Origin of the sequence: Paenibacillus hunanensis (assembly GCF_014645615.1) — a bacterium.
Lineage (GTDB): Bacteria > Bacillota > Bacilli > Paenibacillales > Paenibacillaceae > Saccharibacillus > Saccharibacillus hunanensis.
On record NZ_BMMB01000004.1, the window covers coordinates 461,371 to 576,713 of the forward strand.

Annotated in this window: 91 protein-coding genes, 1 pseudogene and 1 other annotated feature (1 of these 93 running past the window's edge); of the genes and pseudogenes, 65 read left to right on the forward strand and 27 right to left on the reverse strand. The window is 45.7% G+C overall.

Annotation, left to right across the window (positions count from 1 at the left end; genetic code table 11):
• Positions 1–149 precede the first annotated feature (149 nt).
• From IEX62_RS10815 to IEX62_RS10825, 3 genes and pseudogenes are all read left to right on the forward strand, one after another.
• Positions 150–2,075: a primary-amine oxidase gene (locus tag IEX62_RS10815; RefSeq protein ID WP_188775513.1), complete on the forward strand. Its 1,926-nt coding sequence runs from the start codon at positions 150–152 to the stop codon at positions 2,073–2,075.
• 12 nt (positions 2,076–2,087) lie between these two features.
• Positions 2,088–2,552: a hypothetical protein gene (locus IEX62_RS10820; RefSeq protein WP_188775514.1), complete on the forward strand. Its 465-nt coding sequence runs from the start codon at positions 2,088–2,090 to the stop codon at positions 2,550–2,552.
• 853 nt (positions 2,553–3,405) lie between these two features.
• A pseudogene (locus tag IEX62_RS10825) lies at positions 3,406–3,525 on the forward strand (excalibur calcium-binding domain-containing protein); the annotation flags it as partial.
• A 293-nt stretch (positions 3,526–3,818) separates the two neighbouring features.
• Here IEX62_RS10825 and IEX62_RS10830 read toward each other — a convergent pair.
• Positions 3,819–5,219 (reverse strand): sensor histidine kinase, encoded by a 1,401-nt coding sequence (locus IEX62_RS10830; RefSeq protein ID WP_229685715.1) that lies wholly within the window; start codon positions 5,217–5,219, stop codon positions 3,819–3,821.
• Positions 5,204–5,887: a response regulator transcription factor gene (locus IEX62_RS10835; RefSeq protein ID WP_188775515.1), complete on the reverse strand. Its 684-nt coding sequence runs from the start codon at positions 5,885–5,887 to the stop codon at positions 5,204–5,206. Before IEX62_RS10835 ends, IEX62_RS10830 begins: the two co-directional genes overlap by 16 nt.
• Before the next feature lie 386 nt (positions 5,888–6,273).
• On the opposite strand from IEX62_RS10835, the gene IEX62_RS10840 reads away from it, so the two are divergent.
• The 4 genes from IEX62_RS10840 to IEX62_RS10855 all read left to right on the forward strand — a co-directional run bounded on the left by IEX62_RS10840 (position 6,274) and on the right by IEX62_RS10855 (position 14,225).
• Entirely contained in the window at positions 6,274–6,987 is a 714-nt protein-coding gene (locus IEX62_RS10840) for a YceI family protein (RefSeq protein ID WP_308422641.1), read from the forward strand.
• Positions 6,988–7,361: 374 nt separating this feature from the next.
• Positions 7,362–9,563, forward strand: coding sequence for a methyl-accepting chemotaxis protein (locus IEX62_RS10845; protein WP_188775516.1), 2,202 nt, complete (start codon positions 7,362–7,364; stop codon positions 9,561–9,563).
• A gap of 431 nt (positions 9,564–9,994) precedes the next feature.
• The gene (locus IEX62_RS10850) at positions 9,995–12,235 is read left to right on the forward strand and encodes a bifunctional alpha,alpha-trehalose-phosphate synthase (UDP-forming)/trehalose-phosphatase (protein ID WP_188775517.1); all 2,241 of its coding nucleotides are present in this window, start codon (positions 9,995–9,997) and stop codon (positions 12,233–12,235) included.
• Positions 12,236–12,932: 697 nt separating this feature from the next.
• Positions 12,933–14,225 carry a galactokinase gene (locus IEX62_RS10855; RefSeq protein WP_188775518.1) on the forward strand — a complete coding sequence of 431 codons (1,293 nt, stop codon included), beginning with the start codon at positions 12,933–12,935 and terminating at the stop codon, positions 14,223–14,225.
• Between the two features lie 250 nt (positions 14,226–14,475).
• On the opposite strand, the gene IEX62_RS10860 is transcribed toward IEX62_RS10855, so the two are convergent.
• From IEX62_RS10860 to IEX62_RS10870, 3 genes are all read right to left on the reverse strand, one after another.
• Entirely contained in the window at positions 14,476–15,012 is a 537-nt protein-coding gene (locus IEX62_RS10860; RefSeq protein ID WP_229685735.1) for an O-acetyl-ADP-ribose deacetylase, read from the reverse strand.
• Positions 15,013–15,369: 357 nt separating this feature from the next.
• Entirely contained in the window at positions 15,370–16,344 is a 975-nt protein-coding gene (locus IEX62_RS10865; RefSeq protein ID WP_188775628.1) for an aldo/keto reductase family protein, read from the reverse strand.
• Positions 16,345–16,602: 258 nt separating this feature from the next.
• Positions 16,603–17,169 carry a GbsR/MarR family transcriptional regulator gene (locus IEX62_RS10870; protein WP_188775520.1) on the reverse strand — a complete coding sequence of 189 codons (567 nt, stop codon included), beginning with the start codon at positions 17,167–17,169 and terminating at the stop codon, positions 16,603–16,605.
• Between the two features lie 209 nt (positions 17,170–17,378).
• On the opposite strand from IEX62_RS10870, the gene IEX62_RS10875 reads away from it, so the two are divergent.
• The 8 genes from IEX62_RS10875 to IEX62_RS10910 all read left to right on the forward strand — a co-directional run bounded on the left by IEX62_RS10875 (position 17,379) and on the right by IEX62_RS10910 (position 24,930).
• A complete protein-coding gene (locus IEX62_RS10875; RefSeq protein ID WP_373289121.1) occupies positions 17,379–18,239 on the forward strand; it encodes a carbohydrate ABC transporter permease in 861 nt (286 codons plus the stop codon).
• A 187-nt stretch (positions 18,240–18,426) separates the two neighbouring features.
• Positions 18,427–19,251, forward strand: coding sequence for a carbohydrate ABC transporter permease (locus IEX62_RS10880; protein WP_188775629.1), 825 nt, complete (start codon positions 18,427–18,429; stop codon positions 19,249–19,251).
• Between the two features lie 281 nt (positions 19,252–19,532).
• Complete coding sequence (locus IEX62_RS10885) at positions 19,533–20,837, forward strand: ABC transporter substrate-binding protein (RefSeq protein ID WP_188775630.1); 1,305 nt, start codon at positions 19,533–19,535, stop codon at positions 20,835–20,837.
• A 329-nt stretch (positions 20,838–21,166) separates the two neighbouring features.
• Positions 21,167–22,129 carry an HAD family hydrolase gene (locus IEX62_RS10890; protein WP_229685716.1) on the forward strand — a complete coding sequence of 321 codons (963 nt, stop codon included), beginning with the start codon at positions 21,167–21,169 and terminating at the stop codon, positions 22,127–22,129.
• Positions 22,126–22,458 carry a DMT family transporter gene (locus tag IEX62_RS10895; protein ID WP_188775522.1) on the forward strand — a complete coding sequence of 111 codons (333 nt, stop codon included), beginning with the start codon at positions 22,126–22,128 and terminating at the stop codon, positions 22,456–22,458. The genes IEX62_RS10890 and IEX62_RS10895 overlap by 4 nt, the downstream gene beginning before the upstream one ends.
• Positions 22,455–23,516, forward strand: a complete 1,062-nt coding sequence (locus IEX62_RS10900; protein ID WP_188775523.1) for a metallophosphoesterase family protein — start codon at positions 22,455–22,457, stop codon at positions 23,514–23,516. Before IEX62_RS10895 ends, IEX62_RS10900 begins: the two co-directional genes overlap by 4 nt.
• A 337-nt stretch (positions 23,517–23,853) precedes the next feature.
• Complete coding sequence (locus IEX62_RS10905; RefSeq protein WP_188775524.1) at positions 23,854–24,600, forward strand: alpha/beta hydrolase; 747 nt, start codon at positions 23,854–23,856, stop codon at positions 24,598–24,600.
• A 159-nt stretch (positions 24,601–24,759) separates the two neighbouring features.
• Complete coding sequence (locus IEX62_RS10910; RefSeq protein WP_188775525.1) at positions 24,760–24,930, forward strand: hypothetical protein; 171 nt, start codon at positions 24,760–24,762, stop codon at positions 24,928–24,930.
• Between the two features lie 180 nt (positions 24,931–25,110).
• Here the strand turns inward: IEX62_RS10910 and IEX62_RS10915 are convergent, their stop codons facing one another.
• Genes IEX62_RS10915 through IEX62_RS10930 form a run of 4 tightly spaced genes read right to left on the reverse strand, consistent with a single transcriptional unit; the run spans position 25,111 to position 28,699 of the window.
• Positions 25,111–25,629, reverse strand: coding sequence for a DedA family protein (locus tag IEX62_RS10915; protein WP_188775526.1), 519 nt, complete (start codon positions 25,627–25,629; stop codon positions 25,111–25,113).
• Between the two features lie 6 nt (positions 25,630–25,635).
• Positions 25,636–26,160 carry a CDP-diacylglycerol--serine O-phosphatidyltransferase gene (pssA, locus tag IEX62_RS10920; RefSeq protein WP_188775632.1) on the reverse strand — a complete coding sequence of 175 codons (525 nt, stop codon included), beginning with the start codon at positions 26,158–26,160 and terminating at the stop codon, positions 25,636–25,638.
• 47 nt (positions 26,161–26,207) lie between these two features.
• Positions 26,208–26,882: a response regulator transcription factor gene (locus IEX62_RS10925; RefSeq protein ID WP_188775527.1), complete on the reverse strand. Its 675-nt coding sequence runs from the start codon at positions 26,880–26,882 to the stop codon at positions 26,208–26,210.
• Positions 26,883–26,884: 2 nt separating this feature from the next.
• Complete coding sequence (locus tag IEX62_RS10930; RefSeq protein WP_188775528.1) at positions 26,885–28,699, reverse strand: sensor histidine kinase; 1,815 nt, start codon at positions 28,697–28,699, stop codon at positions 26,885–26,887.
• Positions 28,700–29,073: 374 nt separating this feature from the next.
• On the opposite strand from IEX62_RS10930, the gene IEX62_RS10935 reads away from it, so the two are divergent.
• A complete protein-coding gene (locus tag IEX62_RS10935; RefSeq protein WP_229685736.1) occupies positions 29,074–30,135 on the forward strand; it encodes a M42 family metallopeptidase in 1,062 nt (353 codons plus the stop codon).
• Positions 30,136–30,621: 486 nt separating this feature from the next.
• On the opposite strand, the gene IEX62_RS10940 is transcribed toward IEX62_RS10935, so the two are convergent.
• Together IEX62_RS10940 and IEX62_RS10945 are read right to left on the reverse strand one after the other, a co-directional pair.
• Entirely contained in the window at positions 30,622–31,800 is a 1,179-nt protein-coding gene (locus IEX62_RS10940) for an aminotransferase class I/II-fold pyridoxal phosphate-dependent enzyme (protein WP_188775530.1), read from the reverse strand.
• A gap of 101 nt (positions 31,801–31,901) precedes the next feature.
• Positions 31,902–32,139: a binding site (T-box leader), on the reverse strand.
• Between the two features lie 342 nt (positions 32,140–32,481).
• Entirely contained in the window at positions 32,482–33,000 is a 519-nt protein-coding gene (locus IEX62_RS10945) for an HPP family protein (protein WP_188775531.1), read from the reverse strand.
• A 137-nt stretch (positions 33,001–33,137) separates the two neighbouring features.
• Between IEX62_RS10945 and IEX62_RS10950 the strand changes: the two genes are divergently transcribed.
• From IEX62_RS10950 to IEX62_RS11005, 12 genes are all read left to right on the forward strand, one after another.
• Positions 33,138–34,028: a LysR family transcriptional regulator gene (locus IEX62_RS10950; RefSeq protein ID WP_188775532.1), complete on the forward strand. Its 891-nt coding sequence runs from the start codon at positions 33,138–33,140 to the stop codon at positions 34,026–34,028.
• A gap of 424 nt (positions 34,029–34,452) precedes the next feature.
• On the forward strand, positions 34,453–38,052 hold the full coding sequence (locus IEX62_RS10955) for a chitobiase/beta-hexosaminidase C-terminal domain-containing protein (RefSeq protein WP_188775533.1): 3,600 nt from the start codon (positions 34,453–34,455) through the stop codon (positions 38,050–38,052).
• Between the two features lie 165 nt (positions 38,053–38,217).
• Complete coding sequence (locus IEX62_RS10960) at positions 38,218–41,091, forward strand: glycoside hydrolase family 2 protein (RefSeq protein ID WP_188775534.1); 2,874 nt, start codon at positions 38,218–38,220, stop codon at positions 41,089–41,091.
• A gap of 2 nt (positions 41,092–41,093) precedes the next feature.
• Entirely contained in the window at positions 41,094–44,693 is a 3,600-nt protein-coding gene (locus IEX62_RS10965; protein WP_188775535.1) for a glycosyl hydrolase, read from the forward strand.
• Between the two features lie 333 nt (positions 44,694–45,026).
• Positions 45,027–46,409, forward strand: a complete 1,383-nt coding sequence (locus IEX62_RS10970) for a glycoside hydrolase family 140 protein (RefSeq protein WP_188775536.1) — start codon at positions 45,027–45,029, stop codon at positions 46,407–46,409.
• 45 nt (positions 46,410–46,454) lie between these two features.
• Positions 46,455–48,107: a response regulator gene (locus IEX62_RS10975; RefSeq protein WP_188775537.1), complete on the forward strand. Its 1,653-nt coding sequence runs from the start codon at positions 46,455–46,457 to the stop codon at positions 48,105–48,107.
• Positions 48,104–50,260 (forward strand): cache domain-containing sensor histidine kinase, encoded by a 2,157-nt coding sequence (locus tag IEX62_RS10980; RefSeq protein WP_229685718.1) that lies wholly within the window; start codon positions 48,104–48,106, stop codon positions 50,258–50,260. The genes IEX62_RS10975 and IEX62_RS10980 overlap by 4 nt, the downstream gene beginning before the upstream one ends.
• 165 nt (positions 50,261–50,425) lie before the next feature.
• Entirely contained in the window at positions 50,426–51,289 is an 864-nt protein-coding gene (gene dat, locus IEX62_RS10985) for a D-amino-acid transaminase (protein ID WP_188775538.1), read from the forward strand.
• 308 nt (positions 51,290–51,597) lie between these two features.
• The gene (locus IEX62_RS10990; RefSeq protein WP_229685719.1) at positions 51,598–52,632 is read left to right on the forward strand and encodes an ABC transporter permease; all 1,035 of its coding nucleotides are present in this window, start codon (positions 51,598–51,600) and stop codon (positions 52,630–52,632) included.
• Between the two features lie 33 nt (positions 52,633–52,665).
• Complete coding sequence (locus tag IEX62_RS10995; protein ID WP_229685720.1) at positions 52,666–53,586, forward strand: carbohydrate ABC transporter permease; 921 nt, start codon at positions 52,666–52,668, stop codon at positions 53,584–53,586.
• Between the two features lie 213 nt (positions 53,587–53,799).
• Positions 53,800–55,542: a type 2 periplasmic-binding domain-containing protein gene (locus IEX62_RS11000; protein WP_188775539.1), complete on the forward strand. Its 1,743-nt coding sequence runs from the start codon at positions 53,800–53,802 to the stop codon at positions 55,540–55,542.
• Positions 55,543–55,676: 134 nt separating this feature from the next.
• On the forward strand, positions 55,677–55,925 hold the full coding sequence (locus tag IEX62_RS11005) for a hypothetical protein (protein WP_188775540.1): 249 nt from the start codon (positions 55,677–55,679) through the stop codon (positions 55,923–55,925).
• A gap of 533 nt (positions 55,926–56,458) precedes the next feature.
• Here IEX62_RS11005 and IEX62_RS11010 read toward each other — a convergent pair.
• The 3 genes from IEX62_RS11010 to IEX62_RS11020 all read right to left on the reverse strand — a co-directional run bounded on the left by IEX62_RS11010 (position 56,459) and on the right by IEX62_RS11020 (position 59,090).
• Positions 56,459–56,878 (reverse strand): hypothetical protein, encoded by a 420-nt coding sequence (locus tag IEX62_RS11010; protein ID WP_188775541.1) that lies wholly within the window; start codon positions 56,876–56,878, stop codon positions 56,459–56,461.
• Between the two features lie 765 nt (positions 56,879–57,643).
• Complete coding sequence (locus IEX62_RS11015) at positions 57,644–58,027, reverse strand: VOC family protein (protein ID WP_188775542.1); 384 nt, start codon at positions 58,025–58,027, stop codon at positions 57,644–57,646.
• Between the two features lie 163 nt (positions 58,028–58,190).
• Positions 58,191–59,090, reverse strand: coding sequence for a helix-turn-helix transcriptional regulator (locus IEX62_RS11020; RefSeq protein ID WP_188775543.1), 900 nt, complete (start codon positions 59,088–59,090; stop codon positions 58,191–58,193).
• A 178-nt stretch (positions 59,091–59,268) separates the two neighbouring features.
• Here IEX62_RS11020 and IEX62_RS11025 point away from each other — a divergent pair, with 178 nt between their 5' ends.
• Together IEX62_RS11025 and IEX62_RS11030 are read left to right on the forward strand one after the other, a co-directional pair.
• A complete protein-coding gene (locus tag IEX62_RS11025; protein ID WP_188775544.1) occupies positions 59,269–60,315 on the forward strand; it encodes an SPFH domain-containing protein in 1,047 nt (348 codons plus the stop codon).
• Positions 60,312–61,259 (forward strand): NAD(+)/NADH kinase, encoded by a 948-nt coding sequence (locus IEX62_RS11030; RefSeq protein ID WP_188775545.1) that lies wholly within the window; start codon positions 60,312–60,314, stop codon positions 61,257–61,259. Before IEX62_RS11025 ends, IEX62_RS11030 begins: the two co-directional genes overlap by 4 nt.
• Positions 61,260–61,334: 75 nt before the next feature.
• Here IEX62_RS11030 and IEX62_RS11035 read toward each other — a convergent pair whose 3' ends face one another.
• Both IEX62_RS11035 and IEX62_RS11040 read right to left on the reverse strand, forming a co-directional pair.
• Positions 61,335–62,447 (reverse strand): DUF4179 domain-containing protein, encoded by a 1,113-nt coding sequence (locus IEX62_RS11035; protein WP_188775546.1) that lies wholly within the window; start codon positions 62,445–62,447, stop codon positions 61,335–61,337.
• 219 nt (positions 62,448–62,666) lie between these two features.
• Positions 62,667–64,367, reverse strand: coding sequence for a methyl-accepting chemotaxis protein (locus IEX62_RS11040; RefSeq protein ID WP_188775547.1), 1,701 nt, complete (start codon positions 64,365–64,367; stop codon positions 62,667–62,669).
• A gap of 424 nt (positions 64,368–64,791) precedes the next feature.
• Between IEX62_RS11040 and IEX62_RS11045 the strand changes: the two genes are divergently transcribed.
• Positions 64,792–66,111, forward strand: a complete 1,320-nt coding sequence (locus IEX62_RS11045; protein ID WP_188775548.1) for a glycoside hydrolase family 27 protein — start codon at positions 64,792–64,794, stop codon at positions 66,109–66,111.
• Between the two features lie 133 nt (positions 66,112–66,244).
• On the opposite strand, the gene fakB is transcribed toward IEX62_RS11045, so the two are convergent.
• Positions 66,245–67,132, reverse strand: a complete 888-nt coding sequence (gene fakB / locus IEX62_RS11050) for a DegV family protein (RefSeq protein ID WP_188775549.1) — start codon at positions 67,130–67,132, stop codon at positions 66,245–66,247.
• Between the two features lie 403 nt (positions 67,133–67,535).
• Here fakB and IEX62_RS11055 point away from each other — a divergent pair, with 403 nt between their 5' ends.
• Entirely contained in the window at positions 67,536–68,138 is a 603-nt protein-coding gene (locus IEX62_RS11055; RefSeq protein WP_188775550.1) for a DUF1836 domain-containing protein, read from the forward strand.
• Between the two features lie 49 nt (positions 68,139–68,187).
• Positions 68,188–68,403 (forward strand): helix-turn-helix domain-containing protein, encoded by a 216-nt coding sequence (locus IEX62_RS11060; protein ID WP_188775551.1) that lies wholly within the window; start codon positions 68,188–68,190, stop codon positions 68,401–68,403.
• A 219-nt stretch (positions 68,404–68,622) separates the two neighbouring features.
• Here IEX62_RS11060 and IEX62_RS23755 read toward each other — a convergent pair whose 3' ends face one another.
• A complete protein-coding gene (locus tag IEX62_RS23755) occupies positions 68,623–70,095 on the reverse strand; it encodes a VWA domain-containing protein (RefSeq protein ID WP_229685721.1) in 1,473 nt (490 codons plus the stop codon).
• A 218-nt stretch (positions 70,096–70,313) separates the two neighbouring features.
• Between IEX62_RS23755 and IEX62_RS11075 the strand changes: the two genes are divergently transcribed.
• On the forward strand, positions 70,314–71,966 hold the full coding sequence (locus tag IEX62_RS11075; RefSeq protein ID WP_188775552.1) for a right-handed parallel beta-helix repeat-containing protein: 1,653 nt from the start codon (positions 70,314–70,316) through the stop codon (positions 71,964–71,966).
• Positions 71,967–72,445: 479 nt separating this feature from the next.
• The gene (locus IEX62_RS11080) at positions 72,446–72,826 is read left to right on the forward strand and encodes a DUF3139 domain-containing protein (RefSeq protein ID WP_188775553.1); all 381 of its coding nucleotides are present in this window, start codon (positions 72,446–72,448) and stop codon (positions 72,824–72,826) included.
• A 405-nt stretch (positions 72,827–73,231) separates the two neighbouring features.
• On the opposite strand, the gene IEX62_RS11085 is transcribed toward IEX62_RS11080, so the two are convergent.
• Positions 73,232–73,849: a hypothetical protein gene (locus IEX62_RS11085; protein WP_188775554.1), complete on the reverse strand. Its 618-nt coding sequence runs from the start codon at positions 73,847–73,849 to the stop codon at positions 73,232–73,234.
• A gap of 93 nt (positions 73,850–73,942) precedes the next feature.
• Here IEX62_RS11085 and IEX62_RS11090 point away from each other — a divergent pair, with 93 nt between their 5' ends.
• The 8 genes from IEX62_RS11090 (at position 73,943) to IEX62_RS11125 (ending at position 81,873) form a co-directional block, all read left to right on the forward strand.
• Complete coding sequence (locus IEX62_RS11090) at positions 73,943–74,404, forward strand: SMI1/KNR4 family protein (protein WP_188775555.1); 462 nt, start codon at positions 73,943–73,945, stop codon at positions 74,402–74,404.
• A gap of 50 nt (positions 74,405–74,454) precedes the next feature.
• The gene (locus tag IEX62_RS11095) at positions 74,455–74,694 is read left to right on the forward strand and encodes a hypothetical protein (protein WP_188775556.1); all 240 of its coding nucleotides are present in this window, start codon (positions 74,455–74,457) and stop codon (positions 74,692–74,694) included.
• A 22-nt stretch (positions 74,695–74,716) separates the two neighbouring features.
• A complete protein-coding gene (locus IEX62_RS11100) occupies positions 74,717–75,229 on the forward strand; it encodes a GNAT family N-acetyltransferase (RefSeq protein ID WP_188775557.1) in 513 nt (170 codons plus the stop codon).
• Positions 75,230–75,613: 384 nt separating this feature from the next.
• Complete coding sequence (locus tag IEX62_RS11105) at positions 75,614–77,578, forward strand: 3'-5' exonuclease (RefSeq protein WP_188775558.1); 1,965 nt, start codon at positions 75,614–75,616, stop codon at positions 77,576–77,578.
• Positions 77,579–77,624: 46 nt separating this feature from the next.
• Entirely contained in the window at positions 77,625–78,191 is a 567-nt protein-coding gene (locus IEX62_RS11110) for a restriction endonuclease (protein WP_229685722.1), read from the forward strand.
• Positions 78,192–78,261: 70 nt separating this feature from the next.
• A complete protein-coding gene (locus tag IEX62_RS11115; RefSeq protein ID WP_188775559.1) occupies positions 78,262–79,524 on the forward strand; it encodes an ABC-three component system protein in 1,263 nt (420 codons plus the stop codon).
• Positions 79,517–79,999 (forward strand): three component ABC system middle component, encoded by a 483-nt coding sequence (locus IEX62_RS11120; RefSeq protein WP_188775560.1) that lies wholly within the window; start codon positions 79,517–79,519, stop codon positions 79,997–79,999. Before IEX62_RS11115 ends, IEX62_RS11120 begins: the two co-directional genes overlap by 8 nt.
• Positions 79,996–81,873: a DUF3732 domain-containing protein gene (locus IEX62_RS11125; protein ID WP_188775561.1), complete on the forward strand. Its 1,878-nt coding sequence runs from the start codon at positions 79,996–79,998 to the stop codon at positions 81,871–81,873. Before IEX62_RS11120 ends, IEX62_RS11125 begins: the two co-directional genes overlap by 4 nt.
• Positions 81,874–81,904: 31 nt before the next feature.
• On the opposite strand, the gene IEX62_RS24010 is transcribed toward IEX62_RS11125, so the two are convergent.
• Complete coding sequence (locus tag IEX62_RS24010) at positions 81,905–82,231, reverse strand: helix-turn-helix domain-containing protein (protein ID WP_188775562.1); 327 nt, start codon at positions 82,229–82,231, stop codon at positions 81,905–81,907.
• Between the two features lie 165 nt (positions 82,232–82,396).
• On the opposite strand from IEX62_RS24010, the gene IEX62_RS11135 reads away from it, so the two are divergent.
• Positions 82,397–82,636: a hypothetical protein gene (locus IEX62_RS11135; RefSeq protein WP_188775563.1), complete on the forward strand. Its 240-nt coding sequence runs from the start codon at positions 82,397–82,399 to the stop codon at positions 82,634–82,636.
• A gap of 47 nt (positions 82,637–82,683) precedes the next feature.
• On the opposite strand, the gene IEX62_RS11140 is transcribed toward IEX62_RS11135, so the two are convergent.
• The gene (locus tag IEX62_RS11140; protein WP_188775564.1) at positions 82,684–82,935 is read right to left on the reverse strand and encodes a hypothetical protein; all 252 of its coding nucleotides are present in this window, start codon (positions 82,933–82,935) and stop codon (positions 82,684–82,686) included.
• Positions 82,936–83,176: 241 nt separating this feature from the next.
• On the opposite strand from IEX62_RS11140, the gene IEX62_RS11145 reads away from it, so the two are divergent.
• From IEX62_RS11145 to IEX62_RS11160, 4 genes are all read left to right on the forward strand, one after another.
• Complete coding sequence (locus IEX62_RS11145) at positions 83,177–83,500, forward strand: hypothetical protein (RefSeq protein ID WP_188775565.1); 324 nt, start codon at positions 83,177–83,179, stop codon at positions 83,498–83,500.
• A 445-nt stretch (positions 83,501–83,945) separates the two neighbouring features.
• Positions 83,946–84,596 carry a TetR/AcrR family transcriptional regulator gene (locus IEX62_RS11150; RefSeq protein ID WP_188775566.1) on the forward strand — a complete coding sequence of 217 codons (651 nt, stop codon included), beginning with the start codon at positions 83,946–83,948 and terminating at the stop codon, positions 84,594–84,596.
• A gap of 94 nt (positions 84,597–84,690) precedes the next feature.
• Entirely contained in the window at positions 84,691–86,169 is a 1,479-nt protein-coding gene (locus IEX62_RS11155) for an efflux RND transporter periplasmic adaptor subunit (protein ID WP_188775567.1), read from the forward strand.
• On the forward strand, positions 86,166–89,285 hold the full coding sequence (locus tag IEX62_RS11160; protein WP_188775568.1) for an efflux RND transporter permease subunit: 3,120 nt from the start codon (positions 86,166–86,168) through the stop codon (positions 89,283–89,285). The genes IEX62_RS11155 and IEX62_RS11160 overlap by 4 nt, the downstream gene beginning before the upstream one ends.
• 347 nt (positions 89,286–89,632) lie before the next feature.
• Here IEX62_RS11160 and IEX62_RS11165 read toward each other — a convergent pair whose 3' ends face one another.
• Positions 89,633–90,736 carry a WD40 repeat domain-containing protein gene (locus tag IEX62_RS11165; RefSeq protein ID WP_229685723.1) on the reverse strand — a complete coding sequence of 368 codons (1,104 nt, stop codon included), beginning with the start codon at positions 90,734–90,736 and terminating at the stop codon, positions 89,633–89,635.
• A gap of 400 nt (positions 90,737–91,136) precedes the next feature.
• On the opposite strand from IEX62_RS11165, the gene IEX62_RS11170 reads away from it, so the two are divergent.
• Positions 91,137–91,421, forward strand: coding sequence for a hypothetical protein (locus IEX62_RS11170; RefSeq protein ID WP_188775569.1), 285 nt, complete (start codon positions 91,137–91,139; stop codon positions 91,419–91,421).
• Positions 91,422–91,651: 230 nt separating this feature from the next.
• Here IEX62_RS11170 and IEX62_RS11175 read toward each other — a convergent pair whose 3' ends face one another.
• From IEX62_RS11175 to IEX62_RS11185, 3 genes are read right to left on the reverse strand one after another with little or no spacing between them, the layout of a single operon-like run.
• On the reverse strand, positions 91,652–93,142 hold the full coding sequence (locus IEX62_RS11175) for a sensor histidine kinase (RefSeq protein WP_188775570.1): 1,491 nt from the start codon (positions 93,140–93,142) through the stop codon (positions 91,652–91,654).
• Positions 93,139–93,825, reverse strand: a complete 687-nt coding sequence (locus tag IEX62_RS11180; protein WP_188775571.1) for a response regulator transcription factor — start codon at positions 93,823–93,825, stop codon at positions 93,139–93,141. Before IEX62_RS11180 ends, IEX62_RS11175 begins: the two co-directional genes overlap by 4 nt.
• A 21-nt stretch (positions 93,826–93,846) precedes the next feature.
• The gene (locus tag IEX62_RS11185; RefSeq protein WP_188775572.1) at positions 93,847–94,251 is read right to left on the reverse strand and encodes a CBS domain-containing protein; all 405 of its coding nucleotides are present in this window, start codon (positions 94,249–94,251) and stop codon (positions 93,847–93,849) included.
• A 142-nt stretch (positions 94,252–94,393) separates the two neighbouring features.
• Between IEX62_RS11185 and IEX62_RS11190 the strand changes: the two genes are divergently transcribed.
• The 10 genes from IEX62_RS11190 (at position 94,394) to IEX62_RS11235 (ending at position 106,036) form a co-directional block, all read left to right on the forward strand.
• Positions 94,394–94,834, forward strand: a complete 441-nt coding sequence (locus IEX62_RS11190; RefSeq protein WP_188775573.1) for an Imm63 family immunity protein — start codon at positions 94,394–94,396, stop codon at positions 94,832–94,834.
• A gap of 349 nt (positions 94,835–95,183) precedes the next feature.
• Entirely contained in the window at positions 95,184–96,092 is a 909-nt protein-coding gene (locus tag IEX62_RS11195; RefSeq protein WP_188775574.1) for a methyl-accepting chemotaxis protein, read from the forward strand.
• A 395-nt stretch (positions 96,093–96,487) separates the two neighbouring features.
• Positions 96,488–97,726, forward strand: coding sequence for a glycoside hydrolase family 130 protein (locus tag IEX62_RS11200; protein WP_188775575.1), 1,239 nt, complete (start codon positions 96,488–96,490; stop codon positions 97,724–97,726).
• 133 nt (positions 97,727–97,859) lie between these two features.
• Complete coding sequence (locus tag IEX62_RS11205; RefSeq protein ID WP_188775576.1) at positions 97,860–98,936, forward strand: LacI family DNA-binding transcriptional regulator; 1,077 nt, start codon at positions 97,860–97,862, stop codon at positions 98,934–98,936.
• 484 nt (positions 98,937–99,420) lie between these two features.
• A complete protein-coding gene (locus tag IEX62_RS11210) occupies positions 99,421–100,275 on the forward strand; it encodes a carbohydrate ABC transporter permease (protein WP_188775637.1) in 855 nt (284 codons plus the stop codon).
• Positions 100,275–101,108: a carbohydrate ABC transporter permease gene (locus IEX62_RS11215; protein ID WP_188775577.1), complete on the forward strand. Its 834-nt coding sequence runs from the start codon at positions 100,275–100,277 to the stop codon at positions 101,106–101,108. Before IEX62_RS11210 ends, IEX62_RS11215 begins: the two co-directional genes overlap by 1 nt.
• A gap of 50 nt (positions 101,109–101,158) precedes the next feature.
• Positions 101,159–102,352 carry a glycoside hydrolase family 130 protein gene (locus tag IEX62_RS11220; RefSeq protein WP_188775578.1) on the forward strand — a complete coding sequence of 398 codons (1,194 nt, stop codon included), beginning with the start codon at positions 101,159–101,161 and terminating at the stop codon, positions 102,350–102,352.
• A gap of 1 nt (position 102,353) precedes the next feature.
• A complete protein-coding gene (locus IEX62_RS11225; protein ID WP_188775579.1) occupies positions 102,354–103,628 on the forward strand; it encodes an ABC transporter substrate-binding protein in 1,275 nt (424 codons plus the stop codon).
• A 115-nt stretch (positions 103,629–103,743) separates the two neighbouring features.
• Positions 103,744–105,027 (forward strand): cellulase family glycosylhydrolase, encoded by a 1,284-nt coding sequence (locus tag IEX62_RS11230; RefSeq protein WP_229685725.1) that lies wholly within the window; start codon positions 103,744–103,746, stop codon positions 105,025–105,027.
• 61 nt (positions 105,028–105,088) lie between these two features.
• Positions 105,089–106,036 (forward strand): GDSL-type esterase/lipase family protein, encoded by a 948-nt coding sequence (locus tag IEX62_RS11235; RefSeq protein ID WP_188775580.1) that lies wholly within the window; start codon positions 105,089–105,091, stop codon positions 106,034–106,036.
• A gap of 104 nt (positions 106,037–106,140) precedes the next feature.
• Here IEX62_RS11235 and IEX62_RS11240 read toward each other — a convergent pair whose 3' ends face one another.
• A complete protein-coding gene (locus IEX62_RS11240; protein ID WP_229685726.1) occupies positions 106,141–107,520 on the reverse strand; it encodes a glycosyl hydrolase in 1,380 nt (459 codons plus the stop codon).
• Positions 107,521–107,731: 211 nt separating this feature from the next.
• Entirely contained in the window at positions 107,732–108,313 is a 582-nt protein-coding gene (locus IEX62_RS11245; protein ID WP_188775581.1) for a DMP19 family protein, read from the reverse strand.
• A gap of 107 nt (positions 108,314–108,420) precedes the next feature.
• Here IEX62_RS11245 and IEX62_RS23945 point away from each other — a divergent pair, with 107 nt between their 5' ends.
• The 6 genes from IEX62_RS23945 to IEX62_RS11275 form a co-directional block, all read left to right on the forward strand.
• Positions 108,421–108,582: a DUF255 domain-containing protein gene (locus tag IEX62_RS23945; protein ID WP_188775582.1), complete on the forward strand. Its 162-nt coding sequence runs from the start codon at positions 108,421–108,423 to the stop codon at positions 108,580–108,582.
• 35 nt (positions 108,583–108,617) lie between these two features.
• Positions 108,618–110,516 (forward strand): thioredoxin domain-containing protein, encoded by a 1,899-nt coding sequence (locus IEX62_RS11255; RefSeq protein WP_188775583.1) that lies wholly within the window; start codon positions 108,618–108,620, stop codon positions 110,514–110,516.
• 278 nt (positions 110,517–110,794) lie between these two features.
• Entirely contained in the window at positions 110,795–111,928 is a 1,134-nt protein-coding gene (locus tag IEX62_RS11260) for a PP2C family protein-serine/threonine phosphatase (protein ID WP_188775584.1), read from the forward strand.
• Positions 111,929–111,956: 28 nt separating this feature from the next.
• The gene (locus IEX62_RS11265) at positions 111,957–114,104 is read left to right on the forward strand and encodes a FapA family protein (RefSeq protein WP_188775585.1); all 2,148 of its coding nucleotides are present in this window, start codon (positions 111,957–111,959) and stop codon (positions 114,102–114,104) included.
• Between the two features lie 5 nt (positions 114,105–114,109).
• Positions 114,110–114,421: an STAS domain-containing protein gene (locus tag IEX62_RS11270; RefSeq protein WP_188775586.1), complete on the forward strand. Its 312-nt coding sequence runs from the start codon at positions 114,110–114,112 to the stop codon at positions 114,419–114,421.
• Positions 114,422–115,343, forward strand: partial view of an HD domain-containing phosphohydrolase gene (locus IEX62_RS11275; protein WP_188775587.1) — the beginning only. It continues 1,160 nt past the right edge of the window; the window shows 922 of its 2,082 coding nt (coding positions 1–922); it begins with the start codon at positions 114,422–114,424; the stop codon falls past the right edge of the window.

The window sequence follows — 115,343 nt, forward strand, 5'->3', positions numbered from 1 at the left end:
TTATATGTCAACTAATATGACTTAATAAGTATAAAAATTCTAAAAAAGCGAATGATCCTATTTTTACAATACAGTTTATTCGTTATTTCGTTATGATAGCAACACGAAAGGTTAACAAATATAACTTATGTCGAAAGGGGACATCAACAATGTCTATTCGTATTGAAACGATTACGCATCCATTAGAGCCACTTACTGCTACGGAGCTAGAGCAGACGATTGCCATATTAAAGCGTGAGATGGAGTTGGACGAATATTATCGCTTTGCCAGCATTAATCTGTATGAGCCCGCAAAGGAAATTGTTCTCCAATATCAATCAGGTGATCCGCTGGAACGCGAAGCCTTTTGTGTGCTACTTAACAACCGGGATGGGCAAACGTATGAAGCGGTCGTATCGATCAGCACAGGCAAAGTCATCTCATGGGTGCATGTGCCTGGTGTGCAGCCTTCTATTATGGTGGATGAGATGATGCTCTGTCAGGAGCTGGTAAAGCGTGATCCAGAGATGATTAAGGCACTGGAGCGTCGTGGCTTAACCGATATGGAACGAATTATGGTTGATCCGTGGTCAGCCGGACATTTTGGACATGAAGAGGAGGAAGGACGTCGTATTGTACGAGCGCTCAGTTATTATCGAACGTCGGAATTTGATAATTTGTATGCACGTCCGATCTCTGGACTGTATGCGCTTGTCGATCTGAATCAAATGAAGGTGCTCAAGATCGTTGATCGCGAAATTGTCCCTTTACCACCGATGGATGGAAACTATACAGCGGATGCAGTAGGGCCTTTACGCAATGATGTGCGTCCACTGGATATTGTTCAGCCGCAGGGCCCTGGCTTTACCGTGAACGGACATGAGATTAGCTGGCAAAAGTGGAAGGTACGGTTTGGCTTTCATTCACGCGAAGGTCTGGTACTGCATACTGTAAGCTATAGAGATCAGGAACGTGAGCGTCCGATTCTATACCGAGCTTCCTTATCCGAAATGGTTGTGCCATATGGTGATCCCACTGAGCCAGTCAATCGCAATAATGCCTTTGATGCCGGGGAGTATGGAATTGGGATGCTCGCCAATCCGTTGGAGCTGGGCTGTGATTGCTTGGGTGAGATTCAATATTTTGATGCACATTTTGCAGATAGTCAGGGCAATATCGTCCAGATTAATAATGCGATCTGTCTGCATGAAGAGGATTTTGGTATCGGGTGGAAGCATACTGACTGGCGTACCGGACATGTGGAGGTGCGGCGCTCACGTCGACTTGTACTATCCAGCATTTCCACAGTTGGTAATTATGAGTATGGTTTCTTCTGGTACTTTTATCAGGATGGCTCGATTCAGTTCGAGGTGAAGCTAACCGGTATTTTGCATACCGAAGCGATTCAGCCGGATACGCGTTATCCGTATGGTAATCTGGTGGCACCGCAGCTATTTGCCGCGCATCATCAGCACTTTTTTAATATTCGTATGGATCTGATGATCGATGGTATGAACAATTCCGTATGTGAGGTCAACACAGTATCGATGGATAAAGGGCCAGATAATCCGTACAGCAATGGCTTTTATCCTGTGACGACGACCTTTACAAAGGAATCCGAAGCGATTCGTGATCTGGATCTACGTACCGCTCGGTACTGGAAATTCATTAATCCTAGCTCCAGAAATGCGCTGGGTGATCCGGTTGGTTACAAGCTATTTGCTGGCGAAAATGCATACCCGTATGCGCATGATGATTCCCCATTAATGAAACGAGCTGGATTTTTGAAGCATCATCTGTATGTAACGCCATTTGATCGGGAGGAGCGTTATGCTTCGGGGCGTTATCCGAACCAGCATGCAGGTGGAGATGGTCTGGAGCACTGGGCAAAAGCAGACCGCGATATCGAAAATACTGATGTGGTCGTCTGGTATAACATGGGGCATCATCATATTACACGACCTGAAGATTGGCCGGTTATGCCAACTGCCTATATTAGCTTTATGCTCAAGCCTGTCGGCTTCTTCGATCGCAGCCCGGCACTGGATGTTCCACCTTCTCCACCCAAATCACATGGTCACTGTCAGCATCATTAAGGAGGGTATGGAATGGAGAAAATAAGTGTGAGCTCAGCACATCATGGGTCAGCTCCTTTTATCCGGGGACGTGGAGCATCATGGGGGTCTGTATTCTCGTCATTACTTCCTACTGTTCTACTCGTACTGTTACATGCTGTGCATATGCTCGTATTGCCTGCACTGGCATCTTCTATGTCGATGATGAGTGAGTATAGTATGGAGTTGAGTGGTATGACCATGAATGAAATGAGTGGGATGGATCATAGCATGATGCAGCATATGAGTCAGAATGCCAATGCCACTGGAATCCCGTGGATGGAGATAGTATGGGGAGCGATCTGGGTTGTTTCTATCGTGAGTATTACACAGGCAGTCTATCAATGGTGGAAGCTTCTACGTAGTAAGTCGGTGTCGAAAATGAATTATGTTTGCGCTGGATTCTCAACGATTTCATTTGCTGTAGCGGTTTATAGTATCGCGATGCTGATAGGGTGAAATATGCTGAATGAATGGCGTTGAGATGGAGCTGTAAAGTAGAAGATCGTGTAGGGGGAGCGTTCATTTATTCATGCTCGTTTAGCTATGAATAGCAACTCATAAGAGAGAGCAATGATAGAGATATGATATGACCTTGATAGAGAAACGATATGACCTTTAAATAATGAATATGAATCGATAAATGTAACAATGAAGGAAAATTGAAAGCTATAAAAGCTGAAATGCTTACGATAAAAGCTCTATTTTGCCGTTGAGAAGAGAATCATACGGTGAAATGGAGCTTTTATTTATTTCAGTGTTGTCGATCTTCTGACACGGGATACAATAAAAAGTGATTTTTGCGAAGTGAAATATCTTGCTGCATCAGTATTAGTAATCTACTAATACGGGGTTTAATGAAAAATTGATTTTTGCAGAGCAAAATATCTTACTATCTATACAACTATAAATAAAATAAAAATTTCAATACATGAAAAATTCATAATAGAAAAGAAAATTCACCCTCGTTACTTCATAACTTACTCACCATGTAGATTCTCCTTATTTAATACACTTAATCTCCGTTTTAACAGAAGTCCATTTACAAATTTATTTTGAAAAATAGGTAAAATAAAACATAATTATGTGATAAGATACATACGAACCAGTAACTAACTGATTAATCTAAACAGAAAAAGTACATCTGCTAGACCACCATTTAAAAACAAAGGGGCTAACACACATGAAGCACATGAAAAAGTTGTTCGCAGGCATCGTTACCGCAGCACTGGTAGCTGGAACAGGTATCGCTGTATCCTCTACCGCGCAAGCTCAATCGCCACAGCAGGTACAGGGCTTTACCAATGTAAAAGGGGTATATTATAAAAACTGTACTGCGGTACGCAAAGCGGGCAAGGCTCCATTGTATAAAGGTGAACCAGGATATCGTTTGAAGCTGGATCGTGATAAGGACGGGATAGCCTGCGAGTAAGTGTAATGAGGTTGGATGAGTGTACGACGCTAGTGCAAGGGTCTGCATAAATGCCAGATGTACGATTGCTATAGCAATCTACACTAGAGTAATCTACACTAGCATCCGACGAACAGCAGATATCGATCATCGCGCTACGACAATGACAATCATAAACAATAACTACGTATTTTCATAAAAAAAGCTAGATGAATGACAATACAAGAAGAAAATAGTGTACCAAAATAAAAGCTCCAGCAGCGAGGAATGATTCCTTCTGCTGGAGCTTTTTGATTGTCGTTGAAGTCATACATTTATCGCGGCAATTGCAGTGCAAAGGTACTGCCAGCTGGTGAACTACGTCGTAATGATAGATCGCCGCCCTGTGCACGAGCAAGTAGCTGGCTGTAGGTCAGACCTAGACCCAGACCACGCACATTGCGCTTTTTCTTTTCCCCGCGATAGAAGCGCTCGAAAATATGGGATTGATCCTCTGGTGTTACTCCTGATCCATTATCGCTAACCTCCACATGCAGCATACCATCCTCTGCATACATCGTAATCGAGAAATGGATCGGCTGTGACTGATCAGATGCTTGCAGTCCATTATTGAGCAGATTGACGATGATCTGCTGAATACGTAGTGAATCGCCCATTGTATACATCGGCTCCTCCGGCAGATTCAGCTCGATATTCAGCTCATTTATCTCATGGGTGAGCTGCCATTGATAAGCAACCTCGCGAATAAGCAAGCGCAGATCAAGTCGGTCACGCCGCACCTCCACACTACCCGCCGTTAGTGCATTATAATCGAGTAGATCGGATACCATACGCTCCAGTCGCCCGGATTCCTTGAGTGCGATATCGACAAACTCACGAGCTTCCTCGCCAGAAACGACATCATCCCGCACTGCCATCATCAATCCTTTGATCGAGGTGACAGGCGTTTTCAGCTCATGCGTGACCCCTGCAAGAGACAGCGCACGCCATTCCTCCAGATGCTTGAGCCGCTGAGCCATTTCTTCAAAGGAAGACACGAGTTCCTGAATTTCTTTTTCCCGTGTATGAATATTGAGCTTCACATCGTAATTACCAGCACAGATCTGCTGAGCAGCTTCGGCGACACCACCAAGGGGACGCGATAGCTTGCGAGAGAGCAGATACAAGGTAAGCCAGCCGGACAGAATGAGCACAGCGAGCAGGATGAAGATGAACATGAGCTCATTAGGACTATAGGTGAGTGATTTTTTCGATTGTAAAATGCTCACCTGACCGATCTGCTTATTGCTACTGTTATCGATCGGCGTATTGATTGCCATAAAATTCGCATCGCGCGCGGTGGTCAGATCATCGCTAAGCTTGTTGTACATCTGCTTCTCCGTAATGGCAGGGCGTGAGAACATTAGCTTGCCCGTATGATCCGTAATGATCAGACATGTACCTTCATCAATATTGAAGAACCGCAATCGATTCTGAATAATCGCATCCAGATTCGGTGGAACGTTGATCTGACCGGAAGAGGTGGTCACGCGATCGGCAACCTCCTGTCCGAGCAGTCCAGCAGTACGAATCCGACTATCCATCGTCGTATCACGTGCCCAGTAGATTGCTGCGATGGCAATTACGACAAAGCCGAGACATAAAATAATGAAATAGCGCACTGTCCAGTAGGAGAGCAAGGATACAGTACGTGGAGATTTTACTCGTTGATCCAAAATTGATACCCCATTCCTCGTAAAGTGCGAATCTCGCCTGCATCAGAAGACCAGTGCGATAACGATTGACGCAGTCGTTTGACCGATAGGTCTACTGCGCGATCACTGCCCTCATAATCCATTCCCCATACCTGCTCGATCAGATGATCACGGGTAAAGGTTCGATTCGGATATTCAGATAGAAATAGCAATAAGGATAGATCGCGTGGACTGAGTCCGACCTCAGCACCGTTGAGATAGACACATTTGGCTGCATCATCGATCACGAGATTGCCGAAGTGTCGCTTACTGCTGCGATCCTGTAAAAACGGACGTCGCCGTAGTACGGCATGAACACGGGCAACGACCTCCTCTGGCATAAATGGCTTGGTCATATAATCATCTGCGCCGCTATCCAGACCATGCAGTCGATCCGTAATGCCATCGCGTGCAGTCAGCATAATGACCGGGCAGGAATGATGCTCACGAATGAGCTGTAGCACTTCCCAGCCGTCCAGCCCGGGCAGCATCACATCCAGCAGCACCAGCGCAGGCTCTCGCTCGCGAAAGAGCTCCAGTGCCTGGAGTCCATCCGAAGCATGGATGACTTCAAAGCCTGCTTTTTTTAAATAAGCGGATAATACACGAGCAATGCTCGGCTCATCCTCTACAATTAAAATCAATTTCATAACAACAATAACTCCTTGTGTGTAGAATGCACCGAATCCGCGCAGTATTTACCAATGTATTAGACGATATGTTTGACATGCAAAATAGCTATACGATTAGCTAGCAAGAGTAGTCATCTTACAATCAGGTGCTTAGTACATCTATTGTACATGTGTAACAAATCGAGTTGCAACTGAATTATAGATAGGGATCAAGTGGGACGATCTATACTTAGCCAGTGATTAGATATGTAAAAATATACAATATCTAGCATGAAGCATAGTGTTTTATAAATTTTTTTCCAAATAGGAGGGATGGACACATTGTCGACATATTGAGCTTTTATACTTAGCCCATAAAACATTGAAAGTAACACACTAAAAGAGAGAACGAAAAGGAGATATGGATGATGAACAAAAAAACGCGAAATTGGTTGATTGCAGGTGTGGTTGTCATTGCAATTGTAGGTATTGGGGGTTATACATTTATGAAGAGCTATCTTGGTAACAAGGTAGCGATCGAGAGCGTCGTACCCGCACAAACTGCGGCTGCTGAAAGCACAGGTGCCGCAACGTCTGCACAGAGTGCAACGGGAAGCGAGCTGAACGGAAACTGGGCGATCAACGACAAGTCCAAAGTATATTTCTCGGTTACAACCTCCCAGGAAACCGTTAACTTTGTAGATAACAAAGTAAGTGGTAGCTGGAATGTGAACGTAGACGATCCTTCCAAAATGACAAGTGAAGGACAGATCGACATGAGCGCGATCGACTCCGGTACAGCTCAGCGTGATGAGCACGTTAAAAGTGCAGATTTCTTCGACGTAGCGCAGTTCCCGAACGCAACGTTTAAAGCAACTTCATTTGAAAATGTACCAAAAGAATGGGTATCCGGCGCAACCAATGATTTTAAAATGACAGGTACATTGACGGTAAAAGGCAAAGAGAAGGAAGTAACGTTTGATATGAAAGGCGTATACCAGGATGGCCAGGTATTATTGTCAGGTACAACTAAAGTGACCTTCGCTGACTTTGGTATGAAAAATCCACACTCTGTTGTATTGAGCACGCAAAATGATATTAATGTACAGCTGGAGCTGGTGCTGGATAAGAAGGCTTAAAGGTTAGCATTTCCTTTTGTAAACACACAGATAATACAAATAAAGCTAAAGCCAACAATAATCATGATTGTTGGCTTTAGCTATTTTACGTTATTAGAATCAACTATACGATTTGAACACCTGTCCCTATACCCCTATACGTACTGTATTAAATACAAAATAAATTGAAGTCGAACAATATTTGTATTTTTTGATATATTATTCGTATTATCGAGTATATATATAGTTATTTTGTACTAATTCGGATATATTCTTAAATAAATTAGTTTTTTTGATAGGCATTTAGACTTGGTTAGTTCGTAGGTGAAATCACTTTATGTAGTACGACATCGTTTAAAGTCTAGGTGCCAAATCCAATTAGCGAGGTGGTTACCATGTTTGATTGGTTAGGATGGAAAAAAGGATTGCCTCTATGGTGGTCATATCAGTTGAATGCGAGTCGCAAGGAAGATGTTGAGCGGATTTTTGAAGGAATCGCCGAAACAAGAAGACAGTTGATGATGGATTGGACGAATGATCAATGGGCTCATATGGATCGTCTGTTGCAGCAAATGCGATCGATTGATATTCGGAATTTGGATTCAGATGCTACCGATAAGCTCAAGGATTTGTTTCAAGTGGGCTACAAGCGTATGCAGGATAGTACAGAGCTTTTTATTTTGAATACGAATGAGCAGATAATCTTTTCTACATATGAGCCTCGGCTTCACGCCAATGTGGCTACTGTTCCGTTACCTTTTAAGGTAGGGCTACTTTATGAACCTCATAGTCTGTCTACAACTAAATGTCTTTTTGGACCCTATTGTGATCCGGTTACCCTACAGATTGGAGCTCGCTCATCCACCTTTCATGATGAGATCACACTGATGTTTATTGTAGCTATTGTTCAGGAAGGCGAGCACATTGGATGGCTATGCTGTCGTATTCCTGGCGATGTACTGGGCGATTTAATTCAGCGTGAGTCAGGGCATATTTACCCGGACTCTGGAGATAATTATCTATTTATGGTGCAGTCACATACGCAGCCTGAGATAAAGCCGGGGACTGCGCTCTCGCGTAGTCGCTTTGAAGATCATACCTTTACATATGGTGAGAATCTGAAGGCTGGCATAACGACAGAATGGGGGACAGTTGCTGTACAGAAGCATACAGAACTAGAGCTGATGTTTACTGATCCCAGTACAGGGAAGCTGCACCCCGGCGTAGCTAATACGATTCAAAATGACTCAAATCTATTTGTTGCCTATCCGGGTTATTCCGATTACCGTCATATTTCGGTGATTGGAAAAGGTATAACGTTTCAGCTGCCTCATTGTCCTGATCGCTGGGGAATGATGTGTGAAGCAGATTTAGAAGAAGTGTACCGCATTCGGGGCATAGGCTGGCGCCAGATCAAGCTTCAGAGCATCTACACGGTACTCTTTGCTATTATGGCTATGATACTGTTATATATTCTCACAGGTAATTTTGGGCTTACATTAGCGTTCGGCGCATTTCAATTGCTGTTTGGCTATGTTGTGATAGGGCAGCTTAACCGACAGGAATACCAGCGTGTCCACAATGACTTTAAGCGACTTGCTGAATTTATTCGTATTAATGCCGAAGGTAAAGGGGATCTAACGCAACGCCTTGATCTAGGAAGCTTTGCACAGGATGAGTCCGGAGAACTTGCCAAGTGGATTAATAATATGATCGATTCACTGGAAAGTATTATGCTTCATGTCCAACGAGCAACAACAGATGTGATGGAAAATCAGTATACGATGCAAACTTCTACCGATACGACACAACAAACGACGGAGCGTGTAAATCTGAAGCTGGAATCAATGATTAAAGCGATTCGTAAGCAGCTAGAAGACCTTGCACAGGCGAAGCAGGCGTCTGATCATATGCGTCTAACCTTGCAACATTTAGAGCAAGCATCTCATGAGCAGCTTCATGTAGCTACGCAAGAAGTTGATCGTATTCATGATACGATGATAGAAATTTCTGCAAGTGTGTCTGATACAAATGAGACGATTTTATCATTTATGAGTACGCTGGATGATATCTATCATACATTGACAGTAATTGATGAGATTTCTGCTCAAACAAATTTGCTGGCACTGAATGCTTCTATTGAAGCTGCTCGTGTGGGAGAGCATGGACGAGGCTTTGCTGTTGTAGCGGATGAAATTCGTAAACTTGCTGATATGTCGCGCCGCTCCACTGAGGAGATTCATCAGATTTTAAAGCATATATCAGCTACAGCGAGTACAGCTTCTAAACAGATTAAGGTAGGAGATCAGGTGCTTACAGATGGAACTGCACTCGTGCATGCAGCCTCAGAGCTGCTAAGAAAAGCTGCCGCAGAGGAACCGGAGCGTAGCCAAGTTGTAGATCAGGTTGTAGAGCTAATTGAAAATATCGCAGTGATTAGCCAGCAAAATCGTGCTACCTCTGCCGAGGTAGAAAGCGAGATGCAAAAGCTGCTACAAGACATGTTAAAAGTTCAACAGTCTTCACATGATGTAGAAGCGATTACTCTATTTCTGCAACAGCTTGTAGGTCAATTTCATTTAAGCCGGACTGTGTAAGCAAAAAAGTAACGAACTCTTATAAGGGTTCGTTACTTTTTTTATGAGTTATACATATTCTCCTATGCGCGAACTCGTTGCTGGCTCATTAGACGAAAAAACCCTGCTACTACAGCGTTTATAAGCCTGTCACTACAAAAGCTACACCTCGAATATGTGTCGAAAAGCTCGAAACCGGGTAATTGCGTATGACCAAGCAAAGCACCGGTTGTATCAAAATCAGGCTGGTCTACATGATCATTTCATTCAAAAAACTATACTTATACTTTAATTAGGGCATGTGCGCAAATGGGTTAGTCGTAGCGAATGGAGTTATATGCTGGCTCGGATGTGGAGCGTTCAAGCAAACGTTTGAACGGTCTATGCGATCTGCTCTATCCAATGAACGATTAATTCCAGCTCTGCGTACATACCATAGGAGAGGGGATTCCATGAGTAAAATTATTTTCGTATCCAATCGATTGCCTGTTACCGTAAAAAAACATGAGTCCGATCTTCAATACAGTAAAAGTATCGGCGGTCTCGCAACAGGATTAAAAAGCTATCACGAGCAAGGTGACACGATCTGGGCAGGTTGGCCAGGCGTTTCCAGTGATGACCTGAATGAACAGGATATGCAGACGATCGATAGTGAATTGCGTGAACAATATAACTGTCTGCCGATCTTTTTGTCTGAGGAAGAGATTGAGCAGTATTATGAAGGCTTTTGTAATGAAACGATCTGGCCGCTGTTCCACTATTTTACAAACATTGCTGAGTACAATAGTGAGACATGGGAAGCCTATAAGCGAGTAAATCAGAAGTTCTTCGATTCGATCGATCCGATCATTGAACCGAACGATACGATCTGGATTCACGATTATCAGCTGATGCTACTACCGCAAATGATTCGTGAAAAGTATCCAGATACGCAAATTGGATTTTTCCTGCATATTCCGTTTCCTTCCTTCGAAATCTATCGCCTGCTGATCTGGCGTGAAGAGATCCTGCGTGGATTGCTCGGTGCCAATCTGATCGGCTTCCATACGTATGATTATGTGCGTCACTTCCTGAGCAGTGTACGTCGCTTGCTCGGCAAGGAGCATAATCTGTACAAAATCAATTATGAAACGTACAGTGTTCAGGTCGAAGCGTTCCCGATGGGGATCGACTACGACTTCTTTGCCAAGTCGTCTGGAACAGATAATCTGTCCAGCGAGGCACGAGACTTTATCGAAAGCACGCGCACTGTACAAAATATCATTTCCGTTGACCGTCTCGATTATACCAAGGGCTTGCCAGAACGAATCAAAGCGTTCAAGCAATTCCTGCAAAAATATCCAGAGTACCGTGAAAAGGTGCGTCTGAACCTGATCGTTGCGCCATCTCGTGTCGGTGTTGAAGCGTACGATGAACTCAAAAGCGAGATTGAAGGTCTGGTCAGCGCTGTAAACGGACAATTCGGTACAGTAAGCTGGATGCCGGTCTGGTTCTTCTTCCGTACATTCAGTCAGGAAGACCTGATCGCCTTTTACCGTAACAGCGATGTGCTGCTCGTTACCCCACTACGCGACGGGATGAACCTCGTTGCTAAAGAATACATTGCTGCACGTAGCGACTATAAAGGGATGCTTGTTATGAGTGAAACCGCAGGCGCTGCAAGTGAGCTGGGCGAGGCAGTCATCGTCAATGCGAATGACTATGGCGCTATCGCAGCCGGTATCAAAACCGCACTCGATATGCCAGATCATGAGAAAATCGAGCGTAACAAAATGCTGCACCGCCGTATCTCACGTTACAATGTGAAATTCTGGGCAGACGAATTCCTCGAAGCTCTGAAAAATACAGCAGAATCACATGTAGAAACAAAGGATCTGGTCGATATCAAATCCGAGCCTTCTATGGTGGAAACCGCCTATATGAAGGGGAAAGACCGTGTCCTGTTCCTTGACTATGATGGAACGCTGGTCGGCTTCAAGCCAACACCGGATCAAGCGCGCCCAGATGAAGAGCTGCGCAGCATCTTGAGCGAGCTATGTGCTGACCCACACAACACAGTCGTTATTATTACCGGTCGCGACCGTGATGTGATGGAAAACTGGCTCGGCGACCTCGATCTGTACATTATCGCATCGCACGGCTTATGGCTGCGTCAGCCACAGGGCGAGTGGAAGATGACGATGAGTGTAGATAACGATTGGAAAGATTCCGTACGTCATGTACTGGAAATGTACACCGACCGCACACCAGGCTCCCTGATCGAGGAAAAAGAATACTCTCTCGCATGGCATTACAGACAATGCGAGCCAGAGATTGGTATCCAAAAGCGTAATGAGCTGCGCGAAGCACTCATTTCCATCACCCAATCGATGAGCCTCGGTATTCTGGAAGGGAATAAAGTTCTGGAAATTAAAGACACACGTATGAACAAAGGCCACGGTGCCCACCAGATGCTGCAAACGAAGGACTTCGACTTCATTTTCGGCGTCGGCGACGACCACACCGACGAAGACCTGTTCATCGAGCTTCCAGACGACGCATTCTCTATTAAAGTAGGCGCAGGCAACACCAACGCCAACTACCGCCTAAAATCCTTCCGCAACATCCGCCAGCTGCTCAAACGCTTCATCGAACTGAGCCGTAAGGAAGTTGGAGAAGCAAAAGAGGCAAAAGAGGCAGAAGCAGGCAAGTAATCACAACAGAATCACATGGATGTTTCGTGTTATTACAGTAAAATAAAGAGCACATCGTATGCGTGTTATGCGTGCACAGGTATAGGTACGCTCGAATAAGTAAATCGCATTTTGTATTACACCCAAAGCAGCTCATATGGTTATCCACGCCATATGAGCTGCTTTTTTATTTGTTTCTAAGATGTACATTTATCAAAGTTCTTATAGCACTAATCATCCTTTTACTGTTAATCAAGCATCCGAAATAATGAGGTATTTGATGCAGCCATATAACTTATTGCAAAGTAAATAATCCGATTCTCGTGAAGATCTTCGTGAAAAGCCGATATCTATCCATTGCTACCCCTAAACTAATGATAAAAGGTTTTGATTTCTATAGATGCAACCCAAACGGAACGGAGAAAAGGAAATAAGGGGAAAGGACGACTTTGGAGGGGCGGGAATCTACATTTATTCCTCATCCAGTAGATTCCCGCGGCTCCACCCGAGTCCGTCCCCTTATTCCTTTTCGCAGTGGTGTACCTCCCAGCATCCATATACATCTCAAAACCGTATTATCATCAAACCTTCACATCCCACCCAAAATGTTAGCATTTTACCCTTTTCTAATCATGCTACTTACAGGTATGATAGAATGAAGAAATACAGCCTATTATCGAATAAAGCGTATACATAGACGCTGCCAGGAGGAATAACGATGAGTATAGTAACAACACAGGCAACAGATTATTTGCAGCGTACCGAGGTACAGCAGCTTTTGGAGCGCTTGTACGGAACCGAAGAGTTAGCCGAGCAAACTGCTCGCTATGAGCAATTGATCTCGCAGTTCGGTCAGCATTTCAGCGAACCGGAAGTACAGCTGTTCAGCGCATCTGGACGTGTAGAGATTGGTGGTAACCATACCGACCACAACCGTGGTAAAGTGCTCGCAGGTAGTATTCATCTGGATACGATTGCAGCCGCTTCCCCGGTAGAGGCATCAGAGATCGTATTTTTCTCAGAAGGCTATGAAGGCGAGTTCCGCGTACAGCTGGACAATCTGTCTGCTGGCGAAAATGAAAACGCTACAGTGCTTCTTGTAAAGGGAATTGTAGCTGGCTTGCGCGAGCAGGGTTATAGTGCTGGCGGCTTCCATGCTTACATTAGCACCAATGTATTGTCCGCATCAGGACTTAGCTCATCTGCATCCTTTGAAATGCTCATCGGTTCGATTTTGAATACGTTCTATAATGAAGGTAAGCTGGATGCCGTAACGATCTCTAAAATTGGACGTTTCGCTGAAAATCGTTACTGGAACAAGCCATCTGGATTGCTGGATCAAATGTCCTGTGCCTATGGTGGTCTGGTAGCTATCGATTTTGCTGATCCACAGCAGCCAGAGATCGAAGCGGTATCATACGATTTCTATGCTAAAGGCTATTCTCTGTTAATCGTAAGCACAGGCGGTAACCACGCCGATCTGACCGAAGATTATGCAAGCGTACCGAATGAAATGTTTGCAGTTGCGAAGCAGCTGGGCAGCGAGGTATGTCGTGATATTACACTGGAGCAGATCTATGCGAACCTACCAGCATTGCGCGAGCAAGCAGGCGATCGTGCCGTATTGCGTGCGATGCACTTCCTGCAAGAAAATGATCGCGTCGATCAGCAGGTAGCCGCACTGCGTGCAGATGATATGAACAGCTTCCTTGGTTTGTTGACCGCTTCGGGTAACTCATCGTGGAAATGGCTGCAAAACTGCTACCGCGATTCCGATCATCATGATCAGAGCGTAGCTGTAGCGCTGGCAATCACCGAAGTATTCCTACAAAGCATTGGCGACGGCGCATGTCGTTTGCACGGTGGCGGCTTCGCAGGCGTCATCCTGGCAGCTGTGCCAAATCAGCATGCCGCAGCTTACGAGCAACTCGTAGCCGACACACTGGGTACATCTGTATTCCGTGTCCGTATTCGTGAGCATGGTGCATTTTGCCTGAGTGATCTGCTGTAAAAAGTAAAGGAGTACATGATGGATTGGCTTCATAATAAGCGCTACTAATACTCTAAATACTGTCAAAAGGTAACAAAAAGAACTTCTACCTCGAGGGAATAATACCAACCTCGCTCAGGTAGAAGTTCTTTTTACATCGCTATTATCTTTCTCAAAAAAATCATACAAGCCTTCGTACAAGCTACAGGAGCATACTAGCAAAACACTAGCCAAGCACTAGCAAAACACTAGCAAAACACTAGCAAAACACTTATGCCCCTGCTAGCTGTATACGCTCCAATTGCTGCTCATACAATGTCAGATTATCCCGATCAAAGCAAACAAACCGAATAAGCTTCAGCGAACCATGACCTGCTTCTGCGTATTGTCGAACTACATCCAGAGCAATTGCCGCAGCCTCTGGCTTAGGATAGCCGTAAATCCCTGTACTAATATTCGGAAACGAAATACTTTTCAATCCATGCTTATCTGCTAGTTGCAGACAATGTACATAACAGCTCCTTAGCAAATCCGGTTCCTGCTGATTGCCACCGTTCCACACTGGCCCCACCGTATGAATTACATGCTGTGCTGGCAAATGACCTGCGGTAGTAATAACCGCCTCGCCAGTACGGCACCCACCCTGACGCTCACGAATCCGATAACAATCTTCCAAAATCGCCGAACCGCCTGCACGATGAATTGCTCCATCGACACCGCCTCCGCCCAATAGACTTGAGTTGGCAGCATTAACAATAGCATCCACCTGCTCGCGCGTAATATCTGCTTGCACCGCTTCAATCTCGATACCATAGATCACAATCTTCATGACTGACACTCCTTTTTATAGAAGTAAAGGATAGATGTATATCATAACAACTATACCCATTTCATATCAGGATTCCTGTGTAGTATCGAATTTTGTTATTTATTTTGTTGAAGTTGTGTACGTCTTCAGCAAACAATTTTATATCAACTGCCCTTATGCAACTATTCAAAAACAATCAAGCTCCAGACACGCATCATCTAATCCGATCTATAACCAACCATCGCAATAATTCACAGCCAGCCTATTGTAATCACTCTTACAATCAATACGCCTCAGGATGCACTAACTCTCATCACGATGTACTAATTCTCAATTCTCATGAGTGCGCACCAACTCTTAACGCATCGGCGCAAAATCACTAATTTTCTCCATGATTCCATCAATCTGTCCCAGCGTTGCTTCGCTCAAGTTTACATTTACCGCTTCTACATTTTCATGTATCTGCTGTGGCTTGCTCGCACCAATAATCGCTGAGCTAACTCCCGGTTGACGCAGTACCCATGCTAGGGCGAGCTGGGATAATGTCAGATCCATACTTGCTGCCAGATCGTTCAACTCAGCGACTACTCCCAGTACATCATCACGGAAATAGCTGCGAATCACCTGATTCACCGAATCATTAGCTGCGCGTGTATCTGATGCTGGCGCCTGTCCCGGCTTGTATTTCCCGGTTAATACGCCTTGAGCGAGTGGAGAGAAGACCACCTGACCGAGTCCATATTGCTGTGATACGGGCAATACCTCCTGTTCGATATAGCGCTCAAATAGATTGTAGATCGGTTGATTAGCAGCGAGTGGACGCAGACGTAAGCGTTCACCAATCGCAGCCGCCTCCGTAATCTGTGCTGCCGACCATTCGCTTACCGCAGCATACAGAATTTTACCCTGTGCGGTTAGATCATCGAGTGCACGAAGCGTTTCCTCCGTTGGCGTCTCTGCATCAAAGCGATGGCAGAAGTAAATATCGATATAATCCGTACCCAGGCGTTTCAGGCTCGCTTCGCATTGCTCCATAATATGCTTGCGTGATAGACCACGATCATTCGGGCCATCGCCCATCGGGAAAAATACCTTTGTACTCAGCACATAGCTGGAACGTTCATAGCTAGCAAGCGCTGCTCCAATCGCTTTCTCACCCTCACCACGATTGTAAGCGTTTGCGGTATCGAAGAAATTAATACCTGTTTCAAATGCAGTACGAATACATAGATCGGCTGCCTGTTGCTCTGCGGCTGTTCCATAGGTCAGCCAGCTACCGAGTGAAATTTCACTAACTTTTAGACCGGTATTGCCTAGATTGCGGTATTTCATCAATATTCACACTCCTATTATGTAGATGGATAGGGCAGTTCACTGGATAGGAACCGCCTTAGCCATCATCCGCCAAAATGTTCCATTCGTCAACTACTACAGGTTTGAATGGGTTATCTATACGGAGCTCCAGAAGGCGATCAAGTCATTTTAGCCTATTTCGTTCATATGAAGGAATATTAGATAGCTGCCATACTAGAAGGGGAGTTTCTAGTATTATGGTATTTTATGGCATCGCTCCATACTAAAGTAAATATGCTATACGTGATCATCTGCTTCCGGCTCCATTTGGAAATACGCGCCCGCCTGTAATTGATCGACAAAGTGCTGTAGCCATACATAATATTGCTGTGCATGCTGAAGCTTATGCAGATCACGCAGACAGCTTTCCCGTGTCTCAGCCGTAGTATCCTGTGCCAGAATGATCGCTGACAATTGCGGAATCACCTGCTCCAGACTGGAAGTCATCACATCAATCTCACGCTGCAAGCGACTGCCGAAGAAATTTTGAAAGGTTTTAAAATAATCGGTTTCGGCTTGATATTGATCGCGCCGATCACGCTTATCGTCCAGCTTGGTGATCATACGAGATTGAACAAGCGAACGAACTGCATAGCTCATATTACTTTTGCTCATGTTCATGCTATCCTTCATTTCCTCAAGCGTCATCGGTCGATCCTCAAAGTACATCACGCCATACAATTCGCCAAATGAATGATTCACGCCGTACAAATCCATCGTCCGTGCAATCGCGTCAATGACTTCTGCACGAAGCTGCTGCTGATCCAGTCCAAGATTAGGTACATTTTTTTCCTTTTCCACCATAACACCTCGTATATGATCTGAATATGTCAGAAATTCAACGCAAAATTTACATGATTCACCGATAGTTTAACACTGTTTTGACTCAAAGTTCCACAAACGAGTGTACAATAATTTTTGTACAGAAGGACGAAATGAACATTAGTGCTGCTACAAATCAAACTATTCAATTAAATTTGAACACAGGAGTGAACGAAGTGAAATTGAGATGGATGCGGGAGGGCGAGGCGTTAGCATTTACCCTGCCAGCGGTCATTCCGCTGTTGCTGTTCTGGCTTGGGCCACTCGTCTACATATTTTATTTGAGCTTTACCGATTGGGATTTTATGAGCCCGGAAAAGGAATTTGTCGGCTGGGGCAACTATACGTATCTGCTCGGCAATCCTGACTTCTATCAGGCACTACGTGTGACACTGCTATTCGGCATTGGGAGTGTCATTCCGATTATGATCGGTGGCTTGCTGCTCGCGCTATTGCTCAATAGCAAGCTACGCGGGTCGAGCATCTATCGCGCATTGATCTTCTCACCTTGGATCACGCCGACTGTCGCTGTATCGATCGTTTGGTCATGGATTTTCCAGCCGGACGTCGGCTATGCCAATTACCTGCTCAAGCTGGTTGGCATTACCGGTATTGGCTGGCTACAGGATTCACAATGGGCACTTGTGGCTGTGCTGATCGTCACCCTATGGAAATCGATTGGTTGGGCGATGATCTTTTATCTGGTAGCACTGCGGAATTTACCTAGCGATCTGCTGGAAGCAGCCTCGATTGATGGAGCAGGCGCATGGAGTAAGTTCCGTCATATTACGATTCCGCTGATCTCACCAACGACCTTTTTCCTAGCCGTTATTTTAACGATTCAATCGCTTCAAGCCTATGACCAGATCAATGTGATGACGCAGGGTGGCCCGGCAGGTTCGACACGTACACTGCTGTACATGTATTATCAGGCAGCCTTTGAAGCATTTGATGTCGGGCAAGCGTCAGCGGTTGCTGTACTGCTGATCCTCCTGTGTGTGGTGCTGTCCGCGGGTTCATTCTGGCTTGGCAGAAAGATGGTGCATTATTAAGATGAGTACAATGAATAACAAGCTGTCCTCACAGCAAAGCGGTATGCAGGAGACTCCGGTGATGTCTAGCTCCGTACAGGGACAGCCTACATCGATGACAGGTGGAAGCCGTGGAAAGGGCATGCTGTCTGCAAGGCAACAGCTGGATAGTCGCCCGCGCAAGCGTAAGCAGCTGAGTCCCGCAACAATGACAACGAATATGATCCGTTATGCAGTATTAACGGTAATCGCGCTGGTAATGGCATTTCCTTTTTACTGGATGATTATGAGTGGACTCAAGACGAATGATGAGATTTTCCGTATGCCGCCAACACTTTTGCCAGAGCATATGTTGTGGAACAATTATGTGGATGCCTGGCATGCTGCGCCATTCGCCCGTTATATGCTGAACAGTATGTTTGTCGGTGCGGCGATTGCACTACTACAGGTGATCAATTCAGCGATGATGGCCTATGCGCTGACTCATATGCAGTTTCGCCTAAAAGGATTATTTACCGGCATTGTGCTACTCGGCTATATGATCCCGAGTACAGCTGTTTATCTGCCCAGCTATCTGGTGTTGAGCAAGCTACATTTGCTCGACTCGTATAGCGGACTCATTTTGTCTAACTGTGTGAGTGTATTCTCGATTTTCCTGATTCGACAGGCCTTTCTGCAAATTTCGCATGAGCTGGTGGAAGCGGGACAGCTTGACGGTGCATCGCATTTTCGCATTTTGTGGACGATGCTCGTGCCGCTTGCCAGACCGACCTTTGCAGTGATGATACTGATTACCTTCATTGAGCAATATAACAACTATTTCTGGACGATGCTCATTACGAAGAGTCCTGAGCTGCAACTCGTCTCCGCAGGCTTACGCAGCTTTTTTGTGGAAGGAGGAGCCTATGGACTGAAATGGCCGCAAATTATGGCGGCTAGTGCCTTTACGATTGCGCCACTGCTCGTATTGTTCCTGTTTACCCAGAAGACGATTATGCAGAGTGTGAACATGTCTGCTGGCGTGAGTAAATAAGCAAGCATGAAGGAGTCGATAAAACGATACATGCAGAGATACATGAAGAAATAATATGCACGTACAGCATGATTAGCTATTCGGATCATTATCATTTGGCAGGCGCAATGCCTGACCTATACCCCTTTATACAGGAGAGGATCAATCGCATGAATCTGTTCAGTATGTGGAAAAATAAAATCGCAAAACAACGAGTTAACACGCTAAATGAAGTGAACGAGCAGCCGACTCCAGCACGCAGCTCACGCACATTCGGCTGGAAATCCGGACTGTCGCTCGTTATGATGTCAACCTTCCTGATCACAACAGCATGTGGCTCGCCATCAAGCGGAAGCACACCTGCCGCAGCAAGCAGCTCCACTGGAGCACAGACAACGGCATCCAGTGGCCCGGTTGAAATTGAATTCTGGTACGGTCTCGGTGGCAAGCTTGGCGATAACATGAAGAAGATGATTGATGACTTTAACGCTTCGCAAAAGGACGTTATCGTCAAAGGCGTGGTACAGGCAGATTATGATGAAACGACACAAAAGCTACAGGCAGCGATTGCCGCAGGACAGGTTCCAGCAGCTGTGCTCAGCTCCAATGTTGAATGGGCGAAAAAAGGCTATTACGCACCGATGGATCAATTCATTAGCGCAGATCCTGATTTTAAAAAGGATGACTTTGTGCAGACCTTCTTGCAGCAGGGTCAGGTAGACGGTAAACAGTATTTCTTACCGATGTACGGAACGACACAGGTTATGTATTACCGTAAGGATGCCTTGAAAGCAGCTGGGATCGATCCGTCCAGTCTGACTACATGGGAAGCCCTATCTGCCGCAGCAGCGAAAATGACGAAAAAGTCCGGTAGCAAAACAACGTTCTACGGCTGGGAGCCAATGTGGGGCGCGGATAATATGATCGATGCGGTACTGAGCAAGGGTGGAAGCATCTTGAGCGCAGATGGCAAAACGGTAACGATCGATACACCAGAGTGGACAAGCACATGGGAATCGTTCCGCAAATGGATTCACGATGATAGTATTATGACGATTCATTCCGGTGGTCAGGGCTGGGAATACTGGTACAAAACGATTGACGATGTAATGAAAAACAAAGCAGCAGGCTATACAGGCTCCAGCGGTGACCAGGGCGATCTGGACTTCAAAATCGTTGGCGCAATGGAGCAGCCGGGCTGGGAAGGTGTTGGTCAGGGTAAACCTGTAGCGAATGCCATTATGGCAGGCATTCCAGCACAGGCAAGTCCAGAGCAGCAGCAAGCAGCCTTCAAATGGCTGACGTACTTCTCCAAGGCGTCCAACACGGCACAATGGTCGATGAACACTGGCTATATCGCGGTACGTCAATCTGCACTACAGGATGAGAAATTCAAAGCCTTTAGCGCGAAAAATCCACAGATCGAAGTGCCACTGAAGCAGGCATCCCATGCTTCGCCTCCATTCCAGGACCCAACGGGTGGCAAAATTACGGATGCACTAAAGGTTGCCGCTGATCAGGTACAGATCAACAATGTTCCAGCAGCGCAGGCGCTGGCGGAAGCACAGAAAAAGGCACAGCAGGAGCTTGATCGAGCGAATCGCTAAGCATTTTAGCTTTACGATAAGTCTAGTAGTAAGGCTTTACCCATACAGGTAAGTTCATCGAATGGTAGATTGCCGATGAGCTTACCTTGTGAAAAAGCGACACATTCAGAGCAAACGATCCTTTTCATCATGTGAAGCAAGCATGAGCTAGCGTGAAGCAACAGGCTTACAGGTATAAACGAATCGGTCACAGGCTGGATGATTCCTAACGCTAGCCTGCCGATGACATGATGATGCACAGCGCAGTAATGGCGCTGTGCATCGCTTTTTATCTGTACTTTTGAACTGTATAAGAAAGTTTGATACGTATAGGAAAGGAAGCTAGCCAAATGACAGAGCTCATCAAAAAGACAACACACAGCCAGCATCAAGCCCAAGCTTCAAATGTTCATGTGCAAAATGATAGAAATGATAGGACTGCGCATGAGCAGGCATCCAAACAACCGTCAGTGGAGCCACTACGGGCTAGTCATGAACAACCACAGACTCACCATCTGCAAGTGTTAGATCGGATGGAATTGATTCGTTGTTTACGCCGTCAGCCAAATGCGTCTAAGCGAATTGATGCCGTGTTATTTGATAAGGATGGAACCTTACTGGATTTTATCTACATGTGGGGCTACTGGGCAGATCAACTGCTACGTAGCTTTCGCGAAGCGTTGGAAGCCGACGGATTGAACTGGCAGGAGGATATTGCAGACATTTGGGGCACGTTGCATGATTCGGACGGACATATTATCGATTATGATGTGCGTGGCCCGCTAGCTATGGGTACGATGAATGATGTATATGCGGTGTTGGCCTGGCAGGGCTATCGTGCAGGCTGGTCATGGGGGCAGGCGAGCCAGATCGTGCGTGAGCTGGCGAAGGCTGCGGATCAGCAGCTGGAGCAGGCGCGTCCGGTCAAAGAAGTAGAAGGCGCAACGGATTTTATCAAGCAGTGTCGACAGTATGGACTCAAGCTTGGCGTGGTTACTGCGGATGATACCGCCAATGCGTATAAGCATGTATCATGGCTCGGTGTAGAGCCGATGTTCGATGTGATGATCGGTAGTGACAGAGTCGAGCGAGGTAAGCCATTTCCCGATATGGTACAGCTTGCCTGTCAACAGCTTGGTGTGGAGCCAGCGCATACGATCGTATTTGGCGATACGAATGGCGATATGATGATGGCGCAAGCTGCTGGCTGTGAGATTGCCATTGGAATCGGACAGTCGCAGGCGTTTATACTTCAATCGATGACGATTACATCGTTTGCTGAGCTGCTGACCGAAGAGGGGACGATGGAATGAGTATGTATGCAGGCTGGTTATTTTTAAGTGGAGCGATTCTGCTGGAGCTTAGTGGAACCGTATTGATGAAAGTATCGGATGGCTTCTCGCGTCCATTACCCTCGCTGTTGATGTTTATTTGTTATGCGGCAAGCTTCACGCTGTTAAATTATGCTGTGCGCTATATGCCGATCAGTGTAGCCTATGCGATCTGGTCGGGTGTAGGCATTACGCTAATTAGCGTAGCAGGCTACTATCTATTCGGAGAACGACTGCGTATGACCTCGGTATGCTGGTTAGCTGTTATTGTAGTAGGCATTATTGGACTGAAATGGAGTGATGCACGATGACACGATCTTTTTATCAACCTATAGCTTCAAATCTTATAACATCTGAGCCACAATGGATTCCGAACGAGCATGAACGGATCGCTTCCTTTCAGGTTATTACCGATACCCACCTGACCGCTGATCCGAAGCATCTATACAATCAGCATCTGGAGCTGGCATTCAATGATATTAGCAAGCTAGCTCAGGATAGTCTTGGTATTATGCATGCGGGAGATGTGACCGATCACGGGCTGCCTGCCGAGTATGCAGAGCTACAGCGTATCCGATCCTTATATGGCGAGCATCTTCCAGCGATGTACAGTACTTCGGGTAATCATGATGTAGGTGATCTGGGCTGGAAGGAGGAGATGGAGGAACTGGAAGGACTCGTATCCTTGCAAGGGCAAGCCTTACCAGAATTATGGGGACAATATCGTCAGGAAGCGGCAGGTCTGTATCAGATGCCGTCAGTCACCGAGGTTGCGGAGCCGGTTCATCAGCTGTGGCTACATCGTCTGGGCAGCTTTAATGAAGCTACAGCAACAGAAGGCGCTTATTATCAAAAGCGTCTGGGCGGCTACGTATTTATTTTCCTCGGCACAGAGCGCCCACTGGCAAAGGATTGTCATCTATCAGCGATGCAGTTGGAATGGCTCCAGCAGCGTCTTCAAGCGGCGGTAACCGCATCGCCAGGGAAGCCGATCTTTGTTTTTTTGCATCAGCCGCTGATGAATACGGTCGCGGGCTCGTTGGAGCAGCAAGGCTGGTATGGTGTGGAGCAGGATCATGAGCTCAAGCAACTGTTACTGGAGTACCCACAGGTGATGCTATTTAGCGGACATACGCACTGGCAATTAAGCTCTCCTCATACGATGCATCAATCAGCCGCAGGGCCAGTTATGTTCAATGCAGCTTCGGTAGCTTATTTGTGGACGGATGAAGATGAATATCTGGAAGGCAGTCAGGGCTATTATGTCGATATTTATCCTGCGCATATCGTAGTGCGTGGTCGTGACTTTGCCGCTGGACGGTGGCTAGAAGAAGCCGTGTGGACATTTGCTTATGGTGACACCAAGTAGCGTGCTGCTGCACAAGTTACATAGATGGAGTGAAATCGCTAATGTGGTCGATAATCTGTAATCGACTGACACGGATAGAGCGCCCCAAGAATCCAGAGTAAGCTGAGGATTGTCGTCGCGAAGCCTGACTCTGTAAAGTACAAATCTATATCTCCCATCAGCTGTGCGCAGATCATCTATCGAATCGATAACTAGGATTACCTTTACATGAAATGGTCATCTGTGTGCAGAATATGGTATTCTTACTTCGGGTTCGGTACAATACCGGAAAAGACAGACTCGCTTGCAGTTATTTATAGATATAAGCGAGCGATAGAGAGAAGTGGAGAGATTAGAGATGAAGATGGTTGCACCGGAGTCATTTACGTACAAAGCAGGGCGACGAGCGGTATTGCTACTGCATGGTTATACAGGCAGTACGGTACATGTGCGCCATCTGGGCAGATATTTACATGAACATGGTTATACCTGTCATGCACCTTTATATGCAGGGCATGGCGATGTGCCTGAGTTATTACTTCGCACACGTCCAGCTGCATGGTGGCAAAGTGTAGTAGATGGCTATGATTGGCTCCAGCAGCAGGGTTATGAGGAAATTGCAGTTGCCGGTGTATCACTCGGTGGCGTGTTCACATTACGTATGGGTACATTATTTCCGGTCAAGGCGGTCATTTCAATGAGTGCGCCTGTGCAGGAGAAGAATACAGCGGATATTTTGCAGCGTGTGCTCGATTATGCGCGCTGGTATGTATCGTTGGAAACGAAAGACCCGGCTATAATCGCCCAGCGACTGGACAGTCTGGCGAATGAACCGCTGAACGAGCTGGAGCAGCTTCGCCAGCTGATTAGCTCAACAGCTGGAAGACTGAGTCGCATTACCGCACCCGCATTGATTATGCAGGGGCAGCAGGATGATGTTCTTTATCAGGATAGTGCACGCACGATCTATGAGCAGATCGGTTCCCCGCATAAAGAGCTCAAGTGGTATCCGAATTCAGGTCATATTTTGCCTATGGATGTCGAGCAGGCTCAGGTGTTTGCAGATATTCATCAATTTTTGGATGTATTGGACTGGCAGGTATAGTAGTAGTACATTAGAGAGCTATTTTTTCAATGAAATGGAAGAGTGACATTTGTTAGATATGCAGTGTTTTAAGCTTTTTTTCATTTGTACTACATCTATTGTTCATGTTGACGGTTTATACTTAGTATATTCAAGCTCATCAGGAACGGAGTGGTTCAGATGAATGAAGAGTTTTTGCAGGAGCTTCATCGTGTCGGACGTGAGGATGAATGGCACTATAAGCTTATGATGCAGGGGATACGCCGTACACTGGCGGCGCGGAAGTCGGAAGGGATATTCCGACGGTATCTGCGTACCATTAGAAAAAACACAACCGGAGGCTGGTATTAATGCCAGCTCTCCGGTTGTGTTTTTTAATATCTAGCACGTTTCTTTTCATCCAACAGATCATAAAGATACGCTTATAAGCGTTGCCGAATTTTAAATGATGTCATTTTATATCATGTAGCTAGACTTTATACGATGAAGTGAAGCTGTAGGCATAATATTATACACGTTTACTATATATGGCTAGCCGGTTGTCTTGAGCGCAGGCAAACCAGGTAGTAGATGCACGCCAGCAAAGTAACCAAGCGAGATAAATACAACTGTCCAGATCAATGCACCTGCGGCGCAGATCGATACATAATAGCGAAACGGCATTGCGCTAATACCGGAGATATAGCCAGCAGCATGACGCACACCGGGGATAAAATACGAAAACAGTACCGTCCAGCGACCGTAACGGTGAAACCACTGCTGAATTCGCTCATATCGCGTCACAGTCAACCCGACCCATTTGCCATAATTCACAATTAGTGTTGATCCTAGCTGTCGACCAATCCAGTAGCTAATCGTCATTCCCCCAATTGAGCCGACAAAGCTGAACAGAAATACGAGTGGCAAATGCAATACATGCTTGGAAGCGAGATAACCGACGACGATCATCAACATTTCATCGGGAATCGGCAGCCCGATAATACCAAGTGCGAGCAAGCCAGAGATGGCGATATAACCATAGCGTCCAATATATTCAATAGCCAGATCCATGAGACATCACTTCCTGACCATTTTGTTTTTAAAAGATGGAAATGGGATACGGCTGATCATCAGGAACGATAACAGCGCGATCAAGGCAATCAACAGTGTCGGCTGTAGCGAATGTGTAATCAGTGACAGCAGTGCGAGCACCGTACCTGCAGCGGTGATCGGCATGCCAGTAAAGCCTGCGCTTGTTCCCGTGACATTAAATCGTGCCAGTCGTAGCGCACCGCAAATAACAAACAGCACTGCAGCCACCGAACCAGAGCCACTTCTTGGATCAAGCTGATCAAACAGCACCAGAAATACAGGTGCCGCGCCAAAGGAAATCAGATCGGCAAGTGAATCGAGCTGCTTGCCAAATTCACTAGTGCAATGCAGCAGTCGTGCCAGCAAGCCATCAAAAACATCAAATAATGCAGCAAATAAAATCATTAACGCTGCCAAACGATAATGCTCATGAATCGTTAGTAGTAGCGACACGGTTCCAGCCGCCAGATTAAGTACCGTACATAATGAGGGGATAAAGCTCCATTTCATCATTGTTCATTCCTTCCAGGCATCCTTATGCCGTGTGTTCCAGCGATTTACGGTTCAAACTGGTAGCCGACACCGATCACGGTACGGATATGCCCTGATTCGGGACCTAGCTTGGCACGTAGCTTTTTAATATGAGAATCAACTACACGTGATTCCCCTTCAAACTCAATTCCCCAGATACGGCTCAGCAGGGTATCTCGCGGAATCACGCGATTTTTATTCCGAACGAGTACTAGCAAGAGCTCATACTCCTTCGGTGTTAACTCCACAGGTTTACCATCTAGCTCCAGTCGACGGGTTAATGTGTTCAGCACCGCAGTACCGAAGCTCAGACGATGACCCTGTGGTTCATAATTTTCCGTTACTCGTTTCATCAGCGAATTTGCTCGTGCGAGCAGTACGCGGGGGCTGAATGGCTTGGTCACATAATCATCTGCACCAAGCTCGAAGCCGAGTACTTTGTCACTATCCGCAGACTTGGCAGTGAGCAAAATAATCGGCACCCCGGAGTGCTTGCGAATATGGCGACATACCTCAAAGCCATCCATATGCGGCATCATAATATCCAGGATGATCAGATCTGGATAATGCAGCTCGAACTGCTCCAGTGCCTGCTCGCCATCCTCGGCTTCAACAATTACCCAGCCATCACTTTGAAAATAATCAGCGATAACCTCGCGAATGCGTTGTTCATCCTCGACTAGCAAAATCTTTCCCGCCATCCCTATACTCCTTCCCGAATGCCATCAGGGCGTACACGATCATCAAAGACAATAGAAAAGCGTACCCCATCTGCTAAATTACGTACCGAATAGCTACAGCCATGTAAGTCCAGAATCTGGCTGGCAATTGGTAAGCCAAGTCCAGTACCACCAGTCTGTCGACTACGGGAAGGCTCAGCACGGTAGAATCGTTCCCAAATATGCTCTATATGCTCCTCAGCAATCGGTTTGCCGGTATTATCCACATGGAGTGTGGTCGTCAATGTCGTGCTCTCAATCACCACGCGAATATCGCTGCCTGTCTCCGCATGACGAATCGCATTGATGATCAGATTGCGAAGCACCTGCTCAATCCAGTCGGGGTCGGCGAGCACTGGATTTTCATTGATCGGTGAGATGACAATTTGTAGCTGTCTTGGCTGGAGGGAGTAGATAAGCTTATCCGCTACCTTTTCAGATAGCTCACTCAGCATGAATGGACGAGGCTGTAAACGAATCGTACCGGATTCGAGTCTGGCGAGATCCAGCATATCCTTGATCAGCATTTCCATCTTATCCGCTTCCTCAATAATCACGCTGACATAATGCCCGCTTTTATCGACATTCACGCCATCCTGTAAGCCTTCAGCGAAGCTTTTCACAATGCTAAGTGGCGTCTTCAGCTCATGCGAAGCATTGGTGAAAAAGCTCTGCTGAATCTGCTCCATGCGTTGCTTTTGTTCCATATCCTGCTGTAGCTGTGTGTTCGCTTCCTGTAGCTCGCGTAGAGCAGTATCCAGCTTACGCGCCAGTGTATCCATACTGCGTGCCAGACCTCCCAGCTCATCCTGCTGACGCAGGGGTGGGGCACTGCTGCTAAAATCAAGCCGTACCATCCGCTTGGCCATTCGATTCAGTGCAATGAGTGGCTTCGTAACCATACGTGAGAAGAACAGGGATAGAATCAGAATAAGCGCAAAGCCGCCAATTCCGAGATATAGATAAAACCAGCGTAGCGCTGCATTAGTATCACTGATCTCCTGAATAGACGTGATGACAAACAATAATTGCTGCTGTCCGTTCTTTTGTATCGGATACAGAGTGATCAGATTGTTAGCACCACTCCAGGAGTCGTTCCAGCCATACTGGATCGGATTCATGTTTTTCAGATCGGTTTGCTGCTCTGTACTCAGTGGAAATTGCTCGTACAATGCTTGCAGCAGTAAGCCCTGACTGATTTTCCAGTTCGATAGGTCAGGCAACACCAGTTCACTGACCGTGCCTGTCAATTTGGTCGTATTTGGTTCGTAGCTATCGCCTATAGTTTTGATACCATTTTTACTAATTTGCTGCGGATCGAGTACTGTATAAGGCTGCTTGCTGCTCGGTGCTCTCATACTGCCGTAGATCGTCAGTGTGTCACCCAGCTTAATATGAGCTTTGCGAAATGGATCACCATATTCACTTAGCATCAGCGCCAGCGGTACAAAGATCTGCTTCCCATCGGACTGCTTCAATAATAAATGATACGTTTCGTTAAGACTCAACTGGTACATATCGTTCAGCATCACTTCACCCTGCGGATTAATGACAGCAAGCTGACTTTTATTCGTTTCCATAAAGCGTATGGCTTGTCGGGACAATGTATTGCTATCCTCGGATTCCGTCACATAGCTGTGCGCCAGCTGCTCCAGATTGTGCTCGACCTGACGCATTTTATACGTTTCATAAAATTGATTAAAGAAAAGCAATTGAGATAAGATGACCATCGCATAAAAACAGGCAAACACGATGACCGTAATAATAAATAGCTTAAAGGTAATACTGCGGTTTTTCATAGGCGCTCCTTTTGAACAACTGACCGAAATATACGGTATACCTATTGCATCATAACATACTCGTTATAGAGAAGGATTGCCGCTTCATCGCTTTATCGACAAACCGACAGATTATTGTATATATTCGGTACATTCAGTATAGGCAAACGATTTGTCCTCTATGTGTCCATATGTGTCTAAGACACGATCAGGAGCATGTAATCCAGGCGAATGCATAGCAATGATTGGCGTTTCAGATATAGGGATAATATGAATAAAATACGCATCGTTTTACATATATAATTGCCAACACTCTCAATCTAGCTTACAATCACTATAATATTTAATTAACCTATGGTCAGTAGTGGAGCAGAGGAGAGATTATTGTGGATGATATGACATTAATGATGAAAGAGCTTACCGAAAGCGATGGTGTGTCTGGCTTTGAGCGTTCGGTACGCGATAAAATGGCGGAGTATTTAAGCCCATTATCCGATGAATTGATGAAGGATCGTCTCGGCAGCATTATCGGTAAAAAAGTCGGCAATGAGCAGGGGCCGCGCGTATTGATCGCGGGTCATCTGGATGAAATCGGCTTTCTCGTGACAAGTATTACACCGAAGGGCTTTCTTCGTTTTGAACAACTAGGCGGCTGGTGGCCGCATTCGGTCATGTCCCAGCGCGTACGTGTCAAAACACGCAAGGGCGATTATGTCGGTATCGTTGGCTCCAAGCCACCACATGGTATGGAAGCAGCAGAGCGTGAGAAGGTCGTGAAGCTCAAGCAGATGTATATCGACATCGGCGCACGCGATGCAGATGATGCCAAAGCAATGGGTGTACGCCCGGGCGATTGGATCGTACCGATCTCGGAATTCACAACGATGCGCGATGACGAGCTGTGGGTAGGTAAAGCACTCGACAACCGCGCGGGCTGCGCACTGGCAGTAGAGGTGCTCAAGCGTCTGCAAGAAGAACAGCATCCTAACGTGCTATATGCTGGTGCAACTGTGCAGGAGGAAGTCGGTCTGCGCGGTGCGACCACTGTTGCGAACCTGGTACAGCCCGATATCGCCTTTGCTCTGGATGTAGGTATTGCTAATGATATCCCAGGCGTCGAAGCCGAAAGCCCATCCAACGTAGGCGGCGGTCCACTATTACTGCTGCTCGATTCAACGATGATCCCACACAGTGGACTACGCGATCTCGTCATGGATACAGCAGAAGAGCTAGGGATGGACATTCAGGTTGCTACCGTCATGGGGGGCGGCACAGACGCAGGTAAATTCCATTTACACGGTACAGGCTGCCCAACCCTATCGATGGGATTCGCTACACGCTATATCCACACGCATAACGCAATCATGGCGAAAAAAGATTTCGACGAAGCCGCTACCTTATTAGTCAATGTCATCAAAAAGCTGGATCAAGACAAGATGAATGAACTGTTTGGTTGATGATAGCTACAAAAGGTAATGATATAACAGATACACTATTTAATAGGAAGTAAAAAAATAAGCCCTCTCGATCTTGGTAATCGCAACTTTCAGCTATAGTACGCTGGAGTTGATCACGAAGATAAGAGAGGGCTTATTTTCTATACTTTTTGCCATAGTTATCGAAAATTAAAAATCGAAGCAAAATAAATGTGTACATTAGAATACTGCTTACGACATAGGGATAGTATTGTTTTCTTGTTATTACGGTTCTCCCCCAAGGCATGATATAAGCAGCACGGAACGGAGGGAAGGAATAAGGGGAAATGGCGACTTCCAGTGTTAGCGATTTCCTAACACGTAGTTCAATAGAAAGTGATTTTTGCGAAGCAAAATATCTTACCCTTCCCAGGGGCGGGAATCTTCATTCCCTCCTCATCCAAAAGATTCCCGCGGCTCCACCCGAGCCCGTCCCCTTATTCCTTCCCGGAGTGGACTACTGCTATCTCAGCCGAATTGTTTCATAAAACCAGCCATCCGCTCCAGCGCCACTTCCAGCTTCGCCGGAGACGTTGCATAAGAGCACCGAATAAACCCTTCGCCCCCTTTACCAAAAGCAGTACCTGGCACCGTCAAAACACTCGTTTCCTCTAGCAGCCGCTCAGCGAACTGCTCCGACGTTAACCCCGTATGTGCGATAGAAGGGAATGCGTAAAATGCACCCTTTGGCTCGTGACAGGGAAAGCCCGCCTGACATAAGCCGCTCACAAACATTTGTCTGCGTGAGTTGTACGAGTCCATCATCATATCCTTCGCTTCGATGCCATGAGGCTTGAGCGATTCCAGTGCAGCGATTTGTCCGAGAATCGGTGCGCACATGATTGTGTATTGATGGATTTTGAGCATCGGTGCGATGACCTCTTCTGGTCCACATGCGTAGCCAATGCGCCAGCCCGTCATAGCGAAGGCTTTGGAGAATCCGCTGATCAGCAACGTGCGATCCTTCATACCCGGCATTGCAGCAAAGCTTACATGCTTGCTGCCGTAGGTCAGCTCACCGTAGATTTCATCGGATAAAACAAATAGATTATACTTTTCTACGATTTTAGCGATAGGGAGCCAGTCCTCATACGTCATCACTGCACCTGTCGGATTGCTCGGATAGTTCAAGATCAATAGCTTGGAGCGTGGCGTAATGCTAGCTTCGAGCTGCTCAGCCGTTAGCTTGAAGCTGTTCGCAGCTGTCGTTTCCACTTCAACCGTCTTGCCGCTGCATAGTCCGGTAATCGGTGAATAGGATACATAACAGGGAGCAGGAACGAGAATTTCATCGCCTTCCTCAATCAGAACACGTAGAGCCAGATCAAGTGCTTCGCTGCTACCGATTGTGACCATCATCTCATGCACAGGATCATAATTGACGCGGAAATTGTCTTCCAGATAGGTGGAGATGCTTTCGCGCAGCTCTAGTAATCCAGCGTTAGGTGTATACTCGGTGCGACCCTGCTCCAGTGCGCGGATACAAGCCTCACGTACAGCGCGTGGTGTAGTAAAGTCTGGTTCTCCGATGCCGAGTGAGATCACATCCTCACGTCCAGAAATATAATCGAAAAATTTGCGAATACCCGATTGTGGCATGTCCTGTGCAAGTGGTGTAACCAGACTGCGTTTTGTCATTGAACTCATCATTGCTCCTCCTTAGTGTGGAACGCTCTATTATATTCTGATTGTGGTTCATTTCATCGTATGCTGACCGCTTTTGGATACAAAAAAAGACCCGTCCCTATAAAAGGGACGAGCCTCTGCCCGTGTTACCACCCTGGTTCCGCCTCAAATACAAGCGGCACTCTGCAACGTATCTAGCAATACGTGTTCCCGTTAACGCTGGAAATGCGGCAGCACCTACTGTTAGTTCAGCCTGCTTCTCGGGGATGGCTTCGGTTATGTTCTGAACGTTGGCTTTCACCTGACCCAACTCTCTGGAGAACAGAATCGTAACGTACTCTTTCCCGTCATCGAATATATTTATCGTAGCCGTCATTACGGCTTGCTTTGCTTGATGATTACACATGTCATAGCTGAATTGAATCAGCTGAAAATGTGTAGTTTAATTTGAAATGTCATGACGATTCGTTTGACCGGTCAAATCGTAGGCTCATTGTAATACAGGAATTTGGGGATTGCAAGAGGGAGTTTAAAAAAAGAAAATGAGTAGCTCTTGCACGGGACTCCAGCAATCGAAGCGCTAACGCTATGAAAGCAAGTGCTCAAGTTTGAATTTTAATATGATGTAAATAAGTGTAATCGGGCAATGCATAATGATCTTGATCAGCTTCAAGAATAGTATGATTGTACGTCAATTCCTGTTCATACCCAGAACGTAGGATATTTTTTATGTGCAAATAAATTGTTGTACAGCAACGTAATACATACAATCACAATTGCCCCAGCCAGTACCGGAGTGAACAGGAATGACCAGGAGCTTGCCGCCGTAATCACAATGATTGGATTTGCGCCAGCAGGTGGGTGAGTCGTTTTGGTGAGCATCATAGCAGCAATACCGATACCCACACCCAGTGCCAGCGACCAGATCGTATAACCGAATAGATGCGAGATGAAAAGACCACATAATGTCGTAATAACGTGACCGCCAATGATATTTCTCGGTTGTGATAAAGGTGCCTCTGGAAGAGCAAATGCCAGAACGCAGCTCGCTCCAAAAGGTGCCATCAGTAGTACCGCATCCATGCTAGCTGATAAAGCTTCCAGTGCTAAAATAGCAATCGCTCCACCCACGAATGCCCACCATGCTTGCCGCACATTGATAAGTAATGGGGAGCGAGAAGTCGAACCAAATTTACGAAAATAATGTTTTAGATTTGTCATGATACTGCACAACCTTTCGATTCATATTCTATATTTTATGCATATGCTGCTACGGATTAGTGTACAAGCGACTTACCTATCTGTAAAATTGATAATACTAATAATGATATCTAAAAAACTGATGGAGTGATCTATAGATGCTTAGTCAAATCGAAGGAAAGTATATGTATACATTTTTGAAGGTGTATGAATATCGCAATATTAGTAAAGCCTCATCTGTTCTCGGATTCTCGCAATCGTCGGTCACCAATCATATTCAGCTAGTTGAGCAAATGGCTGGAGCCAAGCTATTCGAGCGCATGATTCATGGTGTCGTTCCGACGGAGCAGGGTGAAATTTTTGCTAAGCATGCTTATCGCTTCATGAAGCTGGCTCAGGAGATGAACGATGAAATTCAGGGGATTCGTAGCACGATCAAAGTTAAAGCGCTGGAGTCCTTTTGCGTAACTCAATTCTCGGAGCCGCTGGTCGGATTTCTGGAGCAGCACCCACGCTTGGAGATTGAGCTTACCACGGCTTTTCAGCAGCATATTGTAGATGAGGTGCTTCAGCAAAAGGTGGATGTAGGCATTGTGCCTTTTCATCCGCATATTGCGAAGCTGAAGTATACACCGATTGTGCAGGAGAAGTTCGTATTCGTATGCTCCAGTGCAATCGCAGTGGATGAATTGATGAACAATGAGCTTCGTATGATCGGCTTTGGCAACCATTGTATGTATCAATCGTTAACGGACAAACGACTCGCTGAGCTTGGCAAAACTCATTATCGTAATATCACCTACACAAGTCTGGAAATGATCAAGCAGACGGTACTAGGTGGCGCAGGCATTGCCCTGATGCCTGAAAGTGCTATCAAACAAGAGCTGGATACTGGGCGATTACAGACGATCGAGCTAGGAGAACCTATCTGGATTGAGCATGGCGTGATCGAGCATGCGTCCGCAAAGCGTAATGCGAATACGGCGTTGTTCAAGCAGTATATCGTGGATTATTTTGAGAAAGAAGGTGGGCATGTATCGATTTATTGATAACAGGAACGTATCATTTTCAAAGCTATACTCAGTTGGATGGACATGTGTCTGGCTTGTTATTTTTACATGTATACGGGTATTATTTTCAAATGTATGAAGCATACTCTGCTCTCGCATCCTACTCTACACAGGAAGGTTATGCGGTGAGCGGAGTATGCTTATTGGTCTATCATTCCATCGAAACTGCCGAAACGAAACCTCGATCCTGCCGAACAATCGAATAATTCAAGTGAATCCTCATATTGTTCAACTCCAACTATTTTCAACCACCAAGCTAGCTCCACATCTTCTGTATAAATTTCAATTAATTCTGTGATTTCTTCAATTTGTAAGCGCTATCTTTAACCTATGATGAAAAGGCATCAACGGCTTTGCAGTCTATGCAGTTCCACCAATTTGCCTGTGAAAAGGAGAGGAAGCGATGAACAGACAAGCCAGAACGATGTGGCGCACATTGGGCGTTCAGGTAATGACGCTTGCGCTTATGCTACCCGCGTTTACCTGGGGCAGTGCGGACACGAATCGTGCTGAAGCGGCAACAGTATCACGTACGATCTCGGTTGATACAAGTCAGGTAGTGCAATCCGATTTTCTTGGTGTCGGTGTTAACATTATTCCGACCAATCTGATGGAGCTCGGTACACGCTACGGATACAACGATGCGTACTGGGCGATGGATGCGAACCGAATTGAGAAAATTCAACCGAAGGTTGCTCGTGTCTGGTTCCAGATTGACTGGATGGAGCCACAGAAAGGCACCTATACATTCAATAGCGACAAGATGAAAGCATTTTATAAATACATGGATGCTCTGAAAACAGCAGGCACCGAGGTGGAGCTGAATTTTGGCTGGAAGGTAGGCAGCACGGTACAGAGCTGGTTTAACATTCCTGGCTTGAAAGATCCCTATGTGAGCGCCCCGGCTGATCTGGATGCATATGCTGTATCTGCATCGGCTGCACTGAATGAACTACTGAACCAGCGCGGATACAACAATATCAAATACTTAACGTTCTACAACGAGCCGAACGGAAGCTGGGATTTTGAAGGCCCTGCTGACCAGAAGGCTTACTATGCGCAGATGGTACAGAAAGTGCATAACCGTCTCACAGCAGATGGGTTACGCGATCGCATTGAAATCTGGGGCCCTGAGGAAACAGGTGCACTGGACTGGATGCAATATATGAAAAACAATGCCGACAGTGCATTTGATGCCTATACCTTCCACGTATATGGCACCAGCTACGATGGTCTGGGCAATGTGATCTCTGATCGTCATGCCGCAGCAGGCTCCAAGCCTGTCGTCATGACAGAATTTGGCTGGGCAGATGATGATGCCAGCAGCTGGAATGCTGGCTTCGCCAACTCGGTCATTCGTGCCGCGAATGATGGCTTGCGCGGTGCGCTCATGTGGCAGATGAATGGCGCATGGTCAAGTGATCCAGATGGAGATACGAATGGTACGTATACGATGTGGCATTCCTTGCCGCTGGATCGTGATCCACGTAAAACGTATTATTCCGCTGGCTTCCTGAATCGCTACATTCCGGAGCACAGTCAGGTGCTGAAAGTGAACACAGGTGGGGCAAGCGATGTGCGTGCTTCCGCGTTCCGTGGAGCGGACGGCAACTACACCGTACTGGTGGAGTCGAAGGGCGATAGCGCGCAGCAGCTCACGATTGACTTCGGTAACACCAGTGTCAACAAAACCTTTTACAAAATGACGTATCGGGATAGCGTACAGCCGAATGCACAGGCAACCTTGCCGGTCGTAGAAAACACATTCGCTGCACAAAAATCATTTATCGACAATAGTACGGATACAGGCTACCACTTCTCCATTTATACAACCGCTAAGCCACAAACACAGGTTGAAGTGACACCAATCGAAAAAACTGTAACAGGGGGTCAAACGTTGCAGCTACAAGCGAATACGATTGACGCCACCTATGGAAACACAAGCGTAGCTGCGGTAACAGAGGATACGTATGGTACAGAGACCGATTCGGATTCCGCAGCGAGCGAAACGATGAAATCATCGACAACTGAAGGCACTAGAAGCAATGCAGATGAGCAGGCGGTGACCGCTTCATCGGCAAGCGAACAGGCGACAAGCAGTGTCACAGCATCATCAGTCAGCAAGTCGGATGATTCCAATGCGAACGTAGTCGCTGCTTCAAGTGAGGTAACAGCTACAGAGCAGACAACGAGCGATCAAGCGACAGCGAACACGCAAGCAACGGAAGAATCGACTACTTTGCCTGATGCTAAAGTGGATACTGAGAAGGACAAAGGCAACGAGGTTGCAGATCAAACATCGGCTACAGAGCAATCTGCTCCAAGCGGCGAGGAAGCCTCTGCGACCGAAGCAGAAAGCGTCACCGACTCCACGTACACACTTACTGCAACGAATGTGACATGGACGGTGCTGGGCAGCAATAACGGCACGATCACAAGCAATGGCCTGTATACTGCACCGGATGTATCGACAGAGCGCATGGTCGCGATTCGTGCGACAAGCAGCACGGCTCCGGGTGCGTATGGAATTGCGTTAATCAAGGTCATTCCGCGTCATGTAGACACTCGCGTGGATGCACCAACGTTTAGCCTGACACCAGGCATTTATAATTCCGCAGAAGCGGTATTTATCGAGAGTGCAACTGCGGGTGCGCAGATTCACTACACACTGGATGGTACAACACCAACGGCGTCGTCGACCCTGTACAGCAATTCGGTCATTTTACCTAATGGCGGTACACGGATGCTCAAAGCGATTGCCATCAAATCAGGACTAGATAATTCCGGTGTAACCTCCGGCTTGTACAAAACGCTGGATCAATCGATTGGACCGGATGGCTACCAGTTCTGTGCGTATGAGAGCAAGACCTGCTCCTTTAACGGACAGGCGATGGTTGCATATGGTGCAGATGGCATTTTCAAATACAAAAAGCTGACTGACGGCACACTCTGTACGAATGAGGTATTCGGCGGCGATCCAGCGCCAAATGCAGCGAAGCGCTGCTTCTATACAACGACGATTCCGAATGAAGTACCAGTAGTGACGATCTTTAACACCGATTTTGAAAAGCCAGAAACGAGCTCAATTAAGCCAGGACCATTCACAAATGGCTGGGTGTTTGACTCTCGTTCCGGTGTGCAGCGCAATGGTAGTGCGTTTGGGGCGGCCACGGCTCCTTCTGGACAGCAGACCGCCTATCTGAAAACAGACGGTGGTATTAATGGCACCATGTCTCAGCAGCTGAACTTCCCAGCAGGCTCGTATAAGCTAAGCTTCCAGGGAGCTACACGTAGCGGTTATGGTATCCAAACCTTTGACGTGTACGTGGATAGCCAGAAGGTAGGCAGCTTTGCTCCACAGTCCAGCTCGTATACAACGCTGACGACCAATGCCTTTACGGTTACTGCGGGCAAGCATACAGTCAAATTCGTAGCGACCTCGAATACAGGCGATCATACTGCATTTTTGGATAGCATGATCATTCGCGAGGCCTCCAGCACGCCTGATCCAGAGCCTCCAGTGACAGGCGAACTGAAAAACGGTGGCTTTGAAACACCAGCGATCGCCTCCAGCAGCTCAACGAAAACAAGAGTTGGCCCATTCACAAGCGACTGGGTATTTGACAGCCGTGCCGGTATTCAGGGCAATGGTAGCGTATTTGCTCCAGCAGCCAATGCACCGGAAGGCACACAGACCGCTTATTTGAAAACAGACAATGGCGTTAACGGCTCGATTCAACAGCAGCTCACGATGGCAGCAGGCACGTATAAGCTGAGCTTTAAGGGTGCGAAACGTACCAATCTAGGCGGTACGCAAACCTTTGATGTGTATGTGGATAGTAATAAGGTCGGTACGTTTGCACCTAACTCCGGCACCTATACCAGCTATACAACGAGTGCGTTTACCGTAACCGCTGGTCAGCATACGATCCGCTTTGCAGCGACATCAACGACAGGTGATAATACTGCCTTTATCGATGATGTGAAGCTGACGGCTCAATAAGATCGTCTTATTCTAGCCTGAACGATAGGGACACGTACAAATGATGCGTACATGAATGATGACATGTATAGCATCAACAGGGATGGGCCAGGAGCAGACCAATACGGCGATTGTCGTGTAAGGTCATTCTGCTTCTGGCCTTCACCCATGAGAGAGGGGAACGAGATGAAACCATATACAGCGAATCATATATTCAGCAAGGATGATCAGGATCGTCAAGATTTTGCGCCACAGTGTACACCATGGGAGCTTCCTATCACGTCGGTGTCAACAACGATTATAGGCGGCGATGAAGTAAAACGGCATCAAGCAACACAGCTTGGCGAACAGGATTCAGTATTACGAATGAACCTGGATGGTACATGGCAGCTTGCCGAGGAGGGAACCGATGCAGATCGTCTGTATGGTGAATGGCATGATGCGATAGCTGTACAGGTGCCAGGCAGCATTCATCAGGCGCTGGTCGCTGCTGGACAATTGGCAGATCCGTCCTTTGGTACCCATGCTGCATTAGCTAAGGAATATAGTCACCGTACGTGGTGGCATAAATATACATTTACTCTGGATGACCCGGAGGCATGGAAACGCGGTCGACTTATTTTTGACGGTGTGTCTCCAAGCTGTGAGGTATGGCTGAACGGGCATAAGCTGGGAACCCATGAGGGCTCATTTGGCGGTCCTGAATATGAGGTGGCAGCACAATTACAGCAGCAGAATACGATAATCGTGAAGGTTCATCCTGCGCCACTCGGTAATGAGTGGAATGTATGGCATTCAGCGATTGTATTCAACTGCAACTATGGCTGGCATTATGTGAATCTGCCGGCGGTCGGCATCTGGCAAAGTGTGCGATTGGAAGCTTTACCTCAGCAGCATGTACTTCATCCATTTATCGCTGTGCATAGCGTCGAAGATGCTCATGCAGGACGAGTGGAGCTGACCTTTGAATTAGCTGAAATGCCGCTAGCTGGCGATCGTGTGTATGGCTGGATTGAGCTGGAGCAGGGCAAGGGGCAGATCGCACAAGCTCCAAGCCAACATTCCAACGCATCCAGGGCGCTTTTTTTCGAATGGCAATCATCTGATGCTAATTCCCTCACCTCCACGGATAGCGGAAAATATACGGTACGACTGGAGCTGACTATCCCTGAGCCTCAGCTGTGGTGGCCGCTGGATATGGGGGAGCAGGCGCTCTATCGTCTAACGCTTGCATGTGTGCGAGCTGAACAAGCTACATCCTCCGTCGCCATGCAACAGACAACCTCTACGCTCAGTCGCATCGAAACGACATTTGGCATTCGACATATCGAGATGCAGCCTTTTTCCGAAGGGGTGAAGTCGGATGAGTATAAATGGACGTTTGCGGTCAACGGCGTGCCTGTATTTGCGAAAGGAACAGGCTGGTGCACACTGGACGCATTAATGGATTTTCGGCGTGAGCGGTATGCCCATTTTCTCGGACTGGCTGCTGAGCAGCATGTGAATTTTATGCGTGCATGGGGTGGCGGTATTCCTGAAACCGATGATTTCTATGATTGGTGTGATCGACTGGGCATTATGATTATGCAGGAATGGCCGACCTGCTGGGGCAGTCATGCGAATCAGCCACGTACAGCGCTGGAGGAAACGGTGCGGCGTAATACACTTCGTTTGCGTAACCGTCCCTCACTTGTGATGTGGTGTGGCGGTAACGAGACGAGCAGTGAGCTGGATCATGAAGCCATGCGAATGATGGGTAGACTGGCGATTGAGCTGGATGACACACGTCCATTTCACCGTACCGATCCGCTCGGTGGTAGCACGCATGATCACATCGTATGGAATGGATGGACACCTGCGTATAGCTTTGACTATTATGCAGGGCTAGAGGATCGACTACTAAGTGAATTTGGTCTCGCATCTGCGCCAACGATGGAATCGATGCAGCGATATATGCCGATTGAGGAGCAGCAGATATGGCCACCACCTGTAGGTGAAAGCTTTTATGCGCATTTACCTGCGTTTGATACACGGGATGAGATGCGTATTCTGTCGGAGTTCGCAGGTTCATTTATACCGTGTGATTCGTTAGACAGCTTTGCGATTGGCACACAGCTGGCGCAGATTGTATCGCTACGCCATAAGATGGAAAGCGCTCGTTGTCACTGGCCGCAGCAGACGGGGGTCGTAACCTATAAGCTAAATGATGTGTATCCCGGTGTCTCATGGTCAACAATTGATTGGTATGGCGTACCTAAGCCATCGCATTATTTTACAGCAGACGCTTATGCTCCACTGGCAGTATATGTATTGTTCAAGCAGCTGAATAGCCCTGAGCAGGCGCAGCAACTGCCTGTATATCTGGTCGATGAGCAAGGTGTATGCAATGGACAAGCATGGAAGGCAAATGTACGTGTATACGATGCCAGTCTACAGGAGATACTGCATCACACCTGGGAAGGAGCGTCTGACAGAACTACGGATGATAATGAAGCACCGCCAACAGCCTCGCAATCGCGTAAGCTGGGTGAGCTGGAGCTACAAGGCTATGCGCTGGAAGATTCACCTGTATTGATCGTATCGGAGCTGTATAGAGGAGAGGACCTAGCTTATCGCACCTTTTACTGGCTAAACTTTGACGCTCGTCCAGGGGTATTGTTCGATTTGCCACGTACAGAGCTAGAATGGACACCGCTGATGGATACTCATTCGTGCGCTAATGAGCAGGAGTATCCAGATCCAGTATCCGAAGCTGAGAGTGAGCGTTATCCATACGTTGTCCGTGTAGCTAATCGTGGCGATCAGCCTGCTGTAGCTGTTGAGCTATACTGTACTGGTAGTACACCACAGAACTACGCACTGGCTAAAAAGCAATTTTACTGGCTCGATGCAGGCGAAGAGCGAATCGTCCCGGTGCGTTCGCTTGATGATCTGCAAGTACGGGCATGGAATGCAGGAGCATCGATAGGCAATCATACCAACAATCCGGTTACTGCTCACGAGCCTGTTATAGCCTCAAAGGTTAATGCACATCCGCTTCATCACCAGAAGGAGGAATAAGTATGGAACACCGAACGACAACAGGTCATGCTCATACAGAGCCATTACAGGAGCAGACACGTAGCCAAGATCGCCCTGTATTCCAAATTCATTCATCGGTTTCCTCTGCTCATGCCGAGCAGCGAGATCGTAATCCACGTGGAATGGATACAGATCGCTTATATGCGGCAGAGCTGTATGATCGCTTACTTGATCCGCCAGCGGAATATCGCGCCATTCCATTCTGGTCGTGGAATGATCGGATGGAGCCGGAGGAGATTCGGCGACAGGTACGAGAGATGAAGCAAGCAGGTCTTGGCGGCTACATTATGCACGCTCGCGCTGGTCTGGAAACGCCGTACATGGGCGATGAATGGATGGACTGCATCGCTGCGGGTATTGATGAGGGTCATAAGCTGGGTATGCGAGTATGGTGCTATGACGAAAATGGCTGGCCGAGCGGCTTCGCAGATGGCGTGGTGCCTGCACTTGGATTGGATCATCAGCAAAAATGGCTCAAGCTGGAGCGGCTGCAAATGAACGAAAATGATTCTGAAGCAAGTCTCAGCGCTGACGAGGATTCACATACGATCGCATGGTATCGCTGCAAGGACGGACATTATGTTCAGCTCTCTTCCGAGCAGCGACATGTAGCGGAGCTGCGTCTCTACTATGATATTAATCCATATTATATCGATACACTGGATGCGAACGTGGTGCGCGCTTTTATCGAATCGACGTATGAGCGTTATGCGGATCGGTTTGCCGAGCATTTTGGACAGGCGGTTGCAGGCATTTTCACAGATGAGCCGCAATATGGACGTAATCAGGTGCCGTGGTCATTTACCTTACAGCAGCGTTACCAGGAAGCATATGGTATGGATCTGTTGCAGGATTTGCCGCTATTATTTTTGGAAGGAACGGGACATGAGGAGATTCGCTATCGGTTCTGGCAGCTGGCGACGCAGCTATTTTCACAATCATTTATGCAGCAGATCGGGGACTGGTGTCAGGAGAAGAATATTCGTCTGACCGGGCATGTCGTATGTGAGGATCATCTGACTGCACAGACGGGTGCAGTTGGGGATGCGATGGCTTCATATGAGTATATGCAGGTGCCAGGTATCGATTGGCTGGGACGATTTATCGATAATCCGATCACACCGAAGCAGGTAAGCTCGGTCGCACATCAGCTGGGACAGAAGTTTGTATTATCCGAAACCTTCGGCTGTAGCGGCTGGAATGTATCGTTTGCCGATCTGAAATGGATTGCCGAATGGCAATATGTGCATGGGATTAATCTCATGTGTCAGCATCTACAAGGGTATAGCCTGCGTGGGATTCGTAAGCGGGATTACCCACCTTCACTGTATTATCAGCAGCCGTGGTGGAGTCAGTATCATCAGTTTAATGATTATTTTGGACGGTTATCGATGCTGATGGCGGAGAGTACGGTCGAAGCGGATATTTTACTGCTGCATCCGATTCGTTCATCCTGGCTGGTGTATACGCATCCTGTAGAAGGGGCAGATGAAGCGATCGCAAGGGGAACGCAGCTTGGTGTAGAGCGTGGTGAGCGGATTAATCAGGATTTTGTACAGATTAGCGAATGGCTGGGCGCTCTGCATTATGGACATGATTATGGCTCAGAAAGTATTATCGAGCATCATGGACGTATCGAAGGTAAGCAGCTTGTAATCGGACAGGCAGCCTATGGAACAGTCATTTTGCCGCCAATGCTCACGATCGGCTCGACTACACTAGAATTACTCCTGCGTTTTAGCGAGCAAGGAGGGCGGATTCTTGCGCTGGGCGCCTTACCAGAAATGGTAGATGGCAAACCGGATGAGCGACTGAGCGAGCTAGAGCTGCGCACGCCATGTCTGCCTTTGGAGCTATCTGCGGTACAGCAATATGTGCGGGAGCATGTGCCCGCCTATATTGTACTGCATCAGATCGAATACAGTTCGGAACGTTCAACAGCAATAGCGAATTCGACAGAGCTACTGGAGCTTAATCCTATCACGCAATCTCCGTTACTCAGCCGTATTCATACGGTTCAAGTCGCTTCCGCTGAGCAAGCCGATCAGCGTCATCCTGCTTCATTGGAAAATGAAAATATAGTAGCAGAAACAGAAGCAAGCTCAGACACACTAAGCATGCAGCCTGATCGACTGGTCTATATTGTGAATACAGACCGAGAGCAGGGGTATCATGCAATATTCGAGCTTAGCTCGTTCGGAGATGGCAATCAAGCTCAAGTCGATTATATTAATCTGGAAAATGGAACGATCCAGCCGCTCAATATTCTTTTGAATGCGCAAGAACAGCTACACATCGAGCTGGACTTTGCACCTGCGCAATCGTACATGCTACGTATTAGTGAAGCGACTTCTCCAGCAGAACATAGATCCATCGATTCAACAGAAGTACGTGAGATTCAACATGAATCGCAATCGACTTCCTGGGTTGAAAATAAAGCTAATTCGCCAATTCAGCAGGATGTACAAGCGAATCGTTCCACAGACGACCAAGCAACCGGTCTTGTGAGCGGCTTACATCGTTCCACTACTTCTGCCGCACCGTCATCAGCGGTGATGATGCCTGCACAGGATTGGATGGTTCAACTCAGTGATCCGAACAGTATTACACTGGATCGCTGTCGCTGGCGAATTGCAGGTGGCGAGTGGTCTGCACCGGAGCCGATTATTTTCGTACAGCAGCATCTAATCAAGCTGGGACATGCGGTAGATGTGGAGCTTGAGTTTACGGTAGAGGCAGCTAGTGGTGATTATTTGCAGGGAGAGATGTTTCTAGCTCTGGAGGAACCGGAGCGCTATCAGATATCGATCAATGATCAGCCGCTGAAGCAGCAGGAGCTAGGCTGGTGGCGCGATATCGCCTTCCGCAAGCTGGATATTCGTAGTTTATTGCATGAAGGGCAGAATCGAATCGTGCTGGCAGGGCATTTTGCCAATTCGGAAGCGACGTATGAGGCGGCAGCAAGAGCGGCGGCATTCGAGTCCGAAGGAAACAAGCTATTTTACGATACCGAGCTGGAAAGCATCTATATTCTGGGTCATTTCGCTGTTCAAAGTATGACGGAATATACGTACGAAGGGGTGGATGAAATCTATACAGAGGGGCCTTTCCAATTGTTAGAGCCTCAGCACACCGCGCGCACGGGTGATTTGACTACAGAGGGATTGCTATTTTATGCAGGCAATGTACAGTTAACACGCTCCTTGCTCGTTACGGAGCTACAGCCGCATGAGCGTGTATGGCTAGTATGCGAGCGTCCGCATGCGGTACTATCGCGTGTATTCATGAATGGTCAGGAGTGCTCAACCTGGATGTGGGCGCCTTATGAAGCGGATATTACCGATTGGCTCCAACAAGGCGAAAATGAGCTTACGATCGAGCTATTATCCAGCTGCCGTAATCTGCTCGGGCCGCATCATCATGTGCGTGGAGAGCTGACGATGGTGGGCCCGGATAGCTTCACCGACCAGCCGAGCTGGACAGATGGTAACTTTGATGGTGATTCGATCTATGTGGATCGATATTGCATGGTACGATTCGGTCTGGCAAGCGAGCCGCAGCTTGTTATTCGCTCAACTTAACCGTTGTAGAGTGAAGTTTAGCATCATGGAGATGTGGAAGATCATTAGTATATAAGAGTGTAAAAGTGTAAGAATGCAAGAACACCAGGCAACAAAACACCAGACACCAGAACACCAAAACACCAAAATGTAGCAGCTCAGAAGCGGAAGATTCGAGGGTATTTAATAAATAAAACAATCAGAGGATAAAACGGTCAAACCGTATATCAATGACTACTTTTATACAGCATGAACGTTAAACGTTGACGCCAATTTGATATCGATCTAGCTTACATGCCGAACACCGAACACTGGTGTTCGGCTAATATTCAATATGGAAAGGAATGATCGCTTATGTTCACACAATCGGCAAGTCCAAGCTTGCAGCCACTACATATTCATTCCAGTGGGAGACATCTGGCGACAGCAGATGGACAGCCCTTTTTCTGGTTGGCTGATACAGCATGGGAACTATTGCATCGGCTGGATATGAAGGAAACGGAGCATTATTTACGTAAGCGTGCAGAGCAGGGCTTTAATGTGATTCAGACGGTGCTGCTCGCTGAGCGAGATGGACTGTTCACCCCCGCTGCCAATGGACGTGTACCGTTGCTGTTAGACCAAAATGGACAGCCTGATCCTTTGCAGCCTGATCTAGCTGGCGATAATTCGTACTGGCATCATGTGGATGCGGTGCTGGAGCTGGCGCAATCGCTGGGATTGTATATTGCTTTACTTCCAGCATGGGGAGATAAGTTCAATCTGTCTGGTGGGATCGGCCCGGAAATATTAGAACCGGACAATGCCTATGGCTATGGAAAATGGGTGGCAGAGCGATACAGTCATCATCCGCATCTGATCTGGGTGCTTGGTGGCGATCGTGCGCTGGAAACCGAGCGACATTATGATATTATCCGTCAGATGGCGCGGGGGATTCGTGAGGGCAGCACGGAGCAACGCTTGATGACCTTTCATCCGAAGGGAGGCGTCTCGTCATCTCGATATGTGCAGACTGAATCCTGGCTTGATTTGCACATGATTCAGTCCAGTCATGGTGCAGGAGTGCGCGATAATTATCGTCTGGTCGAGCATGATTATGCCTTAGAGCCTGTGCGTCCAACACTGGACGCTGAGCCGTGCTATGAGGATATTCCGATTGATTTTCATCCGGTAAATGGATATTTTGATGAAGCCGATGTGCGGCAGGCTGCCTATTATGCGGTATGTAGCGGAGCCTGCGGACATACGTATGGGCATCATTCGGTATGGTCGATGTATCGCGGGAGAGACGATGCAGCATGGGCAGATCACAGTGCTGGATTTTTCATTATGACCTGGCAGCAAGCGCTTGAACGTCCGGGTGCCCGGCAAATGCAGCATTTGCGCGCGTTAATGGAACGAGTTGATTTTACCGAAGCGAAGCCAGCACGTCATCTGCTAGAGCAAGCACTGGGTGGAGCAAATACCCCGGTTGCATGCTGTGGGAAAAGCTTCATGTTTATCTATTGTCCAACAGGACTGTATGTTAAAGTAAGATTAGGACAAATCGAAGGAGCTTCTCTAGAGGCGGTATGGTACTGTCCGCGTACAGGAACATATGATTATGCGGGCACGTTCAGTAATACCGGCAGTCGCCTATGGGAAGCGCCTTCAAGTGGTAGAGGGCAGGATTGGGTATTATGCCTGTTCAGCGATGAAGAGTATTCGCAGGCAGCGTATCGTTCTTCCCGAGCGTAAGCTTCTGCAAGCCCTGCACGGAACCTGAATCGAGGAGTGAGCGGAATGTACAATGTGATGATTGTCGAGGATGAGATGCTTGTGCGCATCGGCTTGAAAAACTCGGTCGATTGGAGTCGATTTGGCATGCAGGTCATTGCTGATATGCCAGATGGTCTGAGCGCACTGGAAACCTATAACAAGGATAAGCCGGATGTGGTGATCACCGATATTCGTATGCCGCGTATGGACGGCATGGAGTTGATCTCCCGTATTCGTGAACAGGATCGGCAGACGCGCATTGTCGTGCTGTCCTGTCTGGAGGAATTCGAGCTTGCCCGGCGTGCAATGTCACTCGGCGTATCTGGCTACATTCTCAAGCTCACGATGACCGAGGATGAGATTGCAACGACACTGAACAGTGTGCGTCATGAACTGGATGAACAGCGTCAGGATCGTCCAGCTCAGGCTACCGCTGATACGGCTACGGTTCCATCAGCAGGATTGGAGCTAGTTAAGGAAAAGGTACTCAAGGACTTCTTGCTGTATGGCATCTATTCGGCAGGCGAATTTGAGCAATTTGTTCGTCAGAGTGGGATGCGGCTTGCCCCGGCTAGATTAGCTGTCTGCGTCGTAGAGCTGGATCAGTATGCACGGCTGCGTGACAAATTCCGCGATGAGCATGGACATTTGATCAAGATGACCATTCTTAATATGCTGGATGAGATTACAACGACCTTCGAGCGTGGAGAAGGCTTTTATATTGACCGAACCCATTATTTATTATTACTCAGCTTTGAGGATATGCATTCCGAGCAACAGATTCGTCAGCAGCTTCGTCTAATTGCACAGCAGGTGCAGGAAGCTGTATATGGCTGTTTTGGCAGTACCGTATCTGTAGGAATTAGTAAAATTGATAGCGCATACAAAAATCTATCCTCGCTATACCATGAGGCACAGCACACGCTCCGTAATAAGCTGCTCACTGGTGGTGGGCTACTGCATGAGCCGGATGAACGACTCGATATGGCACCGCTGGAGCAGGTGCTGGAGCAGCTTCGCGATCATTCGCCCGTGAAGGCGCTATTATCTCCACTCAAGCAGGAGCGCTATGGAGATTATATTCGCTTGTTAACCGAGCGCTTGCACGAAGATCCAGCGACGATGCAGCCGTTATTGTTCCAATTTGTACAATGGATCAGCACGAGTCTATATGAGCAGCATCAGAATGAGAAGCTGCTGTTGCTTGATATTACAGCAGAGCTGGAGCAATGTGATACATTGCCGGATATGCTGGAACAGGTTCGGGAGTACTTTGTCCACGTAGCAGAATATGCGCATAGTTTGCTGCATATGAGTCATGAGATTGCTCGTGCGATCCAGTATATTAAGCAAAACTATGCGCAGAATATCAGCCTTCAGCAGGTCGCTGAGCATGTATCGCTAAGCTTTGGTTATTTGAGCAATCTGTTCAAAAAGGAGCTGCAAATTACATTCGTCGATTATCTCAATCGCTATCGCATCGAGCGTGCGAAGGAGCTACTCATCGGTACGAATATGAAATCCTACGATATCGCTGTACAGGTCGGCTTTTCGCCTGAATATACGTATTTTAGTAAAGTGTTCAAAAAAGTAACCGGGCTCAATCCGAATGAATATCGCCGACAATCGCTCAAGGGTGGCAATGCCGTTGATATTACGGGGGCGAAGCGCGAATGAAGCGATGGAGACGATCCGGTAAAACAGGGAATATTCAGCATCTTGGTACGCAGCTGATCGTCTACTTTATGGCGGTCAGCATTATTGTATTCTCACTGGCTACGTATTTTCTGTACACATTCATGCTGGGACTGATCAAGGAGCAAAATGAAAAGCTACTCTACCAGCAATTCCAGCAAAATGATCATAATATTCATAGCCTGATCAGCGATGTGGATCGCCTATCCAAGCTGTTTTTACTGGATAGTAATGTACAGAGCTACCTGCAAAATAATGATTACCGCACCCAGCTTGAAAATATCGAACTAAAAAAAGAGGTCTATGCACGAATCGCCAACTTTATTAGCAATTATAACTATATCCACTCGATCTATATGATCACCGACGATAATGGTGCACTGGGCGGAGACGCTACACGCACACTGGTGCATGAGGAAGCCGCATGGACAGCTAACTTTTTTCGGTCAAAGGGCTATGAGCAGGCAAAACAAGCTTTTCCCGGTCTGACGGTGACGGGTGGTATGACCGAGTCGTATTATAATCCCTATGTTAGCGGCGACAAGGATGATCGACTGATTAGCCTGATTCGCGGTGTAAGGGCATTGTATGAGCCGAACACGAATGCGACCGTAATTTTCAATCTGGATGAGCAATATCTGGCATCGACGTATTCCGCATCCCTCGATATGGCAGAAGGCAATGCATATATTATCAATGGGCAGGGGACGATTATCTCTGGTAGCAGTGCCGACGAAGTGGGCAAGCAGAGCCCTTACTTGCCTCCAGTCGGTGATCATTCGACCTTTGGCAGCTATGATACGGTGAAAAATGGCGATCCGATTCAGATCGTTTATTATAAGCTACAGGATGGAGACTGGTATATGCTGCGTGAAGTGCCGCTCGGGCTCTTTTCACAGCAGATCTTCTCGGTGCAGCGCATTATGGTGATTGTTTTCTGCGTGAGTATTTTGCTGATCTTTGGCATATCGTACTTTTTCCTGAAACGAATGATCCGGCCACTCAAGCTACTGGCACATAAGCTACGTGATATGAGTCAGGGCGAACTGGGAGTGACCTTTAACGATATTCCGAATAATGAATTCGGAACAGTAATGAGGCGATTCAACGAAATGTCACTTAGTATCGTCCAGCTACTACGGCGTAATAACGAGATTCAGGAGCAACGGCGAGAGCTGGAGATCGAAGCGCTACAGTATCAGATCAATCCCCATTTTCTATACAATACACTCAATATGATTCGCTGGATGGCAACGATGATCAAGGCAGAACAGATTGTAACGAGTGTGGTGGCGCTCGGAAATATGCTGCGTCCGATCTTCGCCAGCAAGGATAGCATGTGTACCCTGCGCGATGAACTGAGCTATCTGGAAAACTATATTAAAATTATCAATTTGCGCTTTAACAGTACGATCGAGTTCACGTTCGACATCGAGCCAGAGCTACTGGATTGCCGAATACCGCGCTTTATTTTACAGCCACTCGTTGAGAATTCCATTCAATCCGGTCGTCAGGATGGGGAAGGGATCGAGATTAGTATTGAAGCGTATGAGGATGGGCGAGACTTATGGTTATCGGTCGTCGATTCTGGCAGTGGATTTACGAATGAACTGCGTGAGCAGCTGAATCGGCAGCTTGCCGCAGGAGGGAGAACGGACAGTCAGAGTATTGGGCACGGAAGCGGGGCGGATCGATATCAGAATGAATCTAGCCTTGATGCAGATGAAGTAGACGCTGCCCAACGCTCAGCACCATTCAGTCAAAATGACCTCCGCAATTCTGCCGGCAGCTCTAATTACTCTACTGGAAGCGCAGAATATATAAGCAATCCAAGTAACGCAGGCACCTCAGTTCACTCAAGTAACCCAAGTAACGCAGGTGTCTCAGGTAACTCAAGCAACCCAAGCAACCCAAGCAACCCAAGTACGTCTAATCCCACTATGAGCACTAGTGGAGGTAGCGGAGTGGGGCTTTACAATATCAATAAACGCATTCAGCTGTATTTTGGAGAGCCGTATGGAGTGACGATTCCGCAGGTACCACATGGTGCAGAGGTCACGATTCGTTTGCCACGATTGGTGGATGAAGCGTCGACTCCACTGCGTAAGACGGATGGAGTCAGCGGCGTACAGTAGTCGTCGATTGTTTTTAGATTTCAAGCTGTTGCTATTCCATCAAGCGCTGTTCACTCATTCATTTGCGTATGCGTATCAGCATGGTACAATGCAAGCATACGATGTGCTGGACGGATTACCTATAACGAATCTGTCTGCCGACTACGACAAATGGAGGTCATTGTGATGCTACTCTGGAACGGAAAGCTGGTCGAAGAAGAACAGGTACGTGTATCTTATCGAGATCGTGGATATTATTTTGGTGATGGCATCTATGAAGTATTCCGCTTGTACAACGGCATACTATTTGAAAAGGAAGCCCATCTGGATCGCTTGTATAACAGCTTGCGCGAGATCAAGATCGAGCTTCCATGGAGCCGCGAGCAACTGAGCGGTATGGTGGATGAGCTGGCTGCTACACTCGGTCAGCAGGATGGCATTCTGTATATTCAGTTCACCCGTGGTGAGGCTAAGCGTGCCCACATTTTCCCTGAAGTATGCGAAGCGGTGATGTTGGGCTATTGCGAGCCACTGGTACGTCCAGCTGATTCGATCGAAAATGGGATTGAAGCGATCACACTTGAGGATATTCGCTGGCTACGTTGCCACATCAAATCACTGAATCTGCTAGCGAATACGCTTGCCAAGCAGGAGGCAGTGGAAGCAGGTGCGAAGGAAGCGATTCTAATTCGTAGTGATGATACGGTTACAGAATGCACCGCATCCAATCTACTGATCGTGAAGGATGGTGTCATCTATACACATCCGAATGGCAATCTGATTCTAGATGGAATTACCAAGCAGGTGGTGAAGCGTCTTGCTCACCAGCTAGATATTCCTTATGTTGAGCAGGCTTTTAGCAAGCAGCAGCTAATGGACGCAGATGAGGTGTTTTTAACGAGTACGACGATGGAAGCAACACCGATTATTAGCATTGATGGTCGCCCGGTAGGCACAGGTACCCCGGGTGTAGTGACGCGGCGCTTGCAGGTCGCTTATGTAGAGCTGGTGGAGCAGTTGGTGCGGCAGAGGAGTTCGTCTGTGAGTTGAAGGTTGAAATTTAATAAATTAGCACAGAATCGAAGGATCATTCATTGATGAGTGATCCTTTTTATTATGGACTTCCAACAGATTGTTCAACCTCATCTGTAGATCGTTCAACTCCACGCCACGTTTTTTCGTCGCTTGCACAGCATCTGTAGATTGTTCAGTTTTTTTGGAAGATCGTTCATTCAGTACCGATTGACCGCATATTACACTAAATACAAGCTCAAGCAAAAAGCTATATCCCGCAGCACCGCTTCATTCGTACTAGTGTAGCTAGCTCCTGTACTCAATAGCAAGCAGGAGAGCACTGCATGAAAAGAAGCATCAACACATCGTTGCCCGATTATAGCTTGGTTGCCCGACATCAACAGGTTCAAGCATTCTGTATATTCAAAGGAGGTTCCGCTGTGGAGATCACGTACAAGAAAGGGGAAGTTGCCCGAACCCGTAAGCGCAGGGTGAATGCAGACGGAATCAAGCTACTGCTGATGACGTTACCCTTTATCATTTTTGTAATCGCTTTCAGTTATGTGCCGCTATTCGGCTGGGTATATGCTTTCTTTGATTATCGTCCTGGTATCCCGCTCAGTCAGACGACATTTGTAGGGCTGGAGCATTTCCGAGAGATGCTACATGACCGCGATATGCTTCGTGTCATGATCAACACACTGGCACTTAGCTTACTCTCCATTGTGGCAGCTCCGTTACCTTTGCTGCTCGCGATCATGATCTCGGAAGTACGCAGTGGCTTTTTTAAACGCCTGATCCAGACGACAACCACATTGCCTAACTATATTAGCTGGATCATCGTATTCTCACTCGCATTCAGCATGTTCAGCTCCGAAGGCGCGATCAATACGATCATTGCTCGTCTCGGACTGAGCGATACACCGCTCAATGTGCTTGGCAATGCCGATCATGTATGGATGGTGCAGACGCTGTTATTAATCTGGAAAACGATCGGCTGGAACGCGATCATTTATCTGGCAGCTATCGTCGGCATTGATGGTGAACAATATGATGCGGCAAAAATTGACGGTGCGGGTCGTATTCGCAGCATTCTGTATATTACGATTCCGAATATCATGCCTACCTTTATCGTGTTGCTGCTACTTGCGGTAAGTAATCTGCTATCCGCAGGCTTTGAGCAATATCTGGTGTTCAATAATATTATGGTCGCAGATAAGATCGAAGTGCTCGATCTGTATGTATATCGTCTCGGTCTGGTCACGAATGACTATCCATATTCAACAGCGGTCGGTATGTTCAAGTCAGTGATCAGTATCATTCTGTTGTTCATGATCAATAGCCTATCCAAGAAAGTACGCGGCGAGAGCATCATCTAAGCGATGCTCTGCCGGATAAGGAGGAAGTAAGCTATGGGCAAAGCACTAAGCATGCAAAGGGAGCGTATACGTAAGCCGATTCAATGGTCAGACCTGCTATTTAACATCGTAAACTATACATTGCTATCCTTACTGCTAGTCGTGACGATCTATCCGTTTTACTACATTTTTATCTATTCGATCAGTGATTCATTTCAAGCGCAAAGTGGCGTATTTCTATGGCCTGCTGGCTTCTCTTTAGAAAGTTATAAGGCAACGCTACAGCTGAATGGCTTGCAGGATGCCGCGATTGTATCCGTGCTACGGACAATCGTCGGTACGCTGTTAACCGTACTATGCTGTTCGTTCTTTGCTTATTTGATCACAAAAAAAGAAATGCCAATGCGGCGCCTTATTTATCGCTTTGTGCTCGTTACGATGTACTTCAATGCTGGATTTATCCCATGGTATTTGACGATGAAGGCATACGGGCTGCAAAATAATTTTCTGCTATATGTATTGCCAACCGCGCTCAGTGGCTTTAACATCATTTTGATTAAGACCTTTATTGAGCAGCTTCCACCAGCGCTGGAGGAATCGGCGCGTATCGATGGTGCAGGCTACTGGACGACCTTTACACGCATTATTTTCCCATTGTCTACACCGATTATTGCGACGATTGCGGTCTTCTCCGCAGTTGGACAATGGAATACCTGGTTCGATAACTTCTTTCTCGTCGAGAATCCGAATCTACAAACGCTACAGCTCGTACTGTATAACTTCCTCAATCAGTCCAACAGTATATCCAGTATGAGCGCTGCGGAGATGACAAATTCTGCTGAGGTGCGAACGATGACACCGCAATCGATCCAAATGACGATCACCATGCTGGTCACATTACCTATCGTTGTCGTTTATCCAATGCTGCAACGTTTCTTTGTTAAAGGTATTATGATGGGTGCAGTCAAAGGATAACGAACGCTGGAAAGAGTACTCATCGCTCGGTAGGATCATTTTAGCTTAATCCTCATTCTCTTCTGTTCATTCTAAGGCTTGTTTGGATAGAGGGGAGGAGGACTAGTTAAAGTGAGGCTGGAAGATTACAACGACACGCATAATTCGCAAATACGTCCCATGCACTACGAATACTTACATTACATGAACGTCCATATTAAAGGAGGCAATTCCATGCAAAAACGAAGCAAAGCCCGTGCCGTAGCCGGACTCATGCTCTCATTTATGATAACGCTTACAGCTTGTTCTGGTGGAGCAACAGGTACAGATAGCGGTGCAAGTCAGGCAGGCACAAAGGATGCGAACGGGATCGTTACACTGCGTGTACTGGTGAATGAAACAGGAACGAGCTGGAACACCTACCCAGATAGCAAAATTGCCAAAGCCATTGAAGACAAGATCGGCGTAAAGATCGAATACGTGGAAGCTGATGCTAATAAAATGAACGTCTTACTCGCCGGTGGTGATCTGCCAGATATCGTACGCGCCGATCCGACTCAATACGGTAAGCAGTTGATCGATGGCAATCTGATTATCCCGATGGATGATTTGATGGATAAATACGGTAAAGACGTAGAGAAGACGATCCCAACCGTAGTCGATTATAGCCGTAAAAATTGGAGCGAAGGACAGAACAAGCTCTATTTCCTGCCACCCCAGGTACAGGCTGACCCAAGCCCAGTCTATCCGAATCTGACGATCGGCCCAACCATCCGCTGGGACTACTACAAGGAAATTGGCACACCACCGATTGAAAATCCAGATGATCTGTTAAATGTATTACAGCAGATTAGTGCCAAGCATCCAACAACCGATGAGGGCAAAAAGATATATGGCGTATCGATGTGGCAGGACTGGGGCTTATGGCCGTATATCATTCCATTCACTTGGGCGACAGGCCAGCAAGCAAGCGGAAGCTCCGACTTATTTGCCAAGCCACTCGGTGAGCATCGTCTGATTAATGTACTGACTGATGAGAATTCGAACTACTGGGTAGCGATGAATTTTTACAACAAAGCGTATCGCATGGGACTGCTTGATCCCGACGCATTAACGATGAAAAACAATGACTACATGGCAAAAGCAACAGCCGGTCAATTCATCCTCGGCCCGGCAACATGGGCAATGGGTGATTTTAATGCCAAGTATGCGAAGGATGGCAAAGGCTTTATGGTCATCCCGGCAGGTAAACAGGCATGGAGTGGCGGCGTGCGTCCTGTAGGCTGGTCAGACAAAAGCTATGCGATTTCTAAAAGCTCCAAATATCCAGAAAAAGCAATGGAATTCCTAAACTATATTCATTCCTATGAAGGTGCGCGTACGATGTATAGCGGCATCGAGGGTGAGAACTGGAAGGTAGAAAATGGCAAGCCACAGCTGACCAAAGAAACGATTGATATGAAGGTAAATGGTGGCGATGCATGGGAGCGTAGTGGTATTGCGTTGGATCAGAACCTGATCGGTCTGGGTGGCAGTGTCATCGATCCGAACAATGACACACCAGTCAATCTGTTCTCCACCGAGGAAGCGATGGCTGCTAGCTCAACCACACTGGAGAAGGATTTCAGTAAGCATTATAACGCAACCTATCCAGGCGAAGTGTTCTCCAAGCTCGTACAGGAGGGCAAGCTACAGGATGATAATACCCCATTGAAAAAGCTGTCTCCTGAGCAGATTATTAAGGAAAACACAGTCGTACTTCCTGTATTGCCAGACGATCTGCTCAAGCAGGAAACACAGCTAAAAGAGTTGGCCGCACGTACCGCAGCAACGATGATTCTGTCCAAGTCAGATGAAGACTTTGCTGCTGCCAAAGCCAAAGCTATTGATTCATTCAAGCAAGCCGGCGCAGACAAGCTGACCGAGTATATGACAACTGCCTATGCCAAGTCATTGCAGGATGCGGGTTTGCAGTAAGAGTAACTCAGCCAGCCTTATTATGAATTAGCAAAATAAGTAGCGTAAGACTCAGACACTCCATTGTCTGAGTCTTGCTTTATTTTCCGGATATATTATAAGTCTGTTAGTATTATAGTATGGAGGTGTTTTAAATGACGGTAGGAGCTATATTCGGTGTAGGGATAACGTCAATTATTGTAAGCGCACTAGCCTATTTAGTAGGGATTTCACTGAAAAGAAGTAGATTGTCTTATTTGATTGCCTTGGTTTTGACTTTGAAGATTGCGCTAATAAATGGCGAACTATTCTTATTTTTAAGTGTACCCATTAGCCTGATTTTTATATTTGCAATAGATAGAGTATTTGGCAATAAAAAAAGCATTCTGATATTTTATATTTAATTTATCATTATGTATAATTTGTAATGAAAGGATGGAAGAGTAAACTGATGAGTGAAAGGAGGAGAATCTCATTTTGAAAAAAATATTGCTTCTGTTGGTTGCTTTACTAGCTTTTTTTCAAGTATTTGACGGCGAAGCTTACCTGCATATTAACTCAAAGCTCGTTGCCATGATCATGATCGTATTCATGGCTATCGTTTTAATCTTAGAATTCAAACAAAATAAGAGCATACAAAATAAAAACTGACCCTGTAGACTACAGCCATTTCACGATATGAAAATGTACTATACCTGGGTAAGCAGATAGGTTCCTAATGGAGTAAGATTAACCGAAACACCAAAATACTTAGCTTTCAGATATACATCTAGATGAATTGCATCGTTATCTTCATAAGTAAAAATAAAATGCACCCACAATATGAACACTAGATACCTTTTGCGGTAGGCTAATGATCATTTATGGGTGCATTTTATATGATTATATTCATGGATTGTAGGTACTGTTGTATACCATAACCACCATTTCCAAAGCGTTAACGCCGACTACCTGGACGCGATGTATACAATACCTTGTGACTCGTTTTCCCACCATTTGCGCGTGGGGCAGGTTGAGCCGCTGCTACCGGAGTAGGGAATGCTTCGCGGAAGGTACCCATGCAGCCATCGCATAATCTACCCTGACGAATTGGCTTTTGACAGCATTCGCATGGAAACGTTAGATTTACATAGTTGTGCGAGAATTTGCCTGCTTGTATGAAGCGATACAGCTCCTGCATGCCGATCCCAGAAGCCTTACTCAGCTCTTCCGTTGTGCTTTTCGGATAACGCCACAGGTGATCGAGACAGCGATTCATCGCACCATCCAGCTCATCTCGGCATCCATTACACATATTACGTAGATTTTTTTGATATACAGAACCGCAACGCGGACAATAATCGACCATCAAACTCATCAGGATCACCTCTTTCATCTATCGTACAGATCAATTGTATTTATCAAAAACAAGTATACAGAGCGAAATACTAGAATTAATACGAGCAACAATGTGATGCTAAGAAGACACTCTGAATATGAATAACTAGAGTCATCTTATAGGACGACCAACAATATAAAGTATCATTAGGAAGAATATTACTTCTAAGTCATAACTTCTTCGTGGGTATATAATACTACTTTAGGACTAATGGCGCAAGTAATATTACACGTAATATTCATATTATTTATAAAATTTTAGCTTTATCAACGTTATAGCTAATATTCGACAATTATAAGCAGGTAAAATAGTACTATTAACTCGATTAGCTAATAGAAGAGTAGGCTTGCAGAAATGATTCTTAATCTATCATTACAGGGATATTTCAACATTTTCTATATCATCATGGCACGTCACATGCTAGTGCATCGTATATATGAAGTTTGCATATATTCCGGACATTTCCAATGAACATAAGCTTGCTCTATAAATGAGAAACTTCCTTGCCATTATATAAACAGCTGATTGGTAATTAATCACCCTTTTATTTCCAATTGTCAATACATTAAAAACGTCACCTGTTTCATTTTTAAACGAGCAACAAATCAAGCAATATCAACTAATCTCTATATGATCTAAAAATAAACATACAAAAAGATCGCAAACCCGCTATATCCAATCCGATAACGGGTCGCGATCTTATTTATCATTTTCAGCTATTCCGCTTCTGAATCGATGTACTTCTCAACCGATAGCCGTACAGATTTCTACAAAGTGACCATCTGGATCGGTTACATAGGCAACGGTTTGTCCCCATGGCTTGGTTTCTGGCTCGCGAACGACGCGTACCCCCTGCTGACGAAGCTGATCCAGCGTGCCGGGCACATCCTCCGTTACAAAACCAATCTCAAACGTACTAGCTGAAGGTACATCTGTCGTCAATCCGAGATCCAGTAACTCATTCACTGACTTCCGTGTATTCACCGCGAGTGTGGTAGCACCCGTCTCAAATTCAACATACGTATCCACCTGCATCTTAATCGGTAATCCTAGCAGATCGCGATAAAAGTGTAGCGAAGCCTCCAGATCATTCACATACAAAATCAAATATTTCATATTCAAGTTCATACTTATCCACTCCTAATTAATGTGTTTTCGTTGCCTGGCTGCATCGTTTCCTACTCTATAGCTAGACAAAGACGTTGTACAAGCAATACGTTACAAGGCTCTCTTACTATACGATATCCTTACGGACGGTATCTTGGAAAAATCGGACAACTCCAAGCACTTCCTAACGTTGAAGCAGTTGCCCCGGCGGTAAGCCATAATACCGATTAAAGGCAAGATTCAGATGCGATTGATCATAATAACCAAAACGAACAGCCAGCTCACTAAGCGTCAGTGACTGCGGAATGACCTCTGCTATACCAGTGCTTGATGAATGAGAAGTAAAGGCACCAGAAGGGGAGGATGCATCCATCGCTACAGAATACGCATCATTCATTTGCAAATGCCGTAGTACAGCTTGAAATCGCATCATATCCGACCATTCCTTCGGGGATACACCCAGCTCCTGCTGGAACAGCCGCCGTAATGTACGATCGCTATAATGGCTCTGCTGGGCCAGATCGCGAACGGTCAGGCGACCTTGTTCAGTGTAAATATAATGAACAAGCTGACGCAAACGAGCTGTGTCGTTATCCTCTTGCTCCTGTACTAGCATCCATAACCAGCGCTCCGTGCGCTCAATGCGCTCCTGCATATGAGCTGCGGTAACGACATCCTCCGTCATCGGCGCTGCCTGCGCCCCCAGCCATTGCTCCAGCGTTACATGCGTGCCAGCCAGCGATGAGCCTGCATAACCGAGCAATCCTCTTACCTCACTTGCATACAGACGAATACCGAAAAATGCCATCGATTCCGTCAGCTCCATCACTTCATAGGAGCGCATCAGCGAAGCTAGAAACGCACTACGATGGTCAACAGCATACAGATCAAAAATGATATCAATACAGCCATCCGGTACAATGCGATGCCACTGAGACTTCTCCCCAGGTTTCATCACGGAGCTCCAATAACAGCATACGATATGCTTTAAACGCGGAGCAGGCGCATATTCTACATACTGATAATGCTCATGCAATAGTCCTCGCTCCAGCATCGGCGGCTGCACCGGTTGAAATCGACGCATACACATCGCTCTCCTTATATGGTTCTATTCCTTCTTTCCAACATACCATAATCCTCAATTGTTGATCATATAAATAATTTGTTAATATCATATTGATTATATCAAGAGATAGTGCTATGATAATGCCAATCAAAGATATTATCAAATTGTTAATAACATATAAAGGAGCTGACAGATAATGTTCGGATTGCGCTTCGCCAAATTCCAGCCAAGTGATTATGTGATGAAGATCAAGAACGGAAAAATTGTAAAAGAGGGTGTCGGACTTTCGTTTTACTACTATGAGCCAACGACCTCCGTCGTGGTCGTGCCGGTATCCTCGATCGATGTACCGTTCATGTTTGAAGAGATTACAAGCGATTATCAGACCGTGACCGTACAGGGACAGGTCACATATCGAATTATCGACTATCGCCAGACGACAAGTATTCTGAATTACACGTACAATTTGAAGAAAAATCGCTATCTATCTGACGACCCGGAAAAGCTATCGCAACGCGTCATTCATATTGTGCAGGTGCTAATGAAGCAACGCATTGAACAGCTACCGCTACGTGAAGCGATCCAATCGGGTGAATCGCTCGTACGCCAGATCAGCGCACAGATTCAGAGCAACCCGGAGCTGCAAAAGCTAGGGATCGAGATTATGGGCTTATCAATCCTCGCCATCTTACCCAACAAGGAAACGATGAGAGCACTAGAAGCGCAGGCACGCGAGCAGATTCTACGTAGCGCAGACGAAGCGCTATATGAACGTCGCAACGCTTCGATTGAGCAGGAGCGTAAAGTACGTGAAAACGAACTGAACACCGAGATCGCCGTCGAAACGAAAAAGCGTCAAATCCGCGAAACCCAGCTTGAAGCCGAGCGCTCGGTCAAAATCAAGCAAAATGAGATGGAGGAAGAGCAATTGCGCTTTGACACGGAGCTGGAGGAGCGCAAAAGCCAGCTGATCGAGCTGACCGTTGCGAACGACAAGGCGCAGGCAGATGCACGCGCGTACGAAATGTCGGCTGTAATGCAATCGCTTGAAGGTGTACAGCCACATGTACTGCAAGCGATGGCGAGCATGGGAATGAAGCCAGATCAATTGATCGCGATGGCATTCCAGGGCATTGCTGAAAATGCGGGTCGTATCGGTCAGCTCAATATTTCGCCTGATCTGTTGCAAGGACTGCTGCATGAGCAAAATGGTCAGGCTGGACGAGGAGGCAGAGAGCGATGAGCCGCAGACTGACAGAAAATAAGCTCATTCTCGTGAAGCGCCGAACACGTCTACAGGAGCTGGTGGTACGATATAATACGGTGCAGCAGGCACAATTTTATATCGAGCGTATGGGTGCTGATTTTAGCGACTATGTGCAGGAGGATCAGCAGTATCAACAAGCGCTGGAGCTGACATTGTTTCAGCTTCAGCAGCTTGGACGCGTACAGCTGCTCGACCGAGAGCATGTACCCAGCTTTATTTTCGGCCCTGATGATGTGGTAGTCGTGCTGGGACAGGATGGGCTCGTTGCCAATACGATGAAATATGCGACTGGATTACCGCTTATCGGTGTTAATCCAGACCCGCGAAGATGGGATGGTGTATTGCTGCCGTTTGAAGTGAAGGATCTGAGTCTGCTCGTGCCGGATGTATTTGCACGCAAGCGGCAGATGCGCGATGTGCGTCTGGCATGTGCTACGCTCAATGATGGTCAGGTGCTATACGGGGTTAATGATTTATTTATCGGACGAAAAACGCATGTCTCTGCTCGTTATGAGCTCAGCTACAGCGGAAGAAGTGAACAGCAATCCTCCAGTGGCATTATCATCTCCACCGGCATGGGTGCAACAGGCTGGCTCAAAAGTGTACTGACCGGAGCTGCGGGTATTGTGAGTCTGGCTGGAGGCAGTGAAGCAAGACAGTCGCTCCCTGATCTGAGCGCTTCCTTTGACTGGAACGCACCGTATTTGTATTACAGTGTGCGTGAACCCTTCCCAAGCCGTATGACATCGACGGAGTTGGTGTTTGGCAAGATCGATGGTGAGCCGCTGCGAATTGTATCGCAAATGCCTGAAGAAGGAGTTATTTTCAGCGATGGGGTAGAGAGTGACTATGTCGAGTTTAATTCCGGTATTAGCGCCACGATTGGCATTGCACAGCAAAGAGCGCATCTGGTTATCTGATGCGCTCTTTGTCATCTGTTCTAAGGTAAAGCTCTCGTTAAGCAAGGCTGTTCATGAATGAACTTATGGCTGAGATTATTTGATCCGAATGATTCGCACATCCTCATAGGCTGCGGCATCACGTGGCTTGACGACCAGCTGGAGTGAATCGGGATTATCAAGCAGATTGCTATAAAATACATGCTCAAATGTATACGGATTCTCGCTAATAAGTCGGCTACCGATTGGGCGCAGCGTAACCGATTCTTCTCCCTTTTCGGAAATGATGCCTTGCGGAATGAGCCAGAGCTGCTTGGCAAGGTCACCGGATACCTTCTCATCGGCAGTGAAGCGTACGCGCATTTCCAATGGAGAAATCTCTACACGAGATAACGTGATCGTATGGGCGCTCCAGGTTATCGTTCGATTCGGATAAATAATTTCAGTTTGTTGACGCTGAAAATGAGGTGCCAGCGAAATATGCAGCAGCAGTGTAGGCGAATAATGCACCTGGCTGGCATTGGCCGCAGCGACGCCGCTGGCTGTGCGATCATTGGACGACATGATCTGGAACTGAGCTGCAATTTCACGTGGAAAGGGCTGCTTTTGATTCAATCGGACAGTTGCTGTGCCATAGTATTGCTTGGGATTCTGATCATCTGGAGAACCATTCAGACGAGCCGGAGAGTTGCTAAGCAGCTTGCCTGTGGCCACATTACGTAGCTTCACACTGCTAAGTCCGGGGATAGTGGAATCACGATCCGTGTGTGCTGTGTAGAGTAGAATCAACCGATTTTCGTCTGCGGTGACAGCATTGATGGTTAATCGATAACCATTTTGCTCAGCGCTTTTGTTAATCTTTTGAATATAATCATGCTCGATGGCGGAGGTTAGGCTTTGATTGCCAATCTGCTCGCTCTGATAAACACGAAACGGCTCTAGCTCGCCCCAGCTTGCTTCGGTAGAATGCGTGCCGATCAATGGCTTCAGCCAGGTCGTTGTCACTAAAATACAAATGACAATAAAGGTTGATACTGCTACGACGAGAAGTCGTGTATCGAATAAATGGCGCAACCCTGCCCAGAAGGAGCGATGATTGGCAGGAACAGCCGAGTTCTCGACTGCGACAGGAAGGGTAGGCGGGGAAGACTGTGTAAGATGCATCGGCTTGGCATCTGGCGTTGTCGGCTGCTTGTCATGCTCGTTCATCTTCAGTCCTCCTTTCAGATGGTTGATCATGTCCTATAACAAAAACAATGATTTACCTCCATTGTACCTTGTTTTAGATCATAAATTCCAGCCAATCGTGACAAATGTATAGATTTGTTCCTGGGCTGCAAAAGGCGTTCACCTGCGTAACTGAAATACGCAAATGAACGCCTTATCGGATCATCTATTAAAGCAATTATTGAATCATGGAAAGTATGCTTAGACTTTAAATTGACTTACCTGTGCTTGAAGCTGCTCTGCTGTTTTCGCTAGTGAAGTAGAAGAGGTTGTGATCTCTTCCATCGAAGCCAGCTGCTCCTCGGTTGCAGCTGATACATTCATCGTACCTGCTGATGTTTCTTCAGTAATGCGAGCGATCTCTTCGGCAAAACGCATCAGCTCTTCTGTGCTTGCAGACATTTGCTCTGCACCCGCAGATACTTCCTCGATATCACCAGCTACCTGATTAACAGCAGACAGAATACCTTCAAATGCAGTACCCGCCACCGATACAGATTCAATTCCTTTGCTAACCTCTTGTGTGTTTACTTCTACTGCTTGAATCGCACGATACGTTTCCTTTTGAATCGTTGTGACCAGATCGGTAATCTGACGAGCAGAATCAGCCGATTGCTCAGCCAGCTTACGAACTTCATCCGCAACGACTGCAAAGCCGCGTCCTGCATCGCCAGCACGTGCTGCTTCGATCGCTGCATTCAGCGCCAGCAGATTCGTTTGCGAGGAGATACCTGTAATTACATCGGTAATGTTACCGATCGTCTGGGAACGCTCACCCAGCTCCTGTACGATTTGGGACAGGGAAGACATGGAGCCTTGAATCGAATCCATCTGTGCTACCGCTGTACGAATTGCCTGATTACCATCTGCTGACTTGGAAGCAGCTTCTACGGCAGAACCGGATACCGTTTGTGCACGAACCGCGATCTGCTCGACGCCGATGGACATTTCCTTCATTGCTTGCGAAGAACGACTTGTCAGTTCGACCTGACGGTTTGTTCCTTCCGCAACTTCTTGAATAGTTTCTGCAATCTGACGGGAAGCGTCTGTGTTCTGCTCACTGCTCGCTGTCAATTCCTCAGAGGAAGCAGCGATCGTCTCGGACGTTGTAGCTACCGATTCGATCAGGCTACGCAGATTGCCAGTCATGGTGTTAAATGCATTTGCCAGCATACCAACCTCATCACGATTTTTGATCTGGATCATTTCACCTGTCAGATCGCCACCAGCAATGCGTTCAGCCGATGCTTGCAGACGTTTAACGGGTCTGGAGATGAGTGCAGAGATGAAGAAAGCAATAGCAAGACCTGCCAGAATAGCGATGATGGAGATCACAATGACATTAAAGATTGTTTTCTCGCTAAGTTCAGTTGCAGATGCTGTAGAAGCAGTAGCATTTTTATTTTCGAGATCGATTAATTGAGAGAGAGTTGTGTTAGCTGTATACCATGATGGATAGGCTTTGCTATGAAGTGTACTCAGCTCAATCAGCTGATTTTCTTGGCCAGCAGTAATCATAGCTGGAATTAGAGGAAGATATTCGCTATAACTTTTGTCGAATCTTTCGTATAATTCCATTTCCTCTTGTGTTTGCATTAATTGCTTGAGTTTTGGACGCTCGCCTTCGATTTTTTGGAGTAATGCATCCAAGCTTTCCTGAAAGCTTTTTACCTGAGAAGGATTACGCTCTACGCCAACACTTAGCATCAACCGCTCGACATCGGATACATCGCCGTTCATAATACCGAGCAGTGTTACACTAGGCATTGCCTTTTTATCAATGACATCGATTTGCTTGCCCATCCCATTAATACCATAAATACTAAGCGCCGAAATCGCAATCAGCAAAAGGATAACAGCTGCAAATCCAGAGATTAATTTCATCTGAATAGTAAGTTTCATAGTTTCACTCTCCACTAGTCAATTGGTTACTTGTTACGTCATATATATATATCGTCCAAGTTGACAAAAATTTTACAGCCAAAATTACAATTTATTGGTTCTAAATGCCTATACGAGAATTATCAGTAAACATAATTCGATATTAAATTCAATTATTAATTTGATTGAACGTTGTTATAAGAAATTTTAAAAAGAAAATAATTTCGCTATATATATATTATGATGCAAAAAAAATAAATTAATATCGAAATTTGTCGTTTTTGTTATCGGTTTTTACACAGTTAAATCTAGATATAGTCGTTTTACAGTGAAAATGCTGGAATCTTGCTTATACCACAAAGGATCATTGAATTGCTTGTCGACAAACGGTATGATCGAGAAAGAAGCGTACTAACTATAGCTTGAGAGATGAGGAGTGTATACGATGCGGCATCATCAATGGGCATACGTACCGCCAATGGGCTGGAATAGCTGGGACTGCTATGGGGCTGCGGTACGTGAAGAAGAGATTAGAGCAAATGCAGAATATATGGCAAATCATCTCAGGGAGTATGGATGGGAGTACATTGTGGTGGATATTCAGTGGTATGAACCGGAAGCGGTATCATCCGCATACCGTCCATTCGTTTCTCTTGATATGGACGAGTATTCCAGACTGATTCCAGCAACGAACCGTTTTCCGTCCGCAGCCGAGGGGAAAGGCTTTAAGCCGCTTGCGGATTATGTGCATTCGCTCGGACTGAGCTTTGGCATTCATATCATGCGTGGCATTCCGCGTCAGGCGGTGCATGCGGATACGCCGATCAAAGGAACCTCAGTAACGGCGCGTCAGGTTGCGCATACGAACTCGATTTGTCCATGGAATACCGATATGTACGGAGTGGATGCGTCGAAAGAGGGCGCGCAGGAATATTATAATTCTCTATTTGATCTGTATGCAGAATGGGGAGTCGATTTTGTCAAAGTCGATGATATTGCGGCCTCACGTTTATATGATACGCATCTCGCAGAGATGGAGCTGATTCGTAATGCGATCGATCAGTGTGGTCGTGCCATGGTATTAAGCCTGTCTCCAGGGCCTGCACCGCTCGGGTATCATGAAGCGTTCCGGGCAAACGCGAATATGTGGCGCATTACAGATGATTTCTGGGATCAATGGGAACTGCTATATGAGATGTTCGAGCGCTGTGAGCAATGGGCGCAGTTTGTCGAAGTGGGGAGCTGGCCAGACTGTGATATGCTGCCACTCGGTCATATCGGTATTCGTTCCGTTGACGGTGGTGGAAGCGATCGCTGGACACGCTTTACCGAGGATGAACAGACGACGATGATGACGCTATGGTCAATCTTCCGTTCTCCGCTCATGTTTGGTGGCGAGCTGCGTGATAACGATGCATGGACAATGTCGCTATTGACGAACGATGAGGTGCTGGAGGCGAATCGCTCCGGTCATTATGCGCGTCAGGTGTACAGGGATGAGTATGATCGAATCGTCTGGACATCAGAGAATAGCAGAACTGGAGACCATTATGTTGCGCTGTTCAATGCAAGTGATGATCCAGCGCTGGTGCGTGTTAGTCTAGAGCAGCTAGGCTTGTCTGGTACATTCCGCCTGCGCAATCTATGGGAACGCGCAGAAGCAGGTATGGTGAATTATGATATCGATGTGAAGGTTCCAGCACATGGCGCGAGGTTTTATAAGCTGAGTCGGATGGATTATGAGGATGTTATTGTGCGTATGTAGATGTCTAGAAACTATACAAAATAAAAGCATGACAAATAAAAGAGTAGAGCGCATTACGCGTTCTACTCTTTTACGTATAGCTTTATATAGTATGTTTAATCTATTCATGATCAAGCGATCATGTCATATTCAATCAAGCCATAGTCGGCACAGATGCAGGCGCACCTAAGCGTCCCAACGCACTGTAATGATTCTTAATCCAAGCCAGCGCCAGCGTACCCTCACCAGCATGGATACCAGCTACCGGAATAAACGAAGCGATCTCGATCCGCAGTAACGGAGCCATATGCAGAATCTCTTCCTTCAGCTTGAATGCGCCTTCCATATTGTTCGCATGCATAATGCATACATCACGTACATGCTCCATATCTTTTTTTAGCACATCCAGTAGTTTCAGTCGTGCCTTCTTCATCGTACGAATCTTATCCTCGACAATAACCTTCCCCTCTTGAAAGCGGAGCAGTAAATGAATCGACAAGAGATTGCTAATCACAAGCTGTGTACCGGATACGCGTCCACTGCGATGCAGCTGGGATAGACTTGCCGGAATCATGTAAAAGCTCATATCGTTGATCATACCTTGAATCCGGTCGCGAATCTCCAGCGCGCTCATGCCTTCGCGGTAGTACAGAATCCCTTGCAGGATCATCTCGCGTAGTGGGAATGCGCCAATCTTGGAATCTATGCCGATAATCGGCGTTTCTGCGATCTCAGCTGCTTGCAGGGAAGAGTGATACGTTCCGCTCAGCTCAGACGAGCAGTGGATCACAATAATATCATCATAATGCCCTTTCAGGCTCTCATATAAACGAATAAATTCGCCAATCGGCGGCTGTGAGCTGCTTACCTTCTCATGCTCACGCATTTTCTCATAAAATTGCTCGGATGTAATATCGACATTTTCACGATAAACCTCGTCTCCAGCAATCAGGCAAAGTGGCACAACATACACATCGTGCTCACGAGCAAAATCGGCATCCAACATGGCAGTGCTATCTGTTACCCAGGCGATTGTTCTCATTCAGATCACTACTTTCATTCAAAGGTTTCAGCAATGCCTTGAAATATGCAGTGTAGCGCGCCATCTCAAACATTGTGAGCATATGGTATTTTGCAATGATGTGTAGTCTAAGAAGTTAAGACAAAATAGACATATGTACTTCATAACTTTATCATGTAGTTATTATAACTAGATGTGATGTTGATTACAAACTTTAAATGTTGTTACGAAAACGAAATGTTTTTCGTTTCAGCTTCTTTTCGGTATAATAGTAAAATAGTCATTTATAGCAGCAGAGCGTTCACCATTTCGACATGAATATAGACATAAGCTCATTGGAACGTTCGGGTTACATACTCCATATTCTCATTAGCAGTATGACAGGCAATAACCAATATAGTAGCAATGGAAGGAGATACAAGAGATGGAACCGCAATATCCACTGCTCGACCAGCTTAAAGAATGGGGCGAGGGTAAGGTCGCGTATCGCTTTCCGCGCTGGGAACAGCTTCCGATGATCGGCATTTATATGGATCAGCTCGTCGCCTGGCTGGAGTTTCAATTCAATCAGTTTCCCGGCGAAACCGCAGGGAAGCTGATCACCCCATCGATGATTAACAACTATGTGAAGCAGAAGATTATCCCACCTACCGTTAAGAAAAAATATTCCCGCGAGCATATCGCGTACCTGATTATGATCTGCAATCTAAAGCCCGTATTACCGATCGGCACCATTCAAGCAATGATCGCTACACAGCTTAAAACGATGACACTGGATGAGATTTACAATCATTTTTGCGAAGAACAGGAAGCCGCTTCACGGTATACGATGGAGATGGCGAAGCAGGAAGGTCGCCAGCTGCGTGATAATGCAGAAGGTTCGCAGGAGGAGATGTTAGCTGGATTCTCGCTCAAGATGGCGACGCTGGCGAATGCGGGGAAGATTCTGGCGGAGAAGATTACGGGGTTGGAAGGGGAAGCAGAGCAGGAGCAGTTGAAAGATGACCTGGCTCAAGCATGTGAATGATCGTTTGCATAGCATGATAGAACGTGCAAAAGGAACGTGTCTATAATAATTGTACAAACGTATACGTGATTTGAGAGAAGATAAGGATCTGACTCAGCAAGAAATGGCGAATATGCTTCATACTACGCAGACGACATATTCTCGCTATGAGCGTGGCGATCTTGATATTCCAACGGCAGTCCTAATCAAGCTTGCAAGATTCCACAAGGTTAGTATTGACTATCTGTTGAATGAAACCAATCATCCGCAAAGATACGATTCTTAAAAGACGGATTGCCACACTGCAATCAGATGATATACGGCAGCATGAAGAAATTATTTAAGTTATCATCGGAAAAGCGGCTCAGAAAGAAAAAAGATGAACACGCTCTAAGCGATGTTCATCTTTTTGCTGAAATTCTGTTATTTCGCGATTTATATTAAACCTGCCCCGTTTTATGTTTTCCTCAGATTGGACTACTTCCAAATCTGCTATAAAGCAACATCACGCCAAAATATTCTTCCGTCTCGCTTCCTCAATCCACCCCGGAAACTCATTCAACAACCGATCATACAATTCCTCATCGCTTACCTTCGAAATATCATCCAGCTCAAAAAAGTCTGCATTATCGATAAACCGTCCCTGTAAATCATCCAGCTCGCGTAGCACCCCGTAATTCGCATTGCCCAATCCGACAAATTGCCAGAACAGATTATGATGCGAGCTGTCCGTGATCAGGCGAGCGATCTTGCTCTTGCTACTCACGCCGCCATCGCTGAAGAAAATAATATATGTCGGCAGATGAATATTCGGCTCTTCTACGGTATATTTGCGAATCACATCTGCCATCACCGGAGGTTCATTATTCGTACCACCCTTGCTTCCCAGCTTATACGCACGCGCTACATAATCTTCATAATCCTGCGCGGTCACACTTGGCGCACGCAGAAAGTCCTTCGCGAAAAACCACACATCCAGCTCACCATCATCGTCAAAAGCAGCCGCAATCGCCAGTACACGTTCAAAGGCTTCCTGCACGATCCCTTTTTTGTAGAGCGAGTACATCGAACCGGACGCATCGAATACAACTGCCACGCGAGCACGGATCGGAGCGATTTGTTTCTTTTCGAGCGATAACGTTACTTTTTTCTTGAGCAGATCAATTTTGGTTAACGGTACGGTTAACTTGGGCGATTCTGATGGTGCTGGTTGCGAGATGGATGAGGATTGCGTAGGAGCAGCTGATTCAGACGGTGCAGATGAAGTAGCTTCAGCTTGTACAGCTTCTACAGAATTGGAACCGAAGGAAGTCGGCTGAGTAGTTCGCAAATTGGTAGAAGCTGGCTGAGCAACGTCACGGTTCGAAGAAGGGGGGAGAGTCGTATCAGCAGATCCAGTAGTAGCTGTATTCAACCCATTACTAGCCGGAGGTTGTGCATGATCTGCTGCACTATCGCCTTCGATCTCCACGCCAAATGACTCTGCCAGCGGCTGTAGTCCACCGAAGAAGCCGCGTCCAATCGCGCGCACCTTAAATGTATCTTTATATTTATACACTTCGATCAGAATGATCGCTGTCTCAGAAGTGACTTCCGATAACTCGTATGTAATCTGTTGTCCATTCATATGAAGTATTGCCTGACAGTTACGCACCTGTGCGAATGTGCCAGCGCCTTCCAGTGTAGCAGTAAATACACATTTACTAACTGGCGCCTGTTGCAATCGATTCAGATTGAGCACGAAGCGTGAGCTGTACTCATCGGCTTGCACTAGCTGCACGGATTGATGAGGATCAACGTTCTGATTGTAAAAGATAAAATAGTCGTCGGAAGGGACTTTACCTTCATCATTGACCATAAAACAGCTAATATCCAGTGCAGAGGGAGCAGCACCACATTGAATCGTAACTTCCAATGAATCGCCCGGTGGTAGGTTCGTATTTTGCCCTTGATTCAGATTTGTTGATTGTCCAGCCATACCATATTCCTCCCATATGTAAGTAAAGTAAGTAGCTACAATAGAACGTATATGCTTTACCATAAGTTCTCTAATCTTCCACGTCAAACTAAAAATATATAGACGCACAATTATTTTTCTCCTATACGTTCCATGTCGATTGCTTTCTCCTGATAAAGGTTAATAAAGGAAGTTAGTATATTAATATCCAACATACAATCGTACAAGGAGGTATTGATTTGAAAAAAATCACAGGGTGGACAACTTGGAGTCTTGCAGCAGTATTAACGGTGAGCGGTATCGGAATAACGGGTGAGGTACAGGCAGCCAATTCGGTGTCCTACACAGCATCCACCGGATATAGCTCTACACAGGGTAGTAACAACTGGCATTACCAACAAAAAAGCGGAACTACCTATACCGATCTTACATATCAATCCGCGGCTAGTCGCTGGGATGCGAACGGAACCTATCCATGGGTTTCATCCAACGCGCAGCATCCGGGTAATCAGGCAGATGCTGTGCGTACATGGGTGGCACCAGCCAGTGGCAAGGTGACGATTACAGGTACTGTGCAAAAAGGCAGTGCGGAGGGCGACGGCATTACCGCCACAATTATGAAGGATACGACCTCCCTATGGACCCAAACGATTCAAACGACAACCGCAGTACAGCCTACTGGCGTAACGAATATTCCAGTACAGCAGGGTACAGCAATTCATTTTATCGTGAATCGAGTGGGATCGATCAGCTTTGATCATACCTTGTGGAATCCGACGATTGTATTTACACCGGGCGCTTATGTACCGGACGATCATAGCTTGTCGATTCTGGATTTTGGTGCTGTCGCAGGGGATAGTCAGCCAGATGATGCTGCGATTAAGGCAGCGATCCAGCAGGCGAAAGTGGAAGGTAAGGATGTCTACGTGCCAGCAGGGAATTTTGAACTGAGCAATATTCTGACCGTCGATGGGGTGACATTGAAGGGGGAAAATAAAGCCCAAACCATTCTGACTTCGACCAATCCAGATCAGGGTTCGATCGATCTGATCGGCAGTAGCCCGGCAATTCGCAATCTGACACATGTGTATAGTAGCGTAAGCGAGCGAGATGGTACTAACGCGAAGAATAGCATCAGCGTCAAAAATGCAACGAATTTTGTCGTCGATAACATCAATGTCCAAAAAGCCAGCACCGCCGGTATCTATGTTACTGATTCGGTCGGTGGAACGATCACGAACAATACCGTACAAAATACACAGGCAGACGGTATTCATATGACTGGAGACAGCAGTGATATTACCGTGCAATACAATACCGTAAAGCAGGTTGGCGATGATACAATTGCTGTCGTTAGTTACGGTAAGAGTGACAAGTCTGATGGCGACAAAGGTCAAACGAACAACATTCGTATTTTGAATAATGATGTAGGTTATGATTCCAATGCACGCGGTATCTCTGTCGTTGGTGGACGGGATGTGCGGATTGAAAGTAATCATATCGAACGCACACAAATGGCTGGCATCTATATTGCGACTGAAACAGGCCCTGACGGTGATTACAATACACAGCCAGTGGATTCGGTCACGATCAATAATAATGTAGTTGATCGCACAGCCCTGAAGCCGGATGGAGGTCATGCAGATATGCTCGTATATGCAGGCTATACAGCGATCAATGATGTTACGTTTAACGATAATATAAGCTCCAATGCGACCAAATACAGCGCAGGCGTATGGGGACGCTCCACGCCACAGATCGGTACTGTGACATTTAACAATACAACCATTATCAATCCTAAAGACCCAAACCAGGTCTATAATTTTACTAAAGGTACAGTGTACTGGAATGGTGTTCAAGTATATCCAACGAATGCAGCTACCCAACAATAAAGCATAAAAATAATAAAATGAGTAAAGCCAGCAGAAGCGGAGTATTCAGCGACTGCTGGCTTTTCGTTTACACGTCTTCGTCTGAGTGCGGTAGCGGTAGATGGCTCCAAACATGCCGAGCTGCAATCGGACAGTCTGTGTAGTGATATGTAGCTGTATAGCGCTGGATTCTATACAAGTAAGCAGTTATATAGGCTTTGATTCCATAAAGGATTGGAAAATCTAAGGATTGCCCATGTACAACATTACATATGTATTTAATCAAAATGAACTTATTTCGCCTCATATCGTCTAAAATAACGAAATTTGAGCAAAAATATGAAACGTTATATTCGTCTATGCGTATGAACAGTTAAGGAACAATCTGTACATCATCATATGCCGCATCTGTAGAATAGCGATTATTATTCAAGTGACATATGCTCTATTCCAGCATTGCTGTGATGCAGATGCCCATTCTGAAACGGAGGGGTAGAGAGATGGGAACGTTTGATAAGCGCAATTTGGTATTTAGTACACTATTATTAGTTGCTGCCGTGATCTGGATCAGTGCCTTTGCCAGTGAAGCCAGACTGGAACGACAGGTCGAAGCCTATCTGGTGAATGAGCGACAGTATAGTGTGGAGGATATCGATTATATGAAAGCCAGCTTTGGACTGAGTCCGATGATCGGGGTAGAGGTGCATTTTAAGGATGATCCGGATGCGCGTTATTTCTATACACGAAATGATGGCATGATCACCCAGTATAATGCTGGCCCACGTGACGGTATTGATCTACACCATAGCTATGCGTATAAGCATAAAGAAGAAGAGATTGAAGCACGAGAGCATATTCCAGTGCAATTGGCTATGAAATAAGTAGTCATTGTATGATAATGTGCCGCAGATCGCAGAGCTAGCAATAGGAGTACCTCCAGCAACGAGCCGCCTTGTCAAAGGTTGGGATACGAGGCTGGAGGTACTTTTTCTTTTTTGGAAGATGCAAGGTTTTGTATTATGGCAGTGATCTTATAAAATGGATTCGATGTGCCCGTATTCATATCATCCCAAAAGTGGATAAGCTCTGTTTAAATTATTCACTGATTGTCTATTGTATTTATTATTCAAAATGGCATCCTTTTTTCGAGCAGAGCAGAGCAGAGCAGAGCAGAGCAGAGCAGAGCAGAGCAGAGCAGAGCAGAGCAGAGCAGAGCAGAGCAGAGCAGAGCAGAGCAGAGCAGAGCAGAGCAGAGCAGAGCAGAGTAAAGTCGAGTGAAGCAAAGCTTAGCCCACTGTAAATCCAAAGACAAACGAGGTCTGACCGCTAGAATACTTACCATCCTCAGTCATCCAGCTCGCCCCAAACTCATAATAATAATCGCCTGCCTTCTGAGGTGCTTGAAATGCTCCATCATGCATTGTAATGGAGATAGGCTGATCAGCCGTGCTTTGAACATGTGAATTACTCGTATCCTCAGATAGACGAAGGGGATATTGAACCAGCTCGATCACCGCAGGTTCAGGTGTGTAAGGAAAGTGCAGCTGTACACTCGTTCCAGCCTGAATCGTAGGCAGTGACTGCCCTTTCAACATCGCTGCGCCACCTACAAAATCAGCACATCCCTTCGTGCCCCAGCAATAGGAGCTTTGAACAGCTGGAATTGTAGTGTCGCCTGCTTTAACCTGTAATACAGGCAACACATCATCAGATAAGGGTTGCAGGGATGTCGTCTCATGTTTTGGTGTCATGGTTGTTGTCGTTTCTGTTATTGGAGATGCAGGTGACGCTTGATCAGGTGGAACACTGCCTGTAACTGCTGCTGGTGTATGCTGGGTACAGCCAATAATGGCGATCACCAGCACACATATCATAAAAAGCTTACTATTTCTCCTTCTATTCATGTCGTCCACCTCCTATAATAGAAGACGGAAAGAAAATCCATTTTGTTCCTAAATTTCTTGTACATAGAAATAAAGCAGAACGGAGATGAATTGATGTATCATTCATTGCAGGCACGTCTGGAGCAATACCCTTACAGTCATACCCAAAATGCAGCTTCACCTGAATGGATTGCAGAGGCAGAGCAGGAGCTTGGCTATCGTTTACCGGACTCATATGTATGGTGGCTGACGCATTATGGATCACTATTTTTCAATCGGCAGGATGGGGTATATAGTCTAGCACCGCCAGATTTTCGCGAGGATGCGATCGATGATCTGCTGTATAACCATCGTCTGGATGCAGAGGCAGATTGGATACCGGATGGCAGATTATACATCTACCGTCCAGATGAGGATGAGAGCTATTATTGGGATGTAAGTGCGCCTGTCCACGAGCCAGGTATCGCGGTAGAATACCCGATTATGCGTGTCGATATGCTGGACGGATCAGAAGACGTATATGCGAGAAGTTTTGCCGAATTTGTAGAGCAGATGCTGACAACACGCGGATATTAAGTGGAAAAATGGATAGAGCATAGTAGCATATATGCAGTCAGGAGGTTTATATGAGTACATTTGAAAAGCTATTGATCAAGTACATGATCTATGGGTTTGCAGCGGGTTTGTTTTATTCCTTTTTAGCGAACCGAGTCGTAGCCGTATCAACAACAGATCCAAGTGCTGTTATGCGTTCAACACTGAGCGACTATATTATGGATGCGTTGTTTAATGGGACATTGGTAAGTATCATTGCGGGTGCCTTTTTTGCCATTTGTTACTGGGCGAATCGACCGCTAAAGCGTTGAAGATGAGGGAGAGCTGACTCAGATGAAGAATACAGAGCAAGCGAGTACGAGTACCGATGCAACAACCTATCAATACCGCAAATTGCAGGGACTGCCCGAAGCCGAGCTGCTACAGCGCATCGCCCGGCTGCACGAGTCGATATTCGCAGATCCACAGGACGTTGGACTGATTCAGAAAATACATAATAATGTCACGATACAGGATATGGATCAGCTACTCATGATCGTGGCGCTGGATGGAGATCAAGTGGTTGGCTATAAAATTGGCTATCCATTGATGGAAGATGAGCATACCTTTTACAGCTGGCTCGGCGGTGTCAATCCTGCCTATCGTCAGCAGGGCATCGCATCCCGACTTATGGACGAGCAGCATGAGCACCTGCGAGAGCAAGGATATCGCAAAGTCCAGACGAAGACGATGAATCGCTGGCGCAATATGCTGCTGCTCAATATTCAATATGGATTCGATATTGTAGATACAGTTACCGATGCACGGGGGATGTTCAAGATTGTGATGGAGAAGGAACTCATGTAGTGAGAGTGGTGAGTAGGATCAGAGCTGAACGTCACAGCGCTTTGGAATGATAGATTCGTTATAAAAGGTACACATCATACGAAAAGGCAGATCAGTCTACACTGGTCTGCCTTTTGCTATATATGCATAACAGGGACGATTAGACAAAAAGGAATCAATTGAAAAAAAATAAAATAAATATATTTCATACATAATCTAGCAAAATAGGTATTTCCATAATAGTGCAAAAGATGTATTATGAAGAAGATTAAGCAATATATTCACCTCTTATGGCACCTGTCCATATACCTATACAGTTAAAATATATTCTCCGTTAGTATTCCAGAAGCACTGGAAGCAGAGCAGAAGTAGCGCGGAATCGGCGGCAACAAGGAGATAGCACATATGGCATACATGATTCCAGAAACGATTCCTGGTTCAGCCACCCAGGGAGAACGCATTCTATTCAACACCTTCCGCAAACATCTTCCCGACAACTATATTGTCTACTATGAACCCCATATCAATAACGGTCAGCATCGAAGACCAGACTATGTCATTATCGGCCCCGATCTCGGTCTGCTCGTACTGGAGGTAAAGGATTATACCGAGAGTACGCTGCACATGCTCAGCCCGGATGAATGGCAATTACATACACAAAAAGGCACCGGAAGTTTGGAAACCGTGAAAAACCCCATCACTCAGGCGCGTAACTACGCCTTCCATATTCATAATAAATTGAAAAAAGACCGTAACCTGCTCCAGCAGGAAGGCGCTTATGCGAATAGTCTCAAATTCCGTTATGGCTATGGCGTCGTCTTCACTCGGATGAAAGAAGTGCATATGATTCGCAGTGAAATTCATCGCTGTATCGATCTCAATCTGGTACTCACTCGTGAGCAGATTGATCCAGATGACGAGCAATTTGATGCAGATCATCTGCTCGAACGGATGAGTAATATGTTCCCGATTCCTTTTCATCAACGCCAGTGGCTCAGTGAGGAGGATATGACAGCTATTCGGTATCACTTATTTCCCGAAGTACGTATCCGTGCAGATATTCAACATCGCGGCTATTACCAGGATGATGTATTGCTGTCGTTACATAATATTCAGGCGATGGATCTGCATCAGGAGTCACTTGCCCGTCAGCTCGGCGATCGGCATCGACTCATTCGTGGCGTGGCAGGAAGTGGCAAGACGCTGGTGCTCGCTACACGAGCACGCACTCTTTTGCGAGAGCATCCCGATTGGCGCATTCTTGTACTCTGCTACGGTAGCCCGTTATCGTGCAATATTCGTAGCATGATCATGCACAAGTTGCGCGAACCGGAGGATCTATTCGAATGGTCAGCAATGGAAGCAATAGGTGAAGGCGAGCAGACCAATGAGACATGGCAGGAGCAGCTTGAGATTGGTACGTTCCATGATTGGATGTATAAGCACTTTCCATTGAAATTCTCTATGAGTGAAAAGGAAAACGAACGGCAAATTCAGGAGCTGCTGGATCAGCTGGAAAATGGAACTATTACTGCACCACAGTACGATGCGATTCTCATCGACGAAGGTCAAGATCTGGAACACCAATGGCTGGAGCTCATCACAAAGTCACTGAATCCAGACACGCAATCCCTGGTGATCGTTGAGGACAAAGCACAAAAGATATTCCGCCGCAAAGTCAGTCTCTCTCGTAACACCGGACTCGATTTCCGTGGACGTTCCAAAATATTAAACATCAACTATCGCAACACATCGCAGATCGTTCATTTTGCATGGGAATTCTATCGCTCTCATTCCAAGCTCAAAGACAAATTTCAGAATACGATCACCGCAAGTGATGTCGCAGAGATCATCCCACCTCAAGGCACCAAACGCAAAGGCCCTGAGCCACAGATGCGCCACTGCTCGTCGATCGAAGACGAGATGAAGTGGGTGACCGAGCAAATCCAGTATTTGCATCGGGAAAAGAAGGTTGCATACGCTGATATGGCGATTCTGTATCGGGTGAAGGGAAGCTACAAAAACGCCTTTATCGTCGATGCGATTCGTCAAGGCTTGCAGCAAAGCGAGATTCCATTCAACTGGTTCGCTGAGAATAAACGAACGAAGGATCGCTTTGATCGTTATGAAGCGACCGTGAAGATTTCGACGATTGATAGTGCGAAGGGAATGGACTTCCGAGCGGTGTTCATCGTGAACGTGGATGGCATGCCGAGAGAGAAGGCGAAGGATGAGGAATGGGATGAAGAAGTGTCGCGATTTTATATTGGCATGACACGGGCGATGGAGTATTTGTATTTGAGTTATAGCCGGGTGGAAGGGTTCGCGAAGTGGGTGGATGAGAAGGCTCGTCTGGCTACGGGAAAATGATCGGATTTATTTTAAATAGACAATAGAGGCAAAAGGGGAAGTCGACATGGCACGTAGACGAAGCAAAAAGAAACAGCAACAGGAAACCGTTAATGCGATGGGAGCGCTTGTTGTACTGATTGGGTCAGGGACTTTATATTTTACGAAAAGTCTGGTGGCAGCGGCAGTCATTATCGTGATCGGCGTGATTGTCATCGCTATGATCGCTTATCTGATTCATGAAGCCAAAGTATCAAGATTACGGCGCTCAGGAATCGAACAGATCGACAAGATGGATGGGATTCAGTTTGAGAAGTATTTGGAACAGTTGTTTCGTTTGCAGGGATACAAGGCAAATATGACACGTGCGCAAGGTGATTACGGTGCTGATCTGGTGATTAGCCGCAATGGCGAGAAGATCGTAGTGCAAGCGAAGCGGTATAGCAAGAATGTTGGATTAAAGGCTGTGCAAGAGGTTCATGGTGCAATTGCCCATTATAAAGCATCGGCTGGCTGGGTTGTGACGAACAGCGGGTATACGCAGCAGGCTAGGAATTTGGCGGTGTCTAATAATGTACGGTTGATTGGGCGGGATGAGTTGGTGGAGATGATATTGCTAGTGAAAAATAAATAAAAGCAAAGGATGTATTCAAGTAAATTATTAGTGTAGTAGTTGTTATTAAATTAGTGATAGGAGAGATACTTTGAGTTCATTTCAAGATAAAACAAGTGCAAATGATAAGTCTGTAGGATTCGACTACCAATATTATTATTTTCTTTATCTTTTACTAGGCTTAGAAGAAGGAGAATCAATTGGCTTAGAGGTAAAAGATGATGTTCATATTGATTTAAATGATGGTAGACAAATACTAATTCAATTAAAACATACAATACAAAATAATGCTCAAGGCATTCCTATAAATATCACCCAAATGGATAAGGATATTTGGAAGACAATCTATACTTGGACCAATATAATAAATGATCCTATCGAAGGACGTAACACTCAGGCGAAACAGTTTGAGTTCATTAAAAAAACTAATTTCGTATTAGTAACTAATAAATCTAGTAATGCTCAAAATATTTTATTGTCTAAGATAATAGAATTTAAATCTGGAAAACTAAAAGTTCAGGGTTTGTACGATTATATAGAACAATTAGGATCTACTTCTTTAGATGAAAAAATCAAAAAGTATATACAGTTATTACTATTACAAAAAAAGGAATGGTTGTCTAAATTTTTTAATAATTTTAATTTTAATTTAGATGAAGATGATTTAGTAGAAAAAATAAAATCTAAAATACGGACTAAATATGTGAAAAACGAAAAAATAGATTATGTTTTTAGCATGTTAGATAGTAAATTAAGAGAAAAAAATTATATTAATACTAAAAAAGCACAAAAAATATTAATTAGTTTTGAAGATGTTTATCAAGAGTTTAGGACGGTTTTTGAAGCTGGGCAAGATAATTCACTGCCTAGAATAAACAAAGAAATAGAGATTAACGTACCGTTAAAAGAACAGGTGTTCATCAAGCAACTTATTGATATGTATCTATTATCACCAGACAATCAAAAGCAAATGCTCGAATATACAACAGCCATGATGGAATCACATAATAATTTTGAATATTGGCATAAGCAAGGATTGATTACAAGAGATCAAATAAATAAATTCCATGCAAATAGTGTAGAGACCTGGAAAATTATTCACGAAGAAGCTCATCAAGATTTTATAATCCAATTAAATAAAGGTGATAGCAATTTAAATGAAAGTGAATTAGAAAAAGCTGCAGCTACGTGCTTCAATCAAACAAGAAAAAAGATACTTGAATTTGAGAAACATAGTCTAGATACTGCAATGAGTAATGGACAATATTATTTTTTGTCTAATATACCTAAAATTGGATGGCATTTACGATGGAAAGAAAAATATATAATTGAGAGGGGAGTTAAAAATGATTAATGATTTTTTTTATAAGTATAATGAGAAAAAAGAAATATATAATAACGAAGTTTTTGCTGCTCTAGTAATTTATAACGTGATTAAGAAAATGAATACTATAGAGCTAACTAAAGCTTTATTAATAATGCCTTTTATTTCGCATAAACAAACAATGAAATTTTTAAAAAATGAGAACACTCGCATTAATGGAATTGAAGAGTTTATAGTCAAAAAACCAAGATTTTTTTTGAATTTCAATGACAGATACTATTCTCTCCTTACTGTTTCGTTAAATTCTATAATGTTATTAGCCGAATTAGAAGTGGTATCTATCGAAAATGATTGGTTGCTGGTCAATGAGATGAAACCTATGGATATTACACTAGAAAATTGTGGCGAAAGAATTTTTGATGTTACAAAAGCAATTGATAAACTTTCAAAATTATTGAATGAAAAAAAAGAAAATCTATACTTACAATTAAGGGTGGAGCTATGAAATTTATAATAAAAGAATTAGTCCTATGGTTAAAAAACGGAAACAAAAGAACAATCAAATTTGAAGCAAATAAAGTTAATGTAATAACAGGTGATAGTGGGACAGGAAAATCAGTTATACTTGAAATAATAGATTATTGTTTCTTTGGAAGTAAAAGTAGAATTCCTGATGAGAAAATAAATGATAATATTTTATGGTATGGTATAAAATTTGAGGTAAATGATAAAGTTTTTACTATTGCAAGGGGAGCATTAAATATAAATAGATATGCAAGCAAACAATATTATTTTTCAGCAGTGGGAGATGTTCCTGATATATTGCGAATGAATATAGGTGAGAATGAATTAAAAAGCATTATAGAAAGAGAATTTTCTATTGATAGCAATGTTGTAGTACCATATGGAGGGAAAAAAATCAAAAGTGGTAGTAAAATTTCTTTGAGATATTTTTTTCTGTTTAATACTCAATCAGGAGACACCATTGATCATACGGAAGTTTTTTTCGATAAATCAAATGATGTAAAATATGTAGAAGCTCTTCATCGTGTATTTGATTTGGCTACAGGGATCGATAATGTGAAAAACATTTTAATAAAAGAGAAAATTGAAAATTTAGAAAAAGAATTAGTAAGATTTGAGAAAAAAAAGTTGGCACTTCAAAATAGATTTAATATTTATGAGAAAGAAATGAGAAATTTAATTAAAAAAGCTAAAGAATTTGAATTAATCCCTATAGAAATAAATAACTTTGAGAGTGATATTTTGAATCTTGAGAAGATAATTATTGAGATTAAAGACTTGAAATCTTCGGAGAATCTAAAAACATTTAATACATTACAAGATGAAAAAAGGACAATTCAAAGAGAACTGCGAAATTTAGAGAAATTTAAAGATCAGTACAAAAAGTACGAGGAACTAGAAAAAGAAAATTTAGAAAGCCTAAAACCAGTAGAATTTATAAAAAGTAATTATAGTTTAATAATTAAACATCCTGAGATAGAAGATATTATAAACATTCTAAATAATGAAATGAGGGACATAAAAAAAGAGATAACTGCTAAAAAGCCTTTCGATATAAATGTAGAAGATGAAATTAAAGAATTGAAAATAAAGCTAAAAGGTGTAATGAGTAAGCTTGAAGATTATCCTCTTCATGAGGAAAATTTTGCAACAGAAATTCAAAAATATATATTTATGGGTGAGATAAAAACAAAATTAGAGTTTTATCGTAACGTTGATAGTCCCGACTTTGAAGAGGAAAAAATTCAACAAACACAAATTGAACTAAAATCTTTAAAAGAAAAATTAGGTAAACAAAGTCTTGAAAAAGAGTTAGTGATAAATTTATTAGAAGAATTTATTGGTAACTATTTGCGTGAATCTGGAGAAGTATTTGGAATTTATCAAGATTACTTACCTGTTTTTAACTATAAAGAAAAAAATCTTCATTTAAAAAAGCCTGGTGCTTTGGTTTCGTCAATTGTTGGTAGTAGTTCTAATCATATGTTTATGCATTTATGTTTTATGTTAGGATTACATGAATTAATTATTTTTAACAAAGCTCCTTTTGTTCCTAGTTTGTTAATTTTAGATCAACCAAGCAGACCTTATTATGGTGATAAAGAAAAAAAGCAGGAAAATACTAAGGATTGGATGGAAATTCCTGCGGATGATAAGAGTAAAATTACTACAGCGTTTAAATTACTAAATACCTTTATAAGCAAAATGAATATTAATTACGAAGCTGATTTTCAAATTATTGTGTTGGAACATATTCCTTCAACAATTTGGACAGAGGCAGGATTAGAAAATGTTGTATTAGTAGATCGTGAGTTTGAGAATGGTAATGCCTTAATACCGGAATGGCTAATTTAAAGAAAGTGCCTGACGTTTAAGTCAGGCACTTTTATTTTACAATCCTAATTTTTCTTAAACCGTCTACTACTATTTTAGCAAGTTGAAGTTCTTCTTTGTTCCAATCGTGGAAATCCATTTTAAATCCATCACTATTATTTTTATAATCTCTTCTTTTTTTCTCAGATAAATCCAATAAATAATCAACCGATACATCCAATATATTAGACAACTTCACAAGAGTCTGCGAATCAACATCCCTCTTTCCAGTCTCATAATTACCATAAGCCTGTCGAGTAATACCTAATTTATTCGCCATATCTTCTTGAGTCAGATTCTGCAATACACGCTCATTTTTTAGTCGTTCACCATTCAGCACGTTATCACCTCTATATAATAGAGTATAAGGTAACAAAATAGCCAAAAGAATAGAGGTAACAAATCGTTGCTTTTATATAGAAAAAGAAACAAAATGTTGCTATAATGAGCTAAGAAGCAATCGTTGCGTTGCCTTCTTATTTTGTAATAAAGGAGATTTATACATATGTGGATCATCAGTCAAAACGAAAAAATCTGCGTTAATGCTCTTGCTCTTACTGTTGAAACTTCAGACACAACTACTGTCCTATCTGCCTACGCTGGAGATGGAACAGTAGAATCTGCCTTCACCGTTGGTGTCTTTAGTGAAGAACAGCAAGCAATGAATGAAATAAGACGCTTCCAACAATACCTAAGCATGAGCAAGACAGCTCCTTTTCAAATTCAGCAAGACCAAGACTCCTAGTTACATTCATCATCCAAGCTACAGCAGATCAATCTAACCTATACTACTTAAAATACCATCGTAATCTCAATTTCCTGCTTCTTAAACAATTCCAGAAAAAGTACTCCATCAATAGCAACTTCGTGCGCCAATACCATATAATCCACATACACATCAGTCACAATACGATTCTCACGCACCAGCATAAAGCCACCTTTCACAGATAGAAAGGCATAAGAAACACCTTTATACAAAAATTCAATCTCCCGTCGCATCGTAAACCATTCCATCAATTCATCATAAGTCGTTTCATCAGTCATAAGCACAATCTACCTTTCCTTTTCGTTTAACACATTTAACGAGCATATTAAAACTTATGTACATGGCAATAGAGTACAGAGCCATCTACCATCAAGCACACCAAGCAAAATTTGACTTCCCCCAACTCACCCAACTATAATACGTACTCATGAGAGCTGTTGCAGCCATTACATCACCATATCACAATACAACCTGCAAACAGCTCCACTACCTTGATTTCTACAAACGGAGGGTTAACCAATGAATGAGATAATCAAGCTATTTGATGATTATGAGTATATTGTCGATCGTTATACGATCGTAGGCGAATGGGAGGTCTGGGTGCAGCATGCGAAGCTCGGGAAGACACGTATTGCTGTGCGGATCAAGCAGGGACGGGATGAGCAGTATTACCATGATGTCAGTCACTTTTACCAGCCAGGCAGTGAGGCAGCGCCTTACATTTTAGAACAGGCGGGGCAGCATACACCAGAAGCGGCGATTCGTCATGCGATGAATCAGGTGTTTACGCATTTCCGACCGGATGATGCGAAGGCAGAGTGGATATTGAATGAGAATTTTTAGATTGTGGATAGCCTATAAATGAATGAGCCGTGTATAAGGCGTAGCATATCCTAGAGCAAGACGGTATGACGCCATTTCATAACGAGAATAATCCTAATTACGAGAAAAGTAACAAGCCGGATGCGATAGATGCATCCGGTTTTTTGCATGTAGTATTGTTCAGACGCATCTTCCCTGCGTATTTTCTTATGTATTTGCATAACATTTTCTATTCCGGATCACCCTACTAAACCACCTCCACGTAAAAGTTGCATTCAGTCAGAAAGCATGCTATATTCTGACTACAGAACCGAAATGGTTTTTTGGTCACGAAAAGTTTTCGCTACACAACCACTCATCTGCACGCTTATTGAATAGGGCTAGAACGCTGTCTACTGCCTGATTACGCCTGTTCTGAATGGTACGGGATGAATCCAGACAGTAAGGCGATACAGGAGGGAACGCGATGAACGAGCTATTGTGGGATGATGAACCGATCAAATTATCTTTTATGCTAGATCACTTGTTGTTAGAGGAGGAACGTACGATGAGTCATTCACAGGACGAGCGCTATATGAAAATTATTGAATCTGCACGCGATGTATTTTCCAAGTTTGGATTTAAAGGAACGACGGTTGACCGTATTGCGAAGAATGCAGGTATTGGCAAAGGGACGATCTATCTCTTTTTCGAGACAAAGGAAGAGATTCTGAATGCGATTCTGGATGTGTCGCTGACGGAGATGGTGCGTCAGGCAGAGGAGATTATTAACAGCGAAGGGGATAGCAAGGATCGGATGTATCGCGCGATCTATACGTGTATTAGCTTCCGTGGTTACCATACGATCGTTGATCGTCTAGCTGAGGAGCTACAGGAGTTCGGAACGACTGCATCCCATAATGCGCTCTGTCACATCGATTCGGTCGTTAATACCGCAGTGGGCCAGTTGCTGGAACAGGCAGCTGCACAGAAGCTGATTCGTCCGATCGAGAATGTGAAGCTAACCTCACTCGTCCTCATTCATATGTATGATGCGATGACAACGCACTGGGAGAAGGACAACGAACCGCTGAGCAATGACGAAGTGTTCGAGATGCTGCATCGATTCCTTACTTGAAGTTGAACACATCCTATATACAGTCACCACCTAGAGAGAAAAGTTATGACGCGATCCACGTAAAGCTGGGATATGGAAATGGAGGAGCAAGACGATGGTGAAGAAAATACAACCCCTGTGGGTTGCAGGACTGGCATTGACCATACTAGTAGCAGGCTGTTCAAGCAAGCAAGCTGAACCTGTATCCACGAATGCAAGCACGGTGACGGTAGCTAAGGTTCAATCTGTACCGTTGAATGCAGTCTATGATCTATCCGGTACACTGGCTGCGGTGCAGCAGTCGCCGGTTGCTTTTGAACTTGGTGGTACGGTCGATAGCATCCGTGTAGATGTTGGCGATTCGGTTAACAAGGGACAGTCAATTGCGGCGCTAGATAGTGCTGATCTACAGCTCAAGGTAAGCGAGGCACAGGAAGCGGTACAGCAAGCGAGTGCAGGCTTGACTGCGGCGAATGCTTCACTGAGCAATGCAACAGCGGTTCGATCGGCAGCACAAGCGGGCGTATCTGCCGCTGAAGCGCAGGTGGAAGGTGCGAAGGCGAAGCAGCAGGGCGTACTGGATGGTGCGCGTGAGCAGGAGAAGCAGCAAGCGCGTAATGCCGTGAGCAAGGCGCAAGCGGCGTATAATCAGGCGAAGTCAGCCGCAGAGCGAGCAGAGACATTGTTCCAGAATGGACTGTTAACGAAGCAGGAGAATGAGCAGGCACAGACTTCATTTGCTACCGCGAAGGATGCACTGGACGATGCGAATCAGCAGCTCTCCTTAACGCTGGCAGGTGCGAGTAGCTCGGATCGGGCGAGCGCAGCATCTGCGGTGAAGCAGGCGCAGGTAGGTGTACAATCTGCTCAGGCACAGGTATCGCAAGCAAGTGCAGGTATCGAGCAAGCACAGGCAAGCGTACAGCAGGCTCAGGCTTCCTATGACCAGGCGAATGTATCGCTCGCACAGGCGAAGCTGGCATTATCCAAGTCTCAGCTCAAGTCTCAGGTGAGCGGTGTTGTACTGGAGAAGGACATCTCGGTCGGACAGACGGTTGCAGCAGGCACGACTGCTTTTACAATCGGTCAGATCAATCAGTTAAAGGTGCTATTGCCTGTACCGGATGAACAGATTGCACAGTGGAAGACGGGTCAGCAGGTGAGTTTGAGTCTATATGATGAACAGCGTACCGGACGCGTCACAAATATCTATCCGAAGACGAATGACAATACCGGTACGATTAACGTAGAGGTACAGCTGAGCAATCCGAAGCAGGATTGGAAGCCAGGTCAGGTTGTGAAGGCATCGCGCGATGTACAGTCCAAAAAGGGCATTATGGTGCCTGTCGAAGCGGTAGTCAGCATGGACGATTCACCGTATGTATACCGCAGTGTCAATGGCAAGGCTGTACGTACCCCTGTGAAAACAGGTGATCTGATGGACAACAAGCTCGTCATTACCGACGGCTTAAAGGTTGGCGATACGATCGTCACCTCAGGTGCCGATCGATTGATGGATGGTGATAGCATTACAGCGCAGGCTGCCGGAGGTACGAATGCCACCAGTGGATCGCAGGAAGGCAGTGCACAATGATTCCATATCTCGTTAAGAAGAGCAAGATTACACTGCTTTTTTTCGCACTGCTGATCGGGATCGGGGCATTTAGCGGATTCGGCTTACCGAAGCAGCTCATGCCGGATATCGTGGTGAAGCAAGCGACCGTTACGACGGTGTATGCAGGAGCTACACCAGAGCTGATCGAGACCACTGTGACGAGGGTACTGGAGTCGAAGATCAAGGAAGTATCCAATCTCAAGACGGTCAGCTCGGTATCGATGTCAGGTGTATCTGTCATTACACTGGAGACACAGCCAACCGCGGATGCCCCAACCGTGTGGAGCGAGCTGCGTAAGAAGGTTGAAGATGCGAAGGCAGATTTGCCAGATGGTGCAGATGCGCCAGTCATTAATGATAATTTGACCAAAGCCTTCGTCCAGTCATTCGCCATCTATGGTGATAGTGCGCAGAATCTATGGAAGCTACAGGACTTGATGACCGATTGGCGCGATCAGCTACGCTCGGTTCCGGGTGTGACGGATGTAGCGATTACAGGCTTGCCGAAGCAGCAGGTGCGGATCGAAGCGAATATGTCCAAGCTCCAGCAATATGGCATTCCATGGGAATCGATTCTGAATGCTGTGCAAAAGGAAAATGACCGCGTTCCAACAGGTACGCTCGATTATGAGAAGCGTAGCTACCAGCTGACCGTACCGGTCGATCATGATGCGTCCAGCTTGGAAAAGGTAGTCGTATTCAAGTCGGACAATGGCACGCCTGTCTACTTGAAGGATGTAGCTAGCGTCCAGATGGCGAATGAAAAGGTAGAGTATAACAGCTACTATAACGGACAGCCATCGATCTCGATTCAGATTAATAGTGAGGTTGGCTCGGATGTGCCATCCATGTATGAGCGTGTGAACGCGAAGATGGATGAACTCAAGACGACCCTACCATCTAACCTGAAAATCGATTCTCTATTCGCGCAAAAGAACGAAACGGATCGTATTTTCCACAATCTGTTCGTAGAGATGATGATTGCGATTGCTGTCGTGATCGTGGTCTGTATGATGGGCTTGAATCTGCTCACGTCTTCCTTTGTCGCACTGGCGATTCCGATCTCGATTGCGATAGCGATGATGTTCCTGCCGGGAATGGATATTACGCTGAATCAGATTACCGTTGTCGGTCTGATTATCGTACTCGGTATACTCGTCGATGATGCGGTTGTCGTTAACGATAATATTGAACGCAGGCTATTCGTGCTACGAGAGCGCCCTTATGAAGCGGCGATCAACGGGACGAAGGAGGTCGCGATCTCGATTCTGACGGCGACGCTGGCAACGATTGCGGCTTTTGCACCGCTGATGTTCTTAACAGGCGATGTGGGTGCATTTATTAAGCCGATTCCAGTCGTGATTTCCCTTGCTATGCTCGCATCGATGGCAATGTCGCTCACGGTTATTCCGATCTTCCGGATCTGGTATGAGAAACGCAATATTTTAAAAGGTAAAAAGCGTGCGAACAACAAGCCAGCGGGCTTGCTCGGCAAGCAGATTCAGAGTGTCTCGGATAGCTATGCACATCGCTTGATGCCGAAGGTGTTGAAGCGTCCAATGCTAGTGGCGCTGGTGGGCTTGATTGTGAGTACATGCATTTATGGATTGGCGATGTTCACGCCGGTGCAGCTGTTCCCGCGCTCCAGTAATCCAGAGCTGACGATCAAGATCACGATGCCAACGGGTTCGTCGATTGAGGACACCGATAGCACCGTGCGTCAGATTGCCAAATGGGCGCAAAAGCAGCCCGGTGTAGAAGCGGTATCGTCTGCATCCGGTGGAACCGCGCCACCGCTCTTTTACAATATTACGAATATCGCTTCCTTCTCGACCAATCAGGGCGAGGTACTACTCAAGGGCGAGCTTGGAAAGCTCGATAGTACCGCTGCTGTAGCGAATTGGCCGCAGCAATTGAAGCAGATGTTCCCGCAGGTGACCACATCGGTAACGCAGACCGAGCTGGGTATTCCAGTAGGGAAGCCTGTTTCCATCCGTATTCTCGGTACCGATCTGAAGGAGCTGCGCAAGCTGACTGATCAGGTGAAAAATGTCGTAGCTTCAACGAATGGAACGAGCAATATTAGCGATACGATGGGCGTGCAGGATTATACGCTGGACTTTGAAGTGAATCGTGCAGCAATGGATCGCTACAATGTAACGTATGAAAATCTAACGCGTACGCTACTCATGACAGGTACAGGTGTGAAGGTGGGCGAGTTCGATAATGGACGCGATCTGGTAGATATCAAAATCTTTATGAAGGATGCGCCATCGACCGACCCGGCGATTCTGTTCCAGCAGGTGAATGTGACGAACTCGAATAATGTACAGGTGCCGCTGACACAGCTCGTGAATATTCATCCAGCGTTCTCGATCAAGCAGATTAACCATTATAATCTGTCGCGCTCCAATACGATTGAGGCGGATGTGACTGGACGTACAGCAACAGAAGTGATGCAGGATGTGAATGTCGGCATGGCGAAAATTAATTTCCCACCAGGCTATTCATGGGAAGTTGGCGGTGAGACATCGAAGCAAAGTGATATTTTTATCGATCTGGCGAAGTTATTTGCGATCGTCGTTGTATTGATCTTTATTTTGATCGCGATGCAATTCTATTCGATGTGGATTCCGCTGATCGTTATGACGACCGTGTATCTGGCGGCTGCCGGAGGGGTGTTAGGTCTATTTATTAGTCAGACACCGATAGGCTTTATGTCGATTATGGGTGTGATTGCACTCGCAGGGATTGTTGTGCGAAACGGGATTGTATTGATTGAGTTTATCGAAGATGCACGTCATGAGGGACTCGAAATGAAAGAAGCTGTGATTCAGGCTGCATCTGCTCGTTTCCGACCGATCCTGCTTACCTCGCTGGCCGCGATTGTTGCACTATTGCCAATGGCAACGGTGGGTGAACAGTTATTCCGTCCGCTGGCGATTGCGATTGTATTCGGATTGGTATTTTCGACATTGCTTACCTTGTTCGTCGTGCCATCACTGTATATGGTACTAGCGCGTTATAACGACAAGCGGAAAGCACGCAAAGCAGAGCAGGAGGCACAATTGGAGGAAAGGCTGAAGGAGTGGTAATGTACTCCTTTTGCATAAATGGTGTAATCATTCGTGATACTTGCTCCTGTGTGGGTATTTGAGTACGATTTAGGTACAATGGGAGCTATACCGCTACACCGCATACAGGATATTAGAATACAATAATGATCAAGCATTCATTCGCCTTTAGCCTTTAGTGAACAGCCTTTCTTCCATGCTTAAATGATCAATAGATAAGATAACCCTGATGAGATAACAGTTCATAAAAGAAGCAGCTCCTGCGGTTCCAGTGCCAGTAAAGGCAGGAATAGCAGGAGCTGCTTTTTTATAAACACACGCGGAACCGTAGCTTATCGAAATGAGGTAGAAAAGTAATAGAGACGCTATTATTTCACATCAATACCGATCAATGCAGTCACTACACCGTTATCCTCTGCATACAGTGATATCCGGCGGTTGTCGGGACTCCAGCGAATTGAGGTATTATACGCCTGAAATTCAGTCGTAACCGGAGTCGTCGTTCCGGTACTGCGATTGAAAATGTACAGCCCTTTCATACCTTGCTGGCTTTCCTGATAAATGGAGAAGGCGAGCATGCTGCCATCTGGTGACCATGCGGGTCGACCGAGTAGTGTGCCTTCAGCAACTTTGCCAAGCACCTTACCGTTATTATCGATCACCGTTAGCTTGCCCGGCTCCGATTCCTTATGACCGACCTGCTGAATGACGATCGATTGACCATCAGGTGCAACGTCAAAGTTCCACACATCACTCGCAATCGACTTGGACTGTAGGCTACCTTCTTCTACACGATTTAGTGCAGAGCCACCTACGAAATAGATCGTTCCATTAACCTGCTGTACCTGCATGATCGTATCTTTGATGTTATCGCCTTGAAGCTTGAGCGTCGTTTTATGACCTTGCAGGTCAATGATCTGTAAGCCAGTATCCGGTGTACCGCTGATCAGATGGGAATTATCCGCCCATTTGAACTCATTGACCATATCGATATTACCAATCGTTACGATATCGCCGGATTCGATATCGAGAATATAGCCCTTGATCGTATAACGGTCATTCTCTACACCCTCTGTAAAAAATACATGCTTCGCATCCGGTGAAGCCTCGGCAAGCAGCTGAATGCCTTTGCGATGTGGTGTGAGTGGATGCTCCTTCCCTGTAGCGGCATTATGCACAATCAATCGATTGCCACGATCGATAATAATCTCATCCGCAGATAGCCAGGAACGACCATAGGCATCGTCCAGCTTGTCCAGTGAAGAGAGACTGATTGTAGGCTCTACAGGTCTGCTTGCCGCTTGATCGACGACGGTTAGATTCTGATCATTACCGCAACCAGCTAATAGCAACAGGCTTAGTACAGCACAGCTTGCAAGTAGCTTGCTGTAGCGTTTACGCCGATGTGTTCCTTTGAATAAGTGAGGTGTGGGGGCAGAATGGGCTGAGCGCAGCCCGCGGGGGTACATCATAACAATTCAACTCCTGTATCTAAATAATGATCCGACCAGATGATATACTACCCATTTCAGCATTCCTATCATCTGCGGTCTTTCGTGTGTCCTTAGCGTATCATCTGCACATCTCGGTGATATGTACAATTGTATCGAACTTGTAAACAGCTATCGATTGGGATCTTTCGTTATTGAATCGTGCAAATGTGTTGTTCATGGTATGATGAACAGGAAGCGCAGTCATTACACCTATCGTCTGCTTGTAGGAGCTTGGAGTATCCGGTGAAGCAAGCTTCTTGCTCGCGCTAGGATCGTAGCGAATCGCTGGTATCGTTGCAATTATAATGAGCCTGGGAAATGCCGTACGACCTGCAAGCAGGAGTGGACGCCATGCCGATATCATGTGGAGGTGAATAGCATGAACGATAACATTAGAGACAGACAACGGCTGCGTATACAGCTTTTGCAGGATTTATATGAGTATCATTTTGGACCGGAAGAGCGTTCGTTTCACTTGCCTGGACCGAAGAAAAATGTAGGGCCATTAACAGACAAAGAAACGCGCCTCGCTTATGATTATTTACACAAAAAAGGCTTGATCGATATCAAGGACGTGGTGGGCTATATGCACTTCTCTATCACACCGCAGGGTATTGACCTGATTGAAGAGCGTATACTGGGTGAGCGTGCAGAACAGATATAGCTCATTGCTTATGCCCATGACAACAGGTGACTGATGAAGTCAGCGCTTGAACGAAATAGGCATAACGAGAGTTGCACACATAGGGAAGAATAAGCGAATCATGATGAAAGGAACCCCATTGCATGTATGAACAGCAATGGGGTTCCTTTTTGCATTATAGCAGGATACAACATAGGGCGTAATAAGCGACAGGCTATAGAGAATGTATGGTTTCATAGGTAGATTGTCGCTTACCGAAGCGGCATTTCCAGTACGAATACATTGCCATGCTCATCGGATGAGGCGATATACAGATTGCCCTCCATTCGCTGGGCAAGACGTCGTGCGAGTGGCAAGCCAAGCCCTGTACCGCTACTCGTACGCGAGCGATTCTGGCTCAGCGTGGTATACGGCTCAAATACGAGCTCCTGCTGATCCGCTGGAATCATCGGGCCAGAGCTACGAATGCGAATTTGCACGATTTCATCGCGAAGCTGACTTTCGACTACAATCCAGCCATGCTGGGGAAGATTGTATTTAACGGCATTGTCGAGTAGATTGAGCAAAATATGCATCAGATGCTTCGGATCAGCAAGCAGCTGCACCGACTGATCGAGCTTCACATCAAGCTGGATGCCTGCACTGGTCGCTTTGCCGCGTGTTCGAGCGGCGGCGTCCTCGATTAGCTCATTCAGCTGTACCTGCTCAGGATGCAGCTCGAAGTCGTATTTATCCAGCAGCGATAAGCGGATCGAATCCTCAATGAGCTCAATCAACCGACGAATTTCAGATGAAATGCTCGCGCTTGCTTCACGCACTAGCTCAGGATCATCCCCATACATCCCTAGCAGGTCGGCATACGATTGGATGGAGGTGGCAGGCGTTTTTAGCTCATGGCTAATATTGCCGATGAATGCCTTTTGCAGCTGCTCCAGTGCAGAGAGCTTGGTTACCGCTTGCTGTAGCTGTAGCTTCTCCTGCTCTAATAAATTCATGCTTCGCTCGATCATGCCGCCCATCTCAGTAATACTGTCACCTAGCTCACCTAGCTCATCGGAGCGCTTGAGCAGGGCATGCTGCTCGTCTGGGTAACGACCACGAGCGATTGCACGAGCTTCCGTCATTAAGGTATGAATGTCACGGGTCTGCCGATGAATGTACAGCCAGCCGATGAGGAAGCTGCTGGCAAGTACAGCGGCACCTGTCCATAGACAGAGCATGAGCATATTATGGTAAAACTCCTGCTGCTCTGCAATCGATAGGTGTAGCTGAATCACACCGAGCAGCTGATCGGCACCATAGACAGGTGCCAAATACAGCACATTCGAGCCTTCCGTAATATACGCGGTCTGTCCTTGCAGTGCATATCGCATCGCTGCGCTCACATCACTACGGCGAGCCAGCGGCAAAGAATCACCGCGTAGCTCGCCGTTTCGATCATATACAATCACTCGCATATTACTGGCTGCACCCAGATCAACCGCCAGCTCAGCTGCTCGCCTTTGCATAAATAATAGCGGAGATAATCGCTCGCCACTCAAATACGCCTGCTGAATACGCAGCTGCATCAGATCGCTCTGGCGTAGCAAGAGCTGTTCTGTCTGCTGCTGCTGATTACTGCGAATACCGGATAGTACAAGTAGACTAAGCACAGTAACGGTAAATAACAGCAGGGCACCGAGCAGCAATGGGAATTTCCAGCGTAAGCCGAGCCGAGGGTGAAGCAGTGAACGTGCTCTCATGCCTGCGGCTCCGAGCGATAGCCGATCCCGTAAACCGTTTGCAATAGTGACTGGTGCGGATCAAGCTTCTTGCGCAGTCGTTGAATATGAATATCAACGGTACGTGTCTCGCCTAAATAATCCATTCCCCAGACCAGCTCCAGTAGCTCATCTCGTGTATATACACGTCCGGGATGTGTAGCCAACAGCAGCAACAGATCGAATTCCTTGGGCGTAAGCTCCAGTGACTGACCATCGATTCGCGCTTCACGACTGGCAGGCTGTACGGTGAGTGGGCCGAGTGTTCGCGGCTCATCGAGTGGTGGGGGTGCATTTTCCCGATCCACACGACGAGCGAGCGCCTTGATCCGTGCGATCAATTCACGAATATCAAAAGGCTTGGCAACATAGTCATCCGCACCAAGCTCCAAACCCAGCACACGGTCAATCACATCATCGCGTGCAGTTAGCAGGACAATGCCTAAGCCGCGGCGTTGCTCCAGCCTGCGGCATACTTCATAGCCATCCATTTCAGGCATCATCACATCAAGCACGAGCACATCCGGACGGAACTGTTCTACACGCACTAGCGCGTCTCTGCCATCGGTTGCCGTCTCGACTGTAAAATGCTCCCGTTTGAGCGCGTAGGCAATCGAGTTGCGAATGGCAGCTTCATCATCCGCAATCAGCACACGTGTAGACATGGACAGGCTCCTTTCCCATCATTAATCGGTAATGGTATCATTGTAATATTCGATAATGTCTTTACGACGGATAATGCCAAGGAACATGCCTTCATTATCAGTGACCGGAACAAAGTTCTGATCAGCAGCGCGATTCAGCATATCTTCCATGTTCGCAGTGATGACGACACTCTCATTATGTACACGGCGCTGAATATCCGTAAGCGGTACATGACGCATCGCTTCAAAGTCAAGATTGAACGCATTTTTGAGCTTCCATAGTAGATCACCCTCGGATAATGTGCCTACATATTTTCCCTGCTCATCAATAATAGGGATAGCTGAATACGGATGACGCTCTAGCTGCTCCAGCGCTTCCAGCATGGAGGCTTTCGACGATACATAAGTAACCTGCTCTTTAGGCAGGAGGAAATGTGAGATTTGCACAAATGTCACTCCTTTACATCATATGTTATCAATAATATTTCCATTAAAACACATTTTGAATCGCATGTGTAAAGGTTTACAGCATTGTAGCCACAAAGCAGGCAATGCATAACGCCATATTTTCGACCAGGGAGCGATAAGAATGAAGACCAAGCAACAGCTAATTGATGCGATTGTAACGCAGTTTCAAAAGACCGAGCTATACAGGGATGACCGTATTCAGTGGGTCGAAGCCGCCTTTGACGATTCATGGCATGGTGATCTGGAACCGCAGATTGCGATTGATCCGGATGGATATAGACTACTACTATATGAGCGTGGAATTCAAATAATGAACAAAAAAATGAGTCCAGAGCGTGAACACGATATCATTTACTGGATACTAGATAGCTGTATTCAGACGGCGGCTTATCTGGAGCTGCTGGATCGGCATGGGATTGAATCGGGTAAAGGTCATTTACAGATGACAGCTACCGTGCAGGCGGAGTGGTCGGCATTGATTGGGCGCGCATTTGCAGCGACGGATGCTATATATGAGGAGATGTATCGTAGTGGGAAAAGAGGAGAGCTAGAACAGATGTAATGATGCAGCTATATCAGGCTCTGCTCCACTACCAATAAAGCGACAAAAGCTGGATGAATATAGATAGAGGCTATTGCGCTGGATGTGTAGCGTATCACCTATCGATGAAGACATTATTCCTAGGAATAATGTCTTTTTTTGTAGTGATTTTCATTGTGTAAGTATTGATTTTGAACAATAAAATGCCGATATATGAATCAATCCTTATACACCAAATATAGGAATTATATCTATTGCTATCACTTACATTCAATTATATTCTTTAATTGGAAATTGATAATTTAATTAATTGAGTGAATGTGATGAATTGCTACAAAATTTATAAATTGCTACAGGGGGATATGCCGGTATGGAAAAATTGAGTGAGCAAGTTACAGACGAATTGGTCGTACGCGCATTGCAAGAAAATTTGGCTATTATTCGATTTGATACGGAGCATCGTGTAGCTTATGTAAATGATATTTTTGCGCGTGTGGTCGGTTATTCGCCAAGCGAGATGATCGGCATGCATCACCGTAATTTATGCTTTGCTGACTTTGCGAATAGCTCAGAATACGTATCCTTTTGGGACAATCTATTTACAGGGATAACCTTTCACGATAGAATTTTACGCCGTAATTCAAATGATGATGAGGTATGGCTGGAAGCGACCTATATGCCCGTATGGGATCAAGCACGCCGTCATGTCATCGGTGTAACCAAGGTCGCCACCGATATTACCGAACGTCATCACCATCTGAGCCATGTTGTAGATGATCTGCAAAATACAGCAAAAATGCTCCATCAGCGTTCATCTGACGGTATGCTGCACAGTGAGGAGCTGCTCGTCAGTATGGAGCAGATCGCGCAGGTGACCTCAGCCAATGGAGATACGATTCATCGACTGCAAGAGCAAGCTTACGAAATTCAGGATGTCGTACAAACGATTCGTAAAATCGCCTCGCAAACGCAAATGCTCGCCCTGAACGCAGCGATTGAAGCCGCACGCGCTGGTGACTTTGGACGTGGCTTTAATGTAGTTGCACAGGAGGTCGGCAAGCTATCGAATATGGTGCAGGAATCGATCACTCAGGTGAAGCGTAGCGTTGACGCAATGGACTTAGAGGTGCGCAAAATCTCCAATACGACGGTAGAGGTGGAGCAGAGTGTCAAGCGTGGACAGGAGCGTATGCAGACGGCGATGGAATCGTTTACTGCAATCTTTACATCAGCCAATGAGCTGAACATTCAGGCGGATCGAGTGACGCATGAGATTTGAGGATCAGTTATAGAGTGGAAAGATTGGATCGCAGGTTATTTTAAAAGAGCCTTGTCTGTTACGGAAGAGAATCACTCCAGCATCATAACACGAAGCCTAGTCTATACAATGAATAGCCAAACCAATACAGCCAGAGTCAGCAGAGGATCATCATATCCTCCGACTCTGGCTTTTTGCATAGCGTTTTACCGTGTTGGGATATCCAAGCGACAAGCTTCTACACTGATAACATACATTTATGTATCTATACATCATATTCGATAGAATTTGTTTAAATAAATTTAATGAAACAATTAAATATGTTGAAAGAAAAATATAGATATGATAGAGTGAACTCGTCAGATGACATTGTCAGATTCAACTACCCGTGTTTTACACATAAAAAGGAGGAGCTTATGAAGCCCCAATTTCGTTATTTAGATCAACCGGTATTAGAGCCGATGCCTGGATGTGCCTGGGCAGATAAAATGGTGCTAAATCCAGCTATCGTAAAAGACCCGGAATCCGATACGATCCATATGCTATTTAGAGCGACAGGCCCGTGGTCAGAGAAGAAGCGGGAGGGCTGCCATGATCCGTATCCTATCTTCTTAGGTTATGCGAAAAGTGATGATCGAGGACAGACCTGGGATGCTGATTTCTCCAGACCTGCACTGGCTCCAGCGCTTGGATATGAAGAAGAGGAGCTATATATTACCGATATTGATGGAAATCGTGTTCGGAATTACGCGAATGGCTGCATCGAAGATCCACGCATTTTCCCGATTGAGGGTGAGCTGTATATGTCGGTCGCCTGTCGTATTTTCCCACCAGGGCCTTACTGGCTGAGTGATCAGGAGCCACCTGTGGAGACGCGATTCGAATATGTACCGGATTGGATTTTCCATACGAGTGATGCGGATGCCTTTGTACAAACTGCTCGTGCCAATGATACGGTCACTGTGCTGTATAAGCTGAATCTGGATCAGCTGAAATGTGGTAATTATGAACACGCATTTGCTTATATCGGCCCACTCACAGAAGGACACATTAGCGATAATCGAGATGTTTTTTTATTTCCAGACAAAATGCGTATCGCTGATCAGGAACGCTATGTTATGCTTCATCGCCCGATGAATGTAAAGCCCTTTCCAGAAGGGGAGTGTGTACAAAAGCCATCAATCTATCTAGCCAGTGCGAATACGATAGAGGAATTCGCTTCGTCGCAGGCAGAGCATCGATTGCTCGCAGCCCCGATATTTGATTGGGAGGAGAATCGTATCGGTGCTAGCTGGCCGCCGCTAAAAATTAACGAGCGAGAATGGCTTATTCCGTATCATGGCAAGAAAAATGTGCAATTTGGCTATACACAATCCTTTATGATTGTGGAAGAGCAGGAACATGATTATCCTATATTAACGCACCGCTGCCCGGATCGGCTTATGTATGCAGAGCGTGAATGGGAGATGCCTTCGGACTATCCAACGCCATGCTTATTTACAACCGGAGGCGTAATTATAGATGGTGAATTGATCATGGCTTATGGTGCGGCAGATCAGAAGGTTGGCATCTCCTGGGTGAATCTGGAGCAGCTGATCCAGCATATTCGCCAATATGATGCAGAAGGTAAGCAGCTGCACACCACTTCAGTATAACTACGTATATATGACACTATACCCTTGAAACAAGCAGATATAGATAGACTATGCTGCTTATTCAAGGGTATTTGAGTTGAAAAAAGTTTAAAAACGAATTATGATTAATAAAAAATCGTAAGGAGCTAGACAAGTGAAAAAGGTTACCTTACAGATGATTGCAGAGCAGGTTGGTGTGTCGAAGGCGCTTGTATCGAAAGCGCTCTCTAATGATCCTGCTGTCAACAACAGTACTCGCGAGCAGATCTGGAAGACTGCACAGGACATGGGGTACCGTTTTGATAAGCTACGCAAATCATCTCAATTTACGAAGACTGGAAATATTGCTGTGCTGATGCCTGAAGCATATTTGGATGATATGGAATACTGGGGTAAAATTATTCGCGGCATTGATAAAGAACTGTCAGGCTATGATTTTAGTATGATGCTGTCGGGTATTGATATTTCGCTGGAACCGAAGGAAGGAATGCCGTCTAGCATTAGTGAATCCAAGGTGGATGGTGCACTCCTGCTAGGACATGTTCCCGAAGATTACATAAAAGCGATTGAAGCGGCAGAGATTCCTTTTGTGCTGGTCGATTCCAATATTCAAAATGTGGAATATGATCATGTGCTCGCTAACAACTATATTGGAGCCTACAATGCTACGATGAAATTGCTTCAAAGTGGGCATCGTACACTCGCTTTTGTCGGAGACATGGAGACAGCATTGAGCTTTAAAGAACGAGATCGTGGTTTTGAAGAAGCGGCAAAGGATCATAATAGTAACGCAAGTGCTGATGATCAGGCTCGCATTACCTGGGTGCGCGGCTTAGGCGTTAGTGGTCGCGGTAACTATACGAATTCAGAATTTATGGATAAGCTACGCTCCTCTATTGTAGATGAACAGGTTACAGGCTTCTTTTGTGCTAATGATATGCTTGCGATTGAAGCGCTACGTTATTTGACCGAATGGGGCTACCGTTGTCCAGAGGATGTCTCAATCATTGGCTTCGATGATTTAACACTGGCAGAGTTCGTCATTCCAAGGCTTACGACGGTGCAAGTACCTAAGGAGCATATGGGCTCCAGAGCGGTTAAAACAATTCTTGATCGTATTAAGCATCATGAGACGGTAGCAGAGCAGATTTTACTATCAACCAGATTGATTGAACGAGATTCTGTGAAGGTTCTGCATACCGTAGAGACGGTAGAGCCACAAACAGAGTAGGAGAAGGCTAGAGAAGAAGTAGACTAGAAAAGAAATAGAGTAGAAAAGAGACATTTGCTGATCCAAGCAAATGTCTCTTTTTGTTTTGATGAAGAGTTCATGCAACGGCCTGTCCGATAAACTCAGCTTCAACAACAGTGTATGTTTAATTAAACAAATATTATTGTTGAAGAAACTATATAATTATGTTAAAGTTTATTCAGTAGAAAGAGATCATGATCATAGGAGGTTGTAGATAGATAATGAGTCGAATATAAGATTTAAAAGTGCAAAAACAGCTCTTTAGTTAGAAAAAAGCTTTTTTTCTGAAACATAAGTGTAATTAGGAGTTTTGTTTAGTAAAAGTTTAATGAATATAAGCTATATTGTAAGCGATATCATAATAATTTATTTAAAAGGAAGTATAGCTTGGAAGCTTTAAGTTGGAGATTTGATATTGAAGGCGGTGTAGCAGTTGGGAACGTCTTATGCTAGACAACGAACGATGATACTTATTACTTTTCTATTTATTCCACTTGTACTGCTGGGTTTGTTCACGTACTATCCAGCCGTACGCCTGTTGTATCTGAGCTTTACCAGTTGGGATGGGATTAGCGATACGGTTCAATTTCTAGGTCTGGACAATTATAAAGAGATTTTCACGAATCCGGATTTGTTTGGTGTATTTCTGCATCAGATTCCTTATGTGCTTGGTGGAATTTTGCAAAATATAATCGCGATCCTATTTGCGGTCATTTTAAATTCAAAGATTAAAGGGCGCAATCTATTCCGTGTACTTTTATTTGTCCCTTACATTATGAACGGTGTAGCCGTAGCCTTCATGTTTCAATATGTATTTGATACGGAAAATGGCTCGTTGAATGCACTGCTCGGTATGCTCGGACTTCAATCGCTACAGCATAGCTGGCTGGGAGATACTTCACTTGTGAATTTCTCGCTCGCTTCAGTAAGCTTCTGGCGATATATGGGCTACACGATGATCATTTATCTGGGCGCCTTACAATCGATTCCGGGCGATATGTATGAAGCGGCAACAATTGATGGTGCGAATCGCTTTCAATCGTTATGGCATTTGACCCTGCCTAATCTGACACAGGTCATTCAGTTAAATATGTTTCTGACACTAAGCGGAGCGCTGGCGGTATTCGATCTACCGTTCGTGCTTACCAAGGGTGGGCCCGTAGGCTCCAGTGAAACATTCCTGCTTAAGACGACTGAAACTGCATTTACATTTAACAACTATGGATTAGCGTCCGCGATGAGCATTGTGCTGTTGATCTTCACCATTGTCATTCTAGTTGTACAAAATATGGCGATCAAGCGCAAAGGAGATGCCTGATGACTACCAAGCGAATTCGGGACCCGATCGAGTGGCTCAAATATATTTTGCTGGGCATTGCCAGTCTGGTCGTACTCTTTCCACCTTATGTTGTAGTGCTGAATGCCTTTAAAGGGCCAGATGAAAGCTCCAGCCCGTTTGCATTACCAGCCAGTTTTTTGAATGTTGAGAATTTTCGAATTGTATTTGATCGGGCAGATATCTTACAGGCATTTAGCAATACATTTATCGTCATTGCCGTATCGCTAGTAGGGAATATCGTGTTTGGAACGATGGTGTCGTATGCACTGGCTCGTATTTCCTTTAAAGGAAAACGGCTTATTTTAGGCTTGTTCCTGTTCGCTAGCATCATTCCAACGATTACAACGCAGGTGGTAATCTTTTCACTTATTCAATCACTCGGTGTATTTAACACCTTATTCGCACCGATTTTGCTGTTCATTGGGGCGGATGTATTGCAGATTACGATCTACCTGCAATTTATTCGTAATATTCCAGAGGAGCTCGATGAGAGTGCGATGATTGATGGTGCCAGTCTGTTTCGGATTTATGCTTCGATTATCTTTCCGTTGCTAAGTCCAGCGACCGTTACACTGGTGATTTTGAAAACGATCAATATTTATAACGAGCTGTACATTCCATTTTTGTATATGCCCAAGCAAAAGCTTGTAATGGTCTCTACCTCGATCATGCGCTTTGCGAGTAACAATCAGGCGCAATGGAGTTATATTTGTGCCACCATTTTGATCATCATGGTGCCTACGGTATTGCTGTACCTATTCTTACAGCGTTATATCTTTGCCGGTGTCACGAATGGAGCAGTTAAAGGATAAGGATCACATAGGATGTGGAAGGTTTGGACTAGTGGAAGGAGCAATGAACGATGTCAAATGAGTATTTTGAGCAACGATATGAGCAGGTAAGAGCGAGGCATCAGACGATTATTGAACGCAAAAATGAACCGCTATTTTCAGAGCATGGTATTTATGAACGGTATACGCACCCCATTCTGACGAATCAGCATATTCCGCTGTCATGGCGATATGATCTGAATCCAGATACGAATCCCTATTTTATGGAACGGCTCGGTGTAAATTGTGTGTTTAATCCGGGTGCACTTTACTTGAATGGCAAGTTTTATCTGGTGGCACGAATAGAGGGAAATGATCGCAAATCCTTTTTTGCGATTGCAGAAAGCGATAATGGTGTAGACGGCTTTACCTTCTGGGATTATCCGATTCACTTGCCTGAAACGGACGAGCCGGATGTGAATGTTTATGATATGCGTCTTGTACAGCATGAGGATGGCTATATTTATGGATTATTTTGTACAGAGCGCAAAGATCTCTCTGCACCCCCAGGTGACTTATCCAGTGCGATTGCACAGTGCGGCATTGTACGAACACTCGATCTGATAAGCTGGGAACGACTACCTGATCTACAGACTCGCTCTGCTCAGCAGCGTAATGTGGTGCTTCATCCGAAGTTCATCGATGGCCAGTATGCCTTTTACACTCGCCCGCAGGATGGATTTATCGATACAGGCTCCGGTGGTGGCATCGGCTGGGGATTATCCAATTCGATGCAGCCTGCCATTATTCAGGAGGAGCAGATCATAGATGAACGTGCGTATCATACGATCAAGGAAGTGAAAAATGGTCAGGGCCCTGCGCCGATCGCAACAGCAGAGGGCTGGCTGCACATCGCTCACGGTGTGCGTAATACAGCCGCAGGCTTGCGGTATGTGCTATATGCCTTTTTGACTGAGCTAGAGCGCCCGTGGATTCAGACGCATTGTCCGGGTGGACATCTGCTGGCTCCAGAAGGTGATGAGCGTATTGGCGATGTGTCCAATGTGGTGTTCAGTAATGGCATGGTCGCCACGGAGAAGGGCGAGTTATTCCTATACTATGCTTCCTCCGATATACGTTGCCATGTAGCGACGACAACAGTGGATAAGCTACTCGATTATGTAAAGCATACACCTGCGGATGCGATGCGCTCCTATGCATGTGTGCAGCAACGTGCTGATCTGATCCGCGGCAATATGAGTTATGACGAACAGAGGAGGAAATAATATGAAAAAAGTAATCATAGTATTAGCCAGCATGCTTGTCACTTCAGTCATTCTGTCTGCTTGCGGTAGTGGTAGCACCTCGAATACAGCGAGCAATGGAGCAGGCGCTACAGGTGATGGGGCTATTAGTGGGACAGTAACCTTTTTAACGAATCGTACGGATATGATTGGTACCCAGTTTGACGATTATGCCAAACGCTTCCATGAGAAATATCCGAATGCACAGGTCGAATTTGAAGCGATCACAGATCTGGATAAAACAACGAAAATTCGTATGTCATCTGGCGATTACCCGGATGTGGTTCTCATTCCAACGATTCCGAATTCCGATCTACCGAAATATTTTACACCGCTCGATGATCTCGGCTTGAACGATAACATTTATTTTAAAGATTATAAGTCCTATGAAGGAAAAGTATATGGCATATCGGTCGGTGCCACAACTACAGGGATCGTGTATAACAAAAAAGCATTCGCTGATGCTGGAATTACCGAAATTCCTAAGACGCTGGACGAATTCTACGCAGCAAGTGAAAAGCTGAAAGCAAAAGGCATCGTGCCGCTGGCTTCTAATTTTAAAGATCAGTGGCCGCTGTACCCGTGGATTTCGGAAGTACCAACAAGTATGGCTGGTGATGCAAAGCTAAATAATGATCGTATGAATAGTGATACCCCGTATCAGATGAACAATCCCTATGGTAAGAGCATGACTATCATCCGCACGATGTATGAGAAGGGCTATCTGGAGAAGGACGTTAACTCTACCAATTGGGAGCAATCGAAAAAAGACGTGGCTAGCGGTAAGTTTGCTATGGTCATGCTGGGCAACTGGGTCATTCCGCAGATTATTGCAAGTGGAACAACATCAGATAACATCGGGTTTTTCCCATTGCCTTATGATAATTCCGGTAAGGTTAATGTAAGTCTAGCACCGGACTGGGCGTACGGTGTAAATAAAAATAGTGAGAACGTTGCTACGGCAAAGGCATTTGTAAAGTGGATGATTGAGGATTCTGGCTTTGATCAATATGCGGGATTTATTCCTGTGCTGAAAGACAAGAAAGCGACCATTCCGCAATTGCAGCAATTTGATAGCTTCAAGCCCGTGACGATCGAAGCGGTTGCTGATGATCCAAAGGTTACCGATATTGTGAACCATGCTCAGATTACAAAGGAAGCCTTAGTACAGGAATTCATTTTAGCCCATAATCCACAAAGTGTATTGGATAAATATAATGCAGCCTGGGCAAAAGCGAGAAAAGACATTTTAAAATAAGACCATTCCAATCATACGAGTGAATACACAGGGCTGCGAACAGTCGTAATCAATGTTCGCAGCCCTGTACGATGTACAAACAATGTAGACAACCAATATGAAGAAGAGGAGCGAAATGATGCTAAAACGTGAATTTGTGAAAAGAAGAGGAACAAAGCTGGTTGCAGGCGAAATCCCTTATCGCTTTGCAGGGCCGAATATATACTGGCTCGGATTGGATGAGAATGTTGAGGGGATAGATTGGCCGACTCCATTCCGAGTACAAAATGTGCTGGATACCGCAGTTATGATGGGAGCGAATGCGTTACGCTCACATACGCTCGCTGCATCTGTAGGTCATCCTAAGTCGCTGATGCCCACATTACGACAAATGAATGAGGAAGCATGGGTAAAGGTGGATTTTGCCTTAGATGAGATTGCCAAACGAGGATTGCGTGTCATGATTCCATTGGTTTGTAATTGGAGCTATTATCATGGAGGTCGGTCGACGTTTACGAGCTGGCGGGGGATTGGGGATGCAGAGGATTTTTATTACGATCGTCAGGTAATTGCAGATTTCCAATGGTATATCGGGCAGATTTTGAATCGTACGAATACGATCAATGGGTTGATGTACAAGGATGATCCATCTATCCTGGCATGGGAGCTAGGTAATGAGCTGAACGATGTTCCGGCTGATTGGGTGCAGGAGATGTGTAGGTATATCAAAGGAATAGATTCTAACCATCTGATCAGTCATGGCAAGCAATTCGAGGTTGATGCAGATAAGCTGGACATTCCAGAACTGGATATAATCGATGTGCATTATTATCCACCTTCTGCTGAACAATTGCATGCAGATGTAGATAAAGTAAGTTCTGCTGGTAAGGTGTATATTGCTGGAGAATACGATTGGTCTTCCGATCAAACGGGCTCATTCCTGCAAGCAGTGGAGGGTAATGAGAAAGTATCCGGTACATTCTTCTGGTCTTTATTCGGTCATCACGATCAAGGCGGGTATGTTCAGCATAACGATGGCTTTTCCGTTCATTATCCTGGTCACGGCTACAGCGACGTTTGGCTTGGTCGGATTCAAGCGCTACGTCAGCATGCGTATCAGCTGCGTCAGGCACGTATTCCAGAGATTCTGATTACCGAAGCACCACTCATCTTGAGTACAGATGAAGGTCGAATTGTATTCCGCGGAGTTGCGGGTAGCGCAACCTATACGCTGGAGCGATCAAGTAAAAGTCCCTCTGGCCCATGGCAACCTGTAATTGAGCGACAAGCGTATCATAATGGTGAATGGAAGGATGCCTTACGAGTGAAAGAGGAGAAGGTCTATTATCGAATCAAGGCGATTACCTTAAACGGTGTTGAAGGACCCTACTCACAGCCAGTGCAGTCACTTGCCTTTTAGTTTAAACCTCCATTAAAGGGGAAGAGAAGAAAGGCAAGATGGATCGTATAGGAGGCATCGTATGTACAAGGTAGAGCCAGATGATGAAAACATTTATTATGTAGGTCGCTGGGATAAACGTCAGCCAGGAGCATATTCGACGTCATGGGGCGGTACGTATTTTAAAGTGAACTTTAGCAATACGACGATCATCAGACTTCATATCGGAGCTAGCGTCAATGTATATGTGAGTATCGATGGCGTAACACGTTATTATCCTTCGTTACAGGGAGTTGTGGATATTACGCCCGTATTATTACATAAGGGAACACATACATTAATGGTTGCTACTCCATATACCGATCAATGTCTCGTATTTCAAGGGATGAGTCTAGATGATCAGGCAAGGATATCGTTACCCTCTACAGGGAAGCGAATGATCGAATATATCGGCGCTTCGATCATTGCAGGTCACCTATTGCCTCGCTATGCGCTGTCCGATTATGCATGGCTGGCAGCAGAGAGGCTGGGGTATGAACATATTCAGATTGCACAGTCAGGAATGGGACTGGTCGATCACTGGCCGGGTGGGAGCTATATTGCGAACGGAGCAGGCATGAGTCAGCAATATTTTAAGCTCAAGCATGCAGATCATGACGATGATACATTGTATGACTTTTTCGATCAGTCGCCCGATATTGTCATTATTCATATCGGGACAAATGATGCCGTATTTGGCGTTCCAGCAGATCGGTTCCAGTACGAATATACTCGGTTTCTAGGCTTGATTCGGCAGCAGTATCCAGTGGCGAGGCTGTATGCCCAGCGTTTATTTGATGGAACCTATGCTCAAGAGATTCAGCAGTCTGTACGCAGTCTTCAGGCTGCTGGCGATCAGAAGGTACATTATATCGATACGAGTGGATGGCTACAGGAACTAGATTACAGCGATGGGGTTCATCCTAACGAATCGGCTCATATTAAATTAAGTAAGCGATTGGTGGCTGTGTTAGAAGCAAAGAATCGGTAGACGTATACCTCACGCGATCGATTCACAATATGTAAAAGAAGCCCATTCGGCTTAATCGAATGGGCTTCTTTCGTCCAATCATAGCTGGATATAGAGGATGGCGATTATTTTAATGAAGGTAGTAGATCACGAGTAACGGTGTTAGACGAATTATATAATGCTTTAATCTGATCATTTGTGTTACTACTGAAGGTTAGCTCTGCCCAGCTCATTGCGAATGCCCAGCGAGGCTGTTCTGCCAATTGAGTGGGAGTTGGTAGTTTATCGCATTCGCCGATGGCGATGGGCTTACCGTTTGCGACGCTCAATGCCGTGTTATATTTTACCGTTGTAAAGCCGTCTGGATTATATACATCCAGTGCAAATACATCAAAGTAATTGCTACCTGGATTGTAGGCACTCCAGTTCAGGTCAAGATCCTGCATATCCCATACCCAGACAAGATTAGTCAAGCCTTTCGTATTGACCATGTAATCATGGGTTAAACGATACAATGCTGCTGTTCCACTTGGTCCCGGTCTGCCACCCCACCAGAATACGCCTTGATTCATTTCATGAAACGGACGGAATAATACCGTTACATTGTTGTCCTTCAAATATTGCAAATACTGGGCATAGGTATCGAGGCGAGCTTTCCATGCTCGATTCAATGTGCCACCATCTGTAATTAGATCGTTCCATTGCGCATCCGACAGCTTGCTCACCACACCGCCATCCCAGTTGCCTGGTTCAGACTGTGTTGGTGGAACGACATGCAGCATAATGTTAACGATCGCGCCGTTATCCCATTGCTTCTTCGCTTCATTAATCATCGTCCATCGGTTAGAGACATCACTGGAGGAAAATAAGAAATCGCCACTCCACAGGGCAGGGTATCTGCCAGTAATACTATGTAGCTGGTTGGTTTGAACGGCAGGATTGGCATTGGGTTCACGATTATGAATACCCAGCACAGTGCTTTTGCCAGAAATACTTTTCAGGTAATCGAGTACGCCGACTTTTTCAGCGCTTCCGTAGATTTCGAATTCATAGAGGGAGTAGCCACCTGTGGTTGCCCGACTGAAGGCATACATTTTCACATAACGCGCTTTGGTGGGAGCAAAGCTGATGCTGGAGGTGCCGCCTGTACTATTATAATTGGAATAGACGGTCAGCCATTTGGAGTTATCGTTCGATACTTGAATCTGATAGCTTTTGGCGTATGCCGCTGCCCATTTCAAAATCACATTGGAAATTTGCTGCGAACTACCCAGATCAACAATCATATATTGCTGATCCGAAGCTACAGATGACCAGCGTGTGTTGCCATTAGCATCAACTGCACTACTTCCCGGATAGCTGGCACTTTCGGTAGAAGAAACGGTTACCGGACGTCCATATGCCAGATTGGGAGCCGCGTTAGCAGAGACAGGTGCATACGATATCCCTCCGATCAGTAACGCCATAATCACGAGCATAATGCAATATTTCTTTGTGTTGACCATTCATTAACACTCCTTTTGTAATCGTTTTCATTGCAATTTGATTATATTTCCAGTTCTGATTTTAGTCAACAAAAATAAACAAAATAATAAACAATTTATATTTATTTTCTTAAACTTATTGAAACAATTAGAAATTACCATAGCGATGAGCAGAGGGAAGCGTATAACATTGTCATTACTGAATACTAGTTGTCTATGAACAACAACGAAATTATTCCTGCTGCGTCATAAACTCTACAAGTGCGCCTTTATGTATCTCTACATACGCCATCAAATCATCAAAAATATTTCGTTCCGAGTCATACACATATAGAGTTTGCGCTAGCTCTTGAATTTCTCCTGCTATGGTTTCAATACGAGGCTTCATATGAGCTTCATCAGTTGTTGTTAAACGGGACACTTCATACAAGCTGCTTGACTGGGTACGATCACGTAGCTGCTGAGGTGACAGCTCATGACAGGACAAGACACCACTAATAGCATTCAAAATTGCATAATCCTCCTCTGCTCCAATACGATATAACGTAGCGATCATATCCTCCAGCAGTAACCCAGCTGAATTATGCAAAAATCCCCATATCCCATTCATGCTTAACTCGGTATCCAGTTCAATGACGAGGATAATATCCTGAACGAGCTGCGGTAACTGATGAAGATGATCCGGTTCTAATAATGCTCGATTAGCTTCGGTATATAGATTCTCGCTGATCGCTTCTACCATCCCTTCCGCAGTCATCGCTGCGATGGTTTTCGAACCAATCAGATGTGCGATACAATCGTATACAGTGCGCATAAGCGTCTCACTCCTTCTCCATTTCGTTCAAACAATAATTTGATGGTTAATAAAAATAATACTTTATCATTACAATAGAATAAACGTGGAAAGGAAGTGATGCCCCTATGTCAACGAATAAACAAGCCAATAGACTGCTTCATGAGAAATCGCCTTATTTGCTACAGCATGCCTATAATCCTGTGCAATGGTTCCCATGGAGTGATGAAGCTTTTGCAAAAGCGGAGTCGGAAGACAAGCCTGTCTTTCTGTCTGTTGGCTATTCGTAGTGAGGCTTTTACCGACATGCCATTGGTGTCATGTGATGGAGCGCGAAAGCTTTGAGGATGAGGAAGTAGCTGCCTTATTAAATGAATATTTTGTTCCGATCAAGGTGGATCGAGAGGAACGACCGGATATTGATAATCTGTACATGGCGTACTGTCAGGCACTTACCGGGCAAGGGGGCTGGCCGCTAACGGTTCTGCTCACACCGGAGCAGAAGCCCTTTTATGCAGGTACGTATTTTCCGAAGCAGACGAAGTATGGACGCATCGGCATGATCGATATGCTGACGCAGATTCGGGAAAAATGGAAGCATGAACGCGAACGCATTGTTGAAGCTGGCGATGCGATTGTGCAGCGGATGAACGAATTCAAGGCAGAGTCAGAACCGGGTAGCTTTGATGAAGAAATCCTGCATCGTGCCTACCAGACACTGGCTAGCTCGTTTGATGAGCAATATGGAGGCTTTGGTGGAGCACCGAAGTTTCCGACACCGCATCATCTGATGTTTTTGTCTGCTTATGCGCATACGTATGATCAGCCGCAGGCGCTAGACATGGTACGCAGTACATTAGAGCATATGCATCGGGGTGGTATATATGATCATGTGGGCTTTGGCTTTGCGCGCTACTCCACAGATCAGCAGTGGCTCGTGCCGCATTTTGAGAAGATGCTGTATGATAACGCGTTACTGGCGATTGCGTATACCGATGCGTACAGTCTCACGAGTGATGAGCAGTATGCACGGGTTGCCGAAGAGATATTCACGTATGTACTACGCGATATGACGTCACCGGAAGGTGCCTTCTATTCAGCAGAGGATGCCGATTCAGAAGGCGTGGAGGGCAAGTTCTATGTGTTTGATCGCGATGAGATCGAGGATGTGCTTGGTCTGGAAGCGATGCATACGTATTGTAATGTGTATGATATCTCACCCGAAGGTAATTTTGAGGGAGCGAATATACCGAATCTGATTGCCCGTACCATCTCAGACATTGCAGAAGAACGAGATTTGAACGAACTGGCACTGCGTACAGATCTGGAGGAATATCGTCAGAAGCTATTCGATTACCGCGAACAGCGTATTCACCCGTTCAAGGATGATAAGGTGCTCGTCTCGTGGAATGGCATGATGATTGCGGCACTCGCACGCGCGAGTAAACGATTGCAAAAGCCAGAATATGCGCAAGCAGCTACGCGCGCAGTGGATTTTATCTGGCAAACGATGTTCCGCGAGGATGGACGATTGATGGCGCGTTATCGCGAAGGACATGTGGCATTCCCAGCCTATGTGGATGATTATGCTTATCTGATCTGGGGCTTGCTGGAGCTCTATGAAGCAACGGGTGATTCCAGATATATTGCCTATGCGACGACGCTCAAATCACAATTGATCAGCTTGTTCTGGGACGAAGAGCAGGGTGGATTTTATTTTAGCGGCGCCGAGGGCGATCCATTGATTAGTCGCACCAAAGAAATCTATGACGGCGCGATGCCATCTGGCAACTCGGTAGCGGCATGGGTACTGGCAAGACTGGCTGCTATGACGAATGATGACGAGCTACGTGCTTATGCAGAGCGTATATTGGATGCATTTGCTGGTTCGGTGAAGCAGTATCCGGCAGGCTATACGATGCTAATGCTGGCTGGCATGCAGATCATGAACGGGACCGAAGAGATTGTTGTCTCTGGAAAGGTCGAAGATATGCAATACCAGCAAATGCTCGCTGAGGTACAAAAGGCATATCGCCCCTTTGCAACGCTGTTATTCAATGAGAGCGGAGTAGCAGGGGAGGCTACCCGGAAGCTGTTGCCACATTTGCAGGATAAGCAGTCTACTTCGGAGGCGATGACGTATATATGCGAAGGCTTTGTCTGTCACGCACCAGTGACAACGCTGGAAGCACTAACCGAGGCGCTACAGCCGAAGCGTTCATGAATGTATACGAGGATGAGATTCAGTATTCTCTATACTATGCGACAACATCATGAGCTGTAAAACACTGAGCTACAATGTACATCAGCAAGGAAACTCGCTATATCCCTATTATCTAATCCTCAAGTTTAAGATGAAAAGACAGAAGACGAGCTGCATCATAAGCTCGTCTTCTTCTCATTTTGGAAACGCACTTATTTCCAAATTTATCCGATCCTACTATTACATAATGAGCTTTACAGGTCGAAAAATATAATATAACGATTGCGGAGGAGATTCTAATGAGCAGCATACTGATCGTTGATGATTCCCGACTGAATGTTGCCTATCTGCAAAATATTTTGCATACTGCCGGTTATGAAGATATTCGTCTGGCGTATTCAGCATTAGAAGCATTTCGCGAGCTAGGTATAGAAGCGGAGCAGCATCCCAAGAAACGCTGTGATATTGATCTAGTGTTACTGGATATTGTTATGCCCGATATGGATGGAATTGAAGCCTGTCGTACGATTAAGAATACGGAGATGTATCAGGATTTGCCGATTATTTTCCTGACCGCTGATCGAGCTCATTTTGAAGAAGCCTTTGGCGCAGGTGGAATGGACTTTATCGAAAAGGGTGGCCCGGATTACGAGCTGCTAGCACGCGTGCAATCTGCACTCCGACTGAAAAAGGAAATGGATACACGGAAAAACTGGGAAGAAAAAGTACAAAAGGATCTACAGCTTGCCAAGCATTTACAGCGAAGTGTGTTGCATGCTCCGCTGGAAGAGCCAGGTATTCGCATCCATAGCCGGTATATGCAATCTGCTGAAGTATCTGGAGATATGTTTTACTGGAAAATGTTCTCGAACCGCAAATGCGGAGTATTGCTAATCGATGTATCCGGGCATGGAATATCGGCAGCACTGATTAGTATGTCGATCCGTTCCCTGCTGGATAGTATTGTAGGCTTGTATCGTAAGCCTGCCGAGGTGTGTGGAGAGCTCAATCGGCAAATGCGATTATTGTTCGGTAAGACGAGACGTTCTGCTTATTTTACCGCCATTTATTTATTAATCGATCTGGAGCAGCGTGAGCTGGAATATGTGAATGCAGGTCATCCGCCAGGCTTATTATTGAAGCAAAATACCGCACCTGTGAAGTTAAAGGGTACGACCGTTCCGATCGGCATCAAGCCGGATATGAAGCTGGACACCGTCAAGCTATCCTATGATGCGCCATGCCGAATCGTATTGTATACCGATGGGTTAGTAGAGCGACCTGGATTGTCGATTCAATTTGGCATTGATCGCCTGGAGGAATATGCAGATAGTCTGCATTATGTGAGTAATGAGTCGTTTGTTGATAAGCTGGAACGTTTGAATCGTAATCGAGAAGATGATATTTGCATCGTATCAATAGAACTGGATTGATGCTCGATCGGGAATGGGGGAGAGATCGATGGAACGAAGTATAGTTTCCAGAGGCAAAACAGTTGAGCAGGCGATTGATCGTGCTTTGACACTGTTGGAAGCGAGCAAGCAGCAGGTCAGTATTGAGATTATCGATGAGGAAAATAAAGGCCTGCTCGGCTTTAATGTAAGGCCAGCTGTCGTTAAGGTTACTTTAATGCAAGAATCGCCCGATCATGCAGTTACTGATGAGACTGGACGAGCTTCATCGTCCGTGCATCCAGCTTCCCTGTCCAATGCTTCGGAGCAAGAGTCTCCGGGCTTGACCGCCTCTCGCCAGCAACTATCTGTACTGGATGCTGGACAATCGCCTGCATCTGCCGCGAATACGAATCCCTCATCGTCCAAGCAAAAAGCGGCTAGCCCTGTACAGGATGGACAAATCTGGATTGAAGGTGGAGAGATGCGTGTACGTATCTTTCCCGGTGGTAGCCTGCCCAAGCTCGATGCGTTCAAAAGCGGAGATGTGCTGATTAATGGGCAGCCACTTCTGGCAGGACAGACAGCGGAGATTGGCGAGTTTGATCATGTGGAGATTGCACTAACCGAGGAGCTACGCGAGCCGCTCTGGCAAATACAGGTGGAGCCAAAAGCAATGCAGGCGAGTGTACATGTTGAGCCAGGCAGTCATATACGCCGCTACTTGCTAGATACGGAGCCTGAATCCAGATTGATGCTGCGTGTAGGTCAGCGACGGGAGATTTTGCCTATTGAGCCTGCGCGTATAGTCGAGCAGCTTACTATGCTGGGTGTCGTGTATGGTATCGATCAAGAAGCGATTGCACGGGCATGTCGTGCATCAGAGCCAGGCGAATATATCGTTGCCCGCGGTACAGAGCCGATTCCAGGAGTAGATGGAATGTTCGAGCTACGAGCAGATACCGAAGCGAAAAAGGTACAGCCTAAGCTGCGTCAGGACGGTACGATTGATTACCGGGAGACACGCGAATTCCCGTCGGTAGGGGAGGGTGATCTGATTGGAGTAGTACGCCCGGCGGAGCCCGGACAGGATGGCATCGATGTATTTGGACGTTCGGTAGCAGCGCCTCCAGTGCGACAGGTGCAAATTTTGGCAGGTAAGGATGTCACCCTATCTGATGATGGCTTACAAGCAATCGCTCAGCGTGCCGGTATGCCAACACAGGTGAAGCAGGGCTATCATATTAAGCTGTCGATTGTGCCCAAGCTGATGCAGAGTGGGGACATTAATCTATCGACAGGCAATATTCATTTTCTCGGCGATGTGGAGATTAGCGGAGCGGTTCAGGACACGATGCAGGTAGAGGCGGAGGGCAATATTCATATTCGCGGTAATATTAATATGGCGAATATTGTAGCTGGTCAATCGCTAATCGTGAATGCTAATGTGATCAGCAGTCAGGTTGTCGTCGGACAGATGTATCTATTTTACGGTCAGATCGCACCGTTACTTCAATCGATTGCAGAGCAATGCGAGCTGCTCAAGGCTGCGATTCGTCAGGTTAGTAGCGCATCTGCCTTTAAGCTGGATGATATGGATGAGCATGGACTGGCACCTTTGTTCAAAGTATTGTTTCAGGGTCGATTCCGCGGTATGCATGAAGTGCTCCAGCGCATGGTGAAGCTCAAGGAGCAATATGCACAATTGCCAGGAGATGACTGGAAACGGTACTATGATGAGCTCCAGCGTGGATTTTTGACTGGCGAATCGAGCCACTTCCGTACTGCGGACGATCTGGAAAGCTTTATTCGGCGTACACGCTATCTGTATTCAGTCGTCGTTGTGCCTGCGATGGAGCAGATTTTTGCTCGTTTACATCATGTGCAGAACAGTCATGTTCGCTGTGGTGGGAATCTGATTATTGAAAAGGGCTGCTACAATGCCCATCTATTCTGCGAGGGACATCTACAAGCGGATGGAACACTACGAGGTGGAACGTATCATGCTGTAGGTGGAATGACGATTCAAGAGGCAGGCTCACCGGGAACGGGCAGCACCTCGCTGCATGTGGGCGCCAAGTCTGTCATTCGTGCAAAGAAGATTTTAGCTGGAACAACGATTCATGTTGGCGAACGGATACACCAGTTTACGAAGGATATGGAGCATGTGGTAGTTCGCATTAATAGTGATAACGAATTCGTATGGCATGGGGAGTGATGAGGATGTTTTCGTACCGATTGCAGGAGCAGGATGGACGAATGATCGTCTATTGTGAAGGTGATATCGATATTGATGCTGGTGATTTGATTGAAGAACAGCTTGAGCCCGCTTTACAGGAACAGCAGCAGGTCGTATTGAATCTGGAGCAGGTGCATTTTGTAGATTCATCGGGTATTGGGTTATTGATCGGGCTAGTTCAGGGCTTAAAGGAGCAGGAGCGGATCGTATCGCTGGAGCATGTCCAGCCGGAAGTGATGGAAGTATTCGAATTACTACAGCTTGACGAAATTTTAGGTAAGGACGTTTTTAGCTAGGTGAACGAGAAGAATCTATATACGATTCCGCTCGGTATGATAGGCCTGGCCAGCCTGGTGTATATGTTCTGGCATCTGAATAGCCTGATCTGGGTTGGGCTGCCGATGCTGTTGTTTATTGTAGTGTTGGATTTATTTCCTGTGCGGCTGTTAAGTGGGGAGGAATACAGTGCTAGCGTAGCGGGATTTCTAATTTTGCTATTGGCGTATGGGCCTACTCATGCGCTGATCGGCGCTACACTGAGCAATATCGTTACTCATTTTAGAGCAGCTGACTTTCAATGGCGGCGAGTTCACGGCTTTCGAATACTATCTAAGCAGGGGAAGTATGCTATTTGTCTATATATCGCTGACAAAGCGATGCAGCAGATCGATGGGCTTGTACAGTCATCTCTCAATGTGTATGCACAGGCGGCGGTAGGTGCTCTCTTATTTAGCGGCTTGTATGTGATCATGTCGGTAGTCGTATCGAATAGTATCGGTCATGTGCCTTTACTATCTAGCTTACGTCTCCGGTTAAAAGAGCTGATCGTGCCTGTGCTGTTATGTACCGTTATCGTGCCGCATTTTTTGAAATATTTATCGCTGGGCTATATCGTATATGAAACATTGTATACAGCGTTATTTTTACTGCTTATTATTTTCTTTTCCCATGGTTATATTGAACAGGTGCGTTTACGCAGACAGGGTGTAGAGGAATTCATTCGCATCGGTGAGCTCCGCCTATCGAATCGGGAGGGGCATGGACGCAATGTAGGTATTATATGTGAGCATGTATTGGAGCTGCTGAATTATCCGAAGAAGCAGCGACCTGAGCTGATCAACATTGCCACCCTCCATGATATCGGGAAAATGCTATTACCGCTCGAGGTATTGACCAAGCGTGGTGCGCTATCGCTCAGCGAGCAGCACGAATATGAAT

What these genes read in the sequence shown, in the direction of transcription:
- IEX62_RS11150 (WP_188775566.1), top strand. Translation starts at nt 83,946, where the DNA reads ATGAACGAGCTATTGTGGGATGATGAACCGATCAAATTATCTTTTATG.
- IEX62_RS10845 (WP_188775516.1), top strand. Translation starts at nt 7,362, where the DNA reads ATGTTTGATTGGTTAGGATGGAAAAAAGGATTGCCTCTATGGTGGTCA.
- IEX62_RS10940 (WP_188775530.1), bottom strand. Translation starts at nt 31,800, where the DNA reads ATGAGTTCAATGACAAAACGCAGTCTGGTTACACCACTTGCACAGGAC.
- IEX62_RS10880 (WP_188775629.1), top strand. Translation starts at nt 18,427, where the DNA reads ATGACAACGAATATGATCCGTTATGCAGTATTAACGGTAATCGCGCTG.
- IEX62_RS11165 (WP_229685723.1), bottom strand. Translation starts at nt 90,736, where the DNA reads ATGATGTACCCCCGCGGGCTGCGCTCAGCCCATTCTGCCCCCACACCT.
- IEX62_RS10930 (WP_188775528.1), bottom strand. Translation starts at nt 28,699, where the DNA reads ATGAAAAACCGCAGTATTACCTTTAAGCTATTTATTATTACGGTCATC.
- IEX62_RS11080 (WP_188775553.1), top strand. Translation starts at nt 72,446, where the DNA reads ATGGGAACGTTTGATAAGCGCAATTTGGTATTTAGTACACTATTATTA.
- IEX62_RS11110 (WP_229685722.1), top strand. Translation starts at nt 77,625, where the DNA reads ATGGCACGTAGACGAAGCAAAAAGAAACAGCAACAGGAAACCGTTAAT.
- IEX62_RS11245 (WP_188775581.1), bottom strand. Translation starts at nt 108,313, where the DNA reads ATGCGCACTGTATACGATTGTATCGCACATCTGATTGGTTCGAAAACC.
- IEX62_RS11155 (WP_188775567.1), top strand. Translation starts at nt 84,691, where the DNA reads ATGGTGAAGAAAATACAACCCCTGTGGGTTGCAGGACTGGCATTGACC.
- IEX62_RS11160 (WP_188775568.1), top strand. Translation starts at nt 86,166, where the DNA reads ATGATTCCATATCTCGTTAAGAAGAGCAAGATTACACTGCTTTTTTTC.
- IEX62_RS10815 (WP_188775513.1), top strand. Translation starts at nt 150, where the DNA reads ATGTCTATTCGTATTGAAACGATTACGCATCCATTAGAGCCACTTACT.
- fakB (WP_188775549.1), bottom strand. Translation starts at nt 67,132, where the DNA reads ATGAGAACAATCGCCTGGGTAACAGATAGCACTGCCATGTTGGATGCC.
- IEX62_RS11055 (WP_188775550.1), top strand. Translation starts at nt 67,536, where the DNA reads ATGGAACCGCAATATCCACTGCTCGACCAGCTTAAAGAATGGGGCGAG.
- IEX62_RS10865 (WP_188775628.1), bottom strand. Translation starts at nt 16,344, where the DNA reads ATGAAATACCGCAATCTAGGCAATACCGGTCTAAAAGTTAGTGAAATT.
- IEX62_RS10910 (WP_188775525.1), top strand. Translation starts at nt 24,760, where the DNA reads ATGAATGAAGAGTTTTTGCAGGAGCTTCATCGTGTCGGACGTGAGGAT.
- IEX62_RS11170 (WP_188775569.1), top strand. Translation starts at nt 91,137, where the DNA reads ATGAACGATAACATTAGAGACAGACAACGGCTGCGTATACAGCTTTTG.
- IEX62_RS10960 (WP_188775534.1), top strand. Translation starts at nt 38,218, where the DNA reads ATGAAACCATATACAGCGAATCATATATTCAGCAAGGATGATCAGGAT.
- IEX62_RS10980 (WP_229685718.1), top strand. Translation starts at nt 48,104, where the DNA reads ATGAAGCGATGGAGACGATCCGGTAAAACAGGGAATATTCAGCATCTT.
- IEX62_RS11095 (WP_188775556.1), top strand. Translation starts at nt 74,455, where the DNA reads ATGAGTACATTTGAAAAGCTATTGATCAAGTACATGATCTATGGGTTT.
- IEX62_RS10855 (WP_188775518.1), top strand. Translation starts at nt 12,933, where the DNA reads ATGAGTATAGTAACAACACAGGCAACAGATTATTTGCAGCGTACCGAG.
- IEX62_RS11085 (WP_188775554.1), bottom strand. Translation starts at nt 73,849, where the DNA reads ATGAATAGAAGGAGAAATAGTAAGCTTTTTATGATATGTGTGCTGGTG.
- pssA (WP_188775632.1), bottom strand. Translation starts at nt 26,160, where the DNA reads ATGAAATGGAGCTTTATCCCCTCATTATGTACGGTACTTAATCTGGCG.
- IEX62_RS10935 (WP_229685736.1), top strand. Translation starts at nt 29,074, where the DNA reads ATGACATTAATGATGAAAGAGCTTACCGAAAGCGATGGTGTGTCTGGC.
- IEX62_RS11200 (WP_188775575.1), top strand. Translation starts at nt 96,488, where the DNA reads ATGAAGCCCCAATTTCGTTATTTAGATCAACCGGTATTAGAGCCGATG.
- IEX62_RS11135 (WP_188775563.1), top strand. Translation starts at nt 82,397, where the DNA reads ATGTGGATCATCAGTCAAAACGAAAAAATCTGCGTTAATGCTCTTGCT.
- IEX62_RS11235 (WP_188775580.1), top strand. Translation starts at nt 105,089, where the DNA reads ATGTACAAGGTAGAGCCAGATGATGAAAACATTTATTATGTAGGTCGC.
- IEX62_RS10975 (WP_188775537.1), top strand. Translation starts at nt 46,455, where the DNA reads ATGTACAATGTGATGATTGTCGAGGATGAGATGCTTGTGCGCATCGGC.
- IEX62_RS11030 (WP_188775545.1), top strand. Translation starts at nt 60,312, where the DNA reads ATGAGCCGCAGACTGACAGAAAATAAGCTCATTCTCGTGAAGCGCCGA.
- IEX62_RS10820 (WP_188775514.1), top strand. Translation starts at nt 2,088, where the DNA reads ATGGAGAAAATAAGTGTGAGCTCAGCACATCATGGGTCAGCTCCTTTT.
- IEX62_RS11015 (WP_188775542.1), bottom strand. Translation starts at nt 58,027, where the DNA reads ATGAACTTGAATATGAAATATTTGATTTTGTATGTGAATGATCTGGAG.
- IEX62_RS10840 (WP_308422641.1), top strand. Translation starts at nt 6,274, where the DNA reads ATGATGAACAAAAAAACGCGAAATTGGTTGATTGCAGGTGTGGTTGTC.
- dat (WP_188775538.1), top strand. Translation starts at nt 50,426, where the DNA reads ATGCTACTCTGGAACGGAAAGCTGGTCGAAGAAGAACAGGTACGTGTA.
- IEX62_RS11195 (WP_188775574.1), top strand. Translation starts at nt 95,184, where the DNA reads ATGGAAAAATTGAGTGAGCAAGTTACAGACGAATTGGTCGTACGCGCA.
- IEX62_RS23755 (WP_229685721.1), bottom strand. Translation starts at nt 70,095, where the DNA reads ATGGCTGGACAATCAACAAATCTGAATCAAGGGCAAAATACGAACCTA.
- IEX62_RS10915 (WP_188775526.1), bottom strand. Translation starts at nt 25,629, where the DNA reads ATGGATCTGGCTATTGAATATATTGGACGCTATGGTTATATCGCCATC.
- IEX62_RS11215 (WP_188775577.1), top strand. Translation starts at nt 100,275, where the DNA reads ATGACTACCAAGCGAATTCGGGACCCGATCGAGTGGCTCAAATATATT.
- IEX62_RS10870 (WP_188775520.1), bottom strand. Translation starts at nt 17,169, where the DNA reads ATGGTGGAAAAGGAAAAAAATGTACCTAATCTTGGACTGGATCAGCAG.
- IEX62_RS10900 (WP_188775523.1), top strand. Translation starts at nt 22,455, where the DNA reads ATGACACGATCTTTTTATCAACCTATAGCTTCAAATCTTATAACATCT.
- IEX62_RS11145 (WP_188775565.1), top strand. Translation starts at nt 83,177, where the DNA reads ATGAATGAGATAATCAAGCTATTTGATGATTATGAGTATATTGTCGAT.
- IEX62_RS11120 (WP_188775560.1), top strand. Translation starts at nt 79,517, where the DNA reads ATGATTAATGATTTTTTTTATAAGTATAATGAGAAAAAAGAAATATAT.
- IEX62_RS11020 (WP_188775543.1), bottom strand. Translation starts at nt 59,090, where the DNA reads ATGCGTCGATTTCAACCGGTGCAGCCGCCGATGCTGGAGCGAGGACTA.
- IEX62_RS11270 (WP_188775586.1), top strand. Translation starts at nt 114,110, where the DNA reads ATGTTTTCGTACCGATTGCAGGAGCAGGATGGACGAATGATCGTCTAT.
- IEX62_RS11260 (WP_188775584.1), top strand. Translation starts at nt 110,795, where the DNA reads ATGAGCAGCATACTGATCGTTGATGATTCCCGACTGAATGTTGCCTAT.
- IEX62_RS10995 (WP_229685720.1), top strand. Translation starts at nt 52,666, where the DNA reads ATGGGCAAAGCACTAAGCATGCAAAGGGAGCGTATACGTAAGCCGATT.
- IEX62_RS11190 (WP_188775573.1), top strand. Translation starts at nt 94,394, where the DNA reads ATGAAGACCAAGCAACAGCTAATTGATGCGATTGTAACGCAGTTTCAA.
- IEX62_RS10970 (WP_188775536.1), top strand. Translation starts at nt 45,027, where the DNA reads ATGTTCACACAATCGGCAAGTCCAAGCTTGCAGCCACTACATATTCAT.
- IEX62_RS10905 (WP_188775524.1), top strand. Translation starts at nt 23,854, where the DNA reads ATGAAGATGGTTGCACCGGAGTCATTTACGTACAAAGCAGGGCGACGA.
- IEX62_RS11010 (WP_188775541.1), bottom strand. Translation starts at nt 56,878, where the DNA reads ATGAGTTTGATGGTCGATTATTGTCCGCGTTGCGGTTCTGTATATCAA.
- IEX62_RS10945 (WP_188775531.1), bottom strand. Translation starts at nt 33,000, where the DNA reads ATGACAAATCTAAAACATTATTTTCGTAAATTTGGTTCGACTTCTCGC.
- IEX62_RS10965 (WP_188775535.1), top strand. Translation starts at nt 41,094, where the DNA reads ATGGAACACCGAACGACAACAGGTCATGCTCATACAGAGCCATTACAG.
- IEX62_RS11255 (WP_188775583.1), top strand. Translation starts at nt 108,618, where the DNA reads ATGGAGCGCGAAAGCTTTGAGGATGAGGAAGTAGCTGCCTTATTAAAT.
- IEX62_RS11100 (WP_188775557.1), top strand. Translation starts at nt 74,717, where the DNA reads ATGAAGAATACAGAGCAAGCGAGTACGAGTACCGATGCAACAACCTAT.
- IEX62_RS11005 (WP_188775540.1), top strand. Translation starts at nt 55,677, where the DNA reads ATGACGGTAGGAGCTATATTCGGTGTAGGGATAACGTCAATTATTGTA.
- IEX62_RS10850 (WP_188775517.1), top strand. Translation starts at nt 9,995, where the DNA reads ATGAGTAAAATTATTTTCGTATCCAATCGATTGCCTGTTACCGTAAAA.
- IEX62_RS11045 (WP_188775548.1), top strand. Translation starts at nt 64,792, where the DNA reads ATGCGGCATCATCAATGGGCATACGTACCGCCAATGGGCTGGAATAGC.
- IEX62_RS11090 (WP_188775555.1), top strand. Translation starts at nt 73,943, where the DNA reads ATGTATCATTCATTGCAGGCACGTCTGGAGCAATACCCTTACAGTCAT.
- IEX62_RS11180 (WP_188775571.1), bottom strand. Translation starts at nt 93,825, where the DNA reads ATGTCTACACGTGTGCTGATTGCGGATGATGAAGCTGCCATTCGCAAC.
- IEX62_RS11140 (WP_188775564.1), bottom strand. Translation starts at nt 82,935, where the DNA reads ATGACTGATGAAACGACTTATGATGAATTGATGGAATGGTTTACGATG.
- IEX62_RS11035 (WP_188775546.1), bottom strand. Translation starts at nt 62,447, where the DNA reads ATGAACGAGCATGACAAGCAGCCGACAACGCCAGATGCCAAGCCGATG.
- IEX62_RS11210 (WP_188775637.1), top strand. Translation starts at nt 99,421, where the DNA reads ATGATACTTATTACTTTTCTATTTATTCCACTTGTACTGCTGGGTTTG.
- IEX62_RS10885 (WP_188775630.1), top strand. Translation starts at nt 19,533, where the DNA reads ATGATGTCAACCTTCCTGATCACAACAGCATGTGGCTCGCCATCAAGC.
- IEX62_RS11025 (WP_188775544.1), top strand. Translation starts at nt 59,269, where the DNA reads ATGTTCGGATTGCGCTTCGCCAAATTCCAGCCAAGTGATTATGTGATG.
- IEX62_RS11230 (WP_229685725.1), top strand. Translation starts at nt 103,744, where the DNA reads ATGATGCTAAAACGTGAATTTGTGAAAAGAAGAGGAACAAAGCTGGTT.
- IEX62_RS10990 (WP_229685719.1), top strand. Translation starts at nt 51,598, where the DNA reads ATGAAAAGAAGCATCAACACATCGTTGCCCGATTATAGCTTGGTTGCC.
- IEX62_RS23945 (WP_188775582.1), top strand. Translation starts at nt 108,421, where the DNA reads ATGTCAACGAATAAACAAGCCAATAGACTGCTTCATGAGAAATCGCCT.
- IEX62_RS11240 (WP_229685726.1), bottom strand. Translation starts at nt 107,520, where the DNA reads ATGGTCAACACAAAGAAATATTGCATTATGCTCGTGATTATGGCGTTA.
- IEX62_RS11105 (WP_188775558.1), top strand. Translation starts at nt 75,614, where the DNA reads ATGGCATACATGATTCCAGAAACGATTCCTGGTTCAGCCACCCAGGGA.
- IEX62_RS11125 (WP_188775561.1), top strand. Translation starts at nt 79,996, where the DNA reads ATGAAATTTATAATAAAAGAATTAGTCCTATGGTTAAAAAACGGAAAC.
- IEX62_RS11265 (WP_188775585.1), top strand. Translation starts at nt 111,957, where the DNA reads ATGGAACGAAGTATAGTTTCCAGAGGCAAAACAGTTGAGCAGGCGATT.
- IEX62_RS11220 (WP_188775578.1), top strand. Translation starts at nt 101,159, where the DNA reads ATGTCAAATGAGTATTTTGAGCAACGATATGAGCAGGTAAGAGCGAGG.
- IEX62_RS11000 (WP_188775539.1), top strand. Translation starts at nt 53,800, where the DNA reads ATGCAAAAACGAAGCAAAGCCCGTGCCGTAGCCGGACTCATGCTCTCA.
- IEX62_RS10835 (WP_188775515.1), bottom strand. Translation starts at nt 5,887, where the DNA reads ATGAAATTGATTTTAATTGTAGAGGATGAGCCGAGCATTGCTCGTGTA.
- IEX62_RS10875 (WP_373289121.1), top strand. Translation starts at nt 17,379, where the DNA reads ATGCGGGAGGGCGAGGCGTTAGCATTTACCCTGCCAGCGGTCATTCCG.
- IEX62_RS11175 (WP_188775570.1), bottom strand. Translation starts at nt 93,142, where the DNA reads ATGAGAGCACGTTCACTGCTTCACCCTCGGCTCGGCTTACGCTGGAAA.
- IEX62_RS10925 (WP_188775527.1), bottom strand. Translation starts at nt 26,882, where the DNA reads ATGGCGGGAAAGATTTTGCTAGTCGAGGATGAACAACGCATTCGCGAG.
- IEX62_RS10950 (WP_188775532.1), top strand. Translation starts at nt 33,138, where the DNA reads ATGCTTAGTCAAATCGAAGGAAAGTATATGTATACATTTTTGAAGGTG.
- IEX62_RS10955 (WP_188775533.1), top strand. Translation starts at nt 34,453, where the DNA reads ATGAACAGACAAGCCAGAACGATGTGGCGCACATTGGGCGTTCAGGTA.
- IEX62_RS10895 (WP_188775522.1), top strand. Translation starts at nt 22,126, where the DNA reads ATGAGTATGTATGCAGGCTGGTTATTTTTAAGTGGAGCGATTCTGCTG.
- IEX62_RS10890 (WP_229685716.1), top strand. Translation starts at nt 21,167, where the DNA reads ATGACAGAGCTCATCAAAAAGACAACACACAGCCAGCATCAAGCCCAA.
- IEX62_RS11225 (WP_188775579.1), top strand. Translation starts at nt 102,354, where the DNA reads ATGAAAAAAGTAATCATAGTATTAGCCAGCATGCTTGTCACTTCAGTC.
- IEX62_RS11040 (WP_188775547.1), bottom strand. Translation starts at nt 64,367, where the DNA reads ATGAAACTTACTATTCAGATGAAATTAATCTCTGGATTTGCAGCTGTT.